The 115,343-nt window shown below is 42.1% G+C and carries 81 protein-coding genes and 1 pseudogene (1 of these 82 cut by a window edge); 52 read left to right on the top strand and 30 right to left on the bottom strand.

Annotation, left to right across the window (positions count from 1 at the left end):
• Together CYLST_RS11585 and CYLST_RS11580 are read right to left on the bottom strand one after the other, a co-directional pair.
• Positions 1-115, bottom strand: partial view of an orange carotenoid protein N-terminal domain-containing protein gene (locus CYLST_RS11585; RefSeq protein ID WP_015207912.1) — the start only. 395 nt of this gene lie to the left of the window's left edge; only the first 115 of its 510 coding nucleotides appear in the window; the start codon lies at positions 113-115; its stop codon lies beyond the left edge, outside the window.
• Between the two features lie 14 nt (positions 116-129).
• Positions 130-639, bottom strand: coding sequence for an orange carotenoid protein N-terminal domain-containing protein (locus tag CYLST_RS11580; protein ID WP_015207911.1), 510 nt, complete (start codon positions 637-639; stop codon positions 130-132).
• Positions 640-2,047: 1,408 nt separating this feature from the next.
• Here CYLST_RS11580 and CYLST_RS34420 point away from each other — a divergent pair.
• Positions 2,048-2,200, top strand: a complete 153-nt coding sequence (locus tag CYLST_RS34420) for a hypothetical protein (protein WP_157162568.1) — start codon at positions 2,048-2,050, stop codon at positions 2,198-2,200.
• 12 nt (positions 2,201-2,212) lie between these two features.
• On the opposite strand, the gene CYLST_RS11575 is transcribed toward CYLST_RS34420, so the two are convergent.
• Positions 2,213-2,611 (bottom strand): DUF6335 family protein, encoded by a 399-nt coding sequence (locus CYLST_RS11575; RefSeq protein ID WP_015207910.1) that lies wholly within the window; start codon positions 2,609-2,611, stop codon positions 2,213-2,215.
• A gap of 354 nt (positions 2,612-2,965) precedes the next feature.
• Between CYLST_RS11575 and CYLST_RS11570 the strand changes: the two genes are divergently transcribed.
• The 12 genes and pseudogenes from CYLST_RS11570 (at position 2,966) to CYLST_RS11515 (ending at position 15,916) form a co-directional block, all read left to right on the top strand.
• Positions 2,966-3,343, top strand: a complete 378-nt coding sequence (locus tag CYLST_RS11570) for a DUF2267 domain-containing protein (RefSeq protein ID WP_015207908.1) — start codon at positions 2,966-2,968, stop codon at positions 3,341-3,343.
• Between the two features lie 198 nt (positions 3,344-3,541).
• Positions 3,542-4,639 (top strand): DJ-1/PfpI/YhbO family deglycase/protease, encoded by a 1,098-nt coding sequence (locus tag CYLST_RS11565; RefSeq protein WP_015207907.1) that lies wholly within the window; start codon positions 3,542-3,544, stop codon positions 4,637-4,639.
• A 153-nt stretch (positions 4,640-4,792) separates the two neighbouring features.
• Positions 4,793-5,302: pseudogene (locus tag CYLST_RS11560) on the top strand (SRPBCC family protein); the annotation flags it as partial.
• A 36-nt stretch (positions 5,303-5,338) separates the two neighbouring features.
• On the top strand, positions 5,339-6,508 hold the full coding sequence (locus CYLST_RS11555) for a zinc-dependent alcohol dehydrogenase (protein ID WP_015207905.1): 1,170 nt from the start codon (positions 5,339-5,341) through the stop codon (positions 6,506-6,508).
• Between the two features lie 18 nt (positions 6,509-6,526).
• Complete coding sequence (locus CYLST_RS32275) at positions 6,527-7,060, top strand: hypothetical protein (RefSeq protein ID WP_015207904.1); 534 nt, start codon at positions 6,527-6,529, stop codon at positions 7,058-7,060.
• A gap of 141 nt (positions 7,061-7,201) precedes the next feature.
• A complete protein-coding gene (locus tag CYLST_RS11540; RefSeq protein ID WP_015207903.1) occupies positions 7,202-7,543 on the top strand; it encodes a cupin domain-containing protein in 342 nt (113 codons plus the stop codon).
• A 198-nt stretch (positions 7,544-7,741) separates the two neighbouring features.
• Entirely contained in the window at positions 7,742-8,641 is a 900-nt protein-coding gene (locus CYLST_RS11535) for a manganese catalase family protein (protein ID WP_015207902.1), read from the top strand.
• 1,390 nt (positions 8,642-10,031) lie between these two features.
• Entirely contained in the window at positions 10,032-13,487 is a 3,456-nt protein-coding gene (locus CYLST_RS32270; RefSeq protein WP_172642155.1) for a DUF4347 domain-containing protein, read from the top strand.
• 104 nt (positions 13,488-13,591) lie between these two features.
• The gene (locus tag CYLST_RS11525; RefSeq protein WP_015207900.1) at positions 13,592-14,554 is read left to right on the top strand and encodes an acetamidase/formamidase family protein; all 963 of its coding nucleotides are present in this window, start codon (positions 13,592-13,594) and stop codon (positions 14,552-14,554) included.
• A gap of 403 nt (positions 14,555-14,957) precedes the next feature.
• The gene (locus CYLST_RS35880; RefSeq protein WP_245587492.1) at positions 14,958-15,083 is read left to right on the top strand and encodes a hypothetical protein; all 126 of its coding nucleotides are present in this window, start codon (positions 14,958-14,960) and stop codon (positions 15,081-15,083) included.
• Entirely contained in the window at positions 15,053-15,268 is a 216-nt protein-coding gene (locus CYLST_RS35875) for a phosphoglycerate mutase family protein (protein ID WP_041233069.1), read from the top strand. The genes CYLST_RS35880 and CYLST_RS35875 overlap by 31 nt, the downstream gene beginning before the upstream one ends.
• A 69-nt stretch (positions 15,269-15,337) precedes the next feature.
• Entirely contained in the window at positions 15,338-15,916 is a 579-nt protein-coding gene (locus CYLST_RS11515; RefSeq protein ID WP_015207899.1) for a C-type lectin domain-containing protein, read from the top strand.
• Between the two features lie 254 nt (positions 15,917-16,170).
• Here CYLST_RS11515 and CYLST_RS11510 read toward each other — a convergent pair whose 3' ends face one another.
• The 4 genes from CYLST_RS11510 to CYLST_RS11490 all read right to left on the bottom strand — a co-directional run bounded on the left by CYLST_RS11510 (position 16,171) and on the right by CYLST_RS11490 (position 21,793).
• Positions 16,171-17,370 (bottom strand): alpha/beta hydrolase, encoded by a 1,200-nt coding sequence (locus CYLST_RS11510; protein WP_015207898.1) that lies wholly within the window; start codon positions 17,368-17,370, stop codon positions 16,171-16,173.
• Positions 17,371-17,779: 409 nt separating this feature from the next.
• On the bottom strand, positions 17,780-19,030 hold the full coding sequence (locus tag CYLST_RS11500) for a bifunctional sterol desaturase/short chain dehydrogenase (RefSeq protein WP_015207897.1): 1,251 nt from the start codon (positions 19,028-19,030) through the stop codon (positions 17,780-17,782).
• A 113-nt stretch (positions 19,031-19,143) separates the two neighbouring features.
• A complete protein-coding gene (locus CYLST_RS11495) occupies positions 19,144-20,172 on the bottom strand; it encodes a 2-dehydropantoate 2-reductase (protein WP_015207896.1) in 1,029 nt (342 codons plus the stop codon).
• A 127-nt stretch (positions 20,173-20,299) separates the two neighbouring features.
• Positions 20,300-21,793 (bottom strand): acyl--CoA ligase, encoded by a 1,494-nt coding sequence (locus tag CYLST_RS11490; RefSeq protein WP_015207895.1) that lies wholly within the window; start codon positions 21,791-21,793, stop codon positions 20,300-20,302.
• 129 nt (positions 21,794-21,922) lie between these two features.
• Between CYLST_RS11490 and CYLST_RS11485 the strand changes: the two genes are divergently transcribed.
• Positions 21,923-23,068 (top strand): BMP family ABC transporter substrate-binding protein, encoded by a 1,146-nt coding sequence (locus CYLST_RS11485; protein ID WP_015207894.1) that lies wholly within the window; start codon positions 21,923-21,925, stop codon positions 23,066-23,068.
• A 21-nt stretch (positions 23,069-23,089) separates the two neighbouring features.
• Here the strand turns inward: CYLST_RS11485 and CYLST_RS11480 are convergent, their stop codons facing one another.
• Both CYLST_RS11480 and CYLST_RS11475 read right to left on the bottom strand, forming a co-directional pair.
• Positions 23,090-23,551, bottom strand: coding sequence for a hypothetical protein (locus CYLST_RS11480; protein ID WP_015207893.1), 462 nt, complete (start codon positions 23,549-23,551; stop codon positions 23,090-23,092).
• A 235-nt stretch (positions 23,552-23,786) separates the two neighbouring features.
• Positions 23,787-24,959: an alanine--glyoxylate aminotransferase family protein gene (locus CYLST_RS11475; RefSeq protein ID WP_015207892.1), complete on the bottom strand. Its 1,173-nt coding sequence runs from the start codon at positions 24,957-24,959 to the stop codon at positions 23,787-23,789.
• A 7-nt stretch (positions 24,960-24,966) separates the two neighbouring features.
• On the opposite strand from CYLST_RS11475, the gene CYLST_RS35535 reads away from it, so the two are divergent.
• Positions 24,967-25,164: a hypothetical protein gene (locus CYLST_RS35535; RefSeq protein WP_216595238.1), complete on the top strand. Its 198-nt coding sequence runs from the start codon at positions 24,967-24,969 to the stop codon at positions 25,162-25,164.
• A gap of 25 nt (positions 25,165-25,189) precedes the next feature.
• Here the strand turns inward: CYLST_RS35535 and CYLST_RS11470 are convergent, their stop codons facing one another.
• From CYLST_RS11470 to CYLST_RS11455, 3 genes are all read right to left on the bottom strand, one after another.
• Positions 25,190-27,544 carry a two-partner secretion domain-containing protein gene (locus CYLST_RS11470; RefSeq protein ID WP_015207891.1) on the bottom strand — a complete coding sequence of 785 codons (2,355 nt, stop codon included), beginning with the start codon at positions 27,542-27,544 and terminating at the stop codon, positions 25,190-25,192.
• A 279-nt stretch (positions 27,545-27,823) separates the two neighbouring features.
• A complete protein-coding gene (locus CYLST_RS11465) occupies positions 27,824-28,354 on the bottom strand; it encodes a hypothetical protein (RefSeq protein WP_015207890.1) in 531 nt (176 codons plus the stop codon).
• Positions 28,355-29,750: 1,396 nt separating this feature from the next.
• A complete protein-coding gene (locus CYLST_RS11455) occupies positions 29,751-30,566 on the bottom strand; it encodes an SDR family oxidoreductase (RefSeq protein WP_015207888.1) in 816 nt (271 codons plus the stop codon).
• A 378-nt stretch (positions 30,567-30,944) separates the two neighbouring features.
• Here CYLST_RS11455 and CYLST_RS11450 point away from each other — a divergent pair, with 378 nt between their 5' ends.
• From CYLST_RS11450 to CYLST_RS11420, 7 genes are all read left to right on the top strand, one after another.
• Positions 30,945-31,370: an NUDIX hydrolase gene (locus CYLST_RS11450; protein ID WP_015207887.1), complete on the top strand. Its 426-nt coding sequence runs from the start codon at positions 30,945-30,947 to the stop codon at positions 31,368-31,370.
• A 197-nt stretch (positions 31,371-31,567) separates the two neighbouring features.
• Positions 31,568-32,461: a polysaccharide deacetylase family protein gene (locus CYLST_RS11445; protein WP_015207886.1), complete on the top strand. Its 894-nt coding sequence runs from the start codon at positions 31,568-31,570 to the stop codon at positions 32,459-32,461.
• Positions 32,462-32,741: 280 nt separating this feature from the next.
• The gene (locus CYLST_RS11440; protein WP_015207885.1) at positions 32,742-33,599 is read left to right on the top strand and encodes a polysaccharide deacetylase family protein; all 858 of its coding nucleotides are present in this window, start codon (positions 32,742-32,744) and stop codon (positions 33,597-33,599) included.
• Between the two features lie 41 nt (positions 33,600-33,640).
• Positions 33,641-34,213, top strand: coding sequence for an ureidoglycolate lyase (locus CYLST_RS11435; RefSeq protein WP_015207884.1), 573 nt, complete (start codon positions 33,641-33,643; stop codon positions 34,211-34,213).
• A gap of 6 nt (positions 34,214-34,219) precedes the next feature.
• Positions 34,220-35,050, top strand: coding sequence for an FAD binding domain-containing protein (locus tag CYLST_RS11430; RefSeq protein WP_015207883.1), 831 nt, complete (start codon positions 34,220-34,222; stop codon positions 35,048-35,050).
• Between the two features lie 157 nt (positions 35,051-35,207).
• On the top strand, positions 35,208-37,823 hold the full coding sequence (locus CYLST_RS11425; protein WP_015207882.1) for a molybdopterin-dependent oxidoreductase: 2,616 nt from the start codon (positions 35,208-35,210) through the stop codon (positions 37,821-37,823).
• A 42-nt stretch (positions 37,824-37,865) separates the two neighbouring features.
• Positions 37,866-38,888, top strand: coding sequence for an XdhC family protein (locus CYLST_RS11420; protein ID WP_015207881.1), 1,023 nt, complete (start codon positions 37,866-37,868; stop codon positions 38,886-38,888).
• Positions 38,889-39,058: 170 nt separating this feature from the next.
• On the opposite strand, the gene CYLST_RS11415 is transcribed toward CYLST_RS11420, so the two are convergent.
• Positions 39,059-39,868, bottom strand: coding sequence for an acetoacetate decarboxylase family protein (locus CYLST_RS11415; protein WP_015207880.1), 810 nt, complete (start codon positions 39,866-39,868; stop codon positions 39,059-39,061).
• A gap of 269 nt (positions 39,869-40,137) precedes the next feature.
• Here CYLST_RS11415 and CYLST_RS11410 point away from each other — a divergent pair, with 269 nt between their 5' ends.
• Positions 40,138-40,722 (top strand): nucleotidyltransferase family protein, encoded by a 585-nt coding sequence (locus tag CYLST_RS11410; protein ID WP_015207879.1) that lies wholly within the window; start codon positions 40,138-40,140, stop codon positions 40,720-40,722.
• A gap of 218 nt (positions 40,723-40,940) precedes the next feature.
• On the opposite strand, the gene CYLST_RS11405 is transcribed toward CYLST_RS11410, so the two are convergent.
• The 3 genes from CYLST_RS11405 to CYLST_RS11395 all read right to left on the bottom strand — a co-directional run bounded on the left by CYLST_RS11405 (position 40,941) and on the right by CYLST_RS11395 (position 42,696).
• Positions 40,941-41,540 (bottom strand): hypothetical protein, encoded by a 600-nt coding sequence (locus CYLST_RS11405; RefSeq protein WP_015207878.1) that lies wholly within the window; start codon positions 41,538-41,540, stop codon positions 40,941-40,943.
• Positions 41,541-41,656: 116 nt separating this feature from the next.
• Complete coding sequence (locus CYLST_RS11400) at positions 41,657-42,151, bottom strand: ureidoglycolate lyase (RefSeq protein WP_015207877.1); 495 nt, start codon at positions 42,149-42,151, stop codon at positions 41,657-41,659.
• Positions 42,152-42,261: 110 nt separating this feature from the next.
• On the bottom strand, positions 42,262-42,696 hold the full coding sequence (locus tag CYLST_RS11395) for a DoxX family protein (protein WP_015207876.1): 435 nt from the start codon (positions 42,694-42,696) through the stop codon (positions 42,262-42,264).
• A gap of 169 nt (positions 42,697-42,865) precedes the next feature.
• Between CYLST_RS11395 and CYLST_RS11390 the strand changes: the two genes are divergently transcribed.
• From CYLST_RS11390 to CYLST_RS11335, 12 genes are all read left to right on the top strand, one after another.
• Entirely contained in the window at positions 42,866-43,918 is a 1,053-nt protein-coding gene (locus tag CYLST_RS11390; RefSeq protein WP_015207875.1) for a BMP family protein, read from the top strand.
• Positions 43,919-44,023: 105 nt separating this feature from the next.
• Entirely contained in the window at positions 44,024-45,607 is a 1,584-nt protein-coding gene (locus CYLST_RS11385) for an ABC transporter ATP-binding protein (RefSeq protein WP_015207874.1), read from the top strand.
• A 360-nt stretch (positions 45,608-45,967) separates the two neighbouring features.
• Positions 45,968-47,308, top strand: a complete 1,341-nt coding sequence (locus CYLST_RS11380; RefSeq protein ID WP_015207873.1) for an AAA-like domain-containing protein — start codon at positions 45,968-45,970, stop codon at positions 47,306-47,308.
• Positions 47,309-47,364: 56 nt separating this feature from the next.
• The gene (locus CYLST_RS11375; protein WP_041233589.1) at positions 47,365-49,461 is read left to right on the top strand and encodes a carotenoid oxygenase family protein; all 2,097 of its coding nucleotides are present in this window, start codon (positions 47,365-47,367) and stop codon (positions 49,459-49,461) included.
• A gap of 104 nt (positions 49,462-49,565) precedes the next feature.
• Positions 49,566-55,778, top strand: coding sequence for an AAA family ATPase (locus CYLST_RS11370; RefSeq protein WP_015207871.1), 6,213 nt, complete (start codon positions 49,566-49,568; stop codon positions 55,776-55,778).
• A 241-nt stretch (positions 55,779-56,019) separates the two neighbouring features.
• A complete protein-coding gene (locus CYLST_RS11365; RefSeq protein WP_015207870.1) occupies positions 56,020-56,358 on the top strand; it encodes a hypothetical protein in 339 nt (112 codons plus the stop codon).
• A gap of 18 nt (positions 56,359-56,376) precedes the next feature.
• The gene (locus tag CYLST_RS11360) at positions 56,377-56,733 is read left to right on the top strand and encodes a hypothetical protein (RefSeq protein ID WP_015207869.1); all 357 of its coding nucleotides are present in this window, start codon (positions 56,377-56,379) and stop codon (positions 56,731-56,733) included.
• Between the two features lie 171 nt (positions 56,734-56,904).
• Positions 56,905-57,261, top strand: a complete 357-nt coding sequence (locus CYLST_RS11355) for a hypothetical protein (protein WP_015207868.1) — start codon at positions 56,905-56,907, stop codon at positions 57,259-57,261.
• 129 nt (positions 57,262-57,390) lie between these two features.
• Entirely contained in the window at positions 57,391-60,297 is a 2,907-nt protein-coding gene (locus CYLST_RS11350; protein WP_015207867.1) for a hypothetical protein, read from the top strand.
• 13 nt (positions 60,298-60,310) lie between these two features.
• The gene (locus CYLST_RS11345) at positions 60,311-60,523 is read left to right on the top strand and encodes a hypothetical protein (protein ID WP_015207866.1); all 213 of its coding nucleotides are present in this window, start codon (positions 60,311-60,313) and stop codon (positions 60,521-60,523) included.
• 29 nt (positions 60,524-60,552) lie between these two features.
• On the top strand, positions 60,553-61,608 hold the full coding sequence (locus CYLST_RS11340) for an ABC transporter permease (RefSeq protein ID WP_041233066.1): 1,056 nt from the start codon (positions 60,553-60,555) through the stop codon (positions 61,606-61,608).
• 40 nt (positions 61,609-61,648) lie between these two features.
• Positions 61,649-62,581: an ABC transporter permease gene (locus CYLST_RS11335; protein ID WP_015207864.1), complete on the top strand. Its 933-nt coding sequence runs from the start codon at positions 61,649-61,651 to the stop codon at positions 62,579-62,581.
• 7 nt (positions 62,582-62,588) lie between these two features.
• On the opposite strand, the gene upp is transcribed toward CYLST_RS11335, so the two are convergent.
• The 3 genes from upp to CYLST_RS11320 all read right to left on the bottom strand — a co-directional run bounded on the left by upp (position 62,589) and on the right by CYLST_RS11320 (position 65,929).
• On the bottom strand, positions 62,589-63,224 hold the full coding sequence (gene upp, locus CYLST_RS11330) for a uracil phosphoribosyltransferase (protein ID WP_015207863.1): 636 nt from the start codon (positions 63,222-63,224) through the stop codon (positions 62,589-62,591).
• 127 nt (positions 63,225-63,351) lie between these two features.
• Positions 63,352-64,548, bottom strand: coding sequence for a URC4/urg3 family protein (locus CYLST_RS11325; protein WP_015207862.1), 1,197 nt, complete (start codon positions 64,546-64,548; stop codon positions 63,352-63,354).
• 121 nt (positions 64,549-64,669) lie between these two features.
• On the bottom strand, positions 64,670-65,929 hold the full coding sequence (locus CYLST_RS11320) for a GTP cyclohydrolase II (RefSeq protein WP_015207861.1): 1,260 nt from the start codon (positions 65,927-65,929) through the stop codon (positions 64,670-64,672).
• Positions 65,930-66,274: 345 nt separating this feature from the next.
• On the opposite strand from CYLST_RS11320, the gene CYLST_RS11315 reads away from it, so the two are divergent.
• The 3 genes from CYLST_RS11315 (at position 66,275) to CYLST_RS11305 (ending at position 69,458) form a co-directional block, all read left to right on the top strand.
• Positions 66,275-66,745 carry a tetratricopeptide repeat protein gene (locus CYLST_RS11315; protein ID WP_015207860.1) on the top strand — a complete coding sequence of 157 codons (471 nt, stop codon included), beginning with the start codon at positions 66,275-66,277 and terminating at the stop codon, positions 66,743-66,745.
• A 448-nt stretch (positions 66,746-67,193) separates the two neighbouring features.
• Entirely contained in the window at positions 67,194-68,240 is a 1,047-nt protein-coding gene (gene rtcA / locus CYLST_RS11310; protein WP_015207859.1) for an RNA 3'-terminal phosphate cyclase, read from the top strand.
• Between the two features lie 276 nt (positions 68,241-68,516).
• The gene (locus tag CYLST_RS11305; protein ID WP_015207858.1) at positions 68,517-69,458 is read left to right on the top strand and encodes a hypothetical protein; all 942 of its coding nucleotides are present in this window, start codon (positions 68,517-68,519) and stop codon (positions 69,456-69,458) included.
• Positions 69,459-69,623: 165 nt separating this feature from the next.
• On the opposite strand, the gene CYLST_RS11300 is transcribed toward CYLST_RS11305, so the two are convergent.
• Positions 69,624-70,244 carry a hypothetical protein gene (locus CYLST_RS11300; protein WP_015207857.1) on the bottom strand — a complete coding sequence of 207 codons (621 nt, stop codon included), beginning with the start codon at positions 70,242-70,244 and terminating at the stop codon, positions 69,624-69,626.
• 202 nt (positions 70,245-70,446) lie between these two features.
• Complete coding sequence (locus CYLST_RS34410; protein WP_157162567.1) at positions 70,447-70,626, bottom strand: hypothetical protein; 180 nt, start codon at positions 70,624-70,626, stop codon at positions 70,447-70,449.
• 168 nt (positions 70,627-70,794) lie between these two features.
• On the opposite strand from CYLST_RS34410, the gene CYLST_RS11295 reads away from it, so the two are divergent.
• From CYLST_RS11295 to CYLST_RS11270, 7 genes are all read left to right on the top strand, one after another.
• Positions 70,795-71,676 (top strand): M48 family metallopeptidase, encoded by an 882-nt coding sequence (locus tag CYLST_RS11295; RefSeq protein ID WP_015207856.1) that lies wholly within the window; start codon positions 70,795-70,797, stop codon positions 71,674-71,676.
• 758 nt (positions 71,677-72,434) lie between these two features.
• Positions 72,435-72,665, top strand: a complete 231-nt coding sequence (locus CYLST_RS35870; protein WP_245587491.1) for a hypothetical protein — start codon at positions 72,435-72,437, stop codon at positions 72,663-72,665.
• On the top strand, positions 72,666-73,829 hold the full coding sequence (locus tag CYLST_RS35865; protein WP_245587490.1) for a hypothetical protein: 1,164 nt from the start codon (positions 72,666-72,668) through the stop codon (positions 73,827-73,829).
• 783 nt (positions 73,830-74,612) lie between these two features.
• Positions 74,613-85,259 (top strand): cadherin domain-containing protein, encoded by a 10,647-nt coding sequence (locus CYLST_RS35860; protein ID WP_015207855.1) that lies wholly within the window; start codon positions 74,613-74,615, stop codon positions 85,257-85,259.
• 145 nt (positions 85,260-85,404) lie between these two features.
• The gene (locus CYLST_RS34405; protein ID WP_015207854.1) at positions 85,405-85,581 is read left to right on the top strand and encodes a hypothetical protein; all 177 of its coding nucleotides are present in this window, start codon (positions 85,405-85,407) and stop codon (positions 85,579-85,581) included.
• 722 nt (positions 85,582-86,303) lie between these two features.
• On the top strand, positions 86,304-89,903 hold the full coding sequence (locus CYLST_RS11275; protein WP_015207853.1) for a tetratricopeptide repeat protein: 3,600 nt from the start codon (positions 86,304-86,306) through the stop codon (positions 89,901-89,903).
• Between the two features lie 203 nt (positions 89,904-90,106).
• Positions 90,107-90,622 (top strand): hypothetical protein, encoded by a 516-nt coding sequence (locus tag CYLST_RS11270; protein WP_015207852.1) that lies wholly within the window; start codon positions 90,107-90,109, stop codon positions 90,620-90,622.
• A gap of 329 nt (positions 90,623-90,951) precedes the next feature.
• Here CYLST_RS11270 and CYLST_RS11265 read toward each other — a convergent pair whose 3' ends face one another.
• A complete protein-coding gene (locus CYLST_RS11265; RefSeq protein ID WP_015207851.1) occupies positions 90,952-92,022 on the bottom strand; it encodes a sensor histidine kinase in 1,071 nt (356 codons plus the stop codon).
• 6 nt (positions 92,023-92,028) lie between these two features.
• Positions 92,029-93,195 carry an FIST signal transduction protein gene (locus tag CYLST_RS11260; RefSeq protein ID WP_015207850.1) on the bottom strand — a complete coding sequence of 389 codons (1,167 nt, stop codon included), beginning with the start codon at positions 93,193-93,195 and terminating at the stop codon, positions 92,029-92,031.
• Between the two features lie 250 nt (positions 93,196-93,445).
• On the opposite strand from CYLST_RS11260, the gene CYLST_RS11255 reads away from it, so the two are divergent.
• Entirely contained in the window at positions 93,446-94,654 is a 1,209-nt protein-coding gene (locus tag CYLST_RS11255) for an RNA-guided endonuclease InsQ/TnpB family protein (RefSeq protein ID WP_015207849.1), read from the top strand.
• 51 nt (positions 94,655-94,705) lie between these two features.
• Here the strand turns inward: CYLST_RS11255 and CYLST_RS11250 are convergent, their stop codons facing one another.
• The 5 genes from CYLST_RS11250 to CYLST_RS11230 all read right to left on the bottom strand — a co-directional run bounded on the left by CYLST_RS11250 (position 94,706) and on the right by CYLST_RS11230 (position 101,569).
• Positions 94,706-95,722: an SDR family oxidoreductase gene (locus tag CYLST_RS11250; RefSeq protein ID WP_015207848.1), complete on the bottom strand. Its 1,017-nt coding sequence runs from the start codon at positions 95,720-95,722 to the stop codon at positions 94,706-94,708.
• Positions 95,723-95,877: 155 nt separating this feature from the next.
• Entirely contained in the window at positions 95,878-99,345 is a 3,468-nt protein-coding gene (locus tag CYLST_RS32755; RefSeq protein ID WP_015207847.1) for a GAF domain-containing protein, read from the bottom strand.
• Positions 99,346-99,381: 36 nt separating this feature from the next.
• The gene (locus CYLST_RS11240) at positions 99,382-100,101 is read right to left on the bottom strand and encodes a response regulator (protein WP_015207846.1); all 720 of its coding nucleotides are present in this window, start codon (positions 100,099-100,101) and stop codon (positions 99,382-99,384) included.
• A gap of 206 nt (positions 100,102-100,307) precedes the next feature.
• Positions 100,308-100,967, bottom strand: a complete 660-nt coding sequence (locus tag CYLST_RS11235; protein WP_015207845.1) for a 5'-methylthioadenosine/S-adenosylhomocysteine nucleosidase family protein — start codon at positions 100,965-100,967, stop codon at positions 100,308-100,310.
• Between the two features lie 311 nt (positions 100,968-101,278).
• Positions 101,279-101,569, bottom strand: coding sequence for a hypothetical protein (locus CYLST_RS11230; protein ID WP_041233065.1), 291 nt, complete (start codon positions 101,567-101,569; stop codon positions 101,279-101,281).
• A 463-nt stretch (positions 101,570-102,032) separates the two neighbouring features.
• On the opposite strand from CYLST_RS11230, the gene CYLST_RS11225 reads away from it, so the two are divergent.
• From CYLST_RS11225 to CYLST_RS11200, 6 genes are all read left to right on the top strand, one after another.
• Positions 102,033-104,705, top strand: a complete 2,673-nt coding sequence (locus CYLST_RS11225; protein WP_015207844.1) for an efflux RND transporter permease subunit — start codon at positions 102,033-102,035, stop codon at positions 104,703-104,705.
• Positions 104,702-105,694, top strand: a complete 993-nt coding sequence (gene hpnA / locus CYLST_RS11220) for a hopanoid-associated sugar epimerase (protein ID WP_015207843.1) — start codon at positions 104,702-104,704, stop codon at positions 105,692-105,694. The genes CYLST_RS11225 and hpnA overlap by 4 nt, the downstream gene beginning before the upstream one ends.
• A gap of 78 nt (positions 105,695-105,772) precedes the next feature.
• A complete protein-coding gene (hpnH, locus tag CYLST_RS11215) occupies positions 105,773-106,789 on the top strand; it encodes an adenosyl-hopene transferase HpnH (RefSeq protein WP_015207842.1) in 1,017 nt (338 codons plus the stop codon).
• Positions 106,790-107,424: 635 nt separating this feature from the next.
• Entirely contained in the window at positions 107,425-109,323 is a 1,899-nt protein-coding gene (locus CYLST_RS11210) for an alpha-amylase family glycosyl hydrolase (protein WP_015207841.1), read from the top strand.
• Between the two features lie 297 nt (positions 109,324-109,620).
• A complete protein-coding gene (locus CYLST_RS11205) occupies positions 109,621-109,992 on the top strand; it encodes a DUF2237 family protein (protein ID WP_015207840.1) in 372 nt (123 codons plus the stop codon).
• Positions 109,993-110,223: 231 nt separating this feature from the next.
• Positions 110,224-112,506: an FdhF/YdeP family oxidoreductase gene (locus CYLST_RS11200; protein WP_015207838.1), complete on the top strand. Its 2,283-nt coding sequence runs from the start codon at positions 110,224-110,226 to the stop codon at positions 112,504-112,506.
• Between the two features lie 131 nt (positions 112,507-112,637).
• Here the strand turns inward: CYLST_RS11200 and CYLST_RS11195 are convergent, their stop codons facing one another.
• Positions 112,638-113,696 (bottom strand): DNA-methyltransferase, encoded by a 1,059-nt coding sequence (locus tag CYLST_RS11195; protein WP_015207837.1) that lies wholly within the window; start codon positions 113,694-113,696, stop codon positions 112,638-112,640.
• A 614-nt stretch (positions 113,697-114,310) separates the two neighbouring features.
• Entirely contained in the window at positions 114,311-115,141 is an 831-nt protein-coding gene (locus tag CYLST_RS11190; RefSeq protein ID WP_015207836.1) for a squalene/phytoene synthase family protein, read from the bottom strand.
• Between the last annotated feature and the right edge of the window lie 202 nt (positions 115,142-115,343).

Genomic DNA, 115,343 nt, shown 5'->3' with positions numbered 1-115,343 from the left:
TTGTATCAGCATTTTCCGCATAAATTAAACCCAAAACTGTTAGCTGCTCGTCTTCTTGTAACTCATGAAAAGCTGATACAGCTTGTCTGACGGCGTTAATATTCGTAGCAGTCATAAAAACCTCCTAATTTATAAGACTTGCTTCAGAAAAACTACTAATTCATCAGGTTCAAGTGAATTGAGAGAATTAAAGACTTTTTTAACCACCGCAGTCGGGCTATAGTCATTGGGAATACCGATGACTAATTCTCTCAAATTTTCTGCGAAGACAAACCAAAAAGCCAACTTAGATTCAGTATCCAGAGAATGATACTCATTAGTAGGGTAAGAACTGCCGCTAGATGCAAGTTCTATCACCTCAATACTGGTATCTGTGTCCAGCGTCATTCCACCTTGGACAGTATCATCTTTTAATAGCAAATCACTGAGAAATGCTAGCTTTTCTTCTGAGGTGAGATGTTGAATTTGTGTCAGCATCAGATGCAGTGAGTCTTGATCAATTGCATCTAAATCATCTAGGGAAATCAAGTGAGCACGCTGCTGATACAGTAACGCCAGCACCTCCAGGCGGTCGTCTATATCTAACTTATTAAACGCTGATACAGCTTGTTCTAAAGGATAGATATTCGTATAAGTCACAGAAACCTCCGATAAATTAGTTACAATTTTGTAGCTATAGCTATATTTTGGGAGTAGATAGTGAGAAAATGTAATCAAATCTACAACGGAAAATATCCCAAGTAAAAAGTTTGGCTTTTCTGAGCTTGTCTCTATTCAGGTTATAAATTTAAATCCTACTGAAAACACTATAAAAAGATAGAGTGTTAATGTAAAAACCATATATTTAAACCAGTCGAAAGACAGATGAAGACAAATATAAATAAACTTAAAGTAGTAAATAAGAAGCAAAGGGCGTCATGACTTAAGGGTGCAGCTGCCCCAAAGACTAACGTTGAACAACACAGAGTAAAAAGCATAGTGTTTACTCTGTGTTTATCTCTTTTGAATTTGGGCATTTGCTGATATTTATACATAAACTTCTCTATTAAATAGAGCAACTTCAGATCAACTTGTTGTTTGTTGAAAAAATCTTAAACAGACCTAAGCCCCAAAACCCTGACAATATCGAGGGCTTGCAGGCAACATAGCTACTTAGACAAGAGAGTCTTTAAAATTAAGTTATTTGAGTTACTGAGCGCGAATATATGCTATTGAAAATAAAACTTATTTGGTAAGTTTTTAATTATCGCTGTCCAACACAGGGAAACAAAACAACAGATAATTCTCCATTTTGTTAAGACTGGAGAAATGTTGTTAGTAACCTTATCAAAGGTATTCATAAACTGAAGGAGTAAAGACAGGTAATAAGCACTCTTGCAAGCAGAGGGGTAGAGGTGTTCCCATAGCAGACTTTTTCAAAAGTTAAACCGGAATCCTATATTTAGCCTTTAACCCCACTGAAGACAGATGTATCTCAACCAGAGATGAGAACAATTAGAAATAGAACAGAAATTGGGCGGAGTGTAGTTCAGCATTATCAAACTTTGCTTTGGAAAAAATAGGTAATTTCCAAAGCAAAGTTAATGCATGGCTTGGTGGAGAGGTTTGCCATTAACAGCTTTCAGGAGGTATGAAATTGAATAGAGATTCACTAGACCAAGTAGCGCTTAGAGGATGTCTGATTCGGATCAAAATTGATCGAGATCTCCCTAAATCCACGCCAGTCGGTCATGGGCAGCCACTGCGTTGGGGAGGCAGCGCTCGACTAGGGTTAAGAGGCATAAAGAAGCGACTGCCGTCTAACTAAGACTTGTTAGCGCAGCGTCTCCCCCTGGGAGAAGCATGTGGCGTGGAGACAAGACAGTTCTGCGCGCCTGCTCCCCTGAACAAGGGGGACTTTGAGAAGTTTTTGCCCCCGTTCGGGGGGTTGGGGGAATCTACGAGTGTTTTATTGATCACAAACAACTTTTCAGACATCCTCTTAGGGATATCCAAAGAATAAATTATCCAATGTTATCGGGTGGGCGTCTCCTGAATCTGGAATCTCGTGACCTCCCACAAGAGTTTATTGGAAGATTTTTTTATTTGTCAGTCCCTGATTACTGTTGCTAGCATTGGAGAAATGATTGCCCGCAAGTTTGCCAAAAAAGGAGCGTCGGTGATTGTTAACAAACCACCTGACGATCCTATTAGAAAATAAAGTGATATGAGTTTACTCTCGTCGTTCTTGATAATCTTCAGAAGACTTTGGATCTAACTCCCAGCGAGCATCATCACGTTGCTCTAAAATATCATTGGTACGCAGAAAGGCGTAATCATCCATAGGCAAACCCACTGCTGCTTCTAAATCTTCAGTCACGTTTTGATCGGGCGTAGGAGCAGTACCACCAACAGCTTCATCCCCTACTGCATCCGCATCTTGCCAATAAGCATCAACATCACCACCAGTGAGTAGGGGGCTGGTTTCTGTATACTCGCGTCTTTCATCCCGCATTGAGCGCCCACCGATATTGTATCCCGGCAAGTCTTTCACTCCAGTGCCATAGGATTCAGTAATTTCTTGTGGCAAATCATCGGATTTTAGGTCGCGATTCTGATTTTTTTTGGTCATGATTTTAGTTATTTTCTGTATCCTCACAATAACGCTTTCACGCTGCAAGTTTATATGACTGAGGATGTATGACTTTAGGCAGAAAAAATCTATCTCTTGGGAACGAAGCTAAGTTAGTGATTCAAACATATTCTGGTATGTATGAATTCATGGTTAGTCCACTTGTAGTTTCAAATCACGGTACGAGTCAGAAGTTATTAACCGAGACTTATCCCTTACTAACTTCTGACTCTTCGCTTTTTTGTACAGGCATAATCGATAACAAAGCCATTTAGCTTATAGGCATATTCTTCATGATTTAAACTACCTGAATGCTAAACAACCAACATTGATTTTCAGAAGCGGAGGTAGAAGGTGGAATATAACGAATTCATTACACATGTACAGAGCCTTGCTCAGTCTAATTCTCGTGAAGAAGCAGAAATAGCTACCCGCGCCACACTTGAAACAATTAAAGAACGGATTCCAGGTGATGAAGCACAACTATTAGCTGCAAAATTGCCCCAAGAACTAGCCACGTATTTGCAAGGGCGAGAGGCAGATAGTGGTCAATCATTCAATCTACAAAACTTTATTGAGCGTACAAGTCAAAAAGAAAATATTGAACCCACTACCGCGGCAATTCATGTCCGGGCTGTTTTCGCCGTGTTGCAAAACGCTGTTACTCCCGAAATATTTACCCAATTCCACGCTTATTTCTCTCACGATTATGAAGAATTGTTTGCCACATAGCCACATAAATAAATTATAAATTAAGCATCTGGATACTAAACAATTCCCAATGCAAAATTTAGAAATTTACTAATTTATGGGCAACACCATTCATTTTGTTAACCAAAAACATTGATTTGAACAATAGCAAAACCTAAGATAACTTGATTAATGACTATTTTAGCTTAGGCAAATTCTGTAAATAAATCGAGAAAATTCATGACGCAAAACCACAAAAATTCAGGCAACAAAAAAATCGCTTTCCTTATTGAACATGGAGTCGAGGATGTAGAATTTACAGTTCCCTATAATGGGTTAAGACAAGCGGGGATGGAAATAGTCGTCCTCGGTTCCCGGATGAATGAAAAATATAAGGGTAAACGTGGTAAGCTCACGGTGCAACCAGATGGCACAACAACAGAAGCAATAGCTTCTGAGTTCGACGCAGTGATAATTCCTGGTGGTTTAGCTCCCGACAAAATGCGGCTTAATCTCAACACAGTCCGCTTTGTCCAAGAAGCAGTGCAACAAGGAAAATTAGTCGCTGCGGTTTGCCACGGTCCACAAGTTTTGATTGAAGGTGATTTGCTCAAAGGTAAACAAGTTACTGGCTTTAGCGCTATTCGCAAGGATCTAATTAATGCTGGGGCAAACTATCTAGATGAGCCTGTAGTTGTTGACGGAAATTTAATTACTTCCCGTGAACCTGGGGACTTGGCAATTTTTACAACCGCAATCTTGAACCGCTTGGGTTACGGTGGTAAAGAAGCTGCATTGCCAAATGAAAAAGACACAAGTGCTGAATGGTGGAAAATAGCTGATGCTTGGGGTGGCTCAACGAAGGGTGATATTGCCAAAGGGTTGAATACTGCTCTAGCGGGTGAGCGTTATTGCTTAGAAGCAATAGAGCAGTATGTAGAAAAAGAATCAGATAGGGAAGTAAAATCACTCTTTCAAGAGATGATAGGTAATAAGCAACGCCACATTGAAAAGCTGGAAACTTACCTGCATAAACTGGGCGAAAAACCCTCTTTAGCTGCTAATATCGCTAATCAATATGCCAAGGTAAAAACAGCGTTAACAGGAAGTGACGATATCTATCAGATACGTTGCGCTTTGGGTGATGTGCAAACGGGTATTGGCGATATTTTCAATTTATCTGTAATGTACACTGACCCGGTAGCAACAGCAATTTTTAAAGAAATTTACAACGATTTGGCGAAATACGAACAGCGATTGGTAGAGCTGTATCGGTCGCGAATTGCTGCTGGGGTGAAGCCTCCTAAACCTACTTCAGGGGCAGCTGTGGCGATGTAAGTTTTCGTCAGGATTCAGTGAGGCGTAAAGAACACACCAGAAAACAGATTCTTTGCGCCTCATGGCAATTTTAGATTTTGGATTAACGCTGCGGGCGGTTTGAGAAAACATAGATGCAAGGGTGGAGAAACCCCGCCCTACAGATGATGAGGAATAGGCATGAATAAATCTGTCAGAGTTGAAAAGACGGTAACTATTAATAAACCGGCAGATGAATTGTATCGCTTCTGGCACAACTTCGAGAATTTGCCTCAGTTTATGAAGCATCTCAAATTTGTGAAGGTGTACAACGAAAAAAGGTCTCACTGGATTGCCAATGCACCCTTGGGTGGAAGTGTGGAATGGGATGCAGATATTCTGGAAGACCGGGAAAATGAGTTTATTTCTTGGGCTACTGTAGAAGGCGCAGATGTGCATAACTCTGGCTTTGTCCGCTTTACTAAGGCCCCTGGCGATCGCGGTACCGAAGTCAAAGTGATGATGGAATATAACCCGCCTGGTGGGACTTTGGGGGCGACGTTGGCGAAGCCCGTCGCAGACATCGCTAAAATTTTCGGTGAAGAACCAGAACAGCAAATAGGTGATGATTTGCGCCGCTTCAAAATGCTGATGGAAGCAGGGGAAATCGCCACCATTGAAGGCCAGCCAAGGGGTAAAGGCTGAAAAAGCAAAAAGCAAATTTAAATCAGAGAATTTTTTATGAAAGCAGTTTGCTGGTACGGTGCTAATGAGGTTCGGGTAGAAAATGTGCCAGAACCGAAAATCCTCAACCCCCGCGATGCGATCGTTAAAATTACTTCTACGGCGATTTGTGGCTCAGACTTGCATATTTACGGCGGTTACATCCCCACAATGCAGAAGGGTGACATTATCGGTCACGAGTTTATGGGGGAAGTGGTAGAAGTTGGTCAAGGAGTGAATAATTTAAAAATTGGCGATCGCATTGTTGTTCCTTCGACTATCGGCTGTGGTCATTGTAATTATTGCCAGCGTGATATGTGGTCACTGTGCGATAATTCTAACCCCAACGCTTGGATCGAAGAAAAAGTCTACGGCTACGTCACCTCAGCAATTTACGGCTATTCCCATGCGATCGGCGGTTACGCAGGTGCACAAGCAGAATATGTGCGCGTCCCCTTCGCTGATGTCGGCGTTGTCAAAGTTCCGCCAGACATACCAGATGAGATGCTTTTATTCATCTCCGACGCCATCCCCACCGGCTACATGGGTGCCGAGTTATGCAATATTCAACCTGGCGACATTGTCGCCGTTTGGGGTTGCGGTGCTGTGGGACAATTCGCCATGATTAGCGCCTACATGATGGGTGCAGAAAAAGTAATCGCTATTGACCGTTTTCCCGAACGACTGGAAATGGCCAGAAAATACGCCAAAGCAGAAGTTATTAACTACGAAGTAGTTAATGTTGGCGAAGCATTGAAGGAAATGACCGGCGGTCGTGGCCCCGATGCTTGCATTGATGCAGTTGGTTTAGAAGCTCATGGCGTTGGTTTAGAAGACTTCTATGACCAAACCAAACAAAAGCTCAGATTAGAAACTGACCGTCCCCACGTCCTGCGAGAAATGATGGTCGCCTGTGGTAAAGGTGGGACCCTTTCAATTATGGGAGTTTACGGTGGCTTTGTAGACAAAATACCCTTTGGGGCAGCAATGAATAAAGGCTTAACCTTCAGAATGGGTCAAATGCATGGACAGAAATATATGCATTTATTGCTCCAGTTAATCTTGGATGGCAAACTCGATCCCTCTTTTGTAATCACCCATCAATTACCACTAGACAAAGCTCCCTACGGTTACCATATTTTTCAACAAAAAGAAGACAACTGCATCAAAGTTGTACTCAAACCATAATCTATTTAGAGGTTGTTTATGAACCGGATATTTTCTTGGCTGCAAAATACAATCTTACTCCAAATTGTGATCGTGTGTCTGGCAAGTTTTGCGTTTTTTGGAATACAGGCTGTAAACTCAGGTAATACAATTCTCCTGGCAGAAGTTCAAACACAAGAAACTGTGAGAACCCCAGAGGGTATTTATTATAAAGGAACTCCTGATAATCGAGATATTAGAAATGAAAATCGGGTGGACAGTTCCCAGAATCGCCTCAAGTCACAAACACAAGAAACCGTGAGAACTTCCGAGGAGAATTATTACAAAAAAACTCCTGAAAATCGGGCTACTATAAATGATAATCAGGTTGATAATGCCCAGAAAAGACTCAGAGATACTGCTGGAAATATCCGAGACAGACTCAATCTCAATGAAGAAACCCCTGAATCTACAAAAGAATTTTTAGACTCGGCTAAAACCAAAGTTAAAGAAGCTGTAGAACCAATTACCGGCACTAAACGCGGATACTACGAAGAAAATAGTCCCGTAACCGGAGCAAAGGATAGAAGATAAAAGACGATATCCCCAACCCCCATTGGCTAGGGAGGCTAAATTCTAGTTTTACCGCCCTAGGGGGAATCTGATGACAATATCTCTACCTTTGCTTAATCATCCAAATACTCTTTAGCTTCATTAGTTTAGTGAAGTAGAATTATGACTGACACAAGCGTTAAGAAAATAGACTCTACCCATTCCCCCAAAGGTAAATTTGGTCAAAAATATCTGGCATCTGGCAAAACTGTTTCTATGCGGCTTTGGGAAGATGAGCAACCAGGGGAAGATAAACAGCAAACTCAGCGCGACTATGAAACAGTTGGTTATGTCATTAATGGTCGGGCAGAATTGCACATTGAGGGACAAACTATTTTGCTAGAACCGGGGAGTTCTTGGGTAGTGCCAAAAGGGTCTCACCATCAATACAAAATTCTTGAACCGTTCACCGCCGTTGAAGCAACGAGTCCCCCGGCTCAAGTTCACGGACGCGATGAAAATTAACAGCCTCATTAGACCTCTTGTAAAAATGCTGAAAGTTTCAGGTTTACGGAGCGATAACATCTCGTAATATCCCACAATTGACTCAATTATTTTCAGAAAAAATTGAGTTTTGCCCAACTTTTGCAAGAAGTCTATTTATCTCCTCTCCTGCTTGTTTAAATTAGCTGAAAAACAACACCGAATTTTGAGGGTTGAACCATGTTTTTCCATGTGCAAAAGCTAATTAATGAAATCGTTGCCGATGAGCCAGATCCAGCCGCTGCCAATATCTTGCAAGAAGGTTTAGGCGGACAGTTTGGCGAAATGCGAACGATGATGCAGTACCTCTTTCAAAGCTTTAACTTTCGGGGTAAAGCCAAGCCTTTTCTCGATTTAATTCAGGGAATTGGTACTGAGGAAATAAGTCATGTTGAGCTAATCGCCACCACTATTACTCATCTACTTGACGGCTCACCTCGCTATCAAGGGAACGGTTCCCCAGGCGAAGGTGGTTCGACACCCCTGAGTATGGCTCCTAATGCCCCAAATGTGCATCATTTCCTCGTTGCTGCTCAAGGTGCAATGCCAGTTGATGCAGCTGGTAATCCTTGGTCAGGTTCTTACGTCTACAACAGCGGTAATTTGGTGCTTGATTTGCTCTATAACCTGATGCTGGAATCAACGGGACGTTTGCAAAAGTGCCGCTTGTATGAAATGACGAGCAATAAAACTGCACGGGCGACTATTTCTTATTTAATTGTCCGTGATGAAGCCCACGAGCGAGCTTATGGCAAGGCATTGGAAGCTTTAGGGGTTAATTGGGGTAAGACTTTACCAATTCCCAAAATCGATAATCTCAAATACCCCGAAGTTAGGGAGTTAGTTGAGAAAGGTGCAAACACCAAACAACATCATTTCCGCTTAGATGGTTCCCTAATGTCAGCGATTTTCCGAGGAGAATCCCCCACACATGACGGTTCAACGCTGACAACTGTAGATGAACCACCAGAAGGGTTTCCAATTCCCTTTTTGCCAGAACGACCTGAAGAATTTGCTCCTGGTTTGACACCAGAACTTATGGCGTTGGCGCAACAGTTGGAACAAATGTCAAGGGTTTAGAGGAAAAATCCCCCAATCCCTGGGGAGCCAGCGCGCAGAACAGGGGATCTATAACGTTTTGCCCCCGACAAGTGGACTTTTAAAACATCCTCTTAGAACATCCCCTAACTGGCAAGTACTTTAGAATACTTGCCAGTTTTGTTGTGTAGGAAAGTTTTAAAATTTACCAAGATGTCTAATTTAATTGCTAACTAAATAATAGCAGTTCTTGCTTCCCATCCCTTGTAGGGTGCGTTCCCTAACGCACAAATCATGATTTTTAACGACACAAACCATACCCTATATTTACTATTTTCTGTCCGTTAAGTCCTAATAAATACTATAGCAATGTGAGTATTGCCGCGGGTCTTGGCTCTAGGATTATTGAGAATAATCGCAATAACCCGCCCTACCGGACAGGATTTACTCGTCTAACGATTAAATTTTTTAAGTATGTTGTCCAGTTTTGTCAAGACTTCCCCAAACCGTGATATAGCAATCCTATTTGAGTTGTGAACAGCAGTATTTTTTTAACGTATCCCTTCGGGAACCGGAGGCATTACCACAGAGACGCAGAGAGCGCAGAGGAAGAGAAAAAAGAGATGTTCACATCTAATTTAGGATCGCTATAGTTCGCGCTTTTGTAGAAAAATAATTCAGCAATTATACACCAGTCTTAATTTGCTGAGACTACACTCTTGCATCGTTCTTTATGCCTGTGCGTCTATCCATGAGACCAAAAAATATTTATCCAACAATTACCTTCATCTGAACAATCGCTGTAAAAAGCACATTCATTAAGATTGGAGCCACAAAAACTATTTCTAAAGGTAGATCAAAACCCAGTAGCTAACCATCTATTTTTGTTGTTTGTTGGGTACTTTAACATCCAAAACAGCAAATTAGGGTTGTGCAAAAGCACCTGTAAAATCTAAATGCCGTAATACATATTATGGTGAATTTTACAGTGAGTAACTTCTAAATGCTCGTATCTGACGATTAAAATCTCGGCTAAACGGACAAAACCCACCTGTACAGATTCCGTGTTCAACATGAACAATGATGCAGCTTACTCCAAAGCCATTGACGCCCTAAAAGCCGACAAAATTTTGTCACAAACCCTTGGGTTATGACCCGTGAAGTACCACCACAACATTTCATTAAACGATTGATTAAGAAAGAGATGAGCTTTGGCTCCTTGAAAACTGCAAGACAAACATTGAAAGATTACGAATCCATTAACGTGAATCGTAACTTCCAAGTTGAAGTAGGTGAAAAAAGCTATCGAAACTCATGTCAAATTTGTTGCTCTAATTGTCGAATTGACTGCATAAATCAATCTCACTCAAGTGGATATTTTGTTCTCAATTACCATTCACAACACAACCAGAAAGCTTACTACACACCAATAATGACCCTGAATACAGAAGTAATCTCCTCAGACTATCCAAATCAAGATTTATATCAACAACCGTCCGCTACTCGTCTAGTTTTTATTGACTCACAAGTAGAGGATTACCAAAGCCTGATAGCGGGTGTTTTGCCAGAAACTTCTGTTGTAGTCCTAGAAGCAGACCGGGACGGGATTGAGCAAATTAGTCAAGTACTTGCATCTCATCAAAAAGTCAACAGCTTGCACATCGTTTCCCACGGCGCACCAGGGAGAGTCCAATTAGGGAATAGCCAACTTAGCAACAAAACACTCAACCGCTATGCAGCACAACTCAAGAGTTGGGCGAACATCTTGAGTAATGACACACAACTGCTGCTGTATGGTTGTCAAGTAGCTCAAACAGACCAAGGCATTGCATTTATAAAGCACCTCAGCAAACTGACGGGTGCAACAGTGACGGCGTCTAATAATTTAATGGGAAGTACTTTCCTAGGCGGCGACTGGGAATTGCAAGTCAGCACAGGGGCAGGAGATCCTCCTCTAGCATTCCGGCAAGAAGTAATGACAGCATACACCTCAGTCCTAGCTTCAGGAGTTCTAGACACCACCTTCGACAGTGATGGCAAGGTAACAACCGACTTCGGCGGACTTTTTGACTCTGGCAACAGCATCGTTTTGCAATCCAATGGACAGATTCTCGTAGCGGGAACAAGCAACGGTAACTTTGCCGTGGCCCGTTACAACAGTAATGGCACTCTCGACACCAGCTTCGACAGTGATGGCAAGGTGACCACCGACTTTGTCAACAATGACTCTGGCAACAGCATCATTTTGCAATCCAATGGGCAGATTCTCGTAGCGGGAACCAGTAACGGTGACTTTGCCGTGGCCCGTTACAACAACAATGGCAGTCTCGACACCACCTTCGGCACTGCTGGCAAAATCACCACCGACTTCGGCAGCAATGAGTCTGGTAACAGCATCGTTTTGCAATCCAATGGGCAGATTCTCGTAGCGGGAACTAGTAACGGTGACTTTGCCGTGGCCCGTTACAACAGCAATGGCACTCTCGACACCACCTTTGGCACTGGTGGTAAAATCACCACCGAACTCGGCATCTTTGACTCTGGTAACAGCATCGTTTTGCAATCAGACGGACAGATTCTCGTAGCGGGAGCAAGCAACGGTGACTTTGCCGTGGCCCGTTACAACAGCAATGGCACTCTCGACACCACCTTTGGCACTGGTGGCAAGATAACTACCGAATTCGGCAGCTTCTTTGACTCTGGTAACAGCATCGTTTTGCAATCAGACGGACAGATTCTCGTAGCGGGAGCAAGCAACGGTGACTTTGCCGTGGCCCGTTACAACAGCAATGGTATTCTCGACACCACCTTCGGCACTGCTGGCAAGGTAACTACCGAATTCGGCAGCTTCTTTGACAATGGCTACAGCGCAGTCTTACAACCTGATGGACAGATTCTCGTAGCAGGAACAAGTAACGGTGACTTTGCCGTGGCCCGTTACTTGATTAACCAAATACCTACCGACATCAGCCTTAGCAACAGCACTATTAACGAGAACAGCGGTAACAATACCGTTGTCGGCAACTTCTCCACCACTAACCCAGAGGCAGGCGACACATTCAGCTACACTCTAGTGGCGGGGGCAGGGGATCTAGATAATGCCGCCTTCACCATTGACGGGGATCAACTGGTAATTAATAATTCCCCAGACTTTGAAACCAAATCCGGCTACAACATCCGTGTTCAGACAACCGATAGTAATGGACTCGCCTTTGAGAAGGAGTTAACTATCAATGTCAACGATCTCAATGAAGCCCCGACAGATTTGGTATTGAGTCAGACGAATGTTGACGAGAACAGCGGTAACAATACGGTTATCGGCAACTTCTCCACCACTAACCCAGAGGCAGGCGACACATTCAGCTACACTCTAGTGGCGGGGGCAGGGGATCTAGATAATGCCGCCTTCACCATTGACGGGGATCAACTGGTAATTAATAATTCCCCAGACTTTGAAACCAAATCCGGTTACAACATCCGTGTTCAGACGGCTGATAGTGGTGGAATCTCTTTTGAGAAGGCGATAACTATCAATGTCAATGATTTAAATGAAGCCCCCACAGATTTGGTATTGAGTCAGACGAATGTTGACGAGAACGTAGCTGCGCTTACAGGAATCGGCACATTTACCACCATCGACCCAGATATAGGAAACACTTTTAACTACAACTTCATTTCCGGGACTGGCTCTACTGATAATGAAACCTTCATTATTGATGGTAATAGGTTGAAGATTAAAAACTCCCCGGACTTTGAAACCAAGTCAACTTACAATATTCGGGTTAGGAGCACCGATAATGGTGGACTTGCGGTTGAGAAGGCGTTGACTATCAATATCAACGACCTCGATATACCAAGCAGGCTGACAAATACTACCGATGATATCTTTAACATCACAGGTGATGGTGCTAAAGTAAATCTCCAATTCAGTCTCACGGGGAGCAGTTCTAATCAGATTAATGAACTGGGTTTATTTACAGTTGATGATGCTCTAGGCACAATTAACGGTATCACCCCAGGCACAGCAGGTTATGCCCAAGCCGCTCTAGAGCGCTCCCAGGTGATTTTCGCATCTATTTCTAATTCGCCTAATGGGTTTGATACCAACAATCTCACACGGATACTGGAATTAGACTCAGGTGATAACTTGAGATTTTATTTGGTAAAAAACGGTACAACTGATAATGTCCGATCTGGAGTTACCCCAATTACCGACTTACTGTTTGCTGATGCCTCGACACAACAGATTACAGATTTGGGCACTGATATATTCTCTCTAGGTTGGAAGGATGCTGCTGGTAATAGTAATGCTGATTTCCAGGACTTAGTGGTGAGAGTTCAGCCCACAAATCAAGCTTTACCTGTGGGTGCAAATCTGCAAGGAGAGCCGCAGGCAGAGCTAATTGATTTGCGGGGTGTAACAACACAGATGAAAGCTGATTTTATCGTCAACAGAGAAGCGGCTTCCAACAACTATATCAGCTTCTATCAGGTAGCTGATCAGAATGGTGGTATCGATACTGATGGTAATGGTACGGTTGATTTGCTTCCTGGGGATCTAGGTTACACTCAAGCTGCGGTTAATGGGCGTGTTGCAGGCATTGATCTGACGGTAAACAATCAAGGTACGGCAACCTACAGTAGTATTTTCCAACCTGGTGCTATCTTCGCACCATTTTTGATTGTGAATGGGACACCAGATGCAATTCTCGATGGGAATACCAATAACGATCCGGCTGTTTACTTCTCATTCTTGGGAGCTAACTTAGATCAGGTGGATCACATTAGCCTGTTAGGAGATAACATTTTTGGCTTTGAGGATTTACCAGGAGGAGGTGACAAAGATTTTAATGATATGACTGTGCGAGTAAATTTGACAATTGCCTAGCAAGGTGACGGCAAATTTGGTGGGTAGTTTAGTTATTCTTGGTGAGTTTGCTGGCGCTAAACTGGGTATTCTAAGTAATAGTATTGGGTAAGCAAGATAGCGCCATGACTCACCATATTTTAAAAGCTACCACGTCAACGGTGCATCTCGGTGGCTTTTCCCATCTGCTAGAACCAGCGCTGATTGTTGAATCTGGCGATACCATTGACGTGGAAACTTACTCTGGATATCACGTTTACGACAAAGCACCACAAGAGTTTCTCACACAAGAATTTATTGATATCTGCGAAAATCTGCCGGCAGAACGGAAAGTTGCTGGGGGTCCCCACTTACTAACGGGGCCAATTTATGTGCAGGATGCAGAACCAGGAGATGTATTGGAGGTAGAATTACAAGCGATCGCACCGCGCCTATCGATTGGCTTTAATGCGATTCGTAGCGGTTGGGGTGCATTACCACAGCAGTTTCCCCAACCGGCATTGAGATTCATTCCCCTAGATTTAGTCAACAACTTCGCGGAATTTCCAGCGGGTAGCGGCATCAAAATTCCCCTCAAACCCTTTTTTGGCATCCTTGGTGTAGCCACTGATGATGCTTCCCGCACTTCCGTTCCCCCTGGTGCTTATGGTGGTAATATCGACAACCGCCAATTACAAGCAGGTTCGCGGCTGTTTTTGCCGGTATTCCTTCCCGGTGCTTTATTTTCTATTGGTGATGGACATTCAGCCCAGGGAGATGGTGAAGTTAATGTCACCGCCATTGAAACTTCGATGAACGGTAGAATTAAACTCAAACTCCGCAAAGATTTACAACTGACAACACCCATCGCCGAAACTTCTACAGATATGATCACAATGGGGTTTGCTGAAACTTTAGATGAAGCCTTAGAACTAGCTTTAAAAAATATGATTGATTATCTGGAATGCTTCGCCAATTTGACACCAGAAGATGCTTATGTATTGTGTAGTTTAGCTGTAAATTTCCATATCACCCAAGTTGTTAACAGTCCGCAAAAAGGTGTGCATGGAATGTTATCTAAGTCAATTTTGCCAAAATCAATGTTATAGAAAAACTGTAGCTTGGGTTTCGTTGCTCAACCCAACGAATGTTTTTGTGATCTTGGGTTTGATGCCTCAACGGCTAGCATCTTCCACACACCTGATCCCACCATTGGGCAACACCCCCCTCACCCCTACTATGTCATCTCACCCTATCTTGGCAATATATTTTATTTACCTCATTCAGCAGCCAGAATGCTCATCAGCACTGGGTTTCAAATTTTGCATGGCTTAACATTCCTGTGCTTGTCTTAACATTTCTTTACTAAATAATTTAAGCTCTAGCATTAAAATTCTTGTCAAATGCTTATATTTTGCAGTTTTTCGGGTGGAAAACAATATTATCTCCAATAATCTATCTTCAGCGTCTCCTGAAGCCAGCGTTCAGGGTGAACAGTAAGGAAGTGTCTACTTGATTCGGCATGGAGAAAGCACCAGCAACGAGCGCAACATCTTTGCAGGGGTACTGGATGTTGAACTCACATTGAACTCACAGCCTTTGGCAGATTGCAGGCACGCCAAGCTGGTGTTGATGTGAAGAACAAAGGCGTGAAGTTTGATGCAGTCTATGTTTCTCACATGAGACGGGCGCGGCAAACCTGTGAAATCGCCCTGAATATCAGTCAGTCATTGAAATCGCCGGATATCCCTGTGCAAATTGATTATCGAATTAGCGAAAAATCTTTTGGCATTTTTGCTGGTCGTAACTTGGTTAATCAATAATTCAATCTGTAATGTGTTTAAATTTACTCTTTTGCATCTGAATCATCAATTAACAGGAGGATTTTTGTAATGAAATTGACTAACCTTAACCCCGTATGGGTGAAGAAGCTATCAATAGTGACTGCCACAACAGCAGCTATGGCTTTGGGAGTAGGAAGCGCTGCTTCTGCTGTCACCATTACCAACCCAAGCAATGGACACGAATATTTTTTAACCACGGCCGATTCATGGACTGGTGCTCAATCTCAGGCTGTAGTTGCGGGAGGAAATTTGGTTACCATCAACGATGCAGCCGAAAACAATTGGCTCATCAACACTTTTGGTGGTGTTGATCGTTTTTGGATTGGCTTCACTGATGTAGCTCAAGAAGGTACATTTAAATGGATTAATGGACAGCCTGTGACATATACAAATTGGGCAACTGGTGAGCCAAACAACTTCTCTGGTTCTGAAAATTTTACAATCATCAATTGGACTGCTCCTGGCGACTGGAACGATGGCGATAATCTAAACGGAGGCAACGGCGAGCCAATCAGCGGTATCGTAGAAATTGAACCTGTCCCTGAACCATCTGGTATTCTAAGTATGATCATGATGATTGGCTCCGGTATCGTGATGATGAAAAAGTTTAGAACTCTCGTCCCTTAAGTACTTTTACAAATTACAGCGGGTTTTAAATAATTAACTATAGAATTTTTTGTAACACAGCATTTTTGTGCCACTAAAATAATCTGTCGTTTATTTACATGAGAATTGCTGTAAAAAGCATCAAGAATTTCTGCCCAAACTGGCACGAACTGTGCCAGTTACACCTTTATCTGCTGCCTATACATCGATAATAGCTCTAAGTTCAGGAGCAATTAATAATTAAAAATTACAAGCTAATTTCATCCCTGAAATTATCATTTGAACAATGCCCAAGCCAAAAATCTTTCGGTATGATATAACGCTAATTGATTGCTCACACCATTAAAAACGGCGTCAAAAGCATGTTCTGCCCAAGGGATTTCCAGAAAAATCGCCGTATTGCCAGAGTTATGTAAACGTTCATACATTTGCCTACCAAATCGCGCTTCTACCAAATGGTCACGACTGCCGTAAATTAATAAAGTAGGTGGTAAAGGGCGCGTCACATAATTAATCGGCGAAGCGATTTCATACTGTTTGGGGAATTCTTCTGGAGAACCACCGATAAATGTTTTTAAAACCGCGCGGGTGTTGATGGGATCTGGATTTGGCGGTGACTTGTATCCTTCAGTTAAGTTGACAGGCCCGTAATAGCTCACTACTGCCCGAATGGGTGGTGCATCTGGTTCATAAGCCGCTAACATTGCCAAATGTGCCCCCGCAGAACGTCCTAACAACACCATCTGTTCTGCATCGGCTTCATATTCAGCCGCGTGTTTGCGAATGAAATTGAGGGCTGTACGCACATCATCTAACTGCGCTGGAAATTGATATTTGGGTGCGTGTCGATAGTCAATGGCAAATACTGTATATCCACGACTGGCAATGTATTGATTAAATGCAGAATTGGACTGAGGATTGCCAAATTGCCAAGCTCCACCATATATTACTACTAGTGCTGGATATATTCCCACTTCTGGGGGTTGATAAACTTCCATTGTTAAAGGCACTCCCGCCGGAGTAGCAAACACAATACCTGTTTGATGGCGCGTTTTGCTTGATGGAATATCCCGGAAAGTATTAACTAAATTAAAGGGACTCTTTTGCATCTTGGCGCTGACTTGGACAGGAATTTTTTCTAGATAGTCTGCACCTAACCCTTGTTTCATCGCTTTCGCCATTTGTATTTGAGTTGGTGATATATTCACTAACACCAACGCGCAAAGGAACAATCCTATTAAGCTAAAAATGCAAGCTAGGAGCTTTAATTGAATCTGAGGGATGTAGAAGAAAGACAGCAACAATGAAAGCAGACTTAAGATAAACAACAAAGGACTAACTTCTGGTGCTCCCACTCCTAGCTTGAGTAAAAGCATATTTGGAGCCGGAATAATAATCCAAGAACTGAGAAACAGGCTAACAAAACTCAGGAATATTGCCAGCAATGATAAAACTATTTGGATTTTATAGGGCATGGAGGATAAATTAATTTGCTTTTACTTAATATTTATACTCTAGAAATTCAAATTTATGTAGTATGTAGACGGGCTGAATTAAATATAAGACCTCTCTCCAAACCTCTCCCCACTTCTCCCTAACCCCCAACCCCAATAACCTCTCCCTAGCCCTCTCCACCTCTCCCTACCCCTCCCCTGCAAGGGGAGGGAACATATGGACTCCCCCCTTTCAGGGGGGAACTTGGGGGGTGGAGAGGGGAAAGGAAAAACTTTTGTTGCTCTTAAGGGGAGCAAGCCTCAAAGCCTCTCCCCTCGCAGGGGAGAGGTTTGGAGAGAGGTCAAGATGTATTGCATACAAACGAAAACCGCTATAGTTATCTTTGCTCAATATGCCTAAAGCAAAAATGGTGGGCATCACCCAAATCAGTTATTCACTTTTTACTGCTTTGCTAAAAACTCGATAGTACAGCCAAGTACTAAATTCTTTGACTGGAAAAAGCAAATAAGTCAGCGGATTTATCGTGACAATGATATTTCTAAAATCCCGCTTTGCTAAAAACAAAATACCTCGCGCGACTTGCGATGCTGACATCACACCATAAGGATTTAGTTGACTCTTAAACGGACCTAAGATTAATTTGCGAATTACACAAACTTCATCTAGTCGCTTGAGAGTGACAATATCTCCCAATGCTCTTTTGCTGAGTTCATAAAGTGGACTTAGGGCTGGGGAAACTTCAGCTTCAGAAGTGTTTACCCAAATTTCTTTAGTTGCTTTGGCTTCTCCCCCGGTGACGGTTGTGGAAAATATATCTATCAACTGTAATGCTGAAAATGTATTTACCTCGTAGGAATTTTTGATGGCTGCTGATGTGCGATCAGTGTAGACATTGACACCGTGATTAATAATCAGAATATCAACTTTTTCTAAACTTTTTTTCAGTTCAGCTTCATTTCCCAATTGCCAAGAAACTACTTTCAGTCCAGCTTGCGCTGGGATTTTTTCGGGATTTGTGGTTAATGCGACAACTTTAGCATTGTGCTTGAGAATTTCTGCGGCTAATTCTTGCCCCAATGCACCTGATGCACCTGTTAAAGCGATGGTTTTACCTTTAAGAGAAAGTCCTGTTCCTAATACTTTATCTACTAAAGGAAAAACACCGCTGTAGTAGGCGTTGACATCATCAAAATGATGTCGCCAATGATATGTTCGATTCACTAACCACACGGAGGGAATTGTTTCTAATGGGCCGGGTAGGTGGTTGTAGTCTGTATCAATCGTTCCTTGGAAATACCGCAGGGATGCAGCATATAAGAAGGTAGAAGTATAGGCTACTCCTAACCATAACCCCCATTGCTGGGCTATTAAGGCTAGTGCTGTTAATATGACTACTAGTATGCTTGACTCGACAATATCGTGGTAAAGCTGGGAATCTATGTAAGCTTTCTGGGAAACTAGGGATAAATCGCGGCGATAAGCTGCATGGTGTTTGTTGTGCCATTTAGTTAGCCAAGTTATCTTGTGGCACAAGGCATGGTAGATGTCTCTTAATACTTCAGTAAGCAAAAGTGAGAAGAGTCCCCAGCTAGCAAACTGCAAGCAGGTATTTATTAAAATCCAATCAATATTTAATTTGCCCTCAAATCCTATCCAGCTTTCAGCTAATATCCTGATCATCTCTTTTTCCACACCATCTTTTCTTAATTATTCTTCATATTCTGATAAATATGGTTTTAGGTCGAGTTTTACAGGAATTCAAATGGATGCTTGAAACAGGCGAGACGCCTGTTCTACGGGGATTTTGATTTTTCACCCTTCAGGTTGGCTTTGGTTGCTTCTAAGAGCTTGACACTGGCACATAGGGCATCTATATGGGGTGTGGGAATCTGCGTCAGTTTACCGAGTTCGACGATCGCGCTGACGATCGCATCTATTTCTGTGGGACGTCCGGCTTCAATGTCTTGTAACATTGATGTTTTATGGGCGCCAACCTTTTCGGCTCCATTAATTCGCTGTTCTAGGGAGATGCCAAAATTAACCCCTAACTTTTCGGCGATCGCTTGGGCTTCGGTCATAATTTGCCGTGCTAGTTCGCGGGTGGGGGGATATTGAGCAATAGCTTCTAAAGTCGCACCAGTGAGGGCGCTGATGGGGTTAAACGCCACGTTACCCCATAATTTCACCCAAATTTCTGTGCGGATTTGATTGCGGATTGGTGCTCTAAATCCGGCTTGTTTGAAAGCTTGAGCTAGTGATTGAATGCGATCGCTTTTAGCGGGCGTTTCGCCATCGCTTTTTGTACCGTCGATTTCACCCAATGTAAAGCGATCGCCTTCTATATGCTGAATTACTCCCGGTGCAACTATCTCTGCGGCTGGGTAAACCACACAGCCAATTACCCGTTCAGCGCCGATATGGGTTTCAATTATTCCCTCAGGATCAACCGACTGAATCCGCGTTCCTTCATACTCGCCGCCATGTTTGCGGAAATACCACCAAGGCACACCATTTTGAGCCGTTACCACCATTGTCTGAGAATGGTAGAGTGCAGGGAGAGAAGATGCGATCGCTTGAAGACTCTGAGCCTTAACAGCCAAAATCACCACATCCTGCGCCCCCGCTTGGGTAAAATCGTTAGTCACCAAAGTGGGAACAGCAACTTGGCTAGAATGATCAGCCAGCATTAACTTCAGCCCATTTTTTTGCATCGCTTCCAAATGAGAACCGCGAGCAATCAGCGTCACAGCTTCACCTGCTAGAGCCAATTTCGCCCCCAGATATCCACCAATAGCACCGGCACCAACAATACAAATTTTCATTTTTCGTCAGTTACAAATCAGGATTGAAGGATAAAAGGATGAGCAGGATTAATCTTGATCCCAATTACCAATTACCAATTACCAATTACCAATTACCAATTACCAATTACCAATTACCCATTACCCATTACCCAACATTCAGCAATTGCGCCATTGCTAACCGTTGCAGTTTGCCTGTGGCACCACGGGGTAATTGTTCTAAAATGTGAATTTGCTGAGGAACTTTAAAATCCGCCAAGGTGATTTTACAGTGAGCTATCAGTTCTTGAACGCTGACTTCTGCTTTTAGAACTACAGCAGCGTGAATATCTTCACCTAAAGACTTGTGAGGAACAGCAAAAGCTAAAGCTTCCGACACAGCGGGATGACGCAACAAGACATCATCCACCTCTAAAGGAGAAAACTTTTCCCCACCCCGGTTAATCAATTCTTTAATTCTGCCAGTCAGATAAAGATAATTATCTGCATCTAGTTTGCCCTGATCACCTGTGCGAAACCAACCGTTAACAAAAGCTGTGGCATTAGCTTCTGGGTTATTTTCATAACCATCAATTACATTCGGTGCTTTAACTACCACCTCACCCAAGCTTCCCTGAGATAACAAATTGCCTTGATTGTCCATAATCCCCACTTCGACGCCGAAGCCATAACCGACACTACCCGGTTTGCGTACTTTTGGCGGTAGGGGGTTGGTTGTCATCATGTGAGATGCTTCCGTCATGCTGTAAGATTCCACCACAGGAGCCTTTAGGGTAGCTTCTAGCTGTTCAATAATCACTAAAGGCAGGGGGGCACTGCTGGAACGAATGAAGCGGAAAGGATTAGCTTGGATAATTTCGGCATTGCGGCTAGCCCGTGCCAAAATTATTTGGTGCATGGTGGGTGCTGCGGAGTACCAGGTGGGTTTGTAGGTTTCCACCAGTTTCCAAAATTCTAGAGCATTAAAACCATTGGGACAAACTAACGTACCGCCTGATGCTAAAGTTGCCAACAAACACCCAACCAATCCGTGAATGTGAAACAACGGCATTAAACAGATTGTGGTGTCATCGGCTGTTAGGGAGTAAGCGTTAATGATGTTATTTGCAGAGGCGATTAAGTTGCGATCGCGAATGGGGACACGTTTGGGACGGCTAGTAGTACCGCTGGTGTGCAAAATCATTGCTACATCGTCGGCGTTGGGCGGTTCTGAATTTGGGGTTTTGCCTTTTTTGACCAATTCAAACCTTAAAGTACCGTCAGTATTTACCTTGGCGTTAATTAGGAGCATATTTGGTGAGGCAGCGGCGATCGCGGCTTCTGGCAATTCCGACAATGTAATCAGCGCTTTGGCATTGGTGTCTGCGTAGTAAAAAGCAAATTCTTCTTGTTTGTATTTGGGATTTAAGGGTGCAGCAGTGCCACACAAGGCAGACGCAATAAAGGTTATCGCCATTGGGACACCATTAGTCATGGCAATAGAAATGCGATTACCTCTTTTTAACCCAAAATCTTGAAGTTGGTATACCAGCTCAATTACATTTTCACGCAATTGCCCATAAGTTAGTGATGGGCCATCAGGCGTAACTAAGGCTGGATGATTGTCTTCCCCTGCTAAAAGTGTAAATAAGTTCGGTTGCATAAATTTTCAGTAAGTTAACGACAAAAATAAAGCGCTAAAATCAAGCAAATCATTTTGGTGTCAGGCTGTATCTACTTCTATCAGGAATCAGAATACTCTTTCTCGCCAGGTAAACCAAATCAATAAAGTATGGATCGCCGTTATTTTCTAAAGTATGCCACTTTAGCAGGATCTAGCTTTACCTTAGCTAGTTGTGTCCCCGGAAAAAAATCGAATTCTCAGGAACAGGTATCTCCCTCAGCATCGCCTGTTGCTGTCAATGAACCTCTGAAGATAGGATTTGTGTATTTAGGGCCTGTAGGTGATTTTGGCTGGACTTATGCCCATGATTTAGGTCGCCGGGAAATGGAAGCCAATCTTCAGGATAAAGTAAAAACTACTTTTGTGGAAAGTATCAACTCTTCTGATGACGCCGAAAGAGTAATTCGCCAATTAGCATTAGACGGTAATCAGTTAATTTTCACAACTTCCTTTAGCTACATGCATCCGACATTGAAAGTCGCTAAAGATTTTCCCCAAATTGCCTTTGAACACTGTACCGGATATCAACGCGCTATTAATGTCGGCACTTATTTGGGACGCTTTGAAGAACCGCGATATTTAACCGGGATGATTGCCGGCAAAATGACAAAATCCAACATTATTGGTTTTATTGGTGCATTTCCTATTCCTGAAGTTATTCGGGGTATAGGTGCGTTCACTCAAGGACTACTGGCAACTAATCCCCAGGCAAAAGTCAAGGTGCTGTGGGTAGAAAGTTGGTATGATCCAGCTAAAGAGAGGGAAGCTGGACTTGCTTTAATCAATTTAGGTGCAGATGTGCTGACACAGCATACTGACTCAGCCGCTGTTGTCCAACTGGCTGAGGAAAAAGGAATCTATGCATTTGGCTACAACACTGATATGAGTACCTTTGGTCAAAAAGCACACCTAACATCAGCTATTAACAGATGGGGCAAATTTTATATAGACAAAGCTTTAGCCGTGATCAATGGCACTTGGAAAGCTGATGATATTTGGGATGGTATTGGTGCCGGGATGGTGGATATTTCCCCAATGAATCAGGCAATTCCGGTGGAAGTTCAGCAGTTAGTAAATGCGAAGCGTCAGGCGTTTATTCAAGGTATTGCTCATCCTTTTGATGGCCCGGTGAAAGACCAAAAGGGTGTGGTGCGAATACCCAAGGGTCAGGTGTTGGATGATCAGGGACAGTTGGCGATGGATTGGTATGTTGAGGGAATTGACTCTTCAATTCCCCAGCAGAAACCTGAATAGATATCCCCGTGGCTTGTCAATTTAGCCAGCAAACATTCTCTGGAGATTTTCTGGATGCGTAACGGCTAAATATTGATTTGCCATTTCTGGTGTGAGTAGTTCTATCATTAATCTATTTTCTAACCAAAACTCAATGACATCAAAAGAAGAGTTGCGGTGACAACGCAGTACTTTCCAACCTTCTCGATTGCCAATCTCCTCAATTTTTTCTTGGGTATTCGTGACAGAAATCGCCGCATGAGTAGCTGTAAAAGTAGGGGAAGTAGTAGCCTCTACAAATTTAGACTGTTCATTTCCCTCACCAGGTACTATTTGAGTTTTTAACGGATAAACTTCGATTCCTGTCCCATGTTCGTCGAGAGACAAAGCCATATAACTGCCTGGGTGAGGAAAAAAGGGAAAAGCTTTTCCATTCAAGACTTCAGCTAGAACTTCGGCAACATGCTGGGGTTTTTGAGCAGAAATAGACAGGTGATGAATCATACTTGATACCTCATAACCCATCATCATGATGGCGTTAATAAACTATCACTTGTGATTTACCGGACTTCAAAGATATCAAAATTATCTGAAAATTTCGCCAGACGCTTCATAAAAATAAATATTGAGTATTGTTGTTTTATGAGTATCTAATAATTGACAGTCCTCAACGGCGGTGATGGTTACTATTTTCTCTCAGGTGCGTTACCCTACCACTAACGCACCTATCACAGCAAAACTATTTAGGTAAAACCTGCCGCAGCGCCGCTAAAAGTTGATCTACACTTTCTGGACGACTATTAAAACCCATCAACCCGACGCGCCAAACTTTACCGGCGAGTTCTCCCAAACCGCCACCAATCTCAATATTATGCTCATGCAATAACTGCTTGGCAACTGCCTTACCATCTACCCCTTGGGGAATGCAGACAGTAGTTAAAGTTGGTAAACGGTACTCTCGCTCAACGTGCAAACTTAATCCTAACTCTTCTAAACCTGCCCAAAGATACTCTACATTCTTTTGGTGACGTTGCCAGCAATTTGCTAATCCCTCCTCAGCCACTAAACGCAGTGCTTCCCGCAGTGCATAATATAAATTAATCGGGGCTGTGTGGTGATAAGTGCGATCGCTTCCAGCGGGGCGTAGCCCATCGCTTCCCCAATATTTCCCCAGCAACGACATATCCAAATACCAGTTAGCCACCTTCGTTTGGCGTTGTTGCAACTTCTCCACAGCACGGGGACTCATGGTAAAAGGCGAAGCACCAGGAGAACAACCCAAACCTTTTTGACTACAGCTATAAGCTAAATCAACTCCCCACTCATCCAAAAATATCGGCACACCACCCAAACTTGTCACCGTATCCACCAGCAACAAAGTGCCAAATTCCCGACACAATTCACCAACACCTTCCAAAGGTTGACGTGCGCCGGTGGAGGTTTCTGCATGGACTAAAGCTAAGATAGCTGGACGATGGGTTTGTACAGCAGTGCGGAGTTCATCGAGGGTGAAAACTTTTCCCCAAGGTTTGGTAATGGTTCGCACATCTGCGCCATATCTCCCTGCCATATCCACAAGACGATTACCAAAATAACCAGCAGCGCCAATCAAAACCACATCACCAGGTTCTGTAACATTGGCGATGGTTGCTTCCATTGCTGCTGTACCGGTACCACTGACGGCAATGGTAAGGGGGTTTTCAGTTTGCCAAGTGTAGCGCAGTAGGGACTGTATCTCGTCCATAAGTGAGAGAAAAGCGGGATCAAGATGTCCCACGGGGGAGGTATTCATTGCCTGAAGCACGGCAGGATGGGCATTAGATGGCCCAGGGCCCAGCAGCAACCGGGAGGGGATGTCTAGGGGTGCGAGTGGCAATCTAAGGCTTTCGTTGATGGTGATTGTTGGCGTCATAATCTGTTTGAGGTTAGACGGTACTAACCCGAATCATAGTGCGATCGCATCTCTTTTGATTTATCTTGACCCACAACACGGCACAAACGCTTTCTGCACCCTGATTTTCTCCCAAATGATGGCACCCTTCCCGACGCTCTCAGGCGGAAAATTCAAAGTCTCTCCCCTACAAGGTCAGATTCAATGTCACCTCATGAGCGGTTAAACACTTAAATGAAAGCTGCTATAACCTAATGAGCAGCACAATCCGCCTGCTTCAGTCCAGGGCTATGAGGTGTTACAGTCGGTGCTTGAGCCACCAGAACCACATTACCACGGGCATCAATTACCCACCCTTGAGCCTCGACAATTTGCTCTGGTGAATTGACAGCATTATCCTTTTGTGCATCAGACTCTATATTCCCTTGCTTCTGAGTCACCGCATTATTACGGACACCGCCAGCACGATTTTCACCTTCATCTGAGACTGAAATCCAATCTGTCAGCACAGCCTCAGACGTCAATACATCCGTGGGGTCAGCTACTACGCCACCACGCCCTGTGGCAGTAAATGAACCCCCTGCTAGTTTGCCACCAGCACCGCAGGCGGCAGCAATTTGCCCCGCAGTATCAATCAGATTTTCCGGCAGTTCCACTAATTTTTTGGGGTCAATATCTGGTGTGTTGATTTGGATAACGCCATTTAAGTCACGGTTTTGCTTAGAAAATGCCGTGATGTCACTTGTTGGCACGTATTGCGAGTCTAGTTCATTTGGTTTTGGATTGCCCAACAACTTCACCAAGTCTGCACGAGTGCGGGGCACAAACCCAAAGATGCTCTTAGCATTAATGGTGATATTACCACCAGCGCCAGAGAAGCCATTGGCAGTGATATCGTTATTTCCTAAGGGAGTAGCGACAACGAAGCCTTTAGGGGCATTGATCGTGATATTACCACCATTCCCACCTGCATTTGCCTGTCCTGCACTAGCGGATATCTGACTTTGGCCGCGCATCAGTAATGTGTTCTGCACCTGTAGATTAATATTCGCGCCATTACCTGCTTGAGTCGTCGATGAGATTATTCCTTTATTTTCTAGAAGGATAGAGCGAGCATTTACGTTTATTAAGCCTGGTGTTCCCAGATTACTTTGATCTCCTTGGTTAGGTAAATTCTTTGCAGAATTAACTCCCACACTGATTAAACCTCTATCACGGACAATCAATTGTCCTGTGGTAATGTTGACTGTCCCTGCATTTCCGTAATTTAGAGTTGAAGCAGATAAAATACTGAAAGTTTCTGTTTTTGGGTTTCCAGCTATCTCTACTAAATCCGAGGCGTCCACAGTTATATTCCCTCCTTTACCCTCAGATATTGGTTGCGTTGGAGAAATTAAATCTGTAGCAGAATATGCTGTTATCGCTGCCCCATCTTTGAGCCGCAACGTCCGGGTTTTGATTGTAATATCACCTGCCTTACCCTCATTAAAAGTTAAAGCCAAAAGTCCAGTTCCACCAGTACCACCAATTAGCTCTACGGACTCCAAGGCATTCACAATCAAATTTCCCGATTTTCCCTTGCTGTTGGTAGTAGTAATTATTTGTGCATTATCCTGAACAATTAATTTACTGGCAATAATAGTTATATCTTGGCCATTTGCCTCACCGAAAGTTGAACTTGCCAAGACCGAGTTATTGCCAATTATTTCCACGTTCCTACCCCTCACCTGAATGCTACCGCCACTGGTACCAGCGGTATCAGTGGTAGCACTGATACCACTGACATCTACCCGAGATTGAATTTGATTACCATTATCGCTTCGCGGCATGAGTCGAATGTTTTGAAAACCTTTTACATCTTCATATCCCAAACTCCAACCTTGCTCTATTTGTTTTAATTTCACCAGACTATTAGCTGCTACACTTCCTAGCTCAATTCGTCCTGAATTTGCTGTTAAACTTCCGCCCTCCAGTGTTATATCACCGCCTACAAGTGCTAAAGTTTTGCCTTGATTCACCTGTAGCCCACCTAGTTCAATTTTAGAGGAACTGTTTGGAGCTACTTGAGATAGGTTGTGGATGGGAGCCGCAGTTGCTCCAAATTGTAAGCCGATGGGAGTAATTACTGTGAGTAAAGGTTGGGTTTGGGGATCTGTGGCACTAAATTTAGCACCATTGTCAAAGATCACACTACTGGCTGTACTCCCGATAAATGAGCCGCCGATTTGTAAAGAAGCCTTGGGCCCAAAAACAATCCCGTTAGGATTAATTAGAAACAGGCTAACACCTTCAGCTTTCAAAGTGCCTTCAATATTAGAAATAGACTTACCCGTTACCCGGCTAAAAATATTTTGAATACCCCCAATATTTTGAAAGTTAGCTGTAATCCCATCAGGGACAGAAAACTGGTCAAAACTGTGGAATAGATTGCTTCCAGATTTGGTTCCACCATTAATATTTATACTTTTGCCCACCTGTTCTGTAAGAGAATTATTAGGTAGAGTTCCATCTGGGGTGATTTGAGCAATAGCCGAGTGTGCAGAGTAAGCCATTACACCACCTATTGCCAGTTCTAGCCCTGGAAACCAGATCCAAAGATTTCTCATACCAGATATTCCACCTCTCCCAAGAAGTAACGTTGCTGAATAACGGTGACATCCCACCTGTATTAATATAGACTACAATAAAAAAATGTACTCTGTGTTTTAATCTTTCCTAAAAAACTCTATTGCGTATAGATATCTTCATTCTCCTGTTACCAAATTAGATATTTATATACGCCAAAAACATAAGGTAGGGGCATAAATTTTTTATGCCCCTACGAAAAGCGTGTATTTCACATAATAGGAGTAGCTGGAATAAGCTATTTTCAACTTAGCCAAGGATTATGGACAAGGGCATCTGTACATACCCCCACCATTAGGATCTATACACCAGCAAACGCATTCATCACAGTCCAGTGTACCAATCGCCGGGCTTACTAATAAAGAAGCTACTTTTATTTTGTCGATACCAACATCTAAATTGAGTTTAGTTGGGCTATTTTTCAACTTTAACATAATCAAGTCTATATCTGACAGTCCATATGTTTTGAATATGTATGTAAAGTTAGATTGACTCAATATATTGCTTAATTCATTATCAATCTCTAATTGAACCTGCGGTAATTTTTCAGCGTTAATGACTGTTGATATTAATGCCGATGGTTCTAGCATCAGGAGAACGGTAGGACTCAAATTGTTTACAGATTTATTGCTGCCGTCAAATATTCTAATATTACCCTGGGTAGCAAAGTTTAAATTACTAGTTAAAGTAGCATCCTGGTGAATGTTGGCAACAGCAGAGGTTCCAGAAAAAGCTATTGCACTACCGATTACTATTCCTAGCCCTTTTGCCCAGCCCAAAATATTTTTCATAGCTTGATATTGCACCTTTCTAGATAATTAACAGTTTCTGAACAACAGAAGCGTTGCCTTTACGTTAAATAGATTACATTTAATTCAGTAATGTCCATTTTTATTTGATCAGAGTTTAAAACTTGTAACATTAGCAGCATTGTTAACTGCTGATTAAGTACAAAGCCAAAATTTTATCAACTTGCTAATTCGATTTGCCAATAACATCAAATAGGGGCATAAAACTTTTATGCCCCTAGGAAAAGCGCGTATTCCACGTAATAGGATATAGCTGGAATACGCTATATTCAACTTAGCCAATGATTATGGACAAGGGCATCTGTACGCAGTCCCAGTAGTAGAATTGAAACACCAGCAAATGCATGTTTCACAGTCCAGTGTACTAATCTCCGAGCTTACTAATAAAGAAGCTACTTTTATTTTGTCGATACCAACATCTAATTTGAGTTCAGTTGGGCTAGTTATCAACTTTAACCTAATGAAGTCTATATCTGGCAGTTCATATTTTTTGAGAATATGTGTCAAGTTACATTGACTCAAGACTTGGCTTAATTCATTCTCAATTTCTAATTGAACCTGCTTTAATCTTTGGGGATCAATGCTTACTTGAGTTAGGTTTTGAATACTCATGACTTGGTGTTTTCCTTGTAACTCGGCAGATACGTAAAATAATTTTATGATGTACTAATTATTTCTTCACCTTGCCTGACTGCAATTACGGCTAATTTTACAAAAGTTTACATTATTTTTTGGGAAATCATTCCATATTTCCATAAATTTGGCTGCTTTCGTCCATGTTAGCAAGATGCTAAAATAGCTAGATTGTTGCTATATAAGCATCCCAGCCATTGTATGCATCAGCTAATAAATGCGAATTATTATCAAATTGTTTTTGAATTGGCAAGAAGGCTGTAGCCCCTCAGTCAGATGGGACTACTTTGTAATGATCACTGTACTGCTGAAATAAAATAAATATTTTTATACCTAAACACCAACAATTAGTGTCCATCCCTACCAATAATCAGCGCCTACTCTTCTTGCTCGGTTTTGGTTTTGGGCTGGTGGTGTGTGCGTTAAGTCAAAACTGGCTACTTGGTGACAACTTTTAAAGGCTTTTACCTACAACACATTCTAGCTAGCAGTGGCGATCGCCTCTGACGGACTCTCCGTGCGATCGCATTTTGCAGCAAATTTACCAGCATTTCCCGTAACAATTGGTTGTTATCGGGTGATTTTTGGAAACCGAAAAAATCCTGAAACTAGCACTAAGTAAGACTATTAGCCCCAAAATCCACAGAATAGCATCTACCAAAATTTATGTTACAGGGTTGATCACATTTTCTTTTTTGGTTGGCAAGATGCGTGTCACCCCTCAGCCCTAATAAAAAGTAGAAGTTTAAGTCCTCTCTAACTGGGAAAAAAGTTTCTCCCAGTCAATCACTGTTGGTCTGGTTCCCTGGTTGACTAACTCAAAAACTTGCCCAGACGCACTTGGGTAAAAAAGGCTTTCCACACAAGCTGCGGCTACGTCAATGCGGCTGGAATCACCTTGTAGTGTGTCACCTGTACCCACGACCACACCAAATTTGCCCCCGGTTTTTGCTTTCAGCAGGGTGTTGAGGTCGTATGAGGTATAGGGGCCATCAATCAAGCGTCCGGGGCGAATTATGGTGTAGGGTAGTCCTGAAGTAGCGATCGCATTTTCACCCTGTTGTTTGGCATCAAGGACACCGAAACCGTTGAGAATACTCCAAGGAAGCTGATCTTTACGGAGAATGCCACAGGAAGACACAAAAACGAACCGCTTTAAATTGCCTGGTGCTGCTGCTACTAAATTGCTGACACCTTGGCCATCAACCTTTGCTGGACTATTTTTAGCTTTAGCTTCACTAAATTTACGGTCAACAAAAGCGATTCCCCATTCAATTACGTTCAGGCTGGGGTCAAATTCCCATCTAGCTGAAGGAAAAGCTGTAGTCCCAGTGCAACAAATAATCGCCGCCACATCCGGCATCGCTGCTGGGAGTGTTGTCGCTTCGCGGATATCACCAACGGCAATTTCCACTCTGTTATTAAACATCTTTGTGGCTTTAGCTGCATTCCGTGTCAGAATGCGAACTTTAAAACCTTTTTCTAGCAGCTTACCTACCACCAGTTGTCCTACACCACCAGTCGCACCAGCAACGAGTACTAAATCTTCAACTGAAGTCATAACTTTCTCTTAGATATTCTCTATTGCTAATTTACCTCCTCCGTGAATCAAGTAGCCTAGAAAATATATCCCATGTTTGCAGATATGCCCTGTGATTGTTGACAGCAGAATCAGAAAAATTGATTTACAGCAATTTTCGATTGATTAGACGTTCTACAGAAACCAGACAACCATTATTTTGATTTTTAGGTAAATATTGTCAGCGCCAAACATCACACTTCGTCAGAATTTATACGGAAGAAACCCAAAATTGGGTGAAAGATTTTATCAAGGGCGATAAATGGATACTCAAGATTGCCAATTATGTTTCCTGACTATCACCCGATAACCATCACAACACTTAAAATCTAAAGGCTGATTTATCAGGAATCTATTCAAATGAGCCAAACAACTAACAAAGTATTTAAACAATCGGGAGTAATTCCCTATCGGATCAAAGATGGAAAAATTGAAGTATTATTAATTACAAATCGTAGCCGTCAAGACTGGGTAATTCCCAAAGGGGGAATTTGCAAAGGCATGAGTCCGTCTGATTCCGCAGCAAAAGAAGCATGGGAAGAAGCAGGAGTTATTGGTCAGGTAAATACTCATAAACTCGGTTATTACAAGTATCGTAAACGAGGTAATACTTACCGTGTAAATTTGTTTTTGTTACCCGTAGAAATCGTATTAGAAGATTGGCCAGAAGCTAGTAAGAGAGAACGGCAGTGGCTAGATGTGAATACAGCAGCTAGCTTAGTCAAGGAAGCCTCACTCAAAAGAATTTTGAAAATTTCCCAAGACAAAGTTCAAGTTAATATTTAATATCTATTTGCCAAACATTGATTAGCATAATTTAAAATCTATCAGGTAGTGTATCGGGCTTTTTTGTCTTGTAAATCAAGTAGATAGCTTGTCAGAGAGACTTGACGGGAACAAAAATATTAGTCAATATCCAACAACTCGCCATCAGCAGCAAGCAATGCCCAATAACTAATATCTAGTATCTGAGGAGTGTTAAGGTGTCAGACTGGAAATTCTCTCGAAGTTTACAAGTAGGAATCATTTTCTTGGGGATTGCTGCTGGTAGTGTTGGTATGACTTCGCTTCTACCTAAAGGTGGATTTAATCATCTGTTGGCAATCAAAAAAGCAGACATTAATAGTACTAAAGCAAGTGTGGGTGGGACTGTATTAGCGCAAACTTTCCCTCCAGCGACAAACCAGATGGTGGAAGTGCCTAAAGCATTTGCCGGAACAACTATTTATCAGGCAAAACTGAAACCGAATGAGAAAGTCATCGCTTTGACTTTTGACGACGGACCAAGCCCAAAAAACACTGCACAGGTATTAGAGATTTTAAAGAAAAATAATATCAAGGCTACATTCTTTGTGGTGGGAAACATGGTGCAATCTTTTCCCCAAGTGGCGAAGAAAATAGTAGCTGATGGTCACGTACTTGGCAACCATACCTGGCATCATTGGTACCGTCGTATGGATACAGCTACAGCAGCTAGTGAAATTAATCGCACAGCAGATATAATTTACAAAACTACAGGCGTAAAAACTACTCTCTTTCGTCCCCCAGGCGGCTTTTTGAATAATGGATTAGTTGACTATGCCAAAAGTCAAAAATACGCCATTATGATGTGGTCGGAAGCGTCGGGAGATGCTGAACGTCGTGTACCGCCAGCAGCAACAATGGTCAAAAATGTCCTCAAAAGCGCCAAACCAGGGGCAATTGTCCTCATGCACGATGGTGGGGGTAACCGTTCTCGGACTGTTAAGGCTTTACCACAAGTTATTGCCGGCTTGAAATCCCAAGGTTATCGATTTGTAACTGTCCCTGAACTGTTGGAAATTCAAGCCCAAGAACAGCCGTTAGCAACCAAAGCTTCACCTGCGGTTAAAAACTAACGATGAACAGCCAAAATCACCCCCATAATTTAGTGCAAAATCAAAAGTAGAGTAGGCGTCTCGCCTGCTACTGAATGACAGGCATCTTGCCTGTCCTACTGAATGACAGGCAAGATGCCTGTCCTACGTTCTTCCAGTACTTTGTAAATCGTCTAGATTCAATTTATTGCAAAAGACAATTTTAGGGAAATTAAACCACAGACAAACACAGAGAAATAGTGATGTTTTTTATTGATTACTGATTAATAAATATTGAATTTTTAGTTTGCAATTTTTAACTATGCAGCCTCCAGATTTTCAACCAATTACCCAGCGTCCGCTGTTAAACTTGCCTCATAATGCCAGAGTTGCTTTGTGGGTGGTAATGAATATCGAACACTTCACCTTTGGCAAATTAGGCACAGCAATTCAACCCCATTTGAATAGTTATCCAGAAATTGCTAACTATGGTTGGCGTGACTACGGTAATCGCGTTGGCATTTGGCGATTATTTGAACTATTTGCCGAGTTAGAAATTCCAGTAACAGCAGCAGTCAACGGCGAGATTTGTGTAATGTATCCAGAAATTATTGCCGCTATGCAGTCCCATAACTGGGAAATAATGGCGCATGGCATTAATAATTCCACTGGGCATAGTGGCATGAATCAAGAAACAGAATTTGAAATAATTAATAAAACCATTAACTTACTCCAACAAGCAACAGGCAAAAAGCCCAAAGGCTGGTTAACACCTGGATTTTCAATTACAGAATCAACCTTTAAACTATTACATACAGCAGGAATTGTTTACACTGCCGACTGGGTAAATGATGATCAACCTTACTGGTATACATTACCCAATGGTCGCCTTTTAGCCATACCTTACACCATAGAAGCTAATGATATTAGCTTGTGCTTAAGTAACCGCTTTTCTGGTGCAGAATTTGCCCAAGCGATAGAAGACCAATTTGATCAACTATGGCAAGATGGAGAAACTCAAGGGCGAATTATGGCAATTGGATTACATCCGTTCATTGTTGGGCAACCGCTAAGGTTAAAATATTTAAAACAATGTTTATTGCACATTAAAAATCAGCCTAATACCTGGTTAACCACAGGTGAAGGAATTTATGAATGGATAAAAACAATTAATAATTAATCTTTTTCTTTACTCTCTGTCCTCTGCGGTTCCTTAAATCTATGACAACTTCAGAAACCCAAATTTTCAAAGTTCCTGTAATTGATGCTGACAGAGAAAACGTCAAACCCTATGGACATTTATTAGGCGATGACGTCAGCAAACCTGGATTAGGAATTCCCTTTTATCAAGAACGAGTATTAGAAGGCGAAAATATAGACTTTAGCTATCGGGGAACAGCCACTTTTAGAACAGCCAAAATTATGCCGGGATATCCACCAATAATTTGGCTAGAACGTCATATCCACATGACACAAATGTTTATCGGCTTGGGTCAATCACCGTTTATTATGGTGATGGCACCACCTAATCAAGATGATGGCGAAAACTTGCCAGATTTAAATCAAGTCAAGGCGTTGCGGTTTTCTGCCGGTTACGGACTATTACTGCATCTTGGCACATGGCATGATTTTCCCATAGCTGGCGATCGCCCCGTTGTGATTTTAACGGCAAATTCTGATGAAGTCGTCACCGCCTTAAGTCAAATGCAGACGCCAGATGAGATGAACCAAGGCGATGTTTACAAGATTTCCCTACCAAAAAGGCTTGGTTACGAAATCCAACTAGAAATTTAATAAAACATGGATTTGCCAAACATCGAAACTTACTTAAATCCCGATAATTTGCATAATATCACTAACTGGGGCGATGATTGGGCTTGGTTGGCTGGTGGAACTTGGCTATTTTCCCAAGCGCAACCACAACTAAAAACGTTAGTAGATATCCAGCCCTGGGATTGGTCAGAAATTGAATTAAGCGAAGATAATCTAATTATTGGGGCGACTTGTCCATTAATTAAATTATTAGAATATCCCTGGTTAAATGAATTCACAGCAGTGGCGGGATTAAAAAGTGCTGTAAATGCACTAGCAGCATCATTTAAAGTAATTAATCTAGCAACAGTGGGAGGTAATATTTGTCTAGCTTTGTCGGTGGGAACCTTGGCACCGGTGATGGTGGCGTTGGGTGCAAGTTATGAAATTTGGAATTTACAAGGAGATGCGCGTCAAGTTGCGGCGAAAGATTTTCAAATTGGTTTTAAAACCACAATTTTACAACGGGGAGAAATTTTCAGGCGGGTTTTGATTCCTGTCTCTAATTTAAAATGGCAAATTGATTATCAACGCTTTAGCATTGCCGCAACTGATTCTGCCTTAGCAATTGTCGTAACTGCTAGCAATCATCAACAGGTGCGTTGTGTGATTGCTGCTAGTGTTGCTGCACCCCGGTTGCTGGAATTTGAAAGTTTGGAAACAGCAGAAAGGCAATATATCACTGATTTAGAAAATGAAAATTTTCTTGCAGATGCCAAGGCGAGTGCAACTTATAGACAAGAGTTGACAAAAGTTTTAATTAAGCGTTCTTTATCAGCTTTAATTGAGTTAACCACAAAAGAAATAAGAGAAACCTAACCCCCCAACCCCCAACAACCTCTCCCTAGCCCTCTCCTCTTAGGAGAGGGGAAAGGAAAAACTTTTGTTGCTCTTAAGGGGGAGTGTTGAGAGGTTGCATGCAACGTCTCTACATTTATAGGAGAGAGGTATTTAATTTATTATTCAGTTATTTAAGATGGCAGAAGCGTTAAATTTTAAAGTCAATAATCAATCTTATAGCGAAACTTGTCATCCCGGAACAAGTCTTTTAAGTTTATTACGCCAGTTAGGCTGGTTTGGAGTTCATCGTGTTTGTGATACTGGTGATTGTGGCGCTTGTACTGTTTGGGTAAATGATGTGCCTATCCACAGTTGCATTTATCCAGCAATGCGAATTGCTAATAAGTCGGTAACAACAATAGAAGGACTTTCGCCAAATGACGAACTTGCACCGATGCAGCAAGCTTTTTTGGAAGCGCAAGGTTTTCAATGTGGTTTTTGCACTCCAGGAATGATGATGAGTGCAGCAAAATTGCCTAAATTATCAGAAGCTGATTTGAGGTTAGCTTTAAAGGGAAATTTCTGTCGTTGTACTGGATATCAAGCGATTATTGAAAGTATTTTGCTCTCGCAAAACTCAGAACTTAAAACGCAGAACTCATTCGTCAACAGTCAGCAATCTGTAGGAAAAAACGTTCCTAAACAAGATGGTGCGGCAATTGTGACGGGGAAAGCATCTTACACCGGAGATATTTCACCCCCTGGGTTACTACACCTTCAGGTATTTCGTTCGCCTTTTCCCCACGCCCACATCCGCAAAATTGACACAGAACAAGCTAAAAAACTCCCCGGAGTGGTTGCCATTTTTACCCACGCAGATGTACCCAGAATCGCCTACACCACCGCCGGACACGCTGAACCAGTACCCGACCCGTTAGACCATTATTTGTTAGATCATACAGTAAGATTTATTGGCGATCGCATCGCGGCTGTAGTTGCAGAGTCACCAAGCATTGCTGCACAAGCTTGTGAGTTAATTACAGTCGATTATGAAATCTTACCTCATGTGACTCACCCAGTTGCCGCAATCAATAGTGAAGTTGTGATTCACGACGAACCAGAATCATCACAGATTGCTGATAGAAATCGCAATATTGCTGGACAAATATTTTTAGAATCTGGTGATTTAGCACAGGGATTTGCTTTAGCTGATTTAATAGTCGAAAACACTTACAATTTACCCGCAGTTCAACACGTCCACCTGGAACCTCATGTAACTCTAAGTTGGTTAGAAGCAGATGGCACCTTGGTAGTTCGTTCTAGCACTCAAGTACCATTTCATTGTCAGCGGTTACTCTCGCAAATTTTGAATTACCCACAAGATAAAATCCGTGTTTATAAAGCGCAGCTTGGCGGCGGATTTGGCAACAAACAAGAGATATTATCAGAAGACCTCTGTGCATTTGCCACCCTAAAAACAGGTAAACCTGTGCAATGGGAATTTAGCAGAAACGAGGAATTCACAGCCACAAATAGCCGCCATGCTATGACAATTAAGCTAAAAACTGGTGTGCAAGCAGATGGGAAAATTGTTGCCCAAGATATGGAGATAATTGGCAACACTGGTGCTTATGGAAATCATGGACAAACAGTAGTATTTTTAGCAGGTTATATCCCCCTAGGTTTGTATCGTTGCCCAAATAAAAGATTACAAGCATTTGCCGTTTATACAAATACAATGCCAGCGGGTGCATTTCGTGGTTATGGTGCAACTCAAGGCACATTTGCAATGGAAAGCCAAATTGATGAAATTGCCCAAAAGCTAAATATTGACCCGATAGCAATTAGGTTAAAAAATCTCATTCGTCCGGGAGATATAATTAGTGTAGGCAATTCTCAAGACCACTTTAACTTAATTGGTAGCTACGCCGTTATCGAATGCTGGGAAAAAGTTATTCAATCTCTGGGATATATTCCTGGTACACCGCCAATAGTCGCAGGTTCTCGGCGTCGGGGTGTTGGCTTTGCCGTTTCTATGCAAGGAAGTGGATTATCAAAAATCCATATTGCTAAAGTTAAATTATCCCGTTTAGCTGCGGGTAAATATGAGTTAAGGACTGGTTCCGTAGACGTAGGTACCGGTTCAGATACCACCTTGCAGCAAATAGCAGCAGAAGCATTAAAGGTGACAGTTGCTGATATTAATATCATCGCTGGGGATACCCAAGAAACGCCTTTTGATGCTGGTTCTTATGCTTCAGCAACAATTTATATTTCTGGACAAGCCGTGAAATTAGCCGCCGAAAAACTCCTAAACACCGACGAAACCAGCGTCGAACTTTCTTATGCAGCCGATGAATCAACATTAACCTTCGCCGTTCAAGGGGTAGAAGTAGAAGTTGATACAGAAACAGGCAAAGTTAAAGTGTTACGATGTGTGCAAGCGATTGATTTAGGTAAAGCAATTAATCCGCGAATTTGCCAAGGACAAGCAACTGGGGGAATAGCGATGGGAATTGGCTATGCTTTAACTGAAGAACTATTATTTGATACCCAAGGACGCATACTCAACCCCACATTGCGAGAATATCGCATCCCCACAGCCGCAGATATGCCACCCATCGAAGTAATTTTAGTCGAAAAAGCCGACCCTTACGGGCCTTACGGCGCCAAAGGCGTAGGAGAGATTACCACAAATTGTACAGCACCTGCGATCACAAACGCCATTTTTCAGGCAACAGGGTGCAGACTATACCAACTCCCCATGACACCCGAAAGAATTTGGCAAAAACTCAACAACCCTCCAACTTAATTCTCTCTGTGTCCTCTGCGCTTGGAGCGGTTCCTTCTCATCATGCTTAACTTCTACCAACAACTAGCAGCAACCTTAAAAAACAGTCCCGTAGTGTTAGCCACAGTCACCAGCACCAAAGGTTCCGTACCCAGAGAAGTAGGCGCAAAAATGTTCATTAGCACCGATGGTAAAACCTGCGGCACAATTGGCGGTGGCGCTGGAGAAGCAAAAATTTATCAACAAGCTTTGCAACTATTCCAAACAGGTAAAAAACAATTTGTAGAAATTGATTTATCAGGCGTACCGCAACGCCAAACCCAAGGCATTTGTGGTGGCACAATGTTAGTATGGCTAGAATTATGGTCTGGGAACGAAAGCTTAAATTTAGTTAATCAGATTATCGATACTTTAACATCAGGGCATTCAGGGGCAATTATTACACCATTTGAAATCAACAAAAAACCCTATTTAGTCGGAGAAACTCAACTCACTAACTCTCTACAAACCACCGGATTAATTGAACCTTTACTACCACCACCCACACTGTTAATTATTGGTGCGGGGCATATTGCCATCCCCCTAGCAGAGATTGCGAAAATAGCAGGTTTTCAAATTATTGTCCAAGATGATCGCCCAGAATTTGCCACCCCAGAAAGATTTCCCCAAGGGTCACTAATACTAGCACAACCCATCACCTCAATTCAGGAAAATTTAGAGGAAATTCCTAATTTATATGTTGCTTTAGTGACGAGAGGTTATCAACAAGATTTGGCAGCTTTACGGATATTATGCAATCTACCATTGCAATATATTGGCATGATTGGTAGTGAAAAACGAGTTCGCACAGTTTATAAAATACTACACAATGAAGGATATTTAACAGAATTAATTGAACCAATATATGCACCCATTGGTTTAGATATTGGTGCTTTAACACCAGGAGAAATTGCTGTTAGTATTTGTGCAGAATTAATCAAAGTCCGTCGTGGTGGTACTGGTGCTCCATTATCTGAATTGTGTTCGCCAAGAGAGCGCGACAGCGATTACAGCGATGGGAATGTGAATGGAATAAATATCTTGTAGAGACGTTGCATGCAACGTCTCTAAATTGTGGTCTAATTAATCGAAAATTGTTGCAAATAATTAAACAATTAAAAATTGAAGACTGTTTAAGTCGGGGTTGAAATTTCCGACTGAAACACATGGGTAATAGAGACTGGGAAGGAAAGGCAAGTTATGGCAAGTTGTTAAAGCTAAACTACCTGTTCGCCACCAGGATAACAAAAGGAAGAACGGGGAGCATAGAAGCCAAAAGTGGTTTCAAGCGGTTGTTTTGGTCGTAAAGCATAGACAGGATGACTTGGTTCGAGGAACTCCAAAGAAACGATTTGCCAAGGGGTAACGACCTCTGCAATATAAGGATAAACACCACTGGAAAATGACCCCTCGGCTTTTTTAGTGATGTATCGCAATTGACCACGAGCCACAGCAGCAATAGTGTTACCGACTTTAGCAGTAGTGCGGATGATCGGAACACCATTAGATTCGGTTGTAGCTATTAAGGTATCGCCATTCAGGGTTAGAGTTGTGCGTCCCGGTGTTGCCGGAACGCCACGCTCTAAAGCATAATTGATAACGGTAGAACTGGAGTTAAAGTAATGAGTCCACCATCTACCGGGGTTGACACCGCCAGGGGCATCGAGGTTTTGGAGATCAGCACCAATATAAGTCAGCGAGTACGCGCCAAAGCCAGAAGTCTGTTCATCAGTATCGACTACATATTGGTTCATGAAGACTGCGCCCCTAGCGTTTGGTGTAAACCGGTTTGGGACTAAAGCTTTAACAGCAGCAGGATCTTCAGGAACCCAGCCGAAGTATAGCATCCGACTATTAATCACCATCTGCGGCGCTGCAAGCTTGTTAAGTTCTAGAGCTTGTGCCGAACTATTAGTATTAGAACCATTAATTAAATTGCCGAGTAGTGGTGTACTCCCAACTGTTGCAGCGCCAGTAATCAGGCCAGCCGTCTTGAGAATTTGGCGGCGAGAGAAATTATCAGCCAATTTAAGCTCCTGTTATTGGATACGCGTTTTGAGGTATAAAACTATCATCAAATTGAGCTTTTATTTCTCAAATATATAAATTGTAATATTGCATTCATATCTAATTTGAATTAAAAAAAAATTTCCTCATCTCAGATAAAAATGATTATAAATGTCAAGTAAATATGAACTTTTGCGAATTATTTTGAGGAAGTTTTAAGCGGATATTTGTAAAGTATCAAGTCCTCTCAACTAATCGAATTCGACTTGTCAAAGCGTTATCTAAAGATATGCACTTTGTGATTATTTTAGCGGCGGGTAAATCTACTCGCATGGGTATTTGTAAAACTACGCTACCTTGGTGTCAAGGTAAAACCTTATTAACTTATCAACTAGAAAAATGGTTAAGTTTAGGCTTTACACCTTTAGTGGTGTTTGGTTTACATAACAGTCATCAGCAAAAAGATTGTCTTCCCGGCTGTTTGAGTGTAATTAATCCTCATAGCAATGCTGGAAAAACAACTTCTATTATTACAGGGTTACAAAATATTCCCCAAAAGTTTGATGTGTTAGCGATTTCCGCAGTTGACCAACCCAGGAATTTCGAGATTTACCAGCAATTATTGCAAGCACATCAAGAAAATTCAGCTTTGATTACTGCACCTACATATCAAGGTAAGATGGGGCATCCGTTGCTGTTTGCAAATAAAATGCGATCGCATTTAGAAAAGATTTGCGAAGAAACTTTAGGTTTACGACAAGTTATCAGCGAATTTTACCCGCTAATTTGCCAAGTCGAGTTTGATAATCCGGCTGTACTTGTGGATATCAACACGCCGGAAGAATATCAGAAAGAGTTAAGAGGATGCTTGTAAAGTATCAAGTCGTATCGATATCCCCCCTAGCCCACGCCACATGCTTCTCCCAAGGGGAGACGCTGCGCGAACAAGTCGGCGGAGCCGCCCAACGCAGTGGCTCCCCTTAAAAAGGGGGGAATTGGAGTCATTATGTTAACTAATATAAAAAATATTTAAATTAGCCCTAAGTTGAGGGCTGAAGCCCTCACTACAAACCTTTATTTATTATCCTAAGTTCAATCTGCCAGTACTGCCACTTTCTTGCCATTTTGATTTACCACTGTTAATGGTAGTGTTTGAAGAGTTTCGCGGCGGGGAAATTGGATAACTTGAGCACCTTGCTTTGTCTGTTTAACTTGCATCACATAGCGACCACCAACCCATTCAATGTTTACTATTTTGTGAGAAAAAACCCAAACTCCTGCTATTTTTTTAGCATTGAGTTCGGCAATGTAATTATCACATCTTACTGGGCGAGTTGGATTTTTGAGTTGCCAAAGTCCAGTACGGTTGATCAGATCAAAACTACCACTACCACCTGGATAGTTGATAAAGGAAAAAATATTAAACTTCCAATAATTCCCCCCTAATTGCTCAATTTCTGCTGGAGAATACCTGCTTAAACTTTGCAGGTGTTTTCTTTGTTCTGCTGCTGTTGGACGCTTCCAAGTATTTGATTCACCACAAACTTTAAAGGGTATTTCATTTGGGTTCCGGCGATTAGTTTGTTTTAATTCTTGTTGATTACCATTAACATTATTGGCACTAACTAAAATTAGAGGGGAGAAAGCCAAGGAAACAGTCGTCAGAAAACAGGTAGTTAAAATTTTACGCATAACAAAAAATCATCAACTTAATTACAATGCATCCCATTTTCGCAAAAAGTCCTGGTGTCGAATAAAAATATCAAGTAAGTTAATATTTTACGTGACAACAGGTAGATTAAAATCGCTTACAGCATCTCAAACTCTAATTGATGACTTTTGAGAAAATCATGGGTGAAATGATCTACCACATTCGTATCAGCAAGTTCTAGATTATAAAAATCTACAAATTCATGCTCAAAATATGGTCCAGCGTGCCAAGTTCCCTGATGTAAGTTAATGAAACAATTCCCCGGAATGCGGAAAGCGGCAATTTCTGATAAGGCTGGTTCATTCAGATTATTATCAGGTGGACAAACTGCAATTAACCAGTCTTTTCCTTCTAAAGAACCCAGACATTGAGTGCATTGCTGATGACGAGTAATTTTGTGAAACTTCCGTCCTTTCTTTTGCAGCCGCATAATATAAAATCGCGGAATCCCATTTTGCAAATTTAACGAAGCATCTTTTTCATCAAAAGCTTTACCATCTGAACTAGCAAAAATCACCTGTCCAAAACGCTGAAAACTTTCTGGTGTCACCCATTCTGCCTGCAATTGTTGCACTGTTTGTGATGTAGTCATAAAAAAGCTTTTTGTGCATTGATTACTTTAGATTTGAGTTTCTCGATTATCGCTCAACTTTCTCCGATTGCTAAAGGGTAAAGTTGGGTAATAATTTAAAAATTCTCTAATTACCATTCTAAATCTTTGGGGATGAGTGACTTGGGAATAATCGAAACTTGTTTTTCTCTATCTGAAGGTTTGGTATACCACCAAGCCCAGGCGATTAAAACTGCTTGGAAGGGCAGTCTTATGGCATGAACCCAAGGTTCATTTGGTATGTTTTCTAGCTTAATATGATTAACTGCCATATTAATGTTGGCTGGAAAAACGGCAATAAAAAGGGCAATTAATCCCCAAGCCGCTGGTTGACTTACAGGCGGAACTAATAACCCAATCCCACCCAAAATTTCAAAAAAGCCACTGATGTAAACTAATTCTAAAGGGTAGGGAAGTTGGGGGGGCATAATTTTGACATAGGGTTCGGGAATCACAAAGTGCGTCACTCCTACGAAGATGATAGCTAGGGCAAGGATGACACGCAATAATTCCTTATACTTGTTCATGTGTTATGCTGCACTCTATACTTACTTCTACTACTACAGTGTTTTTTGCCTAATGTCACTATGTCTTAAGGTAACAGTTAGCAAAATCAGCCGACCTCTGCCAAAATACCGCATTTGCCTTTTAAAGTGTTTAAGTAAGTAAAATAACTATCCATCTGAGGGCTACTATATGGCGGTAAACGTTAGCAGACGTAAATTTATTTTGTATGGTTCAGCTGCTTTGACTACAAGCTTTCTGCTGCAAGCTTGCAATCACAACCAAAGGACGACACCGACGACTAGCGGTAGTCAAGGGTTTAAAATTGCGATCGCACTTCCTGGCGTCATTACCGATCAAGCCTGGAATCAATCTGGTTATGAAGGAATGAACCTGGCGAAACAAGAAGTTGGTGCAGAAACTGCCTATGTAGAAAAAGTAGCACAAGCGGATCAAGCAGAAGTGTTAACTGACTTTGCACGTAAAGGCTACAATGTAGTGTTTGCCCACGGCGGGCAGTTTGATGCAGCTGTGGAACAAGTCGCTTCACAATTTCCCAATACATTCTTTGTGGCGGTTAACGGTTCTATCAAAGGTGAAAACATTGCCGCTTTACGTATAGATAACCTGCAAGCCAGCTATTTATGTGGAATTATTGCCGCTTCTGTGACTAAGTCTAACAGATTAGCTTATATTGCTGGACAGGAATTTGAAGCCACTCAAGAGGAATTGCGAGGTTTTGAATTAGGGGCAAAATCTGTTCAGCCAAATATCAAAGTTACTTCTGCTTTTACTGGTGATTGGAATGATGTCGCCAAGGCAAAAGAAGCCACTCTTGCCTTAATCTCTACTGGTGCTGATGTCATCTATCAATGGTTAGATAATGCCTCACCTACAGTTTTGCAAACTGCCAGCGATAAAGGAGTATATGCTTTTGGCAATACAAAAGATCAGTTAAATATTGCCCCTAGTGCAGTTTTAACCAGTGCCGTCAAGCGGCTAGACTTAGGAATTGTTTACCTGACAGAACTAGCAAAAGATAAACAGCTAAAAGGGGAGATATATACAATTGGGCTGGAAAGACCAGTTATATTATCTTTAGGAGAGTTTGGGGATAAAGTCCCGGATGCAGTTAAACAAAAAGTGCTAAATATAAGACAAGAAATTGTTGATAAAAAAATTACTTTTGAAAATTGCAAAGAAGCCGGTAAAGATACCCGTTGTGTGAAAAAACACACGGCTTAGATCAGCCTAAATAAAGCCTGGCTTACTAGGCTTTTAGCCGATTAATTAGTCTGCACAGGCAAAATTTATCTGTGTAAGCGCGAAGATAATTCGCCTGATCATAAAATGATATATTTACGCTTAGAAAACCTCACAAAAATCTTTGACTCTTTTGTTGCCAATCATCAGATAAACATGACTGTGGAAACTGGCAAAATCCACGCTATTTTGGGTGAAAATGGTGCGGGTAAGACTACTTTAATGAATATTATTAGCGGTCTTTATCAACCCGATGCGGGTCAAATATATCTAAAAGAAAAACCAGTAAAAATTACTTCACCTAATGAGGCAATTAAACTGGGTATTGGGATGATTCATCAACATTTTATGCTGGTTCCCCAGTTAACTGTTACAGAAAATATTATCCTGGGCAGCCAAAATAAATGGCGCTTAAATCTGCGACAAAAACAACAAGAAATTGCCGCTTTATCCCAAGCATATCAGTTGGAAGTTGACCCCACTGCTAAGGTAGAAAATTTACCTGTAGGCACACAACAGCGAGTAGAAATTCTCAAAGTTCTCTATCGCCAAGCAAAGTTGTTGATTTTGGATGAACCAACAGCAGTGCTGACGCCGCCGGAAGTGGCATCATTAATTACTATCCTGCGGCAACTGGCGGCTAGGGGTAACACGATTATTTTTATTAGCCACAAGTTAGAGGAGGTAATGCATCTCTGCGATACAGTGACGGTGTTGCGCCGGGGAAAGGTGGTAGGAACGACAACTACCGAAGCTACTACCACCCAGCAGTTAGCCGAATTGATGGTGGGGCGCGAAGTTGTTTTAAACTTGCCCAAATCCTCTGCTTCACCATCCCAGGTGATTTTGTCGGTGCAGAGATTGCAGGTTGCAGATGATCGGGGGGCAATCGCCATTCGCAATGTCTCTTTTGAACTGCGGGCGGGGGAAATTTTGGGGATTGCTGGTGTAGATGGTAATGGACAGCGAGAATTGGCAGATGCGATCGCAGGTTTGCAGACTATCAAACAGGGGAAAATTGAGTTGCAGAACCCCACCCCGGCTGTGCCACCCCTCTACCACGGGAAAGAGGGGTTAGGAGTAAGAGTCAGAGAGGGGGGGTTGAGAGTGGGGTATATCCCGGAGGATAGGCAGAAAATGGGTTTGGTGTTGCAGTTTAGCATCGCCCAAAACTTGATTTTGAAGACTTTTAGAAATCTGCCGTTTTGTCGTTGTTTTTTGTTGCAACCAAATGCGATCGCAAATTATGCCCAAAATGCCATGCAAGAATTTGATATCCGCGCGACTGGGGAAGCTGTGCCCTTATGTCAGTTGTCGGGAGGAAATCAGCAAAAGGTGGTGTTAGCGCGGGAATTGGCGGGAGAACCAGCGTTAATTGTCGCCATGCAACCAACGCGGGGGCTAGACGTGGGGGCGACAGAAGCGATACATTTGCGGTTGTTAGCAGAACGCGATCGCGGTGCAGCGGTTTTGTATATATCCACAGAGTTAGAAGAAGTGATGGCAATTAGCGATCGCATCGCTGTAATCTACAGAGGTGAGTTTGTCGATATTTTGGATGCACAGACAGCGACAGTCGAGGAGATTGGTTTGTTGATGGCTGGAGGGAAAAAACAATCTCCAGAATTACAGCCTGAATTAACGCCTGAGAGGGTGTTTGAAAAGTTTTAGGGAGTCAAAATTTAAGCAAGTCGCCTAACCATAATACGGATCATAGCAAGGTAGATAAAAGTCAGTAGATCGAAAACTTTTGAAAGTTGACGAAAGAATCAGGGTTTCCGACGACGTTATTGGGGCTAGTAATCACGGTCAATTGCGATCGCTTTTAGGTTCATCCAGAACAGAGGTACTTGAAAAGCAGATTAGAAGCTGATTTTGGCGCATGGTATTCCCAATGGGCTTTTCGAGCACTAGACTGATCATCGAAACTAAGAAACAATTAAATTTCAGAAAAACTGTCCTGAATTCGGGAAAATACTGAACAGCATCTGTAGTTATTGTTGATTTTGCTGCCCAGTCTCAATAATAAAGATGTTCTTACAGAAAACCCGACGCAGACGGGGTGTACTGCTAACACCTCAAGGATTAAAGAAACTTCAAACAGCTAAGTCTGAAGCAGAGATTGGGGAAAACTCCGGTAATCGGTATACTCTTGAAGCATTGAACGAACGTACATGTTTGTCTGTGGATACACTGACGAAAATATTTGCTTGTGAACTAGGAGTGGACAAGCAAACCTTGAAGTACTGTTTTCAAGCATTTAATCTAGTTCTGGAACAGAGTGATTATTTCCTTCCTGAACCACAACAGCAGGATGAAGTCTTAGGTACTAACTTGCTCGTAGTAGAAACAGCACCAGAGATACCAGAAGGACAAGTACCCCTAGATTCTGCATTTTATTTAGAACGTCCTCCTATTGAAACCGATTGTTACAAAGCAATTTTGCAACCAGGAGCTTTAATCCGGATCAAAGCCCCTAGACGGATGGGGAAAACTTCATTAATGTCAAGAATTATTCAGTCTGCAACTAATGATGGTTATCGCACTGTATCTTTAAGCTTCCAGCTAGCCGATAAAGCAATTTTTCAAGACTTAGATAAATTCTTGCGTTGGTTTTGTGCAAGTATCAGTCTGGGTTTACAGGTGCAAAATCGACTCACAGACTATTGGGATGAGCTTTTTGGCAGCAAAATTAGCTCTAAAATTTACTTTGAGCAGTATCTTTTAGCCAAAACAACCAGCCCTATTGTCCTGGGTCTAGACGATGTAGATATATTGTTCCAATATCCTGACTTGGCGGATGATTTTTTTGGGTTGTTACGCGCTTGGCATGAGGAAGCCAAAAATCGAGAGATTTGGAAAAAACTGCGGTTAGTTGTGGCACACGCAACAGAGGTTTATATTCCCCTGAATGTGAATAAGTCACCTTTTAATGTGGGGTTACCAGTTGAGTTAAAAAGCCTAAACCGGGAACAAGTACAGGCTTTAGGAGATCTCTATAGTTTGAACTGTTCAGAGCAAGCAGTAGAACAACTGTTTGCTTTGGTTGGTGGACAACCTTATCTTGTAAGACTGGCTTTTTATTATTCATGGCAACAAGGTGTCAGTTTAGAGCAATTGTTGTCAACTGCCCTAAGCTCAAATGGAATTTACCGTGAACACCTGCAACAACAATGGTGGAACCTCCAACAAAATCCAGAATTAGTAGCCGCCTTTGCACAGGTTGCCAAAGCATCTAGACCTGTGGAATTACATCTAGAGCAAGCGTTCAAGTTGCAAAGCATGGGATTAGTACATTTATACGGTAATCAAGCTACCCCTAGCTGTAAGTTGTATGCCGAATATTTTGGCGATCGCCTAGATAACCAGTAAGTAATCGTTGCTTAATCAAATCAAGAGAGTAAATTACCATGTCTGAAGAATCTTTTATGACAACTAAAATCCAAAATCTTCAAGATTACCCTAGAGTTCCACAGTCAATCATGACAGCCAGTCAACGTGAACTCAAAGATATCCAAATGCAAGTTTCTGGATATCTTCCCCAGGATTTGCAAGGTCATGTCTTCATGGTTACTTCCGTAGGAACTGTTAACTCTGGAGGTCTTCCCTATCGCAATGGAGATTCTGTATTGTGTGGGGACGGTATGATTTATCGGTTGGATTTTAATTCCCCATATGAAGTGAGATTGACAACAAGCATAGTCAAACCACCTGATTACTATGCTGACAAAGCAACCTGTCAGAACTCAAAGTATAAGAAGTATCGTTTTCGCAATCATGGCATCACCAGATTTTCCCTAACCTTGGGTATTCGCAACCAGCTGAATACAGCTTTTCTACCGATAAAGTTTTCCTCAGATTCGCAAGAACGGTTACTAGTTACTTATGATGCAGGCCGTCCTTATGAGATTGATACTGAAACCCTAGAGCTTGTTACTCCTATTGGCACTAATCAAGAATGGCAATCTGAGTTAAATGGTTATAATGCTCCTTTTCCACCGTTTTTGAGTACGGCTCATCCTGTTTTTGATCCTCATACACAGCAGATATTTACAGTTAACTATGGTAGATCATTACTTAATTTTCTAGACACTATTCCTTTTATTTATGACCTTGAGCAATTTCCCCAAGAAATAGATGAGTTTTTAACTGCACTTAGCTCATTTCTGCGAGTAAATTTCCTCAAAGATATTTTTGATTTCGCCTCTCATTCTTTGCAAAGATTTGTGCAACTCTACGTCGAATTGATCGAGAAACTAATTAACTTAGAAATTGATAACTTTGTTTATTTAATTTCTTGGGATGGTGCAGGTGACTTGGAAAGATGGAAGCTAGTTTTACCTGATGGTTCACCTGTGTCAATTGACCAAACCATACATCAGATTGGAGTAACGAGAGATTATGTTGTGATTATGGATACAGCTTTCACAACAGGATTAGAACAAATACTCAATAACCCTTTTCCAGACGATAAAAAAGTTGAAAGACTACTGAGAGACTTATTAGAACGGCCTACTTCTCCAGATTCTTTAGTTTATATTGTGCGTCGTGCTGACTTAAAAGCCGGACAATTTCCAGTATCTAATCAGCAGGAAGTTGAAGTAGTCGTCCAAAAAGTTGTGTTGCCGTTAGAAGCAGCGCATTTTTTAGTAGACTATGACAACCCCCAAGGAAACATTACACTAAATACATCTCATATCTGCGGTATGGAGGTATCTAAATGGATCGGAAACTATGATGTTTCTGCTTACAATCCCGAAAATCCTGTGCCTTCATATCTTCATGGTATGGAGCCAAGTCAAGCCGATATTGGGCGTATGGGACGCTATGTAATTAATGGAGAAACGGGAGATATTCTGGAGTCACAGATTATTTCTGATATTGAACGTACCTGGGGTGTAGATCTCTATACTTATCCAGAGCAAGATCCTCAGACAAAAAAAACCTTAGAGCGCCTGGAAGACATATACTGGTGTTCTTTTGGGTTATGGAAAGACTTAATGACAGAATTTATTGTCAATCAGTATAAACATTATAGAAATCGGCAAGTTCCTATCGAAAAAGTATTGAGTATGGCTGCCAAGGGAATACCCGCTTACTTGTTTAGACTCCATGCCTCATCAACGGAAGCAGCTGCGATCGTTGACAGCTATCAATTACCATCAGGATACATACTACTTTCTCCCCAGTTTATGCCGCATCGCGATGCTAAAAAACCAACTGATGGTTATATTATCTGCACAGTATGGTATGAAGATAAAAACGAATTCTGGGTTTTTGATGCTAATCATTTGTCTAAAGGGCCTCTCTGCCAACTATCCCATCCTTCACTTGATTTTGCTCTGACCTTGCATACTGCTTGGTTGCCAAATATTGGAAAACGTCAAGCTACTTATTATATTAATGTGCGCGAAGATTACAAGGAATTAGTACACCAAGCATCGCAAAAACATCCTGATATTCAGGATTTATTTGAGGAAGAAATTTATCCTCATTTTGAATCAGCTTCAAACCCTAGTAGCTAATTCCATTTTCATTGGGGCTAACTCTTTAATTTTATTAAAAACTAGTAGAGACGTTCTTACAAAACATCTCTATTTTAGTAAAGATAATAGGAATTGTGCAAGTTATGATTAATATACCAGGATATGAAATTTTAGAAAAAATTCATGAAGGTACAGGAACAGTTGTTTATCGAGGCAAGAAAAAACAGAAACAGCAGCCAGTAATTATTAAACTGCTCAACTGTGAGTATCCTACATTAGAAAAAATTACTAATTTACGGCATGAGTATAAAATTCTCAAAGATTTGACGAGTAATGGAGTTGTTAAACTTTATAAATTAGAAAAATATCAGAATAGTTTTGCACTGATTTTAGAAGATTTTGGTGGACAAGCTTTAAGTCAAATTATCATATCTAGGCAATTAACGATTTCAGAGTGTTTGCAAATAGTGATCGCACTTGCAGAAACATTAATTGATTTAGAGCAAGCTGCAATTATTCATAAAGATATTAAGCCTAGTAATATCATTATCAATATTGAAACTGGACAAGTAAAATTAATTGATTTTGGTCTGTCATCACGGCTTTTTTTAGAAAAACAAACTATCAGTAATCCTAATTTATTAGAAGGGACTTTAGCTTATATAGCACCTGAGCAAACAGGGAGGATGAATCGCTCGATTGATTATCGCACTGATTTCTATTCTTTGGGAGTGACTTTGTATGAAATGTTGACAGGAACACTGCCATTTCCTACCCACGATCCGCTAGAGTTGATTCACTGTCACATTGCCAAACAACCAGTACCACCTTACCTGCACAAGCAGATTCCTAAAGCAGTTTCAGATATTGTGATGAAACTTTTAGCTAAAAATGCTGAGGAACGATATCAAAGTGCAGGTGGACTTAAATTCGATTTAGAAACTTGCCTAATACAAATCCAAACTACCGGAGAGATTATAGATTTTATCCCTGGCAGGCGCGATCGCGGTAGTCAACTTTTAATACCACAAAAGCTTTATGGTAGAGAAAAAGAAGTTACAACACTAATGGATGCTTTCTGGCGAGTCAGCCAGGGAGCAACAGAAATGATGTTAGTTTCTGGTTATTCAGGTATTGGTAAAACTTCAATTGTCAATGAAGTTCACAAACCAATGGTTGCCGCCAGAGGATATTTTATTACAGGTAAATTTGACCAGTTAAAGCGGGACATTCCCTATGCTGCTTTAACTCAAGCTTTCCAAGAATTGATTCGTCAGCTATTAACAGAAAATGAGAAGCAGATTACGATTTGGAAACACAAACTACTAGAGGTATTAGGTTCTAACGCTCAAATCCTGATTGAAGTGATTCCAGAAGTAGAGTTAATTATTGGCTTACAGCCTGATGTTCCCCAGCTAGGTGCTGCTGAATCTGAAAATCGATTTAACCGTGTTTTTCAAGAATTTGTCAATGTTTTTTGTCAACCTGAGCATCCATTGGTCATTTTTTTAGATGATTTACAATGGGCAGATTCTGCATCTTTGAAATTAATTAGATTGTTGATTACAGATAATAGTAGCCGATATTTATTCTTTATTGGTGCTTACCGAGATAACGAAGTTAACCATACTCATCGATTAATACAAACTCTACAAAAAATACGTCAAACAAACACTGTGGTGCATAACATCACTGTAGAACCTTTGTTACTCACTCATGTTCAACAACTATTAGCAGATACACTATCTTGTGCGAGTGATATTAAAAAAGTTGAGTTATTAGCAGAGTTAGTTTTTAATAAAACCCAAGGTAATCCATTTTTCTTAACTCAGTTACTCAAAAGCTTATATAGCGAAAATCTCTTAATTTATCAGGTAGGTACAGATAGCTGGAATTGGAACATTCAGCAAATTCAAGCCGTTGGTATTACTGACTATAATATTGTTGAATTAATTGCTAGGAATATTCGTAAATTGCCACCAGAAACGCAGAAAATTTTACAGTTGGCAGCATGTATGGGCAACCAATTTAACCTAGAAATTTTAGCAACTGTCAATGAAACCTCAGACATTATCACAGCAACTCATTTGTGGAATGCTTTGCAAGCTGGTCTAATTCTACCTTTATCGTCAAATTACAAAATTCCTCTGGCATTTTGTGAGACAAAATCAGACGTTTTGAAAGCTAGTAATGTCAAAATTAACTATAAGTTTTTACATGACCGAGTACAACAAGCAGCTTACTCCTTGATTCCCGAAACTAATAAAAAAAGTACTCATTTGAAAATAGGTCAAATCCTACTCAGGAATAATACACCAGAAATTCAAAAAGATAATATTTTTGTCTTAGCTAATCAATTAAATTTTGGCATTGAATTACTAACAACCCAAGTTGAAAAGGATGAGTTAGCCCAATTTAATCTTATTGCTGGTCAAAAAGCAAAAGCTGCTATAGCTTACGAAGCTGCTGTTAAATACTTGAACATAGGTCTACAATTACTAAATTATCAGAGTTGGACACATAAATATATATTGACTTTGAATTTATATATAGAGACAGCAGAAGCAGAATATCTAAATTCTAATTTAGAACAAGCATTATCTTTATGCAAACTAGTTACAAAAGAAATTAGTAATGTTTTAGATTTAGTAAAATTTCAAAAATTAAAAATAAAAATTTATTTAGCTAGAAATCAAGTTAACACAGTTTTAGATATTGGTCTGGATATTTTGGAAATGCTAGGTGTTTCTTTAGTAGAATTGCCACCAAAAAATCTTGATATTGAGCAGTTATATAGCCTACCGCTTATGACTGATCAATATAAACTAGCAGCAATGGAAACTTTAATTCTTATTTGGCCTCCTGCTTGTTTTGCAAAAAATACTATAGCAAGACCAATTTTGTACACAATGGTTGAGCTTTCTAGACAATACGGAAATTCCCCATTATCTACTTATGCTTATGTAGTTTATGGTCAGGTCATAGCGTCATCAATGGCAGATATTAATTTAAGTTATCATCTGGGTCAGTTAGCTCTTAAACTAATAGATCAATTAAATGATAAACAAGTTAAAGCTAAAGTTATTTTGATAGTGTATATAAGTTTTATTCACTATAAAAAGCACATTCAAGAAACTCTAAATCCTATACATGAAGCAATTGAAAGTGGCTTAGAAGTTGGAGATATTGAGTATGCTTGTCATGCAGCTAGCTTTTATTGTTCTCATATTTTTTTTGTGGGTAAAGATTTAGATTTTATTGCTAATATGCAAGCTGATTATATAGATTTTGTTGGCAAATTTGAACAACAACATCAACTAGGATTGATTAAAATATGCGCTCAGACAGTAGAGAATTTAATCAATCCCTCTGTAGCTAAAATTCAATTAACTGGTGATATTTTAAATGAAGAGGAATTTGTTAATTCTGTAATTATAAATAATAGCACGTTATCATTATTTGATGTTTATTCTTATAAAACATGGCTTTGTTATCTTTTTGAAGAATATGAAGAATGCTTGAAATTTGTAAGGCTTGCCTCAAATTACAGTCTCTTCAAGCAAACTGGAATATTATTTATATATAATAATTTATTTTATTCTTTAGCATTACTTGCTGAGTATTCTCGTAAATTTCTATTTACTAAATCATCAAGAATAGATGAATTAGAAATTTACTTAAAGCAAGTAGATGAAAATCAGGAATTTATGAAATACTGGGCTGAAAATGCTCCTATGAATTATCAACATAAATACGAATTAGTGGAGGCAGAAAAGGCTAGAGCGTTGGGAAATATACTTGCAGCTATGGAACTATATGAGCGCGCTATAGCTGGAGCTAGAGAAAATGAATATATTCAAGATGAAGCACTAGCTTATGAATTAGCGGCAAAGTTTTATTTAGCTTTAGGACGGCAAGAAATTGCGCGAACTTATATGACTAAGGCACACTATAGTTATATCTGCTGGGGAGCTATTGCTAAAGTCAAACATTTAGAATTAAAATATTCAGAAATAATTATTAACTCGACTAGGGATTCAACATTAGCTAAAAATAATATTTCTTATTCTTCTACTACCAGCAGTAATTCACAAATATTAGATGCCACAACAATTATTAAAGCTTCTCAAACTCTCGCTAGTGAAATTATTTTAGATAATTTGCTAGAAAAGTTAATGAATATTGTAATTGAAAATGCTGGCGCTCAAACTGGTTTTTTAATTTTAAAGCAGCAAAAACAGCTATTTATTGCAGCTAAGGGTGCTGTAGATACTACTTCGGAGGTAATGCTATGTAAATCGGTGTTAGTTGAAACTAGCCAACAGTTACCCAATTCTTTAATTAACTATGTCGTCAGAACTAGAGAGAACGTAATTTTATGTGATGCAACCCATGAGGGAAGATTTACCAAAGATGTGTATGTGATTGACCACCAACCTAAGTCTATATTGTGTACACCGATTATTCACCAAGGTGAGCTTTTTGGTTTACTTTATTTAGAAAATAATCTGGCTGTTGGTACTTTCACAGCAGAGAGATTAGAAGTCTTGAAAATTTTATCTTCTCAAGCTGCAATTTCAATTAAGAATGCTCAACTTTATGAAAATCTGAAGCAAGAAATTAAAGAGCGCCAACAAGCAGAAGAAGCATTACGAGAGAGTGAAAAAAAGTTAACACAGATTCTCGAAGCTGTACCAATAGGTATATTTGTGATCGATGACAAAGGACAACCCTACTATGCTAATCTAACTGCACGAAAAATTTTAGGCAAAGGGATTGTTGATAACTCTACAAATACTCAATTAGCTGAAATATACCAAGCTTACGTGCAGGGAACAGAAAAGCATTATCCTACTGAAAAGCAGCCAATTATCAGAGCTTTGAATGGCGAAAGTATCGTTATTGATGATATGGAACTGCATCTAGGGAATAAAATTATTCCTTTGGAGGTGTTAGCAACACCCATTTTCGATAATAAAGGTCAAATTATTTATGCGATCGCAGCTTTTCAAGATATTACACAGCGTCAGCAGGCAGAAGCAGAGCGAGCTAAGTTTACCCAAGAACTTGCCCTCAAACATACAGCTTTGCAGCAAGCAACAGACCAATTAGCTGAGTCTAACCGCAACTTAGAAGCTAAAGTTCAGGAGCGAACCAAAGAGCTAAGTCAAACTTTAGAGATCCTCAAAGCAACTCAAGCTGAATTAGTGATTGAGAACGCTTTATTAAGAAGCGCAGAAAAAACCCTAACTTATGAATATCAAGTCGGGGGAAGTTTACCAATAGATGCACCTACTTATGTGGTACGTCAGGCAGATAGACATCTTTACAAGGCTTTGAAGCAGGGAGAGTTTTGTTACATTTTCAATACTCGGCAGATGGGCAAGTCTAGCTTGCGAGTGCAAATCATGAAAAGGTTACAAGCCGAGGGCTTTGCCTGTGCAGCTATCGATATTTCAGAAATTGGTAATCGGCAGCTGACTATGGAACAGTGGTATGCAGGTTTCATTTATATATTAGGCAGTAGTTTAAATCTTTTAAATAAAGTTAATATTAGTACTTGGTGGCGTGAGCATAAATTTTTATCCCCAGTGCAACGTCTCAGTAATTTTATAGACCAAATAGTATTAGAAAATCTTCGGCAAAATAATATTGTTATTTTTATAGACGAAATTGACAGTGTTATCAATCTTAATTTTGACATAGATGACTTCTTTGTACTACTACGAAATTTTTATAACAAACGGGCTGACATCCCAAAATATAAACGTCTCACTTTTGTTTTTTTGGGAGTAGCTAATCCTTCTCAATTAATTCAAGACAAAAAACGAACGCCTTTTAACATTGGTCAAGCTATTCAACTGAGTGGCTTTCAATTGCATGAAGCCCAACCGTTACTACAAGGACTAGCTGAACGAGTAGGTAATGCTCAGAATGTCCTTAAGGAAGTGTTAGCCTGGACCGGTGGACAGCCTTTTCTAACCCAAAAACTTTGTAAGCTTATCCGGAATTCATCAGTAAACATTCCCAAGGATAGTGAAGCCGATTGGATAAATAACTTAGTCCAAACACAGGTGATTGAGAATTGGGAAACTCAAGACGAACCTGAGCATTTAAAAACTATACGCGATCGCCTCGTCAATATGGAGTCTCATGTTGTTGAGATATTAAAGCTATATCAAGCAATTTGGCATCAAGGAGAGGTTGTTGCGGTTGATAGTCCACAAGAAAAGGAATTACTATTATCAGGTTTGGTGGTCAAGCAACAAGGAAATCTAAGAGTTCATAACCGTATTTACGAATTGGTATTTAATGGCGATTGGATTAAGCAACTGCTGTGCAAAAACTATGGGTAGATAAACCTGTGCGCCATCGCTTAGAACTTCGAAAGTATTTGATCAGACTTTAAGGAAGATAAGCGGCGACCTTCATTCCAGTTTAAATTGCCAGAAATCCCTACTGGTTAAGACTTTGGGGAAAATATGGGCAAAAATTCTTAAGTTCGTTCTTAAGAGCCTAAACTGCGATTGTGATTCAGGAGTTAAAAGGGCAAATTGGATTCAAGAAAACAACACACAACAAACAAAAGAGAGTTTGATGCCAACAGCAGATGATAATGCCATCGTCATTAGAGGTGGAAGGATATCACAGGATAACTTCATTAATGGCGGTACTCTTGATATCAATAATCGACTGAACGATGTATCGGTTCAATGCTCAGGCACTACTGCGGTAAAAAACGTAAATATTGCCACTATAGCCCTATGGAGAGGGCCGATTCCAGCAGGACCCGTAGGAGCAACGACCGTAAAAAAAATCCGTCAAAAGGGGGGAAACGTAATACTAAGTCCTGGTGTGGGCGGCGGTGGACCAAATCATTGCACATTGTTTGGTATTACCCCCAAAGATGCTGCTGAAATTTTCACTCAATATTAAACCTTAAGGAAAAAGATAATGGCTACATCTGGCTTTGAACTGATTGGAAGTGCGGGAACAAGACATTGGCATTACAATGGCATCAAACTCGTGTCTATCTCATGGACGACTGAACATACTGGTGGCTTAGGCAAGGCAGTAGCAGTTAATTTACAACTACAGGGGAAGACATATCCTGGGACAATTTTAGGTTCGCCTGGTTGCCCGACTAGTTTCAGTTTTGACATGGAAAACGATGTATATTTTGCCAAGGGTGCAGTCACATTAAATATTGATCCTGTGGGGAGTGATGTTTGGCTAGAAGCAGATTTTAGGTACGGTGAACTTTCTGCTAAATTTAAGGACAGTCTGAATGCTTGGCAATACAGGAAATAAAGTATCAAGCTAAGTTAAAAAGCATCTATCTAGAGATTTGGGGTTTTACCTATCTCTAATGTCTATATCAGCAAACCTGAAATAACCAAATTGCCGCCCAATTCCATCGCATATGAGCAGATAAATATCTGCTGCACAACTCAAACTAATTGAAAATCAAGGAAAAAGATAATGGCTACATCTGGCTTTGAACTGATTGGAAGTGCGGGAACAAGACATTGGCATTACAATGGCATCAAACTCGTGTCTATCTCATGGACGACTGAACATACTGGTGGCTTAGGCAAGGCAGTAGCGGTTAATTTACAACTACAGGGGAAGACATATCCTGGGACAATTTTAGGTTCGCCTGGTTGCCCGACTAGTTTCAGTTTTGACATGGAAAACGATGTATATTTTGCCAAGGGTGCAGTCACATTAAATATTGATCCTGTGGGGAGTGATGTTTGGCTAGACGCAGATTTTAGGTACGGTGAACTTTCTGCTAAATTTAAGGACAGTCTGAATGCTTGGCAATACAGGAAATAAAGTATCAAGCTAAGTTAAAAAGCATCTAAATATTGGGATTTTCTCAATATCTAGATGTTTGATTGGTTAAATAAAATAATCAAATTTACAGCGATATTAACCTCAGTATTTAATTAATACAAGCTAGCTATGAATACAGATTGGAATTTAGAAGATTTTTCTCCCTTTTTTATAAAGTGGGCAATTTATAATTCTAGCGAAATAGAAGGAAAATCAATTATTTGCAATTTATTTGTTAATGAGCACCCACATCAGTACTGTCAGTTAAGCAAAATTAATAAAGAATGCTCGTTCGAGCTTCAATATCTTGATAGTTCTGCTAAAGGCAAACTTAACTTCATTGAAGCCAAAGGAAAACTTTACTTAGGTATCGATATTAGATATGGTCTTCAAGACAATCTCAAAACGGTAAAGTATGATATTTTGCCTGGTCCAGATAAGTCTATTGTTTCAAGTGAGCCAAGTGAACCGTATGATGCATTTGAGTCTGCCTCAGAAGTAGTATTTGTGAACAGTGGGGAACGCCAATACCTCTTTTCTGAACCAAGTGAATCATGTGATGCATTTGAGTCTGCCTCAGAAACAGTATTTGTCAACAGTGGAGAACACCAAGATCTCTTTCCTTTCGTTTACATGCGTACTTGGACTGAAATTAGTCCGGATGTGCAACAAAGACGGTTCATTGAGTATGACAGCGAAAATGCACCGTCTGAATCCCTATATAAAAAGTTAGTCGAAATTAAGAAAGCATCTGAAAATAATGCCCGTTTGCAAATGAGACAGGTGGCAATTAATTTTATCGAGGGGAAGCAGTTTGCAGAGCAATTCATCCCCAGTAACAGCAACCTTAATGGTTATATAAAATATTTTGCGCTACTTGATACATGGTTACGTCACCAAACAAGTTTCAGTTGTAAACAACTGAAACAGCAATTAGAGGTTATTTTAAAATTAGACTGGAGTAATCTCAAACAATACATCCAGAGCCAAAAATATATCCAGGAAAAAGATAGGGTATGGCAGAATTATTTTGCTTTGACTATCATCTCTGAATATCGCCCACATTTGCTGGAAGAACTCACCAAGACTTTGGTGATGTTGGTTCTGATTGAAAAAATTATTAAACATGATAAAAATTGTCACTCAGGAAGTGCAATTACTGAGAATGTAGTAATTTTAGAAACAGCAATATCTACGATTATATTACCTACAGAAATATTTCCCTTACCATCTGCTAGTGCTGGCAAATCTAAAATTACAGAATGGATCGAACCTTATGCCATAGGTGACTTACAAATGGTTTGCCAACGGCTGTTGAGATATGAATTAGGAGAAGTAGCTTACATTGAAAATGTTCTAAAAGGTGAGCGCAAAGAAACCACCCAGAGAAAATTAAACAGAGTTAATCAATCTGTAACTAACAGCAGTGAAAAATTAGAAGAGATTGCAGACGGTATTGATGATACTAGAGCAGATATATTGAATGAGACACAAAAAACTCTGGCTAAAGATGCGGTGACAACGACCTTTAATAGCTTGAGTACAGAGTATGGAATCACACCATCAACTGTTAAAGTCACAGGAGGTTGGACTATTTCTAATGCTCCCGACTCAACACAGCCTTATAGAGAAGATGTCAATAAATTTGCCAAGAATATCACAACAAGGACAGCTAATCGCATTGCTAGATATGGCATTGCTAGATATGTTAATCAAGTACGAACTATCATTCTTGATGAGACTCAAGAAACTGTAATCCATGCATTTGATAATAAAAATAGTACGAGCAACGTCATTGGTATTTATCGCTGGGTTAACCAGATTTATACAGCCCATGTGGTCAATTATGGTCAGCGATTGATGCTGGAGTTCATGTTGGAAAATCCGGCTGATTCATACATTAATAGTTTGCTTCATCTTCAAGGTATATCGCTTGACAAACCAATTGCACCAGACAAGCTCAATCTGCATAGTTATAAAGCCATCACTAGGGAAAATTACGCCGATTTGGCTATTAAGTATCAAGTCAAAGATATCCAAACACCACCAGATGCAGTGAAGATTGTGCCGACTGCATTTAAAGATAAAGAACCTAATAGTATCAAAAAAATTCAAATACCTGAAGGCTATAGGGCTACATCAGCAGATGTAGCTGGTGTTTTCTCTGGTGTCACTGCACTGACAGGATTTATTGGTATACAAATTTTGGACTTGACTACATCTCCCCGTCATATTTGCAAATTAGGGATGAATCAAGAAGATACTGCGATCGCGGCTTCTGTGCTGTGTGATTCTGATAAAGATAAATCAGATGCAAAATATTCTGTCAGCATTGAAGTTACATGTACTCTCGCACCTGAAAAATTTGCAGAATGGCAGATAAACATTTATAACGCTATTCTCGAAGGATATCGTCAACAGCAAGCAGAATATTATGAAAGGGCTGGAGTAGGACTAGCCGAAATCAAGTCCCATAACCCGCTTAAATATCGGCAAATCGAAAAGCATGAACTTAAAAAAGCTTGCACAAGACAAATTATCAAGCGGCACTTTCAGCTTGTGGGTTCATCTGATGATAATTCCGTAAAGAATCAACCATCAAACTTTGCTGTCAATGAACCAAGGTATATCCAATTTTTTGAGCAGTCTTTGGAGTGGAATGAGATAACCTATAACTTCTATCCACAATTGGAAGAAGGAGAAAATCAAGATGAATTCACTTTTACAGCTTTCAATCCTTACTCAGGAAATGACTCTCTATTCACCAGCTTTTTGCAAGCAGGAGCAGTTAGAGTGTTGGTACCAGTAAGACCTGACTATGCCATGCTTGTTTTATATTATCTGTCGTCAGGGACAATCTGGACTGGGGCAAATGCACTGACTCCCACTGATGAGAAATATGTGTCACTTGTGAATGACTTGAAAATTTTACCGCAGAGCGATCGCGAGTCCAAGCATGTCAGCGAACCTTGGGAAATTACTATTCCTACCTCGATGATTATGCTGCAAGATAGCTCGAAATTGCCGCAATTTTAACCAGTTATTTAAAGTGATTCATGAAGGTGCAGCGGTAAGATTATCTGATATTCGTTCTATGTGGGCTGATGATGGTTTATTTCTGGTAAGATATCCAGAGACTCCAAAAGTTGCGAAAGATTTGATGATCGATGTAATCAAAGAAGTTAGCACTCCCCCGAATTTAGACCAATTGCTAGTGCGATCGCTAGATCAATGGGGACTAGAGGTTTTGTCAGCGTCTTGATTTTTTACGGTTGGCAATCATCGCATTTAATGATCATCAAAAATCGGCTTCACAGACTGCTACCAATTTTATCACCGCTAATTGCGATCGCATCTGCCCTAATTGTCGGCGCAATTCTCATTCTACTCGCTGGGGCAAATCCCATCGTCGCTTACACCGCTTTATTTCAAGAATCCCTTACCACCTACTTTGGCTTTGGTAACACCTTGACCAAAATGACACCATTGTTATTCACCAGTTTAGGGGTGTTGGTGGCGTTGCGTGGCGGTCAATTTAATATTGGTGGAGAAGGGCAAATTTATCTTGGTGCCTTGGGAAGTGCTTTGATTGGGTTATATGTGCAGAAATTACCTGCTTTGATTCATCTTCCTTTAGCGTTGTTGGCGGGGTTTCTGTTTGGTGCCGTTTGGGGGGGAATTCCCGGTTATCTGAAAGCCAAGCGGGGGGTAAATGAGGTGATTACCACCTTGCTGCTAAATTATATCGCGATGAATTTAGTGAGTTATTTGGTGCAAAATCCGTTGAAAGCACCTGGTGCGCCGAGTCCTTATACGTCATTGATTGCCCAATCTGCCCGTCTACCGATTATTTTACCCCAGAGTCTTGCCCATGCAGGGATATTGCTGGGGTTAATCGCCGCCGGGATTTTGTGGGTGTTGCTGGGGCGATCGCTTTTAGGATACCAAATTACCGCCGTCGGATTTAACTCTATCGCCGCCCGTTATGCTGGTATATCAGTAGAAAACACCATTATGCTGGTGATGGGATTAGCTGGGGGTTTGGCGGGGTTAGCGGGTGCTTGTGAAGTCATGGGGTTGAAATATCGGCTGTTTGAGTCGGTGTCACCGGGTTATGGATTTGATGCGATCGCGATCGCTTTTTTAAGTCGTGGTAGTGTGATCGGTGTGGTGTTAAATTCCCTATTTTTTGCCTCCCTTCGCAGTGGTGCTAATGTCATGCAACGCAGCGCCGGTGTTCCCGTAACTGTAGTTTATGCCATTCAAGGTTTAACCGTGTTATTTATTGCCATCAGTCTCGCCGTAGAAAGACGGGTGAACAATTCAAAATTAAAAATTAAAAATTAAAAATGCAGATATTGCGATACTCTGCGTTTAAAAAAGCTTTATGAATCACCTCAACTTCTTCTCTGATTACCTGATTGCTAGCTTACATCTAGCTGTACCCCTAGCATTCGCCACTTTGGGGGGACTTTACTCGGAACGTTCAGGGGTGTTAAACATTGCCCTGGAAGGAATGTTGTTAACTGGTGCTTTTACTAGCGCTGCTGCCACCTTTTACACTGGTAATGCTTGGTTGGGGATGTTCGCCGCCTTAATTGCTGGGGGTTTGGTGGGTTTACTTCATGCTTTTTTAAGTGTCAGTTTGCTTGTTGATCAGTTAGTGTCAGGGTTAGCGATTAATCTTTTGGCTGCGGGGATGACATCGTTTTTGGCGCGGCTGGTGTTTAGCGGTGCTAGCACCCAAAGATTACCAGGAATTGAGGCGATAAAAATTCCCGGTTTGGCGGATATTCCCTTAATTGGAACTCTGCTATTTCAACAAGATATTTTTGTTTATTTACTGTTGCTGTTAATTGCCTTAACTAGATATATTTTATTTCACACCAGCTTTGGTTTAACCTTGCGGGCGGTGGGGGAATATCCTCAAGCTGCTGATACATCTGGGGTAAAAGTGCCATTGGTGCGTTATGGCGCCGTGATTATTGGTGGCTGTCTTGCCAGTTTGGGGGGTGCTTATTTAACTTTAGTACAGGTGAGATTTTTTGCCGAGGGGATGAGTGCTGGTAAAGGATTTATGGCGATCGCTGCTTTAATCTTTGGTAGGTGGCATCCTATAGGTAGTAGTTTAGCTTGTTTGCTGTTTGGGGCGACAGAAGCGTTGCAACTGCGAATTCAGGCAATGGGTGTAAATATTCCCTATCAGTTTTTGCTCATGTTGCCTTATGCGATCGCTATTTTAGCCTTAGTGGGGTTAGCGGGCAAATCCACACCCCCAAAGGCTTTAGGCGTTCCCTACATTAAAGGCGAACGGCAATAACCACTAATTATTTTGTCCCAAATAAGCGATCGCCTGCATCCCCCAAACCGGGAATAATATAACCATGTTCATCCAAATGGTCATCAATCGCCGCAGTATATAGTGGGACATCTGGGTGAACAGCACAGAAATGCTCAATCCCTTCCGGTGCAGCGAGTAAACAGACAAACTTAATCGATAAGGGATTAGTTGATTTTAGTCTTTCCACCGCCGCCACAGCAGAGTTACCAGTTGCCAACATCGGATCTACCACCAACATATCTCGCTTTTCCACATCTTCAGGAATTTTGAAATAATACTCAATTGGAATCAATGTTTTCGGATCACGATATAAACCAATATGCCCCACCCGTGCAGTTGGCATCAATTCCAGCATCCCATCTAAAATTCCTTGCCCCGCCCGCATCACAGAAACTAAAACCAGCTTTTTATCAGGTGCTAATACTGGCGCATTCATCGGCGCTAAAGGTGTTTTAATCGCTTCATATTTCAGCGGCAAATCTCGCGTTACTTCGTAAGCCAACAACAAACTAATTTCTTTGAGAAGATTACGAAATTTCGTTGTGCTGGTGTCAGCTTTTCGCATCAGCGTGAGTTTGTGCTGAATTAATGGATGTTCAATTAGTATTACTTGATTATACATATTTGAGAATTTTATTTAATTAAATCTAGAACAGGCGGCACGAGAGTGATGTGTAGTTATGTGCAGTTATGTGCAGTTATGTGCAGTTATGTGCAGTTATGTGCAGGCGAGACGCCTGCACTACTAGTTAAAATACAGTACCATCGCTTTCTATTTTTATCGGGGGTAAACCACCCGTGCGAAGTTCAGCAGCAATTTTCCGCCCAGCCGTCCAAGTTCCCCCTTGGAGGATTTTAACTAAGGGTAATTCTTCAGCACTCATTCCCAACTTGTCGCGGACTGTAACAGCAATCAAATCCAAAAGAATCACCGTCAAGGCACGCCATTCAACTATAATTTCTGATGCCACCGAGTGAGATGAGTGCAAAATCTCAGGATATTTAGCGCTGATTAACCCCAAATCCAGACATAAACCGCCATTACGATATTCTGGTAATCCGGTGAGGGCATCTTTTCCAGTGATTGTTAAACCCAGTTCTTGCAGTGGTTCCAAAAGAGAGTATGTCAACCATTGGGAAAGCTTGTGAAATGGCACCAAATTATTATCAGCAACATCTGGGTGAAACCACACATCCCCCAAATTTACCCCAGCCACTTCTAATCTTCCCGGCCAAATATCACTCAATCCTTCCAGAACGGCGCTAAATACAGTGGTAGCTGCTAACTGCCCATTTTCAGCTTTCCCCAAAAGATAATTTACCAAATTTCCTGGACGGGGGTTTTCATCTCCAAACAAATGAGGTGCAGACACCAAAGCTTCACCTAACCTTTGCAACAAACTCAACCGCCCAGAAATTCCCACCAAAGGATTATCAGCATTTACCTGAAAGCCAGTTGCTAATTCTGATTCTGTTAACGCTTGCAATTTTTCAGCATCGACTTGCAGCCACCCTTCACCAGAAAAAGCACCTTGACAAAACATCTGGAAACTAGCAACAGCTAAACCTTCAGAACGCCCAAAACTCAAACCAGTCTCCTGTTCATGATAACGCCAATCATGCCCCGCCCCCGCATCCAACAAAACACTGATAATTGCCAAATCAAACTTAGCAGCAGCCTTTTCTTGAGGCGTTAACCCCGCCAACACCTCATTCAACTCAGTTAATCTTGGCACACCCCCAGCCTGAAAATGCCGCCAACGACTGTGAAAAGGAACTTGTAAATCCGGGTATTCCGCCCTCATCACCTCAATCACATAATCCGCCACCCCTGCCAACCGCGTCAAATCGCAAACAAAATGACGCGACTTACCCTCAACCACCAACTCAAACAACTCCCCACAACGTTCCCGAATCGCCACCGGCGAACGAAGATATGCAATCATTTCCCCCTCTCTCTGCGTCCTCTGCGTCTGGGCGGTTCGTATCTCCACTCTTCACCCCCATTTGTCAACCGAAAATGGGCGGGAAACCCCACCCCTACAGCAAATCTGGGCGGGAAACCCCCTAAGAATCTAATCCCCGCCCCTTCAAATCAGCCAAACCATCAGCATCTAACACATCACCAGTAGTGAAATAACCAGCAGCCTTTTTAGCTTCAATTTCTACCCGTGCATCGTCAGGAATCAAATCTTCAGGAATAGCGATTCTTTCGACAATCTCAATCCCTGCCGCAGTGATAGCGTTAAACTTGAGATTACTCATTGACACCATGCGATCAATCCGAGTAATTCCCAACCAATGCAACACATCCGGCATGAGTTCCTGAAAGCGCATATCTTGGACACCTGCGACGCATTCTGTCCGGGCAAAATAGGCATCAGCGCGATCGCCACCTGCTTGACGTTTGCGGGCATTATAAACGAGGAATTTCGTCACTTCTCCCAAGGCGCGGCCTTCTTTGCGACAATAGACAATTACACCCGCACCGCCTGCTTGGGCTGTTTGCACACACACCTCAATGCCATGTGCTAAATAAGGGCGACAGGTGCAAATATCTGAGCCAAAAACATCAGAACCGTTGCATTCATCATGTACCCGCAACGCTAGAGGTTTGCTTGGATCGGCGATCGCCTCTAAATCACCAACAATATACACCGTCAACCCGCCAATTGGTGGTAAAAACACCTCCAAATCTGTACGTGTTACCAGTTCTGGGAACATCCCCCCAGTTTGTTCAAATAAAGCCCGGCGTAACTCGGCTTCTGTAATGCCAAAGCGCTTGGCGATTCCCGGTAAATACCAAACTGGCTCAATAGCGGCTTTAGTCACGACCAAATCGCCATTTGCCTTCAAAATCTTGCCATCCACCTGCAAGCGCCCTTTAGCTACAGCATATTGCAGTTCTGGCATATTGATGTGAGCCTTGGTAATGGCGATTGTCGGGCGGATATCATAGCCCTGTTTGTAATATGAAGCAAATACCTCAGATGCGATCGCCCCATAAGGATCAAGGGATACAATTTTATCAGGGTCAGCCCAGCTAGAATAAGGGCCAATATGCTCCACCGGTGATGTATTAGTCAGATCCGCCCGGTGATCCGATTGTAGCGCCCCGCTAGCCACAGCTAAAGCACGATAAACTGCATAACTGCCAGAATGAGTCCCAATTACATTCCGGTGTCCCTGCTGAGTCAGCGTCGCAATAATCGGCCCCCGTGTCATCGGATCAGCTGCCCCCCATTGAATAGCGATCGGCTTCGGGCCAAAGCGACTCGGATGGGAAGTAAGCACAATATGCCTGGAAACGCTGTTTTGCTTTGGCATAGTCATTTGTTATTTTGTTATGTGTTAATCAACTATTAGTCACCAGGGATTTGTCAACTACCAATAGTGTGTTTTAAACTTTAAAAGTGTCTGCTCTATGGGACTTTTGGCAAAGAGTCATTCTCAAATGCTTTATTTCGCTTCGCGACCCATACAGCATGACCAATCGCTCCTGATTTTAGACGTTGATCGTAGTAATAACAGTATTACTGAATACAATAGATAACACAACAATTGTCTAATTTGCAATTGCTCTAGAAAAACTCAAGGATGACTTTCAGCCTAACTTAGTAGATAATTTTGTGCGAAAGTTGAACCGAAGATACATTTACCCATCTCAAATTCATGGATTCTTTATCTATCACTTCCTTACTTGAAGACTTGAAAAATCCCGATGTCTCAGTTCGTGAGCAAGCCACCAGAAAAATCTGGCGGATTTGGTTCCAGCAAAAGGGAATATATGGGCTAGAAAAAATTGATCATAGTCAAAAATTGCTGGATGCTGGGGAAATTGCCGAAGCCGAGAAATTACTTACAGAACTGATCCAACAACAACCAGATTTTGCTGAAGCCTGGAATCGCCGTGCTTTTCTCTACTACAGCATTGGCAATTATAAAAAATCTCTGGCGGATTGTCAGATGGTGATCCAAATAAATCCAGTACATTTTGGGGCGCTTCATGGCATGGGTTTGTGTTATGCAGCACTGAAAGAATATGGTGCAGCTATCCAAGCTTTTCAGCGCGCTTTAAAAATTCAACCCTATTCTCTAGTAAATCAAAAATTGATTTTAGAATGTACACTTAGACTCAGCTAAAACATGAGGTTTAACAATTTAGTTGGGTGGACTAACTTTTGCCTGCTTAAGTGCCTAATTTGAGGTTATTGTCAGAACATGGCATCCAAGCGCCGTTCAACATCAAAACTAGAGTTTTTAAACGCAGAGTTACCCGGAAAACGAGCCTTAATTCTTGGCGTTCCTCTGCGTATACTTTTGCGCGACAGCAGTCGCTACAACGGGGAGCCACTGCTCGACTAGGGTCTCCCGGCTTGTTCGCGCAGCGTCTCCCCTCTGCGTTTAATTGCGCCCTTGCGTGAGACTTTGATACCTTTATCTTGCGTTCGACGGAGTTAATACTGGAGCCTCTGACTGCGAATGGGCATTCCCAGTCAGAGGCTCTTAACAAGGTAAAATCAAAGCCTCTCTCAGTTTCGGGGAGAGGTTTGGAGAGGGGTCAAATTAACGGTAGCATCCAAAAATACCCATGATTGAAATTGACGGTTCCTACGGAGAGGGAGGAGGACAAATTCTCCGCACATCCCTGAGTCTAGCCGCCATCACAGGCCATGCAATACGCATAGCCGGCATCCGCGCCGGACGCCCAAAACCAGGACTAGCACCACAACACCTCACCTCAGTTCGCGCTGCGGCGAGAATTTGCCAGGCCCAGTTGCGGGGTGATGCTTTGGGTTCAATGATGCTAGAATTCATCCCCAGTAGTTCTGTACAAGCAGGAAATTACACCTTTGATGTCAAAGAAGCCCAACCAATGGGTTCCGCTGGGGCGGTTACGCTCATTTTACAAACCATCCTTTTACCTTTAGCCTTAGCAACAGGTGATTCTCAGATAACCTTACGGGGTGGAACTCATGTTAGCTTTAGCCCGACAATTTTCTATATTCAGCAAGTTTATTTGCCGATGTTGCAGCGCATGGGTATAGATGCAAAAATTAAGTTAGGCGCTTGGGGGTGGCATCCCCAAGGTGGGGGAGAAGTAAAGTTGCTTGTTAGTGGTGGTAGTCAAATTGAAGGCATTAATTTGCTGCAACGGGGAGATTTGCAGCGAGTGCGGGGACTAGCGGTGGTCACAGAATTACCTGCCCATATTCCCCAACGAATGGCGAATCGTGCCGAAAATTTGTTAACGGCAGCAGGATTAAAAGCTGCTGTCCAAACGTTGCGAGAAACAGGGGTAGCAGCAGGTGCGGGTATTTTCTTAACGGCAGAGTATAAAAATTCCTTGGCTGGGTTTGGTGGGTTGGGGCGGTTGCGCTTGACTGCGGAAAAGGTTGCAGACATGGCTTGTGAACAGTTGCTGAAGTTTCATCAAACCGGCGCACCTGTCGATGAACATTTAGGAGATCAGTTATTGTTACCCGCTGCTTTAGCCTCACAGGAAAGTCAATACCGGGTGGCTGAAGTGAGTACCCACTTAACGACAAATGCCGCCGTAATTGAGCAATTTGGCTTGGCGCGGGTAACGGTGGACGAAGGGGAAAAGATCGTGGCTGTAGTGCCTGGGAGTGGTTGATAAAATTGGCTCGAATAACATGCAAAACTTTCACCTCGTAGTGGCGTGGTCAGACTAAAATGAGGCATAAATTAGCTCACGCACCACCCGCAACTCGAACTGCTCCCCTGCTGAAAGCTTCATGGCAGGGCCACAGCTGGCGTAATTTTCGCGATCGCCACTAAGGCGCATCATACTGGCGCAGTTGAGCTAGTTTAGAATATTGGGTAACTCACTATTTTTACTGGATGAATTACAAGTCGATCAAGCTTAAATTCCAGCCAATCACTGCAAATTATGGCATCTAATGAACCTACCCCCAATGAGCCAAACGAGGCTGTAACCCCAATTGAAGCCCCATCTGTTGATCAACAAGTTGAACTTGATACCGACAAACAGATAGATGCCCTGTCAGATTCGGGAGCGATATTTCAAGCTGTGGGCATAATTACTGGAGAAGTCAACTTAAATCCAAATGGCAAAAACACTATTACCATCGGTCGCTCTGAATACCAACTTTTCTACATTCCGCAAAAACGCAAAGTATTTGACGCTCTGACCAAAGAAATAAACGTTACTGGCAACCGAAATCAGCGTTTAGTAGTTTATCCTAAGGCAATTCATTTTCCCAAAAAAGAACAACCATCAGTCATCGCTTTTCAGCTAGTGGGCTTTGACAGAGCACGATTTGGAGAAGTAATTTCCGAAGAGTTAGAAGACCTAGAGTTTAAATTTTCTGGTCTGTGGCAGTTTATTCCCGTCTGCCCGACTCCTTGCATCTCAGTCTTCCGCAACTTTAGCAGTGAAAGACTCGAATATATTAAGCAGGCAGAGCCTGCCCAAAAAGTGAAATTCATGAAAGCTAGCCACATACCCCTGTTGTGGAAGGATGCACCTGTTAGACCCTTCAGATTTAATCCCAAAGTGCCGAAAGAAGAGCAAGGGCGTCCAGCATTTGTCAGCCTCAAGGCGAAATTTATGCCGGGGCGTGATGTCTTCGGTTTTGTAGCACTCACCGCGCTACCCCAAGAAACTGCACCCAAATTTCTCAAAGCCTCCAAACAAGATAAAGCCACGGTGCAACAAGAGGCTAAAAAAAATCAGCCTCGAGTGCAACGACCATCTAAAAAAGATCATGTCGAGCGCCCTAATGCTCCACAAAAACCAATTCCGAAAAAAAAGCCTCAAAAAGTTGAAGAAGGAGAAACAGAGAAACAGACAAATAGCGATTGTGTGTAAATTTGACCGAAATTAGCGTCCAAAATCGTCCTTCGGTCACGTCCACAGAAACTGTAGATATAAATAATCAGTCTGTGGACGGATGGACGAACTGACGGATGGCAATGGATTTACTCGCTTGGTTTATACCAAGCAACAAAGAATTCTTCCCAATCAAACTACAGTCTAGTTTTTGGTAATAGACAGAGAAGCGCTGTTAGAAAAACTCAAAGAAGCATTGCTAGACAGATTTGCAATTAGGTCTGTCCCATCTAAGGTAACAGTGCCGGCAACTTTGGCATCACGATAAGCACCGACAGAGCGAAAATTTGATCTGTAGCCAGGCCCTTGATTGTGACTGTGATTATTGCCACGGTATATATCACCGACACCTGTCCATGTCAAAGCCAAGTCTACGGTTTTAGTAAGCGGTGCCCTTTTGACAGTAGGCCCTGATAAGTAATCAGTGACGGTGAAAGTACCATTCAAAGAGGCAGATTGCAGCGATTTGTTACTTTTGAAGATTGGGTTTTTACTAGCGCCAGAACCATAGGACTTGGTTGCGGTGCAGTAGTTATAGTTTGAATAGTAGATGTAAACCTCTGACTGCTTAGTTGGTGCACCCGGCGCATTTTTAGTGGCATTTTCAAAAGCATAAACATCAACATAGGTTGAGTTGCAGCCATCATTTTGATAAAAATAGGCTGAAGCGCTTTCTCCCTGGAATTTATATTGCTCGGTGGTAACAGCTAATGCAGGAGCAGTCAAACTGAGTAAGGTCAAAGAAGCGACAATTGCTGCTTTCATGTTTTTGTAAATTTGTGTTTATGTATACAAAACATATATATTCTTACATATGTTTCTTTATTTCGAGACGCTACGCGGTAAGCGCAGCTATGCCCGTTCGCAGAGCGTTCTGTAGATTTATCGGCATTTATGAGGGATTTAGGCGAATTCACAAAAAATTTGTGTTTCTGCACTGATATCTGCATTACTTGATGGGTAATCTTCACTTCCCCTTCAACCAAGTCACTAGTTTGTCGGTTCCTACTGCATCGACAATGCAGATATTCGTGCTGGACAAAAGATTTGCTGCTTGTGTTGCTGAAAAATCCAGCAATAACCGTACTTCTGTCACCCCATTTAGCATGAGAGCTAGGTCGGCAGCCAATACGGTTCGGTTAACCAAGAATCGACCTCTTTGGAATCCTAAAAGGTCAATTCTGACGTTCAATTTCAGTTAAAGTTAAATTTATTGGCAAAAAATGCAGTTAGCTGCTAATTTTAATTAGCTTTTAGACAAAAAGCTTGTATCCCACCAGTTTCTACAACATAACCTACAAAAACTTCAAAACCAATGACGAGAAAAATATTAACTGGACTGAGTTCACAAGCTTATGAACACCCATTTGACCGCAAAGCTTTGGCTTCTTTGAAAAATATGCCTGGTGTTTCCCCACTACTCAAAAAAATTAATGAGTACGGAATTGATCGTCTACTTAGGCTACAAAGCCTTGGCAGTGAAATCAGAGTTACGCCTAATAATTTTCCTCAATTGCATCAGCCACTTGTAGAAACTTGTCGAATTCTTGATGTTCCCACAGTACCTGAAATGTATCTGTTTCGAGGTACAGGGCACATTAAAACCTACATTGTCGGGGTGGAAAAGTCCATTATTGGTATAAATCTAGATGCAATGGAGTGGCTGAACGCAGATGAGTTACTTTACGTTTTGGGACACGAAGTCGCTCGCATTAAGAGTGAGAGCATGATTTATCACCAAATGGCATTTGTGATGCCAACTTTAAAAAATTTGTTGACCAGTACCACACTGGGGTTTGGTGGCTTGGTAGCTACTGGAATGGAACTGGCTTTGTATAATTGGCTGATGATGGCTAGGTTCACTGCTGATCGTGCTGGATTACTGGCTTGTCAAGATATTAATGTGGCAACTACTGCACTGATGAAACTCGCAGGTTTGCCAGAAGAGTATTTGACTACTACTGTAATTGACGATTTCCTTGTCCAAGCCCGTGAGTTTGCAGCTAATAGCTTTGATAGTTTGGATCAGGTAACTAAAATATTGAGTTATAGCGAAACTGGTCTTTCTTGGGTAGTTATGCGGGCTGGAGAGTTATTGAAATGGGTTGATTCAGGAGAATATGATGCTTTAGTTCAACAGAAAGAGTTAGATATACCGGAAGGAAAGGAAGGGTGGAATTTTTTGACTTCTTGGTGATTAGTTTTGTTAGCTGGTTCGGGTGAATGTAGAGACGTTTGATGAAACGTCTCTATGTTTTTAGGCTAAGGTGTACACACAAGTCTCTCTCAATGCAATTTATCATTTATCGAACAGAGGGAATACAGCACTTTCCAGTAACGTGAAGTACAATAATGCAAAATAGATAAACTATTATTATGAAACCATATTCCGTTGATCTCAGATAAAAAGTAGTTAATGCTTATCACTCAGGAAATATTTCAGTTAGAAAGTTAGCTGTAAACTTTGGTGTTGGTAAAGCTTTTGTGCAAAAAATGTTGAAACAGTATCAAGAGCAAGGACAATGTTAATCCTAATGTGCAAACCCCGGATTTAATCCCTCAAATTTAGACCGGAGTCCTTACTGAAAAACTTACATCTGGCAGGCATTTTATATGCAATCATCAGTTAAAAAAATTAATGAAAAGCCATTATTTGGCTATGTATGGATTGCTTTAGTATTTCGCATGATTTAATTAAAAGTGTGCATACCCATGAAATGATTAAAGTGCCTTACACAAAATCACACAATTTAATAATTGATTGGGCTATATCTATTGGAATACCTGGATTAGCTTTATGTTTATTGATATTTGGATACTGTCTGGTTAGAGTAGTTAAATCAAATTATTCCCCACTGGCTGGGGTAATTATTGCCTATTTAATTTACACACTTACTTGGTTTGAATCGGGTCAGTTTACACATATTGCCTGGTGGGCGTTAAGTCTATTCAATTATGAAAAAACTACTAACAATTTTAATTTTACTAATAGCTCAGAGGGCAGTGCTAGCCTGGAGTCCACAACTAGAGGCAGAATTTAAAGAACGTTCAGCAGAGTATTTAGAAAAATTTCCTGCGGGTATTTACGGCAGCACAGCCTACGAGTATGAGAAACAAAGCTATCCCAGAGCGATGATTGACTTTCTTAGGGGAAATAAAGAGGAAGCGATTACTGCGGAGCGCTGAGTGCAGGGCACACGCTTCGCGAACGCTATCGCATTTTTGGAAGGTAAGGATAAACAATCTGAGTTACACTCTCATACATTGGGGATAGACTTTTATTCTGGCTTTACACTCAAGGGGCAAATTAGGAAATACTTTGGCTTTGGACAGTTTCTCAGTCCTGGTTACAAGTCAAGAATGAGGGAAGCAATGAGGTTATTTACTAAAGTTGACCCCCTTACTCAACATTTTGATCAACCCCGCAAGTTTTGGGAAAACTCAACCGATAACTGCGATACCTGGGTTGATTGTCGGGACACTGACAACCTCAAGGCGATGCGGGAAGTTGCAGTTTACTTATTTGCAGAAGAAGTTGGAAACGAGCGGACACGACTAATTTATAAAGGAAGAATTGCTCAAAAGGTGCGATCGCTCTACCAAACAGGACAAGGTGAGTGGGATAGTGAAATCTACCTTGGGCACGGTTTAACCACCTATGTAAATTTGTATGATTACGCCAAAGACCCAGAAGTAAAGCAATATGCCAAGTCTGCGTTAGATTGGTTCACCACCACCGGGGCATTAAAGTACTGGCGTGGTGCCTTTGGTGGCCCCAGCAAACGAGACTATGGTAAGGGGAATTGTGTATGGTGCAGTGGTGCATCTCAGGCGTTGGGCTTGTATTTTGGTGATTCACCGGTGAAGGATTTAAATCAAAATCCTGATTTGGTGCATTTAATTATGAGCAGCTATCGTCCCCCCGGAGTCGCGGTGGCGTTAGCGAGAAAGGAATTTATCAAGCCCCTAGAACTGCTCAACTCTAAACCTGACTATCTCAACTGGAAAGAGGACAAGCCGCCAGCATTTCACGAAACTCTGTATTTTAGCGAAACTTACCAGTTGGGAACCTTGGCAGAAGGCAGCGCTGCTGATTGGAGTGGGTTTAAAATGATGGCTTACAACTCTCGCCGGGGTGTTGATTACTTTATTCCCTCGTCGTCAAAACCCCACTCCATAGCTCAATATCAGAATTTAGCAGTTTGGTTGGGCACGGGTGATGTGCAGTTCTTCTTACCTAAATCGGCAGTGGTTGAGATTCTTGGGGGAAAATTATTTATTAAACTGGAGAAGACTGATTTAGCGATGGCGCAGAGCGCCCGCCGGAGGCGATCGCACCCATCAACCTAAAGTTTGGCAATTTCACCCCTGCACCAAATTACCCAGATGATTTAGTTATTTCTACTGTCAAGGGTGAAGGTATAGCTGGGTTTGCTTTGGAGGTGGGCGAGGGAAACTATGATAATTTCAAACTAACTACCTTGGTAAATTCACGGTTAAAAACCAATGGAGCAGTGGCTGAGTATATTTCCCTTAAGAATCGGGTAAAACTTCAGTACACCGGCACAACTCCCAAGGTGTGGAGAGATGGCAGATATGTAGACTGGAACCTATACAGAGACGTTTACAGGGCTGATTATACCAACTTAAACAGAGCTACTATTTATCAGGGCTATAAGTCTGGAAAGTTGGAGGTGATTGTTAATGGTGTTAAATCACAGTTCGGCGTTTTTGACCGACAGCACTAAAAGTTTTATCTCAAATAGAATAGCGATCTGCGCCATCGCCTAGAGGGGCTAAAATCACCGAAGCTGACGTTTCCCGCCACACAACGAGTAAGAGTGCGTTTTTTTCTAGAAGCTTTACAAGACAAGGCTTTTAAGAGTTAAGTGGTGGCAAATGACAGGCTTGCTGACCCCAGCCCTTTATATGATTATCATTCTTATGCAGAGTTATTTCTATATTTAGACATATTGACAAAATTTAATTTATAAAATTTACTCGCCTTTGACTTGTCACTAATGGGTTATTATCAGTAAATTACTCAGTACGCAGTTGAGTAATGTAAGTAGAATAACAGTTTTATTTACTTAGTTGACGAATATACTTACACATACAGATAAGAACCTAATCATGGCACAATCTACCAAAACAGTCGTTTTCATTGATCCTACGGTTGCAGATTACCAGAATCTGGTTAATGGTGTCGAACCAGGCACATTGGTGTTTATTCTTGACCCCAGACGGGATGGTATTAGGCAAATTACTGAGAATTTAGCAGGACTTACAGACGTTGATAGCCTTCAGATTATCTCTCACGGTGCAGAGGGTAGTTTGTCACTTAGTTCAACTTTGCTGAACTCGGAAAGCCTCAATGGTTATGGTTCAGAATTGCAACAGTGGGGTAAATCTCTCACGGCTACAGGAGACATCTTGCTGTATGGTTGTGATGTTGCTCAGGGAGTTGTAGGTAAAGCTTTTGTACAGCAAATTAGTCAGTTAACTGGGGCAGATGTAGCAGCATCTGATGATTTGACTGGTAGTGCTGCACTGGGTGGAGACTGGTCATTAGAATATGCCACTGGATTGATTGAAGCGCCTCTGGCTTTGCAGGTTCAGGTAATGGAGGCTTATAGTTCCGTCTTCACAATCCTCAGCACTGTATTCTTACCCAATAATTACTACCAGTTTAATGGGTCTATCTATCACCTCAGTACCTATGCCCCATGGCAAGAAGCTCAAAATGAAGCAGAAAGTTTAGGGGAAAATCTTGTCACCATCAACTCTCAAGCAGAGCAAGATTGGTTAGTCAATACCTTTACCTTTGGTAGTCAAACTTTTTGGATTGGGTTGACAGACCAGGTGACAGAAGGCCAGTTCAGGTGGGCGAACGGTGAAACCTCTACTTATACTAACTGGGAGCCAGGTGAACCAAATAATACAAATAACAGAGAACATTATGTGGCGATGTACGGTAATGGCAGATGGAATGATAACAGTGAATATGCCTCTTTTGTAGGTATCATTGAAGTCAAGTTGTCTCAGTGGCAAGGCACTAAAATACCGGAAAATCAGGCTCGTGGAGTAATTGGTAATTTTAGTACCACAGACTCAAATCCTAATAACACCTTCACCTATAGCTTAGTAGAAGGAACAGGTGCAACTGATAACAGTCTCTTTACGATTATCAATAATCAACTCGAAACCTACACTGTATTTGATTACGAAACTAAAAACAGTTACAGCATTAGAGTTCAAGCCACAGACCAAAGTGGGTACTCCTACGAACAAGAAATAACTTTTGGTGTAAGCAACGTCATCGAATACCCAACAGGTATTACTATATCTAACAAAAGTGTAGCAGAAAATACAGTTGGTGCAATCATTGGTACATTAGCAGTTATTAACCCCGATGCGGGTAGCAGTTATAGCTTCAGCACCTATGATTACCGCTTTGAAGTGGTGAATGGACAACTCAAACTCAAAGCCGGTGAAAGTCTCAACTTTGAAACTGAACCCACCATTTATGTGACTATTACCGCCACAGATAACGTTAGACCCTATTTGAGCGACACAAGTACTTTAATTCTGAATGTCACCAACGTCAACGAAGCCCCGACAGATATTACTTTATCTAACAACAGCCTGGCAGAAAATGCCGTGGCTGCGGTGATTGGCACATTAACAGTTAGTGACCCCGATGCAAGTAGTAGTTATAACTTCAGCGTCAATGACACCCGTTTTGAAGTGGTGAATGGACAACTCAAACTCAAAGCCGGTCAAAGTCTCAACTATGAAGCTGAACCCACTGTTAACCTGGTTATTACTGCCACAGATAATGGCAATCTGAGTGTAACTCGTAGCTTCAGCCTGAATGTCACCAACGTTAACGAAGCTCCTACAGCCATCACTTTATCTAACAACAGTGTGGCAGAAAATGCTGTTGGTGCGGTGATTGGCACATTAGCAGTCACTGACCCTGATGCTGTTAATCCAATAGTTGGGATGTTAATGATTGGTAGTCCCAATGCGAGTAGTAATCATAGCTTCAGCATCAATGACAACCGCTTTGAAGTGGTGAATGGACAACTCAAACTCAAAGCCGGTCAAAGTCTCAACTATGAAGTTGAACCCACTGTTAACTTGAATATTACCGCCACAGATAACGGTACACCCTCTCTGAGTTTGACACGTAGCTTCAGCCTGAACGTCAGTAATGTTAATGAAGTCCCCACAGCCATCACTCTATCTAACAACAGCCTGGCGGAAAATGCCGTGGCTGCGGTGATTGGCACATTAACAGTGAGTGACCCCGATGCAGGTAGTAGTCATAGCTTCAGTGTCAATGACACCCGTTTTGAAGTGGTGAATGGACAACTCAAACTCAAAGCCGGTCAAAGTCTCAACTTTGAAGCTGAACCCACTGTTAACTTGAATATTACCGCCACAGATAACGGTACACCTTCCCTGAGTTTGACACGTAGCTTCACCCTGAATGTGAGTAATGTTAATGAAGTCCCCACAGCCATCACCTTATCTAACAACAGCCTGGCAGAAAACGCCGTGGCTGCGGTGATTGGCACATTAACAGTGAGTGACCCCGATGCAGGTAGTAGTCATAGCTTCAGTGTCAATGACAGTCGCTTTGAAGTGGTGAATGGACAACTCAAACTCAAAGCCGGTCAAAGTCTCAACTTTGAAGCTGAACCCACTGTTAACTTGAATATTACCGCCACAGATAACGGTACACCCTCCCAGAGTTTCACACGTAGCTTCACCCTGAATGTGAGTAATGTTAACGAAGCTCCAGTTGTTGAAGACCAAACTTTCATTATTGACCCAACTATTAGTCTTGATGAAAACAGTAAGCAAGCCATTGGAAAAGTTGTGGCTACAGATCCAGAAGGAGATGAGATAACCTACAGCATTATTGAGGGGAATGATAACAATTATTTTTCTATCGATGCTAATACAGGTGTCATTACAGCTAACGACATCACTCAGTTAGACTTTAATACTAATTCTAGTTATACATTGGGACTTCGGATTTCTGATATTAAGGGGATGATCAATAATAAGTTCATTACTTTAATGGGACGAACTATCGAACCTAAGAAAAATTTGAGCACGATCAGCAATTTTAGAGATTTGAATCCCAGCATTGAGTTTGGTGAGTATATTAATACTGGATTATCATTTATTAAAGATGGAGGTGATTTTTATAAATGGATTTCAGACTCAAGTGAGTCTAAAGTGGATACTAGTGGTAAAACTGTAATCACTTATAGTTTCTTTAATAATACTGAATCATATCAAGGAAACGAAAGAGTTTACGAACTAACATCAGAAACGAAGAATAATATCAGACGGATTCTCGGTCAAATAATTCCTTCTTTTATTAATGTTCAATTTGAGGAAGTTGTAGAAAATGGTAGTGGACACTATGGGCAAATCCGCTACATGGGATCAAATATGGGAGCTATCCTTTCATCTAGCCAATATGCCTATGCGAATAATCCTAATCCAAATAAGCCGCTATCTGGTGATGTGCATTTAAGTTACTGGAACGACAATAATACATCAACATCAGGATTCCAAAGTAAACCAGGGTCTGTAGGTTTTTCCGCTCTAATACATGAAACTCTTCATGCTCTTGGTTTGAACCACCCAGGGAATTACAACGGAGAACAGAAAGCCGCTGTAAGAGATAACACAGACATAGCATATGGAGATGATAATTCGACTAATACTATAATGTCGTATAACGGAGTTCGTAACAACACCACTCCCATGCCTTATGATATTAAGGCATTGCAATTTTTGTATGGTTCAAATGCACAGTATAAAAGCAATAATAATATTTATCAGTTTACAGAGGTTGATAAGTTTAAAGTGGACGGTGGGATACCATATACCGACTTATTCTTTAATACAAATTATCGTCTTAAGCAGACTATCTGGGATGCTGGTGGTATAGATACATTAGACTTTTCCGCACTTCCAAATTTAAATAGCCCTAATAATTCTAATGATTACTACTTCTTTGATTTGAAGGGACAAGGTTTGGATGGATATCCATATACAGCCGCAGGAGTAAAGAGTGGTATTATCACAACTAATAATTCCCTGACTGGCGATAGATATACCGCTTTGGGAGAGCCTTCCCCTTCTAATCACTTCACGACTAATTTTGGAACAGCGATCGCGTTTGGCGTAACATTGGAAAATGTAGAGGGTAGCGATTATAAAGACCATATTATAGGTAACAATGTAGCAAATAGATTCAATGGCAACGCAGGTGATGACACCCTGGATGGCAACGCAGGTGATGACACCCTGAATGGCGGAGAAGGTAATGACATCCTGAATGGCGGAGAAGGTAATGACACCCTGGATGGCGGAGTAGGTAATGACACCTTGAATGGCAACGCAGGTGATGACACCTTGAATGGCAACGCAGGTGATGACATCCTGAATGGCGGAGAAGGTAATGACACCCTGGATGGCGGAGAAGGTAATGACATTCTTAATGGTGATGTTGGCTTCGATGCAGCTACATATGAGAATCAGCAAAACAGCATACAACTAAGAGATAATGGAGGTGGTAATTCCACAGCGAGCTTTGCTGCCAATGGGCAAACTTATACCCATCAACTCCAATCCATAGAAAAATTTGAACTTGGTCAAGGCAATGACTACATCACAGTAGCAAATCCTAGTGATTACTTTTCCTTTGATGGTGGACCTGGTGAAGACACATTAGACTACAGCGGTTTGGTACCTGGAACAGTAAGAGTTAAAAGTGATTCCTTCAGCTTTGGTAGCAATTGGGGTAGAGTAGAAATTGGGAATGTCACTCAGTATTATTCCTCTATAGAAAAGATTATTCTCCCTAACAACACATTTACTGTTGATGAAAACAGTGAGCAAGGAAAACCAGTGGGTAGGGTTGCTCCCAGTCAAGCAAGCGATAATCTTACTTACAATATTATTCCAGGCAATAATAATAATGCTTTTGCCATCAACCAAACAACGAGTGAAATTACTGTTAGTGGCGACGCTAAGTTAAATTATGAAACCCCTTCTAAGAGCTACCAATTAAAAGTAGAAGCTAACGACAGCACCACAAATCTGAAAGTTACTGCCAACATCACTATTAATCTCCGGGATCTCAACGAAGCCCCAACAGACATTACATTGTCTAACGATGAGGTAGTTGAAAAAGTACCAGGTGCAGCCATCAGCGATGTACAAGTAAGTGATGAAGATGCCAACAGTAGCCATAGTTTTAGTGTTAGTGATAACCGCTTCGAGGTCATCGATGTCATCGATGGTTGGCTACTGAAACTCAAAGATAGTCAAAGCCTAAACTATCAGGACGGAAGTACTGTCAGCTTTTATATTGAAGCGACAGACAACGGCGGTTTGAGCTACTCAAAACGTTTCACTTTAACCGTCATCAATCAACCTGAAGATAACAATGATAGCTCATCTGAAGATGGAGGAGATGGTTTACCACCACCTCCTCCCTTCGGTTTCGGAGGAGGAGGTGGTGGTGGTGGTGGAGATCAACAGACAATTAAAAATATAGGCAAGTTCTTCGCTCTGAATGAAAACACAATCCAAAATACAGTAGTAGGTAGTGTTGGATATGGGGATAATCATATCTACAGCATCATTTTTGGGAATAATAACAATGCCTTTGCGATCAACTCCAATACTGGTCAAATCACTGTCAATGTCAACACAATGTTAGACTTTGAAACTATCCCTGCCTACCAGTTGATAGTTCAAGCTACCGACGGAACAGGAAACGTGGTTGGTCGTGGCCAAGTAATCATTAATCTCCGCAATGTCAACGAAGCACCGACCTTAAAACAGGCACTTACAGACCAAACAGCGACAGAAGATAGTGCTTTTACCTTCATCATTCCTAGCGACACCTTCAGCGATGTTGATGCGGGGGATGTTCTCACCTATTCTGCAACTTTAGAAGATGGCAATTCCTTACCAAATTGGTTAACCTTTAATGCAGCGACTCGTACCTTCAACAGTACTCCAACTAATAGCGAAGTCGGTGGAATCAGCATCAAAATAGAAGCCAAAGATAAATCAGGCTTGGTTGCTACTGACACTTTCATATTAACGGTAGCTAATACCAATGACACGCCTGTATTAAAGAATGCGATCGTTGACCAACTATTTGGTTCTAATACTCCACTCAGCTTCTCTATTCCTGAAAACACCTTTTCCGATATAGATATAGGTGACAGCCTAAGTTATACAGCTATCAAAGAAGATGGTAGTCCCTTACCCAATTGGTTAAATTTTAATCCCACTACACGCACATTTACTGGCACTCCTACACTAGCAGATGTAGGTTTATTGAACATCAAGGTAATAGTCACGGATACTAGTAGAGCAACCGCAAGTGATACTTTCGTACTTAACATTCGCAATCTCACAGGTACTCCCAATGACGATACCATCATAGGAACAGCCCATAATGACAAAATTGAGGGATTAGGTGGCAATGACACCCTCGATGGTGGTGCAGGAGTTGATACCCTCATAGGTGGCACAGGCAATGACACATATATTGTCGATACCATTACTGACACAATTACGGAAAATGCCAATGAGGGAACAGATACAATTCAATCCAGTGTCAGCTTCAGCCTAGCTGCTCTAACCAACGTTGAAAACCTCACCCTAACAGGAACAGCAGCAATTAACGGGACTGGTAACACAGGTAATAACGTTATCACAGGCAACAGTGGCAACAACACTCTCAATGGTGGTGCAGGCAATGACACCCTCGATGGTGGTGCAGGAGTTGATACCCTCATAGGTGGCACAGGCAATGACACATATATTGTCGATACCATTACTGACACAATTACGGAAAATGCCAATGAGGGAACAGATACAATTCAATCCAGTGTCAGCTTCAGCCTAGCTGCTCTAACCAACGTTGAAAACCTCACCCTAACAGGAACAGCAGCAATTAACGGGACTGGTAACACAGGTAATAACGTTATCACAGGCAACGGTGGCAACAACACTCTCAATGGTGGTGCAGGCAATGACATCCTCGATGGTGGTGCAGGAGCTGATACCCTCATAGGTGGTACAGGTGAGGATATCTACATTGTTGATACGACCACTGACACGATTACGGAAAATGCCAATGAGGGAACAGATACAATTCAATCCAGTGTCAGCTTCAGCCTAGCTGACCTAGCAAACGTCGAAAACCTCACCCTAACGGGAACAGACGCAATTAACGGTACTGGTAATGCTGGTAATAACGCCATCACTGGCAACAGTGGCAACAACACTCTTGATGGTGGTGCTGGCAATAACACCCTGAGTGGTGATGCAGGTATTGACACCCTTATAGGTGGTACAGGTGATGATGTCTATATTGTCGATACCACCACTGATACGATTACTGAAAATGCCAATGAGGGAACAGATACAATTCAATCCAGCGTCACCTTCAGCCTAGCTGACCTAGCAAACGTCGAAAACCTCACCCTAACGGGAACAGACGCAATTAACGGTACTGGTAATGCAGCTAATAACGTTATTACAGGTAATATTGCTAATAACACCCTGAGTGGTGATGCAGGTATTGACACCCTTATAGGTGGTACAGGTGATGATGTCTATATTGTCGATACCACCACTGATACGATTACTGAAAATGCCAATGAGGGAACAGATACAATTCAATCCAGCGTCACCTTCAGCCTGGCTGACCTAGCAAACGTCGAAAACCTCACCCTAACGGGAACAGACGCAATTAACGGTACTGGTAATGCTGGTAATAACGCCATCACTGGCAACAGTGGCAACAACACTCTTAATGGTGGTGCTGGCATTGATACCCTAATTGGTGGGTTAGGCAATGATATCTACATTGTCGATACCACCACAGACACGATTACCGAAAATGCAGGAGAGGGAACAGACACAATTCAATCGAGTGTCACCTTCAGCCTAGCTGCCCTAGCCAACGTCGAAAACCTGACCCTGACAGGAACAGCCGCGATTAACGCTACAGGTAATGCAGCTAATAACGTCATCACAGGTAATGCTGTTAATAATACCCTTAATGGTGGTGCTGGCATTGATACCCTGATTGGTGGGTTAGGCAATGATATCTACATTGTCGATAGCACCACAGACACCATTACCGAAAATGCGGGAGAAGGCACAGATACAATTCAATCGAGTGTCACCTTTAGCCTAGCCAACCTGCCTAACATTGAAAACCTGACATTGACAGGAACAGCCGCGATTAATGGTACAGGTAATGCTGGTAATAACATCATTACTGGCAACAGTGGCAACAACACTCTTGATGGTGGTGCTGGCATTGATACCCTAATTGGTGGGTTAGGCAATGATATCTACATTGTCGATACCACCACAGACACGATTACCGAAAATGCGGGAGAAGGCACAGATACGATTCAATCCAGTGTCACCTTTAGCCTAGCCAACCTGCCTAACATTGAAAACCTGACATTGACAGGAACAGCCGCGATTAATGGTACAGGTAATGCTGGTAATAACGCCATCACTGGCAACAGTGGCAACAACACTCTTAATGGTGGTGCTGGCATTGATACCCTAATTGGTGGGTTAGGCAATGATATCTACATTGTCGATACCACCACAGACACCATTACCGAAAATGCGGGAGAAGGCACAGATACAATTCAATCGAGTGTCACCTTTAGCCTAGCCAACCTGCCTAACATTGAAAACCTGACCCTGACAGGAACATCTGCGATTAATGGCACAGGTAATGCTGGTAATAACGCCATCACTGGCAACAGTGGCAACAACACTCTTAATGGTGGTGCTGGCATTGATACCCTGATTGGTGGGTTAGGCAATGATATCTACATTGTCGATACCACCACAGACACGATTACCGAAAATGCGGGAGAAGGCACAGATACGATTCAATCCAGTGTCACCTTTAGCCTAGCCAACCTGCCTAACATTGAAAACCTGACATTGACAGGAACAGCCGCGATTAATGGTACAGGTAATGCTGGTAATAACATCATTACTGGCAACAATGGCAACAACACTCTTAATGGTGGTGCTGGCATTGATACCCTAATTGGTGGGTTAGGCAATGATATCTACATTGTCGATACCACCACAGACACGATTACCGAAAATGCGGGAGAAGGCACAGATACGATTCAATCCAGTGTCACCTTTAGCCTAGCCAACCTGCCTAACATTGAAAACCTGACATTGACAGGAACAGCCGCGATTAATGGTACAGGTAATGCTGGTAATAACATCATTACTGGCAACAATGGTAATAACACTCTCAATGGTGGTGCTGGTGACGACACACTTTATGGTGGTGCTGGCATTAATACCCTGATTGGTGGGTTAGGTGACGATATCTATGTTGTTGATACCACCACCGATACGATTACCGAAAATGCGGGAGAAGGCACAGATACAATTCAATCCAGTGTCACCTTTAGCCTAGCCAACCTGCCTAACATTGAAAACCTGACTCTTACAGGAACAGCCGCGATTAATGGTACAGGTAGTGCTGGTAGTGACATCATTACTGGCAACAGTGGTAATAACACTCTCAATGGTGGTGCTGGCAATGATACCCTGATTGGTGGCGCTGGCGATGACATCCTGAACGGTGGAACAGGAGATAATACATATATCTTTGATGCGGACACATCACAAGGAGCAGACACAATCAATGAAACAATAATAGCCCTGAAAACAGACCATGATAGGTACGTTTCTGCTCTATCTGCTCAAGAATCGCCGTCGTACGATCTCGTAGCCGATCGCACAGAGGTACAAGGTTGGGAAAAATTCACTCTCATCAATACTGGTGATGGCAAAATAGCTCTGAAAACAGACCATGATAGGTACGTTTCTGCTCAAGAATCGCCGTCGTATGATCTCGTAGCCGATCGCACAGAGGTACAAGGTTGGGAAAAATTCACTCTCATCAATACTGGTGATGGCAAAATAGCTCTGAAAACAGACCATGATAGGTACGTTTCTGCTCAAGAATCGCCATCGTATGATCTCATAGCCGATCGCATAGAGGTACAAGGTTGGGAAAAATTCACTGTCATCGATGCTAGTAATGGCACACTAGACTTCTCTGCAACCACGACTAAAACCATCAATCTGGACCTTAGCCTTGCTGGACAACAGTCGCTCAATGAAAATCTCTCTTTGACTTTAGGCATGACTATAGGTTCGCAGACTTTCATCAATGTGGAAAATGCAATTGGCGGTAGTTTAAACGACACATTACGAGGGAATGATTTGAATAACCTTCTAAAAGGCAATGAAGGCGACGACATCCTAACCGGTGGACTTGGAAAAGATACTCTAACTGGGGGACTTGGAGCAGACCGTTTTGACTACCGCAACTTAGCTGATTCCGTTTTTAGCAACTATGACGTTATTACTGACTTCACTGCTACCGCTGGTAATGATTTATTCCTTGTTTCTACTGCACGCACCGGATTCTCTAATGCGGGAACTGTGGCAACTCTTGATACAGTCGGCATTGCAGCCGCATTAACCAACGCTAATTTTGGTTCTAACTTTGCTGCTCAATTCACCTTTGGTAGCCGTACCTTTGTCGCTATTAATGATGCTACAGCCGGCTTTAATGCCACTGCTGATGCCGTCATTGAGGTGACAGGTTTAACCGGCGCTCTAGGACTCAATAACTTTACAACTACCTTGGTGTAGCTTCTAGTACCACAAGGCAGAATTCAAAATTCAAAATTCAAAATTCAAAATGATTACAACGTAAGCGTTTTGTTAATTTGGAATAATCTGCTTATTTGCGCTGTGCTGTACTAGTATCATTAAAACCACATTGTAGAGATGTTTCATGAAATGTCTCTACTATGTGGTTTCGATTGAGATAACGGCAAAATGGGACACATTCCGGCTCAATGTCTATAACTCTGCATTCTTGACACCCAGCACCAGTAATTTAATCTCAAATAGCGATCTGCGCTTCGCAGCAGCGCTTCGCTATCGCCTCATTTTTGCCCAAGCGCTGTAGGTATTGGCTTTCCGCATTCGCACCCTTCATGATTCAGGAAAGTGCTGTATTTTTCTACCAATGCAACAAGTTGCGTCCCCGATTCTGCTAGTACTGCTTTTTTTCTTGTCCCTTGCTTACCAGGATTAACATGTCCTTGCTCTTGATACTGTTTCAACATTTTTTGCACAAAAGCTTTATCAACACCAAAGTTTACAGCTAACTTTCTAACTGAAATATCTCCTGAGTGATAAGAGGATGTCTGATTCGTATCGGAATTGATCTAGATCCCCCCTTACCCCCCTTTCCAAGGGGGGAATTGGAGTCAAAGTCCCCCAGAAGGGGAGCCAGCGCGGTCTTGGGGGTCTCCACGCCACTTGCTTTAAGCCGGGAAACCCGTCCAACGCAGTGGCTCCCCATGAGCGACTGGCGTGGATTTAGGGGGATCTACGGGTGCTTGATACATCACCAAAAAGTTTTCAGACATCCTCTAAGCATTGACTACTTTTTCTCTGAGATCAACGGAATATGGTTTCATAATAATAGCTTATCTATTTTACATTATTGTACTTACACGTTACTGGAAAGTGCTGTATTACCTAACCCTGGTTTTGCTATCGCTTTACCTGTCCCTCTCCAACGCATAGAGAGGGATGTCCGTCAGTAGAGGGTGAGATTTTGGAAGACTTTTCGCCGTGAAAAATCAAGTCAGGAATAGTTAGGTTAAATATATAGGTGTTTTTATGAAAAAATGGCAGATTTTTCAGCAAATGCAATGGCGATTGAGCCGATTTTTCAGCCGTAATACGCTTTTTGTCTTTGTCTGTATGATGTTGTTGTCAGAGTCGGTTGGTGTGACAGCAGATGCAAAAAGTTTGAAGCTTGCTCAACAACCAACGGCTACACCGCAAAATATCAATTCTGATGCACAGGCAAAGCAACTGTTACAGGAAGCAGACAAACTCTTTGAGCAAGGAACGGCAGCATCTCGGCAACAGGCCCTTGGTAAATACTTGGAAGTTCTGAAGATTTGGCAGAAGTTAGGCGATGGGCAACAGCACCCGCATAGCGATCGCCAAAATGAAGCTACAACTCTTTTCAGCATCGGTACGATCTACTATATCCAACGTGACAACCAACAGGCGCTGGAATATTTTAATCAGGCACTAGCAATTAGACGTGAACTCAAAGATCGCCTGGGAGTTCCGGTGTTGCTTCAGTCTATCGGTAATGCTTACGCTAACTTGGGTGAGAAGCAAAAAGCACTCTCATCTTACAACCAAGCTTTGTCATTATTTCAAGCTGAAAAACAAGCCTCTACAGCAGCTACTACCCTGGTGAGTATTGGTAGAGTTTATTTTAGTTTGGGCGAAACTCAGAAGGCACTTGACTCTTACAATCAAGCACTGTTGATTCAACGTACTGAGAAAGATTTTAATGGACAAGCTGAAACCCTGCAAATTATCGGTCAACTCTACACCCAATTGGGGGAACCGCAAAAGGCATTAGAGGTACTAAATCAGGCGCTGGAAATTCACCGAACAAGGCAGGATTTGGCTGGACAAGCTGATACTCTGACGATTATCGCTACACTCTACAACTCTTTGGGGGAGACTCAAAAGGCACTAGAATCTTTTAGCTTAGTGCTGGATTTGCAGCAAAAATCGCCACAATTGAACCCCGGCAGCCAAGCAGTAACTTTTATGAGTTTAGGCGGAACTTATTTGGCTGTGGGCGATTATCAAAAGGGGTTGGATTACTTTAACCAAGCGCTTGTGCTTTGGCAAAAGTTAGGAAACCGCTTTGGGGAAGCTGAGGTTCTGTCACAAATCAGTTTTTTGTATGACAAGTTAGGGCAAAAGCAGAAAGCCCTCGACTCTTTGAACCAAGGTTTGGTGTTACAGCGTGCTAATAAAAATCGCAATAGGGAAGCTTTCACGCTGGGCAATATCGCGGCAATTTATGAATCTTTGGGCGATTATCAGCAAGCACTGGACTTTTACAACCAAGCGTTAACTCTCCAGCGTCAAGTGAGCGATCGCCTTGAGGCAGCAAATACAATCAGCTATATCGCTAAACTATATAGTGCGTTGGGTGACTATAAATTAAGTATTGAAACTTATAACCAAGCGCTGGATGTGTTTCGGAAAATTGGCGATGGCACTAAGGTTGCCCAAACCCTAGATAATATTGGCAGCGTTTACCGAACAACCCAAGATTATCCCAAGTCGCTGGAATATTACAACCAAGCGCTGAAACTGTGGCAGGAACAGGGGGCAGTCTTTCAGGAATTCACCACACTCACAGGCATCATTAGGGTTTATGAGTCGTTGAAGGATTATCCCCAAGCGCTGGATGTTGCCAACCAAGCGCTTGCATTGTCACGCAAACAACAAAGTAGCTTTAGCGAAGCTTCTGCTTTGGCTTTATTGGGTAGAGTGTATCAAGCTTCAGGCGATTATCGAAAAGCATTCTTATTCTCTCAACAGTCTGTTTCTAGGTTCCAGACGCTAGGCATTCCTGTGGCCGAAGCCAACGTTCTGGGCAATATTGCTAAAGCTTATAATTCATTAAAGCAGCCGCAGCCAGCAATTGAACATTACAATCAGGAACTAAAAATCCGGCGCAAATTAGGCGATCGCACCGGAGTTGCCGCTACACAGTACAAAATCGCTGTGACAGAACGCGATCGCGGTAATTTTAATGCGGCTCGTACCCAAATAGAAGCCACAATTAAAATCGTTGAGGATATCCGCACTAAAGTTACTTCTCAAGAACTGCGTACTGCCTACTTTGCCACAGTGCAAGATTATTATCAGTTCTACATCGACTTGTTGATGCAGTTAGACAAACAGCAACCAGCGAAAGGATACGCTGCTCTAGCACTGCAAACGAGTGAACGCGCCCGCGCCCGTAGTCTTTTGGAACTGCTGACAGAAGCTAATGCCGATATTCGTCAAGGTGTAGCGCCAAAATTACTTTCCCAAGAACGCGACTTACAACAACAACTCGATGCATTAGAAAAACGCCAGATAGAGTTATTAACTGGTAAATATACTGAGGCACAGTCCCAAGCCCTAAAAAAAGAAAGTGAAGTACTTCTAGAACAATATCGACAAGTTCAAACGCAAATTCGCGCCACCAGTCCCCGTTATGCAGCGTTAACTCAACCGCAACCTCTGACACTGGCAGAAATTCAGCAGCAGGTACTTGATGACGACACTCTACTTTTAGAATATTCCCTTGGAACGGAACGCAGTTATCTTTGGGCAGTTACGAACAAAGGCATTACTAGTTATGAACTTCCCAAACGTGCAGATATCGAAGCTGCTGTGCAAAAGTTCCGTCAAGCCATAACCACCCCATATCGAAAAAATAGCCCAGCTTTCGATGCTTTATCTCAAATCATCCTGGCACCAGTAGCCGAGCAACTGGGACAGAAACGCTTAGTGATTGTCAGCGATGGTGCTTTACAATATGTGCCATTTACTGCTTTAACCATACCAAAATCACAAAAAAGCGGCAGCTATGAACCATTATTGCTAAACCACGAAATCATCTCTTTACCCTCAGCGTCTACTTTAGCCGTCCTCAGAGGTGAACACAAAGGGCGCAAACCAGCACCTAAGACATTAGCTGTGTTGGCAGATCCCATTTTTAGCGGTGATGATGAACGTCTCCAAGGTAAACGCCCACTTGCACCAACAAAAGGTAGTTTAGACAGTTTGGCTTTAAATAGATCCGCTAGAGATGCAAATATTAACTTTGCACGGTTGCAGTTTACGCGCCAAGAAGCCGAGCAAATTCTTTCTTTTGTACCGATTAGCGATCGCAAACCAGCTTTTGATTTTACTGCTAGTCGTACCACAGCCACCAGCAATGAGTTGAGTCAATATCGCATCGTCCATTTCGCTACTCATGGCATTCTCAACAGCAAGCAACCAGAATTATCAGGAGTCGTGTTGTCGCTATTTGACAATCAGGGTAAACCACAAAATGGCTTTTTGCGTCTGCACGATGTCTTCAACCTCAACCTACCAGCCGAACTGGTGGTACTCAGCGCCTGTCAAACCGGACTGGGAGAAGAAGTTAAGGGAGAAGGATTAGTGGGGTTGACAAGAGGATTTATGTATGCTGGTAGTTCGCGAGTTGTGGTGAGTTTGTGGAGTGTCGATGATCAGGCCACGTCGGAACTGATGAAGGTATTTTACCAAAAAATGCTGCAAGAAAAATTAAAGCCTGCCGTGGCACTCCGGTCTGCACAAATAGAAATGTGGCGCCATCAAAACTACGCCGCACCTTATTATTGGGCGGCTTTCACTTTACAAGGTGAGTGGCGGTGAGCAGATGGAAATGGCGCGACGTGCGCTTTCAAAACAACTTACTCTTGATTGCCATAGCGCACATTCTGCACTTCAATTAGGGAACTCCAACAAATAAATTATCCAATGATAGCCTGATGGCAATGTAGCAAAATAACGGTTATACTTGCTTCACCTGTCCATCATCTCTTGATTCTCATTCTTGAGCAATCGGTTTACGTATTATGATGCTAAAGAAATTTTATTTATTTGGAACAATCCTAACGACCATATCTTTGGGGCATATCTCTCGTGAATCTGCATTGGCAGCTTTTGTCGATGTTACTGAGGTGACTCCTCCAGGTGCTCCTAGTAACTGTGAGCCTTATACCACAGTATTTCCAGGCTTTAAGTATAAAGGAAAGATTGTTTCTCATTCAGGAGCGCCTTACAACCTGTTAATTTATGGTAATAACAGTAAAAAGCAACCTAAATTCTTATACAGAGTGTATAACCCAGAAGGTTCATTAGTGGGCGACCTGTTTTTTATCATTAACCCTGCTACCAAAAAAACATTTAAGGTTACAGTGCATTCTTGTGGATTGCCTACAAAAAACTATCCAATTATTGGAGTAAACTTTGGTAACTCCACATATAAATACATAGCAATTTTAGGATTCCAAGAATTCACGGTCAACAACACTGCTCTCCTACCTGTAGAAGTATCAGTTTTTTCTAAATTTCAAGGCCCAAAAGATTAGGTAAGGAACTTCCAAATAATAAATTGTCTCAACTTCCCCTAAGGAAATTATCGCAGTGTTCCTTGGGCGAACCCTCCCACCAATACAATCAGGGAAAACAAGCGAGCGCCTACAGTATACTTGACTATTCAATCAAGTATCGGCTGGTTTTATGATCGCTCTTGACACTGAAGGTCATTTCCTGCGGCTGATGCGACACACCCAGACCGAGCTAGAAATGTTTAACCTCTGCGTTGGCGCAGCCTACCGTAGGTAATCGCTTTCTCCTTGCTGATTTGACACAGACTTTAGCCCTAGCACCCTACTCAGGCGTGTAGCTAGTTTCTGGCTTAATCTTTAGTTTTTATTGGTAGTGTCAAAACAAATTCTGTGCCTTTTTTTAGGGTTGAATTAAAATCAAGTTGACCTTTATGTAGTTCAGTCACAATTTGGTAGCTGATAGATAAACCCAATCCAGTTCCTTTACCCACCGTTTTAGTAGTGAAGAAGGGGTCAAATAATCTTGATTTAATTGTCTCTGGAATTCCGAGACCATTGTCGGCAATTGATATCATGATCTGATTCCCAGCTATCAGACGAGTATAAATCGAAATTGTGTTGGGATGTGCAATAATTTCTTCAGGCGTCCGCTGCTGATTTGCTTCTTCTAACGCATCAATCGCATTAGACAAGATATTCATAAATACCTGATTTAGTTGACCGGGATAGCATGAAACCAAAGGTAGTTGTTCATATTCTCGAATCAATCGAATGCCATTTGGATTTTCTGGAGTTGCTCTCAAGCGGTTATTTAAAATCACCAGCGTGCTATCAATTCCTTCATGAATATCAACTTCTTTAAAACTGGCTTCATCAAATCGAGAAAAAATTCCTAGTGATTTGATAATTCCAGCAATTCGCTCTGCTCCAACATGCATTGATTGAAATATTTTTTCTAAATCTTTTTTGAGAAAGTCTAGTTCGATTGCTTCAAGTTCTTGTTTAATTACATCGACTGGTTCAGGGTAAGACTGCTGATATAGTTGAATTAGTCTGAATAAATCTTGAAAATAATTATTAGCATAGGGCAAGTTTCCGTAGATAAAGCTAATGGGATTGTTAATTTCGTGGGCGATACCAGCAATCAAAACGCCAAGAGCAGACCTTTTTTCAGATTCAACAAGTTTTACCTGCAATGCTTTGAGGTTTTCTAGGGCGATTTCTAGCTCACGGCTGCGGTTTGCTAAAGTGGTTTGCGACTCTTCCAACTCTCGAATCACACCTTTGAGGATAGCCTCGCTGCGTTCACTGGCGTCCTCTAGTTGGTATCGATCTTCTTCAGAACGCTCTAGTTTTTTTTTCAGAATCCGAATTTCTTTTTCTAATCTCTTAATTTGCTCTTCATTGTCTGCGGATTCCATAAACTGTTATTTTGTACCTAGAATTAGACTAACAAATGTCTCTTGGTGATAATAATTTAACCCCTGTAAATTCATGGGCACAAATTCACCGTAAGTATAAAAACCGCAGATAGGTATTGTTTGCTCTAGGACGTTTTTTACAAGATTAAATTCTTCTTTAGCTCTCGTACCCAAAATCCAACGGCGACAGCAACAAGAAAATAGCAAAACAGCTTCTGGTTCTGTGCCTGGATAGTTTTCTAAAGCCATCTTTAAGGAAGTTTCAGCGGCGGCAATTATTTCATTCCGACTACTTTCAGTGACTTGTACTACTGCTTGCTCAGGAATATTACAAAGAAAATTAATGCTGCCTGTTTCCGGATCGCAACTATTAGGAACCCTCATGTAATAGTACTCGCTATCTTGTTCATAAACAGCTAGTCCATTTTCAGGACTTGGTAGGCGATCACCTAAATAGCGTTGGTAAAATTCGAGTGCAGGTTTTCCATCAATCTCATATAGAACTGTTCCCTGAGATTTAGTGACAATACTTTTGTTTCCAATCGGTTGCAACCCACATCCTTTTCCGTAGGAAAATTGCAAATCTCCAGAAAATATCAGAACGGGTAGAGCATCAGTGAGTACTTCAGTTCGGCAAAATTGATAAGTTGTTTGCATCCTGAATTGATCTCCAGCCATACCACCAATAATCGGTATCTGTGAACCTAAAGCTAACTCCAATCCGCTAAGAATCGCATCACTGCTGGTGATTGAACCGTCTGCTGTATAGCTAGCGGGTAGGGTAATACAAAGTTTGGGCGGTGTGCTACTGTTTTCAGTTGCTTGTTGCACTGCTTGTTGAGCAGCAGTCAGCGGATTCTCTTTGGTTTCATATCCTACTCCTGCATGGATTTCTACCGTATCAGAGCAGAAAAGCATGAGTGTGAGAGAGTCTTGTTGAAAACCCAATATTGAGGACATCTCTCCATCTGTGGTACAACCAATCAGTTCGATTTCAGGAAACATCTGATTGATTGCTTGGAGGATTAGGCTATGTTCAAAATCAATGGCAGCAAATAACAGACCGGCTTGAGGAAGATTGCCTGTCAAGGCTTTGATGCATTGAGCTAGGACTTCCTCAATAGCACCTTGAGAATCAGGATCTTCACTGTGACCAACAGCAACTTTTAGCATTGTCACATTCTAGCAAGTTTGCCTTACTTTTGAATTTAGCTGAAACAGCTTTCATCCCCGCGCTCAACCTGTACTCAGGTGAGCGTCGGGATGAATGCGAGTGAGCCGCCGATTCCACCCGTCCACTAGATGCATTGGCACAGCCAGCGGGAGATGGGCGTCGGTATGAGTAGGTGAACAAATTCCTTGCTTTCTCCAGTATTATCGCCTAAGATGCTCTTAGAGCAATCAAAGAAGCCATCTAAGTCTTGTGCTAAAAGCTGTCAAAGTCCGAATCTATCCAACAAAAGCCCAGCAAGCTCATCTTGCTCAGGCTTTCGGTTGTGTACGTTGGGTTTGGAATCAGTCTTTGGCTACGATGACAGCGACATACCTTGAGACTGGCAAAGGTGTTACAGCCATGACAATGAAGAAGTTCATACCTTTATGGAAGGCTGAATTTCAATGGTTGTCCGAGTGCTACTCCCAATGCCTTCAACAGTCTGTGTTAAATCTAGGTGTGGCATTTGGCAACTTCTTTGATGGTCGGGCAATGTATCCCACATTCAAGAACCGCCAAGGAAAACAGTCAATCCAGTACCCTCAAAATGTCAAAGTCTTGAACAATTGTCAGATTAAATTCCCTGGCAAGTTGGGTACTGTTAAAGCCAAGGTTCATAGAGATATTCAGGGTACAGTTAAAACTGTGACTTTATCCAAAAATCCTGACAGTAGATATTTTGCTTCGATGCTAGTAGATGATGGGATTGAATGCCCAGAGTCTAGTAGTAAAGGTAATGTGATTGGTATAGATATAGGTCTAACTGATTTCGCTGTCACCTCTGAAGGCTCAAAATATCAACACCCTAGAGCGACAAAGAAGTACGAAAGGAATCTAGCTCGTAAGCAAAAAAAACTGTCTCGCAAGAAGGATAAAACGACCAACAATCGTCGCCAAGCAAAGCTTGCGGTAGCCAAGGTTCATTCCAAAATCAAAAGAGTCCGCGAAGACTTTCTACACAAACTATCACGCAAGATAGTAGACGAAAACCAAGTCATAGTGGTAGAAAATTTGGCAGTCAGAAACATGGTCAAGAACCGCTGCCTAGCCAAGGCAATATCTGATGCTGGCTGGGGAATGTTTTGTACCATGCTCAAGTACAAAGCCGAAATGCTGGGCAAAGTCTATCTAGAAATAGGTCGATTCTTTGCTTCAACTCATCTTTGCTTCCATACCTTGAAGCCACTGCCAAAAATGGATTTGTCTGTGCGTGAATTTGATTGTCCGCACTGTAAAGAGCGACACGACAGAGACATTAATGCGGCGAAAAATATTAAAAATGAAGGCTTGCGTGTATTGGCGTTGGGGACCAGCGTTATTGCTCCTGAAGGCTATGTAAGACCAAAACAGTATGGGCGTAAGTCTACTACTGTGGCGGCTGTGGTTGTTGAAGGGAGAAGCCCACACTCTACCCGCTGAGGGTGAGTGTGTGGTAGTTCACTATTCAAATTGTAGGGCATGAAAAACTCATCAAAGATCATTCCCTTGACGCCACCCACTAACAAATGCCACTACCCCCAAGGCTGCTAACGCTAACGCCCCCCACCTTAGCGGGGGATTCATATCCAACCAATCGAAAAAAGTTGGGATTGTCAAGTTTCTAAAGTCTCCCTCTACTCTGTCGTAGCCGGGAATCGGTGCAAATACATTATCTGGCGCATCTTCTGATTTTGGCTCATCGGTGCGCTGTCCCGAAAATGCGATCGCTAAAAACAGCGCATCCACTAATTCAGGAGAGATGCGTTGCAGCAGATCTAATACTTTGCCTGTATCCCCAACGATAAAATCTCGCTTCGGGTGTTCAGCAACATAAACAATGGCATCGGCAACAATATCTGGTTGGTAATATGGTGGTATTCCCGTCGGTTTCACCCCTAGCTTGGTGCGAACTTTGTTGTAATAAGGTGTATTAATCACCGAAGGTCTGACAGAAGTGACACTAATCGGCCATTTTTCCTGTTGCAATTCCACCCGCAAGGCTTCTAAAAAACCTTCTAAACCATGTTTGGCGGCAGAGTAGGGACTTTGCAACGGTAGAGCACGCCTACCCTCGACTGAGGAAATATGAATCAGCGCCCCTCGTCCCTCTTGTTTGAGGTAGGGTAGGGCGGCCATTGCCCCATGTACCTGTCCCATCAAAGTCACATCAACGACGCGGGCAAATTCCTCTGGTGTGATTTTCTCAAAGGGGGCGAGTATACCTGTAGCCGCAGCATGAACCCAAGTATCTAATCTTCCGTATTCTGCCACGGCTTTGTCGGCGATCGCTTTTACCTGCTGAAAGTCACTGACATCTGCAATCACAGATATCACTTGACCGCCATTGCCACGGATTTGCTCCACCAAGGACTTTAGCCCTGGTTCGCTACGTGCTGCAACTACTAAGGAAGCCCCACCATGGGCAAACTTCAGCGCTGTTTCTCGCCCGATCCCACTGGAAGCCCCAACGATGACCACTACCTGCTGATTAATTGGCTTCAATTGCATGGTAAATATTCTGGGTCTACTTCTTCCATGTGATACGTTGGATTGGCGTTCGCTTCATCCCTCACAAGACTTATGCCGAGAGCTTATACCAATTTTAGATTTTGGATTGGAAACCGCTTGGTGTATCTGGGGTATCTCGCTTCCATCTGTCGCCATCATTTTTTAACGACTAAGTTGGAAATTGCTTCAACTAGCTTATCTGGCTCTACAGGCTTAGGAATATGTTTTTCAAAGCCTGCTTTTAGTGCCTGCTGATAGTTAATTTCTCCAGCATAAGCGGTGAGTGCGATCGCCGGAATCAGCCCCCCCTTGTCTGGAGGCAGGGTTCGCACTTGCTGAATTAGCATATAGCCATCTTCTTCTGGCATACCAATATCGCTCAATAGCACGTCTGGCCGAGATTGAGTTAAAGCGGTTAGCACCTCCCTGGCTGAGGCTACTACTCTCACACTAGCTCCATACTGCTCTAGCAGGAAAGCAATAAACTCCCGTGTATCGACATCATCATCCACTACTAAAATTTTTACACCACTCAAATCTAGGGATTGCCGAGATTGTTGAGATTCTTGGTTTGTCTCGGGTAGAGGTAGTATCAGCGGGAGTAGCACTGTAAAGGTGGTTCCCTGTCCAACTCCCAAACTCTGTGCCTGAACTGTGCCGCCATGCAGTTCGACTAAATGACGGACAATCGCCAGCCCTAACCCCAATCCACCAAACTTTCTGGTTGTCGTCGCATCTGCTTGGCGGAAGTAGTCAAAGACATAAGGCAAAAAGTCTGGAGATATGCCTTTACCCGTATCGCTGACAGTGATCTGGGCTTGAGAGCCAAGCCGTTCGAGTTGAATGTTCACCAGTCCGCCGACATCGGTGAATTTGACAGCGTTGGAGAGGAGATTCCAAATCACTTGCTGCAATCGGCTAGGATCACCGGAAACTTTGCCTACATTCGGTTTAAACATTGTCTGTATTTGAATAGACTTGGCAACCGCAGCTAGCCGCACTGTTTCGATTGCGCCTTGAATCATCGATGTCAAATCGACCTGGCAGATATTCAGGCTGAGTTTGCCTTGTAAAATTTTAGAGACATCTAGTAAATCGTCAATCAGTTCAGCCTGCAATTTGGCATTACGTTCAATCACAGTTAGGGCTTGATGGGTTTTGGCTGCATCGAGCGAATGGGTTTGCAGCAACTGTGACCAGCCTAAAATCGGGCTAAGAGGCGATCGCAATTCATGGGAAAGCACTGCCAGAAATTCATCCTTGACCCGATTAGCTTGCTGAGATGCTTCATAGAGTTGAGCATTATCGATTGCTGAGGATGCCATCTGAGCCAGTTGCACTAAAATGGCTTCATCTTCTGGAGTGAAATCACCCTCGTATTTGTCTGAGAGTTGAATTAAACCGAGGTTCTTGCCGTTACGGCTGGTGAGAGGTGCAGCTAGCCAACCACGCATAGGAGGATGTTTACTTTCTTCCAAGCTAAACCCATGCCAATTTGGATGCGCTTCTAGTTCAGCTTGAGTCATTCGCGTAACACGTTGCGTACGACAGACGAGTGTATAGATACCAGAGCCATCTGGCTGCTGATTGTAATCGCGCCACTGTGCATACTTATCTGAGAGAGACACCGTATGGATTGCTTGTGCCCAGTTATCACTATCCGTCATACTGGTAACAGATTGATGAGTGGCGATGATTTCGCGAGCTTGGTCTGTGATTAGCCGCAGCCGTTCGTTGAGCGATAGGGTGGAGTTGATCGTGAGAGATGCTTCAGCCAGCTTTTGTAACAGGCGGGTCTGCTGTTGCTCGCGAGCTAGGAGTTGAGCGCGTTCTGCTTCAAAGTGCTTGCGTTCAGTGATGTCTATACAGGAACCGACATAACCAACAAAGCTACCGTCTGGTGTAAACCGAGGGACGCCGATATCTAAAATCCAGCGATACTCTCCATCAAAGCGCCGCAGGCGATATTCCATCATGAACTTTTGACGGGCATCAAAGGCAGTAGCATAGGTATCTATGCAATGTTCTAGCTCATCAGGATGGACGCCTTCCAGCCAACCGTTACCCATTTCTTGTTCCAGAGTCCGCCCGGTAAAGTCGAGCCAAGCTTGACTGAAGTAATAGCAGAGTTTATCGAGTCCAGACATCCAGATCAATACAGGAGCTGAGTCTGCCAGGATCTCAAACCGTGCTTCACTCTCCTGCTGTGCCTCATAAGCCTGCTGGCGATCGCGGAGCGCCGCAAGTTGTTCGCTCATGTCGCTGACCAACGCCACAAATCCTTCCACATTTCCTTGGCTGTCAAGTCGGGGAACGTAAGTGGCGCTGATGTATCGTGTTCCACCATCTTTGAAAGGAACCTGACTCTCAAAGGTGACTTGCCCTCCTGCTAATACCTGCTCTACGTAGGGACGAATCACTTGATATGCCGATTCGCCCAAAACCTCCCACAGATGCTTACCATAGATGTCTGCTGCGTTCTTGCCAAACCATTCTTCGTAAGCCCGATTATTGAAGCGATAGCACTGCTCGGAATCTACAAAGGAAATCAAAACTGGGACTGTATTCGTGATCAAGCGAAGTTCTGTTTCGCGCTGCCTTAGCGCCTCCTCGGCTTGTTGTCGCTCTAGTTCAGTCACAATCCGCATCGCAAAGAGCGTGAGCAGGGCGGATGCTAGTTGGACGTTTTCTAGAGGTTTTCGTCCCATGACACCAAGCAATCCTAGGGGAGTGCCTGTAGAGTCGAAAAACGGAATCGCCACATAACTTTCTACTTCCATCTGCGCCAGCATCTGGGCGTCGGCAAATTGAGCTTGCACTCCACGGGGATAGCAGCAGATTTTTTTTTGCTGAATCACTTCTTGACAAGGCGTGTCACGCAGCAAATATTCAAAGTTGTCCACGACCTGACCTTGTTCACAAGCAGCTATGGTTTTCACTGCCTCTGGCTCATCACCAATCACCAGACCGATGTAGGCATAATCCATCCCTAAAACTTGGGTGAAGTGTTGCACTAGAGACAATAAAAATGCCTCGCCGGTGACTGCTGAAACTCCCTGAGTCACCTGTAGCAAGGCAGCATCTATCTGGGCGATTCTCCCAGATGCTAGTCGTAGCTCTAGTTCATCTACAACCATTGCGGCTAGGTCGGTCAGGGTGGCTTTTTGCTCAACACTCAACTGTTGCCGTGGCTTGCTATCTAACAGACACAGGGTACCCAAGTTAAAGCCATCATGGGTGAGCAAGGGGGCACCTGCGTAGAAACGAACGCCTTGTTCATCCTGCACTAAAGGATTATTCACAAAGCGATCATCTTTTGTGGTATCTGGAATGACTAAAATCTCGTTCAGCCAAACTGCAAAGTTGCAAATGGTCGCTTCCCTGTTAATTTCACGAGTGTCGCACCCGACGCTAGATTTGAACCAGACCCTCGATTCGTCTACCAGGGAAACCAGTACAGTTGGGATGTCAAATAGCCGCGCAGCCAGAACTGTGATGCGATCAAAAGCAGCTTCGGGTGGAGTGTCGAGAACATTGTACCGATAAAGTGCTGTTAAGCGTTCGACTTCGTTCGCGGGTAGGGGAGCTTGGCTTAAAGCCTTTTCGGGCAATGCTTCAGTCATAGTAGGTTTTCAGTATGTCCGATAGCTTTGAGGATGTTACGCGACTAATCCACCTCGCAAAGCACGAACTGCTATCTGAGTGCGGTCACTGACGCATAGCTTATTCAGAATACTCCGAACGTGTGTTTTAACTGTACCTACTGAAATGTATAGTTGCTCGGCAATCGCCGCGTTACTGCATCCGTCGACAATCAGCCGCAAAACATCTAATTCTCGTGGTGTCAGGGGAAAGCTTTCGACAATCTGGCTATATTTTGCTGGCAAGCCGTTGATGGCAATTGTGTCAGGTAGAGCATTTCCGTCGCCAGCAATGGAAGTTTTTTGAGTCTGCTGCAAGACGATTCGAGCAATTGTTGGGTCAATCCAGGCATTTCCACTAGCGGTGCTTCGCAAAGCATCTACCAATTTATCAATGCTGGCATCTTTCATACAGTAAGAGTCTGCCCCAGCAGCAAAGGCAGCGAGAACAGTTTCTGGACTATCCTGCATGGTCATAATCAAAATTTTGGTTTCAGAAATTTGTTCTGGATCTGTTGAATTTTTGAAGTGTTGGGTCAACTCAATCCCGCTCATATTAGGCAGACCGACATCAACTATCGCTACATCTGGTTGGGTGGCGTTTAGTAGCTTTAGACCAGACTCGGCATCTCTAGCATCGCCGACGACTTCAAAGTTATCCACTTTCTGCAATGCAGCACGGATACCAACTCGTGTAAGGTCGTGATCTTCAATTAAAACTACACGGATTGTATTCATTGCCAAGCCTCAATTTTTGCCTAAACTACAGAGAAAAAGTTTAAAACCACCTATTGGGGTGATTTTAATCTGGCTAAAAGATTATAGAGGTATATCTTAACTCGGTTCCATACACCCTAAGATAAGTATATGAATTCAATCCATCTTCCCTTGGTAAGAGAATGGAGCGAATTACCTACTAGCATTTACCTACTTATTCACTTTTTCTAGGTAGAAAATAGTGAAGTTGTGGCTTGTTCTAACACTTTTAACCCGCGTAAGGAACCACGAATCAACCGAGTTGCAGCTAAAGGTTGGCGGAAAAATGCGATCGCTATTTCTAAGGGTTTTAGTGAACCATCCAGGCTAATGGCTGATGTTAAATCGGGTATATCGTGCTGGGCGTTGTCGCTGACTACTCGCAATATGGCGAGGGTTGGGAAAAACTCTAGGGCGGCATATCCTTCCATATCTACTACATCAGCACCAGTGTTCTCACTTAGATAACGTTTTTCGGCTGCTGACCAAATTAGGCGATCGCTTGTTAATGATTTGACAAGTGTTACTTTATCTGGTATATGGGTTTGAATCTGTGCGGTGAGTGTGTTGTTACACTTTTGCAGTTTTCCCTGATAATTACAATCTTTGTACAACACGACATCCCCAACTGTGTGGTGTGTCTGCAAGCTTCCACATAAACCCATCAGCAATATTCTATTTTTCTCTCCTGTCCACTGTTGCAAGTATTGGCGTAGGGGCTGTACTCCTACGGGAATCGCTATGACGTTGGGTTTTTCACCGCTGGCTCGGTTTAAGCCGCGTTTCACTGCTTGATATTCTGCTCCTTGGGGAACAATTATTGTGTTGATGGGTGGGGTGTTAAGCATTTTGTAACGAACCGCTCCAGGCGCAGAGGACGCAGAGGAAGAGGGGAGAAGGAAGAAGAGTTACGATTCGCTTGCTTTTTGTTTCAAATCCGTCACGCGTGTCGTATCTAATTGATATGAGGAAGAGGGAAGAAGAGTTAAGATTCGCTTTTTGTGTCGTTAGTATATCTTTTTTAACGAACCGCCAAGACGCCAAGAACGCCAAGGAAGAGGGGAAAAGGAATATCAGCAAAAAACGCTTGCGGTGGTGTAAGGGCTGAAAGTGCTTGAACACAAGTGTTGTCAGTTAATCGGTTGTAGCTTTCTACGTTTCAAGCTGCTGTCTGCACGAAATCCAGCAGGGGCGGGAAGATTTTTGATTTATCCGCAGAGACAAGTATCAGCACTACATCGCCTGACGGTTGCTGACGAAGGTAGCTATATAGGACAGCAAAGGCTTTTGTCGTTAGGTAATGAGCATTTCTCAGCAAAACTACAACTTTGGAATTTTTATCAGTTGTAAGTAATGTTTGTATCTGATTTACTAGCTTTTCTATGTCTTTGGCTTCATAAGCATCAACAGCATCAAAGTCTATCACCTGGTCGCATAAAAAAGATGTCACTGTGCATCCTCCGTTTTATCTATTGTATTTTGTTCGGTTTCGGCGATTTTTTCAAAGGTTCCATCAGCGCACCGTCGCCAGCCCTCTACAATTAAGTCATCTTCAGGATTCTGAGGTTTTGAGGAGTCGCGCCAGTCATAATTAATTGTAGTGTAAAAGCTGAAAGTGCTTTACCACAAGCGTTGTAAGTTAATCGGTTGTAGCTTTCCACATTTCAAGCTGCTGTTTGCAGGAAATCAAGAAGCGGCGGGAAGATTTTTGATTTATTAACTCGTTCAACTATGTTTTGGGTATGTCCCTGATTAGATAAAAATTGGATCAGCGGTAGGGGCACAGCATTGCTGTCTACGAATGGTCTGTATGGCAGACAATAGCTTTTATCAGCCATCCAAACGCCCAAACAACAACCGCTTGCTGTAGCATGACGTAAGTAATGGCGTCACTTGCTCGATGAATTTTTAAGATGGTAAAGTCTAATAGCGCAAAATCAGCACGAGAGCGCTTTAATATTTCTAAATTAGCGATCGCACATTCTTGGCTCACGGTCTGCTTTTGGCTAGCCGTAACTATAGCCGGTATTTTAGCTTTCAGTTCCCTGAAGTATGCTTTGTTTCCTGATATTACCTTTCCGGTGGTGGTGGTGAATGCTCAAGCACCGCTAACTACGGCTTTGGATACGGAAGCAAAACTCACTCTTCCACTGGAAGAGCAACTGAAATCTCTGGAAGGAATTGACGAGATTCGCTCATCCACTTATCCAGGACAATCTGCTGTTAGTCTGGCTTTTGCTGTGGGGACGAATTTAGAAACAGCCACCAGCAACGCTGAATCTGTACTCAAAAAGTTGACTTTACCTCAAGGAGCAAATTATAAAATTATTCCCTTGAATTTAAATGAGTCGGCGGCTATTAGCTACGCCATTGAGAGTCCTTCGCGGAATCTCGGCGATTTGAGTAAATTGGCAAAAGAGCAAATCGTGCCGGCGATCGCTAAATTGCCTGGCGTTTTAAAGGTCTCTCTATTGGGCAATGCTAGCTCCGCTACGCCCCCAAGTGCCGCAAATGCAGCCCCCCAAGCAGGAGCAAATTTAATTCGGTTTAATGGCAAAGATGCCTTGGCTTTTCAGGTAATTAAACGCGGTAGCGCTAACACCTTGGAAGTTGTCAGCCTGGTAGAGAAGGAAGTCCAACGGCTACAGTCTAGCTTGAAGGATATCAAACTCTCTTTAGCCGCTACTCAGGCAAAATATATCCGCGATGCTACCAAGTCAACGATAGATGCACTCATTGAAGCGATCGCTTTGTCAATCATCGTCATCTATCCATTTTTATGGAATTGGCAAGCTACCCTAATTTCTGCCTTAGCGATTCCTGTCTCTTTGCTGGGAACGTTTATTGTGATGGCGATTTATGGCTTTAATTTAGAGACAATTACTTTGCTGGCACTGGCTTTGGTGATTGGCAGTATTGTCGATGATGCGATCGTTGATGTAGAAAACATCATGCGACACGTCGAAGATGGGGAAACTCCCCGGCAAGCTGCTTTGATTGCTACAAATGAAATTGGGCTAACTGTCACCGCTGCTACATTTACAGCGGTAGCGGTTTTTCTCCCCATAGGTTTGATGGGTGGGGTAATTGGTCAATTCTTTAAGCCATTTGGCATCACTGTCTCAGCAGCGATGCTCACTTCGATGATGGTAGCCCGGACTTTATCGCCGGTGCTGTGTATCTACTGGCTGAAACCCACAGCTTCCCGTTCTCCACGCCGAGAAAGCAATCTCTGGGCGGGTTTTGCCCAATCTTACCAAAACTTGTTGGGGTGGTCTTTGAGCCACCGAGGGATAGTTTTGGGGTTAGCTGTCCTCAGTTTTGTGGCTGGGATAGCGCTAATTCCCCTGATTCCTAAAGGATTTATTCCCAAACTCGACCGGGGTGAGTTCAATATAGTTTATACTGCTCCTCTGCCAAATATTCCTGATCAGGCTACTTTGCAGAAGCTAGCAGCACAGGCCGCACAGGCAGGAATTTCCCCTTCAATTCCCATCCCCAACCCGTTGAATGATTCTTTGGAGGTGGCGAAAAAACTGGAAGCGGTTGTGAGAAAGTCTCCCGCAGTGGAAACGGTATTTACTACTATTGGTTCTCGTGAGGGTGAGCCAAATAAAGGCACGCTTTATGTGAAGTTGAAGGAAAATCGGGAAATTAAAACTTCAGAACTTCAAGATCAGTTCCGTGCTTCTTTGCCTAATCTTTCTGGTGTCACAACCAGCGTTGAAGATATTCAATTTGTCGATACTGGTGGTCAAAAACCGCTTCAAATAGCTTTGCGGGGTGATGACCTGAAAGCACTCAGCAAAACAACCAAAGCAATTAAAGAGCGAATTGAGAAACTACCAGGATTTGCTGATGTCACCATTACAGGTGATACCAAACAAGACACAGTTTTTCAAATTGAGCATTTGAATAATCAGCGGGTGGCTTATATCGGTGCAAATTTGGGTAAGGATTTAACCTTGGGTAATGCTACAGATAAAGTCGTGGCTGAAGCTAAAGCTGTAATTCCCCCTGGTGTTTCTTTGGACTTGGGAGGAGATTCTGCCCGCCAAGGTGAGGTGTTTGGCAGTTTTGGCGCAACTTTGGGTTTATCGGCACTGTGTATTGTGGTGGTGCTGATTTGGCTGTTTAAAGGCTGGGTAGACCCTGTGGTAATTGGGGTTTCTTTACCTTTGGCATTGGTGGGGGCGATGTTGGCGTTACTGATTACCAAGAGTGATTTCGGGATGATTTCCCTGATCGGTTTTGTGTTTTTGCTGGGAATCACGAACAAAAACGCCATCTTGATTGTGGATTATATCAACCAGCTACGGGAATCTGGGTTAGACCGGACAGAGGCGATTCTCAAGGCTGGGCCAGTGCGTCTGCGACCAATTATGATGACTACAGCTTCGACTATTTTGGGGATGGTACCCATCGCTTTGGGTTTGGGTGCGGGTTCCGAATTGCGATCGCCTATGGCTGTAGCTATTGCCGGCGGTTTGGTAACATCCACTATCCTCAGTTTAATTGTTGTCCCAGTGGTTTACGCCATCTTAGATGATTGGTTTCCCCGGTTTAAGCAGAGGGAAAACCTGTGACGCAAGTATTTGTTACCGGGGGTACAGGTTTTGTTGGTGCCCATGTTGTGAGGTTGTTGTTACAAGAAGGATACACCGTTAAAGCTTTGGTACGCCCTAGCAGTAACTTGGGAAATCTCCGGGGTTTACCCGTAGAAATTGTCAAAGGCGATTTGAATCACCCGGATTTGTGGCAGCAAATGCAAGGTTGTCAATATCTATTTCATGTCGCTGCCCATTATTCTCTATGGCAAGTAGACAAAGAGCAACTTTACTTTGATAATGTCCAAGGTACGCGCAATGTTTTGGCAGCCGCCCAAAAAGCTGGAATTGAACGCACTGTGTACACCAGTTCCGTAGCCGCGATTGGGGTGGGGGCATCTGGTAAAGTCGTAGATGAAAGTTATCAGAGTCCCTTAGAGAAATTGGTGGGTGATTACAAAAAATCGAAGTTTCTCGCTGAACAAGTAGCGATCGCCGCCGCAAGTCTGGGACAGGAAATCGTTGTCGTCAATCCTAGCAGCCCCATTGGGTCAATGGATATCAAACCCACCCCAACCGGCGATATTATCCTGCGGTTTTTACGGCGACAAATGCCCTTTTATTTAGATACTGGTTTGAACTTTATTGATGTCCGAGATGTAGCCAGGGGGCACTTACTGGCGTTGCAAAAGGGAAAATCAGGCGATCGCTATATCTTAGGAAACCAAAACCTCAGCCTCAAGCAACTGCTAGAACAACTCGCCGAAATCACCGGCTTAAAACCACCCCAAAAATCTATCCCCCCTTGGATACCCTACAGCGCTGCTTGGGTTGATGAAAAAATCCTCGCACCTTTAGGTAAAACGCCCTCAGTACCTTTAGATGGTGTCCGCATGGCGAAACAACCTATGTATTATGATGCCTCTAAGGCTGTCCGCGAGTTGGGTTTACCTCAGTCTTCCCTGAATCTAGCACTCAAAGATGCTGTAGATTGGTTTGTCTCTCAAGGCTATGTCAATAAAAGCTAGTAGTAAGCCCAGTGCGTGCTTTTTAGTTTTGACTTGGACAGTGGTGTTTTTCCATATAACAGAGGAGTGATAAAAACAATGGCAGTTAATCTACAACAAGCAATAGATATCGGCAAGTATCTCGTTACCCAGCGATTAAAAGGGCGTAAACGCTTTCCCCTAGTATTGATGTTGGAACCTCTTTTCCGCTGTAACCTTGCCTGTACTGGTTGTGGAAAAATCCAGCACCCAACAGAAATACTCAAGCAAAACCTTACCCCAGAACAGTGCTTTGCCGCAGTTGAAGAATGCGGCGCACCAGTAGTTTCTATTCCTGGAGGAGAACCGCTGTTACATCCCCAAATTGATGTAATTGTTCGGGGATTAATTGAGCGCAAAAAGTATATTTACTTGTGTACTAATGCTCTGTTGTTAGAAAAAAGCCTAGATAAGTTTCAACCTTCACCTTATCTAACTTTCAGCGTCCATTTAGATGGAATGCGGGAATGGCACGATCAATGTGTAGACCGCAAAGGCGTTTTTGATATCGCCGTCAAAGCCATTCGCGCCGCCAAAGCTAAAGGCTTTCGTGTCACCACCAACACCACTATTTTTGAAGGTTGTAATCCTCAAGAAATGCAAGAGTTTTTCGACTTCCTAGAAACACTGAATACTGATGGGATGATGATTTCTCCAGGCTACAGTTATGAGTGGGCACCAGATCAAGATCATTTCCTCCAGCGGGAACAAACCCGCGCCCTCTTCCGCCAAATCTTAGCCCCATACACAGCCGGTAAAAAGAACTGGAACTTTAATCACAACCCGCTATTTCTAGATTTTCTCATCGGTGAAAAAGACTACGAATGCACACCTTGGGGTAGCCCTAGTTACAGCGTTCTCGGTTGGCAAAAACCCTGCTATCTTTTGAATGAAGGTTATTACACCAGCTTTGATGAACTATTAGCAAAAACTGACTGGAGTAAATACGGTCGTGCTAGTGGTAATCCCAAATGTGCTGATTGCATGGTTCACTGTGGTTATGAACCGACCGCAGCAATAGATGCGATGCAACCGCAAAACATGGCACGGGCTATTGGCAGTGTGTTTGGTAAATAATTGATAATTCCCAGACTGTCAAAATCTCAATGTCTCTTGTAGGGTGCGTCAGATATCGAAAATTTATTGATAGTTAGCAAATTATCGAGTCTGACGCACCCTACTAATATGCTTTTGCTAGTTTTAACCCACAGTCTGGGGATTTTCAAAAAAATTAGAATTGCTATAAAATTGCTTATAGCAATTTAAAATTAAGTGAAATAATTATAGCGGTTTTCATATCAGTGAGTTACAGTTTTAAATCGCAAACCCTGTAGGGGGAAACCCCCATGAATATCAACTTAAGGTGAAACTGTTGTTCCACATACGTTTAACCCCACCCCTCAATCCCCTCCCCTCATGAGGGGAGGGGAGGTTTTGCGCCAGCAAAACCGGGGTGGGGTTCTTCTGGATTAATTGGTAATTGGGTAAATGTTGTTATACCGTCGTTACTAGGTTTTAACGTTAAGTTAACACCAATGGAAAACCCCACCCTCAATTGTATTTAATCCGACCGATAATCGCGATAAAAATGGATATTCATCTAGCCTTATAAAATAACAAATAAACTAAATCTATTTCTAAAGTTAGAGGAATAAACGATAGGTAGTACATAGATTTTAAATATTACCTAGCAACTAGATTCATAAGATTGTATGTACGAAAAATTTGGTGTGGTTACTGCTGGCAACAATGTTACTTTTAAGCTTTTCTTTCCAGACAGTCATAAAGATCCTGCACAATATATAAAAGGTGGAATTCCGTGTATTAGAAATATTCAAGTGGTTGGCGATTTTCAAGAGAAGATTAATCAGCAAAATTGGGACATTAATACTGCCCCAGAAATGACAAAACAAGACCATCCTAAAGGATGGTTATATTCTTATGAAACCACTCTGTGTGATGGGTTTTATCAATACAAATTCTTTGTCACTTTTGAAAATAATGAGCAAAGATGGTGTGGTGACCCTTGCACCAAATATAGTGGTCTAGATCCAAATAATGAAAATTCTGCTTTTGTTGTTGGTGGAAACCCAGTTCAAAATGTCCAACCTATAGCTAACCGCCTGACACCAAAGGACTTAATAATATATGAAATCATGATTGATGATTTTGTTGAAAACCTGTTTGATCATAGAAATCCCCAAGTTGAAGGAAATGCTCCCTTAGACATAATTAGAGGAAAAATTGATTATTTTGTAGGTTTGGGTATTAATGCTGTTGAGTTTATGCCCTGGACAGCTACTTATGGTCGTAATTTTAGTTGGGGATACAATCCATTTTTATATTTTGCTATTGAAGACCGTTATACCAATCCCCAATCTCCAGACGAATTAGAGGCGAATCTTGATAGGTTATTTAGGCTACAGATGCTAATCGATGAGCTTCATAGCCGTAATATCCATGTGATCATGGATGGTGTTTTTAACCATGTAGATGTAGATCAAAATAACCCAGGTAGAGGCTTCCCTTATTATTGGCTGTACCAGAATCCACAAGATTCGCCTTTTATTGGCGATTTCGAGCGTGGAGGTTTTTTTGAAGAACTAAATTTTGATAATAAATGTGCTCAGGAATTTATCTTTGATGTATGCAAATATTGGCTAGATACATATCAAATTGATGGCATACGTTTTGATTACACTTTGGGATTTTTCCGTAGAGATGGTGTAGATCCTGGAATTAGTAGACTTATTTCAAACCTGCATGGTTATCTATATGGTACTAATCGAACAAATATTGCTTTGATGATAGAACATTTAACTGATAATAGATATCAGGCAATTGATGATACCAATAGAATTGGTGCAACAGGTTGTTGGTATGATCCTTTAATGTTTCAGGCTTTTGACTCTGGTTCATCTGGCAACGTTAATACGTCAATTATGAGGGCCATGCATACCAGTAGAGATTTTTATCCAGGCAATAATCCTGTAATCTACATTGAGAATCATGACCACGGCACTTTAGTTAATAAAGTTGGTGGTTCTAGAGTTGGTGTCTCTAGAGAGGAAAATTGGTTTAAAACTCAGCCTTATGCTATAGCACTGTTGACATTGCCTGGTACAGTACTGATTCATAATGGTCAGGAATTTGGCGATGAATATTATTTGCCGGAAAGTGGACCTGATCGTGTACAATCCAGACCAGTTAATTGGGAACGCAGTACTGATTTTATCGGTAGTAGATTAATTAACTTGTACAGAAAACTGATTCAGATCAGAAAAAATTATCCTTCACTCTGTTCACCTTTCTTTTACCCTGATAATTACGACGAGACAAATACTAAATTTAATTATCAAGGCTATGGCGTTAATATTGACAAGGATGTTATTATTTATCATCGCTGGGGTATCGGCAAAGATGGTCAAGTAGAAAAATTTATTATCGTCTTAAATTGCTCAAGTTTTGACCAAGTTGTCGATGTTCCTTTTCCCCACAATGGTCGATGGAAAGATTTATTAAATGGTGAAGAATTCCCAGTTAACAAATATTTGTTGGAGAGACAAAATTTAAACTCTAATTGGGGAAGAATTTATTACGCAAATGTTTAGCTTTATGTTTGCAGTTCACTAGTACCGCTATCTCTACGAGACGCTACGCGTATAGCCTTTACCTACGGCAGGCTCCGCCTTAGCGTTCGCGGAGCCTGCGCTTTGCGCTTACGCGGAATTAAAAATTTAATATTCAAAATTAAAAAGCTTGTACTGTAAAGCTTTCAGGTATTTTGACTGGTCGCTTTATTTCCGCCGTGATGTACTAGTGTGATTCGTAATGTCAAAATAAGTTGAAATACTCTGGGAGGTTATATGTAAGCTAAATTAAAAGACTTGCAGAATATAGGATTAAATATGGCAGATGCTAAAAACGTACTCGGCACAAATTTGTCAGCTTGCTGCACGAATCCCATAACTGGGTATTACCGCGACGGGTTTTGTCATACAGGTGGTCAAGATTTTGGAATGCACGTTGTTTGTGCCCAAGTAACAGCAGAATTTTTGGCGTTTACCAAATCGTTGGGAAATGACCTGAGTACCCCTGTTCCTGCTTTTAATTTCCCTGGATTGAAACCTGGTGATTGTTGGTGTTTGTGTGCAGCGCGTTGGCAAGAAGCCCTTGAAGCTGGCGTTGCGCCACCAGTTGTGCTTTCAGCCACCCATGCAAGAGCCTTAGAGGTCTGTAATTTAGATGATTTGCAAAAACACGCCCTAACTCTCTCTTAGGTGTTTTGAAGCGCTAAAACAAAACATAAAAATCGCTTGTGGTATGAAAGCTAAAAATGCTTTACCACAAGCGTTGCAACGTCATCAAAGTAAGCGATTAAAACGTTTACAACGTCGTGTCAATAAAAAAAAATCAAGGGGTCTAAAAATCGTACTCGAAAGTTGGTGATCTCCTGACACTGATTGCAAGCAACATAGTTTAGACATAACTAAGAGGTGTAAGTAAGCTACATGATGGATAAAGATAACTTGCATAATATCCATTCCTTACCTCTGTTAGAAGAGACAAACGAGAATATGCCGGAATTTGGGGGCGGTTTACCTATTATTAAGTACTGGGCAAATCATACATTGTCGCCAGAAGGACCAAAACTCTGGAAAACTTTACTTCATAAAAGTGCTTGCTTGTCATGTGCCTGGGGAACTGGTGGACAAAAAGGTGGTTTTACTAATGAAGAAGGGGAAAAACTCCAGCGGTGTATGAAAAGTGTTGAAGCTATCTCCGCTGAAATTAAACCCCCAGTCCCTAGCCACTTCTTTGAACAACACAGTATTAACGAACTCCAAAAACTCACATCCCTGGAAGCAGACGGTCTTGGCAGGTTGAGTTTTCCAGTAATTTTACGTCAAGGTAAGTCTCATTATGAACGCATCAGTTGGGATGAGATTTATGAAATTGCTTTATCTGCTTTTCGGAAAACTCCTGAACGAGTAGCTTCCTATAGTTCTGGTCGTTCTTCCAACGAAGCGGCGTTTTTACTGCAATTGATGATGCGATCGCTTGGCTCAAATAATCTAGCTGACTGTTCGGATCTTTGTCACGCACCATCGACATTTGCACTCAATCAGATGTTCGGTTCTGGCACATCGATGGTGAGTCTTGCTGATCTCAAACAAAGTGATTGCGTCGTTTTGATCGGTTCTAACGCCCCCGCCAACCATCCCCGGTTGATCAACGAACTCATTCAACTGCGCGATCGCGGTGGCAAAATCATTGTTATCAATCCCTTAATTGAAATCGGTCTGGTCAAATTTGCGTCCCCCGCCTATCCGATTAAATCTTTGCTCAAAGGTTCAGAAATTGCTTCTCATTACATCCAACCGATTCCTGGGAGCGATGTAGCAGTCTTTCTCGGTATTCAAAAAGCATTGATTGAGAAGGATCTCGTCAATTATGAATTCCTTCAGCAATATACAGAAGGATGGTTAGCTATCATCGAACAAGTGCGATCGCTCAATTGGGAAATTATTCTGCAAACCTGTGGCATATCTCGCGAAGAAATCGAAATTGCGGCGGAAATGATCGGCACTTCCCAGCGCGTCGTCTTCGCTTGGGCGATGGGCATCACCCAACAGGCCAACGGAGTTGATAACGTCTTCAGCATCGCCAACACAGCTTTGTTAACAGGCAATGTAGGCAAACTAGGTGCTGGAACAATGCCGATTCGTGGACATTCCAACGTTCAAGGCTTTGGTTCAATGGGTGTGACGGTACATCAACTCAAACAAGAAATGCAGTCAGCCCTAGAAAAGCTCTTGGGACGTTCTTTAAGTCGGGTGAAGGGATACAACGCTCATACCTTGATTGAAGCTGCGGACGCTGGTAAGGTTGATACTCTCCTCTGTCTCGGTGGTAATTTGTATGCAGCCAGTCCAAATTCAACTCAAATCAAGCGGGCATTAGGCAACATTGAAACTATTATCTATCTCGCTACTAAACCGAATTTGGGGCATTTCAACGGATTGGCAAGTAAAAATACGATCATTATTCCCGTCTTCAATCGCTTCGAGAACCCACATAAAACAACGGTAGAGTCGGGTAATAATTTTGTGCGTCTTAATGATCAAGGTAAGACACATCTAAAAGATGCAGATTTGATTCCCGAAGTGGAATTTTTAACTGAGTTAGCCCATCGGATTCATGGCGAATATCCAGTTAATTGGCGCAAATTACAAGATACCAAATATATTCGCCAACTAATTGCCCAAACTGTTCCAGGGTATGAGAATCTGGCGACTATTGATCAAACCAAAGAGGAATTTACGATTAGCGATCGCATTTTAACAGCCCCTCTCTTCAAAACTCCCTCTGGAAAAGCTTATATGTTTATTACACCACTACCAGATTTAACCCTGCCAGTAGCTAAAGACTTGGGGATTCCTGATGGTACTAAAGGTGTAATTGTCACATTGATGACAGGACGCAGTTATGCTCAACATAACACTGTTGTCTATCAAATTGAAGATAAGTTCCGGGGAATGCCTCACCGTAATTGCATTTTAATGAATCGCTCTGATGTAGAAAGCGCATCTTTGCGAGAACATCAGCGTGTCACAGTTCAGGGAAATGTTGGCAAACTAGAAAATGTGGAGATTATTTATGGAGCAATGCGTCCGGGATCTGCATTAATGTTTTACCCTGAGGTAAATGTGATCTTTAAACCGCAAATTGAAGAGCGTTCGGGGACACCAGCTTATAAGAGAGTGCCTGCGTTTGTCTATCCAGAAAATTGATTATATTTGCTAGATCGAACTACTCTGAAAATTTACTCTCGATTATAGAGATTTTACAGCAGCGGTCAGCAGTAAAATCCTTTTGGAGTAATATCAGGTTGAATACTTATCATAACTGTGAGGGCTTTGTTTTAATTAGATCCAGCATTTTTTGATGCTACTTTTGGTAAATCTGCTGGAGGTTCAACAACCAAAGGAGCATTTTCTTCAAATCTCAGTTGGGAACTGATGATATATTGTTCATCAATCTCAAAAGCTAACCAGCGTCTTTGTAAGGTTTCTGCAACTCGACCTGTCATATTAGAACCGGCAAAAGGTTCTAAAACAATATCGCCTGGTTCTGTACAAAGGTTGATCACAAACTCTGGTAAGGCGTGAGGGAATCTTGCTGGGTGTGGCTTGAAACCTTCTTCTTTGCAACGTTTTTGATAATAATCGTTGGAAGCAGTATTCGAGGCAGAAATCAGATTGACTGGTTGAACTAAATCTTCAGATAAATTTTCTTGTATGAGAGTTGGTTGTCCTATTTCTCCTTTATCTATATGGCAACGTCCATCAATAATATTCGGGGGAATAGCCCCTCCTTGATCCTTTCTAAATTTATCGGAAATGTCATGACCTGAAGGTCTAATTTTAGCTTTGTAACCATTCTTCAAAAGATTTTTCATTGCATTGCTATAAGGCTTTAAAACCCTTCTATTATTCGCTTTAGGATGCGGTTCTTTTGACAGCCACCAAATCGTATTTACCGAATCTTTTACTCTTTCTCTGCGAATTGTCACCCATTCAGCCGGGGTGGGTAGTTTTGCTGGATTATACCAATACAATTCTTGTGCCAGATAAAACCCAAGTCCGCCTTTTTCTTTTGCTTTGCACAAAGCAACAACCAATTCAAAATGATAAAGTGAACGAACTGGCATCCCCTTAATCCAACTGCCACCAATATCAATAACTAGTGAGCCAGTCGGTTTAAGAATGCGGTAAAATTGTGCTGCATAATCTTTAAACCATTCAACATATTCATCGGCATCAACGTTTCCGTATTCTTTTTTACGAACCAGTGCAAATGGTGGAGAGGTGCAAATCAAATCGATACTTTCGTCGCCAATATCTGCCATTAGTTCCAGGCTGTTGCCTAAATAAGCGGCACCAAATTTTGTTTCGTAGTAGGGGTTACAATTAAGTCTCATATAAACTTGTTAGTATAATTGTCCTATTTTAGAAGACAATAATATTTATATATAGCAGTCCTATTTGATTTGTGAACTTGCTGGTAGAAGGCAAAAGGCAAGAGGCAATAAAATTTTTCACGAATTATTTAGGCGTGCGATAGCATTCAGATTTTAATTTTGAACTTACCGATGAAGGCAGGCAAAAGGCACTCAGGCACAAGGTAAGAAGTCAAGAGATGATAAATTGAGGTGTACGCAGGTTTTTCAAAAATCAAATAGGAATCCTATCCCTACAAGAAATGTACAATTTATTTAACATTAGACATAAAAGTGATAAAGAATGTTGAGACGTCGCATGTAACGTCTCAACATTGGGTTCTGTATAATGTATATTTAATTTTCACTGCTATGTCTATTATGCAAACTAGATGTGGTTTAGCTCATTAGTACATCACGGCTGAAATAAAGCTACGATTTAAATTAGACAAAAGATATAAACTATAACATTTTTTAATTTTTAATTCCGCGTTAGCGTACCGTCTCGTAGAGAAGCGCTACTAGTCAGTCAACTTTGGCTTTGGACAGACGCGAATAACCACGTCTGTACGATCGCTAGCTGTTGTAAGAGATTATTAGCTGGCTTTCATATTTACACCAATCAGCGTTTCAATAAGCGCAAAAACATCACTGCGGCTGAGTTTTTCTTTACCATTAGCTAGGGCCTCAAGGGTGCCATGAGCTAAAGTTAAGGGAATTTGGCAAAAGTGCAAGACAGGGCCAGCAGGAAGTGAACTGGTGTAAGCATCTGCCAAGGCTAAATTGCGACGTGCATACTCTTGCAGATTTGTGTTATTCCAACCCGTGGGGTAGAAATCAACTCCACGCTTTAAATCTTCACTGTGGTTACGCAGAATGTTTACTGCTTGTAAGCCCCGACCAAAGGCGATCGCCTGAGTGCGGTTTGTTGAAGTCCCATCATACCAAGACCATAAGTCAGAAAGCAATAATCCCACCGCGCCGGCAACGCCAAATGTATAACGATCTAAATCCGACTCTGTATCAATTTTCCAGTTTCTTTCTGACCAATCAGCCATTCTATCTGCCATTGCCGCAGTCGCATCCCAAATCCGTGGGGCAATGCTTTCTGGTGCCAATATTGACCATTCTCTAATCCGCACGCTAACTTCTGCTAAAGAAGCCTCATAGCCGCTAAAGCCTACGGAAAAGGCATCAACCGCGAAACCATCAACCCCTGCCTGTAATGTCAAGCTAATGTTTCGTAGCAGTTGTCTCTTTGTGGCGTTATCCAGTTCTGGATGATCTTCAATTTCATCAATGGCACGCATACACAAATATGCTGATGCAACTGCTTCCTGCAAGCCTGATGGTAAAATACTAATTGGGATATAAAAAGTTCGGCTAGTTTCTTTGAGGATTTGCAATGCATCTCTACGTAAATCCATGTTTTCACTCCTCTTTTGATTTTTATACCACATGAAATCCGCAGTTTATTGATGATACTGGATATAGTTTTGACTGAACATGAAAACTACAGATACTCTAGATTTCATCTAAGAGCTAATAAGTTCTGGTATCTAAATTTACAAAAATTTAAAATTTAGCAAATTCTAGTCTAGTATATAGGGTTATGGCTGCAACCAATTT

Source organism: Cylindrospermum stagnale PCC 7417, assembly GCF_000317535.1.
Taxonomy (GTDB): Bacteria; Cyanobacteriota; Cyanobacteriia; order Cyanobacteriales; family Nostocaceae; genus Cylindrospermum; species Cylindrospermum stagnale.
This window is presented reverse-complemented; position numbering and strand designations above follow the sequence as displayed.

Bases quoted from the DNA above. Each gene is read 5' to 3' on its own strand.
- CYLST_RS11575 (WP_015207910.1), bottom strand. From the start codon at position 2,611: ATGACCAAAAAAAATCAGAATCGCGACCTAAAATCCGATGATTTGCCA.
- CYLST_RS11565 (WP_015207907.1), top strand. From the start codon at position 3,542: ATGACGCAAAACCACAAAAATTCAGGCAACAAAAAAATCGCTTTCCTT.
- CYLST_RS11555 (WP_015207905.1), top strand. From the start codon at position 5,339: ATGAAAGCAGTTTGCTGGTACGGTGCTAATGAGGTTCGGGTAGAAAAT.
- CYLST_RS32275 (WP_015207904.1), top strand. From the start codon at position 6,527: ATGAACCGGATATTTTCTTGGCTGCAAAATACAATCTTACTCCAAATT.
- CYLST_RS11540 (WP_015207903.1), top strand. From the start codon at position 7,202: ATGACTGACACAAGCGTTAAGAAAATAGACTCTACCCATTCCCCCAAA.
- CYLST_RS11535 (WP_015207902.1), top strand. From the start codon at position 7,742: ATGTTTTTCCATGTGCAAAAGCTAATTAATGAAATCGTTGCCGATGAG.
- CYLST_RS32270 (WP_172642155.1), top strand. From the start codon at position 10,032: ATGACCCTGAATACAGAAGTAATCTCCTCAGACTATCCAAATCAAGAT.
- CYLST_RS11525 (WP_015207900.1), top strand. From the start codon at position 13,592: ATGACTCACCATATTTTAAAAGCTACCACGTCAACGGTGCATCTCGGT.
- CYLST_RS11515 (WP_015207899.1), top strand. From the start codon at position 15,338: ATGAAATTGACTAACCTTAACCCCGTATGGGTGAAGAAGCTATCAATA.
- CYLST_RS11510 (WP_015207898.1), bottom strand. From the start codon at position 17,370: ATGCCCTATAAAATCCAAATAGTTTTATCATTGCTGGCAATATTCCTG.
- CYLST_RS11500 (WP_015207897.1), bottom strand. From the start codon at position 19,030: ATGATCAGGATATTAGCTGAAAGCTGGATAGGATTTGAGGGCAAATTA.
- CYLST_RS11495 (WP_015207896.1), bottom strand. From the start codon at position 20,172: ATGAAAATTTGTATTGTTGGTGCCGGTGCTATTGGTGGATATCTGGGG.
- CYLST_RS11490 (WP_015207895.1), bottom strand. From the start codon at position 21,793: ATGCAACCGAACTTATTTACACTTTTAGCAGGGGAAGACAATCATCCA.
- CYLST_RS11485 (WP_015207894.1), top strand. From the start codon at position 21,923: ATGGATCGCCGTTATTTTCTAAAGTATGCCACTTTAGCAGGATCTAGC.
- CYLST_RS11480 (WP_015207893.1), bottom strand. From the start codon at position 23,551: ATGATTCATCACCTGTCTATTTCTGCTCAAAAACCCCAGCATGTTGCC.
- CYLST_RS11475 (WP_015207892.1), bottom strand. From the start codon at position 24,959: ATGACGCCAACAATCACCATCAACGAAAGCCTTAGATTGCCACTCGCA.
- CYLST_RS11470 (WP_015207891.1), bottom strand. From the start codon at position 27,544: ATGAGAAATCTTTGGATCTGGTTTCCAGGGCTAGAACTGGCAATAGGT.
- CYLST_RS11465 (WP_015207890.1), bottom strand. From the start codon at position 28,354: ATGAAAAATATTTTGGGCTGGGCAAAAGGGCTAGGAATAGTAATCGGT.
- CYLST_RS11455 (WP_015207888.1), bottom strand. From the start codon at position 30,566: ATGACTTCAGTTGAAGATTTAGTACTCGTTGCTGGTGCGACTGGTGGT.
- CYLST_RS11450 (WP_015207887.1), top strand. From the start codon at position 30,945: ATGAGCCAAACAACTAACAAAGTATTTAAACAATCGGGAGTAATTCCC.
- CYLST_RS11440 (WP_015207885.1), top strand. From the start codon at position 32,742: ATGCAGCCTCCAGATTTTCAACCAATTACCCAGCGTCCGCTGTTAAAC.
- CYLST_RS11435 (WP_015207884.1), top strand. From the start codon at position 33,641: ATGACAACTTCAGAAACCCAAATTTTCAAAGTTCCTGTAATTGATGCT.
- CYLST_RS11430 (WP_015207883.1), top strand. From the start codon at position 34,220: ATGGATTTGCCAAACATCGAAACTTACTTAAATCCCGATAATTTGCAT.
- CYLST_RS11425 (WP_015207882.1), top strand. From the start codon at position 35,208: ATGGCAGAAGCGTTAAATTTTAAAGTCAATAATCAATCTTATAGCGAA.
- CYLST_RS11420 (WP_015207881.1), top strand. From the start codon at position 37,866: ATGCTTAACTTCTACCAACAACTAGCAGCAACCTTAAAAAACAGTCCC.
- CYLST_RS11410 (WP_015207879.1), top strand. From the start codon at position 40,138: ATGCACTTTGTGATTATTTTAGCGGCGGGTAAATCTACTCGCATGGGT.
- CYLST_RS11405 (WP_015207878.1), bottom strand. From the start codon at position 41,540: ATGCGTAAAATTTTAACTACCTGTTTTCTGACGACTGTTTCCTTGGCT.
- CYLST_RS11400 (WP_015207877.1), bottom strand. From the start codon at position 42,151: ATGACTACATCACAAACAGTGCAACAATTGCAGGCAGAATGGGTGACA.
- CYLST_RS11395 (WP_015207876.1), bottom strand. From the start codon at position 42,696: ATGAACAAGTATAAGGAATTATTGCGTGTCATCCTTGCCCTAGCTATC.
- CYLST_RS11390 (WP_015207875.1), top strand. From the start codon at position 42,866: ATGGCGGTAAACGTTAGCAGACGTAAATTTATTTTGTATGGTTCAGCT.
- CYLST_RS11385 (WP_015207874.1), top strand. From the start codon at position 44,024: ATGATATATTTACGCTTAGAAAACCTCACAAAAATCTTTGACTCTTTT.
- CYLST_RS11380 (WP_015207873.1), top strand. From the start codon at position 45,968: ATGTTCTTACAGAAAACCCGACGCAGACGGGGTGTACTGCTAACACCT.
- CYLST_RS11375 (WP_041233589.1), top strand. From the start codon at position 47,365: ATGACAACTAAAATCCAAAATCTTCAAGATTACCCTAGAGTTCCACAG.
- CYLST_RS11370 (WP_015207871.1), top strand. From the start codon at position 49,566: ATGATTAATATACCAGGATATGAAATTTTAGAAAAAATTCATGAAGGT.
- CYLST_RS11365 (WP_015207870.1), top strand. From the start codon at position 56,020: ATGCCAACAGCAGATGATAATGCCATCGTCATTAGAGGTGGAAGGATA.
- CYLST_RS11360 (WP_015207869.1), top strand. From the start codon at position 56,377: ATGGCTACATCTGGCTTTGAACTGATTGGAAGTGCGGGAACAAGACAT.
- CYLST_RS11355 (WP_015207868.1), top strand. From the start codon at position 56,905: ATGGCTACATCTGGCTTTGAACTGATTGGAAGTGCGGGAACAAGACAT.
- CYLST_RS11350 (WP_015207867.1), top strand. From the start codon at position 57,391: ATGAATACAGATTGGAATTTAGAAGATTTTTCTCCCTTTTTTATAAAG.
- CYLST_RS11340 (WP_041233066.1), top strand. From the start codon at position 60,553: ATGATCATCAAAAATCGGCTTCACAGACTGCTACCAATTTTATCACCG.
- CYLST_RS11335 (WP_015207864.1), top strand. From the start codon at position 61,649: ATGAATCACCTCAACTTCTTCTCTGATTACCTGATTGCTAGCTTACAT.
- upp (WP_015207863.1), bottom strand. From the start codon at position 63,224: ATGTATAATCAAGTAATACTAATTGAACATCCATTAATTCAGCACAAA.
- CYLST_RS11325 (WP_015207862.1), bottom strand. From the start codon at position 64,548: ATGATTGCATATCTTCGTTCGCCGGTGGCGATTCGGGAACGTTGTGGG.
- CYLST_RS11320 (WP_015207861.1), bottom strand. From the start codon at position 65,929: ATGCCAAAGCAAAACAGCGTTTCCAGGCATATTGTGCTTACTTCCCAT.
- CYLST_RS11315 (WP_015207860.1), top strand. From the start codon at position 66,275: ATGGATTCTTTATCTATCACTTCCTTACTTGAAGACTTGAAAAATCCC.
- rtcA (WP_015207859.1), top strand. From the start codon at position 67,194: ATGATTGAAATTGACGGTTCCTACGGAGAGGGAGGAGGACAAATTCTC.
- CYLST_RS11305 (WP_015207858.1), top strand. From the start codon at position 68,517: ATGGCATCTAATGAACCTACCCCCAATGAGCCAAACGAGGCTGTAACC.
- CYLST_RS11300 (WP_015207857.1), bottom strand. From the start codon at position 70,244: ATGAAAGCAGCAATTGTCGCTTCTTTGACCTTACTCAGTTTGACTGCT.
- CYLST_RS11295 (WP_015207856.1), top strand. From the start codon at position 70,795: ATGACGAGAAAAATATTAACTGGACTGAGTTCACAAGCTTATGAACAC.
- CYLST_RS35870 (WP_245587491.1), top strand. From the start codon at position 72,435: ATGAAAAAACTACTAACAATTTTAATTTTACTAATAGCTCAGAGGGCA.
- CYLST_RS35860 (WP_015207855.1), top strand. From the start codon at position 74,613: ATGGCACAATCTACCAAAACAGTCGTTTTCATTGATCCTACGGTTGCA.
- CYLST_RS34405 (WP_015207854.1), top strand. From the start codon at position 85,405: ATGAAATGTCTCTACTATGTGGTTTCGATTGAGATAACGGCAAAATGG.
- CYLST_RS11275 (WP_015207853.1), top strand. From the start codon at position 86,304: ATGAAAAAATGGCAGATTTTTCAGCAAATGCAATGGCGATTGAGCCGA.
- CYLST_RS11270 (WP_015207852.1), top strand. From the start codon at position 90,107: ATGATGCTAAAGAAATTTTATTTATTTGGAACAATCCTAACGACCATA.
- CYLST_RS11265 (WP_015207851.1), bottom strand. From the start codon at position 92,022: ATGGAATCCGCAGACAATGAAGAGCAAATTAAGAGATTAGAAAAAGAA.
- CYLST_RS11260 (WP_015207850.1), bottom strand. From the start codon at position 93,195: ATGCTAAAAGTTGCTGTTGGTCACAGTGAAGATCCTGATTCTCAAGGT.
- CYLST_RS11250 (WP_015207848.1), bottom strand. From the start codon at position 95,722: ATGCAATTGAAGCCAATTAATCAGCAGGTAGTGGTCATCGTTGGGGCT.
- CYLST_RS32755 (WP_015207847.1), bottom strand. From the start codon at position 99,345: ATGACTGAAGCATTGCCCGAAAAGGCTTTAAGCCAAGCTCCCCTACCC.
- CYLST_RS11240 (WP_015207846.1), bottom strand. From the start codon at position 100,101: ATGAATACAATCCGTGTAGTTTTAATTGAAGATCACGACCTTACACGA.
- CYLST_RS11235 (WP_015207845.1), bottom strand. From the start codon at position 100,967: ATGCTTAACACCCCACCCATCAACACAATAATTGTTCCCCAAGGAGCA.
- CYLST_RS11225 (WP_015207844.1), top strand. From the start codon at position 102,033: ATGGTAAAGTCTAATAGCGCAAAATCAGCACGAGAGCGCTTTAATATT.
- hpnH (WP_015207842.1), top strand. From the start codon at position 105,773: ATGGCAGTTAATCTACAACAAGCAATAGATATCGGCAAGTATCTCGTT.
- CYLST_RS11210 (WP_015207841.1), top strand. From the start codon at position 107,425: ATGTACGAAAAATTTGGTGTGGTTACTGCTGGCAACAATGTTACTTTT.
- CYLST_RS11205 (WP_015207840.1), top strand. From the start codon at position 109,621: ATGGCAGATGCTAAAAACGTACTCGGCACAAATTTGTCAGCTTGCTGC.
- CYLST_RS11200 (WP_015207838.1), top strand. From the start codon at position 110,224: ATGATGGATAAAGATAACTTGCATAATATCCATTCCTTACCTCTGTTA.
- CYLST_RS11195 (WP_015207837.1), bottom strand. From the start codon at position 113,696: ATGAGACTTAATTGTAACCCCTACTACGAAACAAAATTTGGTGCCGCT.
- CYLST_RS11190 (WP_015207836.1), bottom strand. From the start codon at position 115,141: ATGGATTTACGTAGAGATGCATTGCAAATCCTCAAAGAAACTAGCCGA.